The organism is Caulobacter endophyticus (assembly GCF_029543245.1).
Lineage (GTDB): Bacteria > Pseudomonadota > Alphaproteobacteria > Caulobacterales > Caulobacteraceae > Caulobacter > Caulobacter endophyticus_A.
Map to the genome: position 1 here is coordinate 1 of NZ_JARQWV010000002.1, position 112,293 is coordinate 112,293.

100 protein-coding genes, 1 tRNA gene, 1 pseudogene and 1 riboswitch (1 of these 103 only partly in view) are annotated in these 112,293 nt (G+C 68.7%); of the genes and pseudogenes, 65 read left to right on the forward strand and 37 right to left on the reverse strand.

The window, feature by feature from the left end:
* Window positions 1-202: 202 nt before the first annotated feature.
* Together P7A99_RS02055 and P7A99_RS02060 are read right to left on the reverse strand one after the other, a co-directional pair.
* Window positions 203-604, reverse strand: a complete 402-nt coding sequence (locus P7A99_RS02055) for a hypothetical protein (protein ID WP_277792288.1) — start codon at window positions 602-604, stop codon at window positions 203-205.
* Between the two features lie 226 nt (window positions 605-830).
* Complete coding sequence (locus P7A99_RS02060) at window positions 831-1,316, reverse strand: YcgN family cysteine cluster protein (RefSeq protein ID WP_277792289.1); 486 nt, start codon at window positions 1,314-1,316, stop codon at window positions 831-833.
* Between the two features lie 53 nt (window positions 1,317-1,369).
* Between P7A99_RS02060 and P7A99_RS02065 the strand changes: the two genes are divergently transcribed.
* Complete coding sequence (locus P7A99_RS02065; protein ID WP_277792290.1) at window positions 1,370-3,523, forward strand: transglycosylase domain-containing protein; 2,154 nt, start codon at window positions 1,370-1,372, stop codon at window positions 3,521-3,523.
* An 805-nt stretch (window positions 3,524-4,328) separates the two neighbouring features.
* Here P7A99_RS02065 and P7A99_RS02075 read toward each other — a convergent pair.
* Window positions 4,329-4,547: a hypothetical protein gene (locus tag P7A99_RS02075; RefSeq protein WP_277792291.1), complete on the reverse strand. Its 219-nt coding sequence runs from the start codon at window positions 4,545-4,547 to the stop codon at window positions 4,329-4,331.
* A gap of 229 nt (window positions 4,548-4,776) precedes the next feature.
* On the opposite strand from P7A99_RS02075, the gene P7A99_RS02080 reads away from it, so the two are divergent.
* The 12 genes and pseudogenes from P7A99_RS02080 (at window position 4,777) to P7A99_RS02140 (ending at window position 12,302) form a co-directional block, all read left to right on the forward strand.
* Window positions 4,777-5,265 (forward strand): hypothetical protein, encoded by a 489-nt coding sequence (locus P7A99_RS02080; RefSeq protein ID WP_277792292.1) that lies wholly within the window; start codon window positions 4,777-4,779, stop codon window positions 5,263-5,265.
* On the forward strand, window positions 5,201-6,403 hold the full coding sequence (locus P7A99_RS02085) for a DNA-packaging protein (protein ID WP_277792293.1): 1,203 nt from the start codon (window positions 5,201-5,203) through the stop codon (window positions 6,401-6,403). The genes P7A99_RS02080 and P7A99_RS02085 overlap by 65 nt, the downstream gene beginning before the upstream one ends.
* A gap of 145 nt (window positions 6,404-6,548) precedes the next feature.
* A pseudogene (locus P7A99_RS02090) lies at window positions 6,549-7,726 on the forward strand (phage portal protein); the annotation flags it as partial.
* 176 nt (window positions 7,727-7,902) lie between these two features.
* Window positions 7,903-8,148, forward strand: coding sequence for a hypothetical protein (locus tag P7A99_RS02100; RefSeq protein WP_277792295.1), 246 nt, complete (start codon window positions 7,903-7,905; stop codon window positions 8,146-8,148).
* Between the two features lie 112 nt (window positions 8,149-8,260).
* Window positions 8,261-8,665: an HK97 family phage prohead protease gene (locus P7A99_RS02105; protein WP_277792296.1), complete on the forward strand. Its 405-nt coding sequence runs from the start codon at window positions 8,261-8,263 to the stop codon at window positions 8,663-8,665.
* A 161-nt stretch (window positions 8,666-8,826) separates the two neighbouring features.
* Window positions 8,827-10,050, forward strand: a complete 1,224-nt coding sequence (locus P7A99_RS02110) for a phage major capsid protein (RefSeq protein ID WP_277792297.1) — start codon at window positions 8,827-8,829, stop codon at window positions 10,048-10,050.
* A gap of 155 nt (window positions 10,051-10,205) precedes the next feature.
* Entirely contained in the window at window positions 10,206-10,472 is a 267-nt protein-coding gene (locus P7A99_RS02115; protein ID WP_277792298.1) for a head-tail connector protein, read from the forward strand.
* Window positions 10,469-10,864 carry a DUF3168 domain-containing protein gene (locus P7A99_RS02120; protein WP_277792299.1) on the forward strand — a complete coding sequence of 132 codons (396 nt, stop codon included), beginning with the start codon at window positions 10,469-10,471 and terminating at the stop codon, window positions 10,862-10,864. The genes P7A99_RS02115 and P7A99_RS02120 overlap by 4 nt, the downstream gene beginning before the upstream one ends.
* Before the next feature lie 25 nt (window positions 10,865-10,889).
* Window positions 10,890-11,306, forward strand: coding sequence for a phage major tail protein, TP901-1 family (locus P7A99_RS02125; protein ID WP_277792300.1), 417 nt, complete (start codon window positions 10,890-10,892; stop codon window positions 11,304-11,306).
* The gene (locus P7A99_RS02130; RefSeq protein ID WP_277792301.1) at window positions 11,306-11,587 is read left to right on the forward strand and encodes a GTA-gp10 family protein; all 282 of its coding nucleotides are present in this window, start codon (window positions 11,306-11,308) and stop codon (window positions 11,585-11,587) included. The genes P7A99_RS02125 and P7A99_RS02130 overlap by 1 nt, the downstream gene beginning before the upstream one ends.
* Window positions 11,584-11,784 (forward strand): phage tail assembly chaperone, encoded by a 201-nt coding sequence (locus P7A99_RS02135; RefSeq protein ID WP_277792302.1) that lies wholly within the window; start codon window positions 11,584-11,586, stop codon window positions 11,782-11,784. The genes P7A99_RS02130 and P7A99_RS02135 overlap by 4 nt, the downstream gene beginning before the upstream one ends.
* Window positions 11,781-12,302, forward strand: coding sequence for a phage tail tape measure protein (locus P7A99_RS02140; protein ID WP_277792303.1), 522 nt, complete (start codon window positions 11,781-11,783; stop codon window positions 12,300-12,302). Before P7A99_RS02135 ends, P7A99_RS02140 begins: the two co-directional genes overlap by 4 nt.
* Here P7A99_RS02140 and P7A99_RS02145 read toward each other — a convergent pair.
* From P7A99_RS02145 to P7A99_RS02175, 7 genes are all read right to left on the reverse strand, one after another.
* The gene (locus P7A99_RS02145) at window positions 12,299-12,712 is read right to left on the reverse strand and encodes a DUF805 domain-containing protein (RefSeq protein WP_277792304.1); all 414 of its coding nucleotides are present in this window, start codon (window positions 12,710-12,712) and stop codon (window positions 12,299-12,301) included. The genes P7A99_RS02140 and P7A99_RS02145 overlap by 4 nt on opposite strands.
* Window positions 12,709-13,122: a hypothetical protein gene (locus P7A99_RS02150; protein ID WP_277792305.1), complete on the reverse strand. Its 414-nt coding sequence runs from the start codon at window positions 13,120-13,122 to the stop codon at window positions 12,709-12,711. Before P7A99_RS02150 ends, P7A99_RS02145 begins: the two co-directional genes overlap by 4 nt.
* Window positions 13,119-13,517 (reverse strand): hypothetical protein, encoded by a 399-nt coding sequence (locus tag P7A99_RS02155; RefSeq protein ID WP_277792306.1) that lies wholly within the window; start codon window positions 13,515-13,517, stop codon window positions 13,119-13,121. The genes P7A99_RS02150 and P7A99_RS02155 overlap by 4 nt, the downstream gene beginning before the upstream one ends.
* On the reverse strand, window positions 13,514-13,915 hold the full coding sequence (locus P7A99_RS02160; RefSeq protein WP_277792307.1) for a DUF805 domain-containing protein: 402 nt from the start codon (window positions 13,913-13,915) through the stop codon (window positions 13,514-13,516). Before P7A99_RS02160 ends, P7A99_RS02155 begins: the two co-directional genes overlap by 4 nt.
* Window positions 13,912-14,328: a hypothetical protein gene (locus tag P7A99_RS02165; RefSeq protein ID WP_277792308.1), complete on the reverse strand. Its 417-nt coding sequence runs from the start codon at window positions 14,326-14,328 to the stop codon at window positions 13,912-13,914. The genes P7A99_RS02160 and P7A99_RS02165 overlap by 4 nt, the downstream gene beginning before the upstream one ends.
* 95 nt (window positions 14,329-14,423) lie before the next feature.
* Window positions 14,424-14,882: a DUF805 domain-containing protein gene (locus tag P7A99_RS02170; RefSeq protein ID WP_277792309.1), complete on the reverse strand. Its 459-nt coding sequence runs from the start codon at window positions 14,880-14,882 to the stop codon at window positions 14,424-14,426.
* Window positions 14,883-14,961: 79 nt separating this feature from the next.
* Window positions 14,962-15,477: a hypothetical protein gene (locus P7A99_RS02175; protein ID WP_277792310.1), complete on the reverse strand. Its 516-nt coding sequence runs from the start codon at window positions 15,475-15,477 to the stop codon at window positions 14,962-14,964.
* A 75-nt stretch (window positions 15,478-15,552) separates the two neighbouring features.
* On the opposite strand from P7A99_RS02175, the gene P7A99_RS02180 reads away from it, so the two are divergent.
* The 6 genes from P7A99_RS02180 (at window position 15,553) to P7A99_RS02205 (ending at window position 23,680) form a co-directional block, all read left to right on the forward strand.
* The gene (locus tag P7A99_RS02180; RefSeq protein ID WP_277792311.1) at window positions 15,553-16,188 is read left to right on the forward strand and encodes a DUF2460 domain-containing protein; all 636 of its coding nucleotides are present in this window, start codon (window positions 15,553-15,555) and stop codon (window positions 16,186-16,188) included.
* On the forward strand, window positions 16,188-16,853 hold the full coding sequence (locus P7A99_RS02185) for a baseplate hub protein (protein ID WP_277792312.1): 666 nt from the start codon (window positions 16,188-16,190) through the stop codon (window positions 16,851-16,853). Before P7A99_RS02180 ends, P7A99_RS02185 begins: the two co-directional genes overlap by 1 nt.
* On the forward strand, window positions 16,850-17,332 hold the full coding sequence (locus P7A99_RS02190) for an NlpC/P60 family protein (RefSeq protein WP_277792313.1): 483 nt from the start codon (window positions 16,850-16,852) through the stop codon (window positions 17,330-17,332). Before P7A99_RS02185 ends, P7A99_RS02190 begins: the two co-directional genes overlap by 4 nt.
* Window positions 17,332-21,087, forward strand: a complete 3,756-nt coding sequence (locus tag P7A99_RS02195; protein ID WP_277792314.1) for a baseplate multidomain protein megatron — start codon at window positions 17,332-17,334, stop codon at window positions 21,085-21,087. The genes P7A99_RS02190 and P7A99_RS02195 overlap by 1 nt, the downstream gene beginning before the upstream one ends.
* An 87-nt stretch (window positions 21,088-21,174) precedes the next feature.
* A complete protein-coding gene (locus tag P7A99_RS02200) occupies window positions 21,175-22,113 on the forward strand; it encodes a J domain-containing protein (RefSeq protein WP_277792315.1) in 939 nt (312 codons plus the stop codon).
* A gap of 118 nt (window positions 22,114-22,231) precedes the next feature.
* The gene (locus P7A99_RS02205; RefSeq protein WP_277792316.1) at window positions 22,232-23,680 is read left to right on the forward strand and encodes a GntP family permease; all 1,449 of its coding nucleotides are present in this window, start codon (window positions 22,232-22,234) and stop codon (window positions 23,678-23,680) included.
* A gap of 145 nt (window positions 23,681-23,825) precedes the next feature.
* Here the strand turns inward: P7A99_RS02205 and metE are convergent, their stop codons facing one another.
* Window positions 23,826-26,162: a 5-methyltetrahydropteroyltriglutamate--homocysteine S-methyltransferase gene (gene metE / locus P7A99_RS02210; RefSeq protein ID WP_277792317.1), complete on the reverse strand. Its 2,337-nt coding sequence runs from the start codon at window positions 26,160-26,162 to the stop codon at window positions 23,826-23,828.
* A gap of 116 nt (window positions 26,163-26,278) precedes the next feature.
* A riboswitch (cobalamin riboswitch) is annotated at window positions 26,279-26,493 on the reverse strand.
* 157 nt (window positions 26,494-26,650) lie between these two features.
* Between metE and P7A99_RS02215 the strand changes: the two genes are divergently transcribed.
* The 13 genes from P7A99_RS02215 to P7A99_RS02275 all read left to right on the forward strand — a co-directional run bounded on the left by P7A99_RS02215 (window position 26,651) and on the right by P7A99_RS02275 (window position 39,440).
* Entirely contained in the window at window positions 26,651-26,968 is a 318-nt protein-coding gene (locus tag P7A99_RS02215; RefSeq protein WP_058349335.1) for a PepSY domain-containing protein, read from the forward strand.
* A gap of 16 nt (window positions 26,969-26,984) precedes the next feature.
* The gene (locus P7A99_RS02220; protein WP_277792318.1) at window positions 26,985-27,662 is read left to right on the forward strand and encodes a response regulator transcription factor; all 678 of its coding nucleotides are present in this window, start codon (window positions 26,985-26,987) and stop codon (window positions 27,660-27,662) included.
* 16 nt (window positions 27,663-27,678) lie between these two features.
* Window positions 27,679-29,073: a sensor histidine kinase gene (locus P7A99_RS02225; RefSeq protein ID WP_277792536.1), complete on the forward strand. Its 1,395-nt coding sequence runs from the start codon at window positions 27,679-27,681 to the stop codon at window positions 29,071-29,073.
* Between the two features lie 175 nt (window positions 29,074-29,248).
* The gene (locus P7A99_RS02230) at window positions 29,249-30,580 is read left to right on the forward strand and encodes a hypothetical protein (RefSeq protein WP_277792319.1); all 1,332 of its coding nucleotides are present in this window, start codon (window positions 29,249-29,251) and stop codon (window positions 30,578-30,580) included.
* A gap of 62 nt (window positions 30,581-30,642) precedes the next feature.
* On the forward strand, window positions 30,643-31,770 hold the full coding sequence (gene ccmI / locus P7A99_RS02235; protein WP_277792320.1) for a c-type cytochrome biogenesis protein CcmI: 1,128 nt from the start codon (window positions 30,643-30,645) through the stop codon (window positions 31,768-31,770).
* A complete protein-coding gene (gene ccmE, locus P7A99_RS02240; protein ID WP_277792321.1) occupies window positions 31,767-32,264 on the forward strand; it encodes a cytochrome c maturation protein CcmE in 498 nt (165 codons plus the stop codon). The genes ccmI and ccmE overlap by 4 nt, the downstream gene beginning before the upstream one ends.
* Before the next feature lie 160 nt (window positions 32,265-32,424).
* Complete coding sequence (locus P7A99_RS02245) at window positions 32,425-34,407, forward strand: heme lyase CcmF/NrfE family subunit (RefSeq protein WP_277792322.1); 1,983 nt, start codon at window positions 32,425-32,427, stop codon at window positions 34,405-34,407.
* Entirely contained in the window at window positions 34,404-34,877 is a 474-nt protein-coding gene (locus tag P7A99_RS02250; RefSeq protein ID WP_277792323.1) for a cytochrome c-type biogenesis protein, read from the forward strand. Before P7A99_RS02245 ends, P7A99_RS02250 begins: the two co-directional genes overlap by 4 nt.
* A gap of 143 nt (window positions 34,878-35,020) precedes the next feature.
* The gene (locus P7A99_RS02255; protein WP_277792324.1) at window positions 35,021-36,598 is read left to right on the forward strand and encodes a Do family serine endopeptidase; all 1,578 of its coding nucleotides are present in this window, start codon (window positions 35,021-35,023) and stop codon (window positions 36,596-36,598) included.
* Between the two features lie 184 nt (window positions 36,599-36,782).
* Window positions 36,783-37,454, forward strand: a complete 672-nt coding sequence (locus P7A99_RS02260) for a response regulator transcription factor (RefSeq protein WP_277792325.1) — start codon at window positions 36,783-36,785, stop codon at window positions 37,452-37,454.
* A gap of 33 nt (window positions 37,455-37,487) precedes the next feature.
* Window positions 37,488-37,715, forward strand: a complete 228-nt coding sequence (locus tag P7A99_RS02265) for a hypothetical protein (RefSeq protein WP_277792326.1) — start codon at window positions 37,488-37,490, stop codon at window positions 37,713-37,715.
* The gene (locus tag P7A99_RS02270) at window positions 37,716-38,030 is read left to right on the forward strand and encodes a type II toxin-antitoxin system RelE/ParE family toxin (RefSeq protein WP_277792327.1); all 315 of its coding nucleotides are present in this window, start codon (window positions 37,716-37,718) and stop codon (window positions 38,028-38,030) included.
* A gap of 3 nt (window positions 38,031-38,033) precedes the next feature.
* Window positions 38,034-39,440 (forward strand): sensor histidine kinase, encoded by a 1,407-nt coding sequence (locus P7A99_RS02275; protein WP_277792328.1) that lies wholly within the window; start codon window positions 38,034-38,036, stop codon window positions 39,438-39,440.
* A gap of 16 nt (window positions 39,441-39,456) precedes the next feature.
* On the opposite strand, the gene P7A99_RS02280 is transcribed toward P7A99_RS02275, so the two are convergent.
* The gene (locus P7A99_RS02280; RefSeq protein WP_277792329.1) at window positions 39,457-39,924 is read right to left on the reverse strand and encodes a HEAT repeat domain-containing protein; all 468 of its coding nucleotides are present in this window, start codon (window positions 39,922-39,924) and stop codon (window positions 39,457-39,459) included.
* A 327-nt stretch (window positions 39,925-40,251) separates the two neighbouring features.
* Here P7A99_RS02280 and P7A99_RS02285 point away from each other — a divergent pair, with 327 nt between their 5' ends.
* The 12 genes from P7A99_RS02285 (at window position 40,252) to P7A99_RS02340 (ending at window position 52,505) form a co-directional block, all read left to right on the forward strand.
* Window positions 40,252-41,088, forward strand: coding sequence for an alpha/beta fold hydrolase (locus P7A99_RS02285; protein ID WP_277792537.1), 837 nt, complete (start codon window positions 40,252-40,254; stop codon window positions 41,086-41,088).
* A gap of 95 nt (window positions 41,089-41,183) precedes the next feature.
* Window positions 41,184-42,458 (forward strand): metal-dependent hydrolase family protein, encoded by a 1,275-nt coding sequence (locus P7A99_RS02290; RefSeq protein ID WP_277792330.1) that lies wholly within the window; start codon window positions 41,184-41,186, stop codon window positions 42,456-42,458.
* A gap of 143 nt (window positions 42,459-42,601) precedes the next feature.
* Window positions 42,602-43,318 carry a hypothetical protein gene (locus P7A99_RS02295; RefSeq protein WP_277792331.1) on the forward strand — a complete coding sequence of 239 codons (717 nt, stop codon included), beginning with the start codon at window positions 42,602-42,604 and terminating at the stop codon, window positions 43,316-43,318.
* Between the two features lie 445 nt (window positions 43,319-43,763).
* Window positions 43,764-46,262: a S9 family peptidase gene (locus P7A99_RS02300; protein ID WP_277792332.1), complete on the forward strand. Its 2,499-nt coding sequence runs from the start codon at window positions 43,764-43,766 to the stop codon at window positions 46,260-46,262.
* 13 nt (window positions 46,263-46,275) lie between these two features.
* Window positions 46,276-47,277 (forward strand): methionine ABC transporter ATP-binding protein, encoded by a 1,002-nt coding sequence (locus tag P7A99_RS02305; protein ID WP_277792333.1) that lies wholly within the window; start codon window positions 46,276-46,278, stop codon window positions 47,275-47,277.
* On the forward strand, window positions 47,274-47,936 hold the full coding sequence (locus P7A99_RS02310; protein ID WP_277792334.1) for a methionine ABC transporter permease: 663 nt from the start codon (window positions 47,274-47,276) through the stop codon (window positions 47,934-47,936). Before P7A99_RS02305 ends, P7A99_RS02310 begins: the two co-directional genes overlap by 4 nt.
* Window positions 47,933-48,415: a GNAT family N-acetyltransferase gene (locus P7A99_RS02315; protein ID WP_277792335.1), complete on the forward strand. Its 483-nt coding sequence runs from the start codon at window positions 47,933-47,935 to the stop codon at window positions 48,413-48,415. Before P7A99_RS02310 ends, P7A99_RS02315 begins: the two co-directional genes overlap by 4 nt.
* Before the next feature lie 229 nt (window positions 48,416-48,644).
* On the forward strand, window positions 48,645-49,004 hold the full coding sequence (locus P7A99_RS02320; RefSeq protein ID WP_277792336.1) for a hypothetical protein: 360 nt from the start codon (window positions 48,645-48,647) through the stop codon (window positions 49,002-49,004).
* A gap of 91 nt (window positions 49,005-49,095) precedes the next feature.
* Window positions 49,096-49,899 carry a MetQ/NlpA family ABC transporter substrate-binding protein gene (locus tag P7A99_RS02325; RefSeq protein WP_277792337.1) on the forward strand — a complete coding sequence of 268 codons (804 nt, stop codon included), beginning with the start codon at window positions 49,096-49,098 and terminating at the stop codon, window positions 49,897-49,899.
* A gap of 261 nt (window positions 49,900-50,160) precedes the next feature.
* A complete protein-coding gene (radC, locus tag P7A99_RS02330) occupies window positions 50,161-50,925 on the forward strand; it encodes a RadC family protein (protein WP_277792338.1) in 765 nt (254 codons plus the stop codon).
* 1 nt (window position 50,926) lies between these two features.
* Window positions 50,927-51,190 carry a hypothetical protein gene (locus tag P7A99_RS02335; RefSeq protein ID WP_277792339.1) on the forward strand — a complete coding sequence of 88 codons (264 nt, stop codon included), beginning with the start codon at window positions 50,927-50,929 and terminating at the stop codon, window positions 51,188-51,190.
* A gap of 94 nt (window positions 51,191-51,284) precedes the next feature.
* The gene (locus tag P7A99_RS02340; RefSeq protein WP_277792340.1) at window positions 51,285-52,505 is read left to right on the forward strand and encodes a dipeptidase; all 1,221 of its coding nucleotides are present in this window, start codon (window positions 51,285-51,287) and stop codon (window positions 52,503-52,505) included.
* A gap of 133 nt (window positions 52,506-52,638) precedes the next feature.
* Here the strand turns inward: P7A99_RS02340 and msrQ are convergent, their stop codons facing one another.
* From msrQ to P7A99_RS02375, 7 genes are all read right to left on the reverse strand, one after another.
* Entirely contained in the window at window positions 52,639-53,289 is a 651-nt protein-coding gene (msrQ, locus tag P7A99_RS02345; protein ID WP_277792341.1) for a protein-methionine-sulfoxide reductase heme-binding subunit MsrQ, read from the reverse strand.
* Window positions 53,289-54,239 (reverse strand): protein-methionine-sulfoxide reductase catalytic subunit MsrP, encoded by a 951-nt coding sequence (gene msrP, locus P7A99_RS02350; RefSeq protein ID WP_277792538.1) that lies wholly within the window; start codon window positions 54,237-54,239, stop codon window positions 53,289-53,291. Before msrP ends, msrQ begins: the two co-directional genes overlap by 1 nt.
* A 21-nt stretch (window positions 54,240-54,260) precedes the next feature.
* A complete protein-coding gene (locus P7A99_RS02355) occupies window positions 54,261-54,779 on the reverse strand; it encodes a periplasmic heavy metal sensor (RefSeq protein WP_277792342.1) in 519 nt (172 codons plus the stop codon).
* Complete coding sequence (locus P7A99_RS02360) at window positions 54,776-55,207, reverse strand: hypothetical protein (protein WP_277792343.1); 432 nt, start codon at window positions 55,205-55,207, stop codon at window positions 54,776-54,778. Before P7A99_RS02360 ends, P7A99_RS02355 begins: the two co-directional genes overlap by 4 nt.
* Before the next feature lie 22 nt (window positions 55,208-55,229).
* The gene (locus tag P7A99_RS02365) at window positions 55,230-55,790 is read right to left on the reverse strand and encodes an RNA polymerase sigma factor (protein WP_277792344.1); all 561 of its coding nucleotides are present in this window, start codon (window positions 55,788-55,790) and stop codon (window positions 55,230-55,232) included.
* A gap of 34 nt (window positions 55,791-55,824) precedes the next feature.
* On the reverse strand, window positions 55,825-56,217 hold the full coding sequence (locus tag P7A99_RS02370; RefSeq protein WP_277792345.1) for an EF-hand domain-containing protein: 393 nt from the start codon (window positions 56,215-56,217) through the stop codon (window positions 55,825-55,827).
* 220 nt (window positions 56,218-56,437) lie between these two features.
* Window positions 56,438-59,326 carry a bifunctional [glutamine synthetase] adenylyltransferase/[glutamine synthetase]-adenylyl-L-tyrosine phosphorylase gene (locus P7A99_RS02375; protein ID WP_277792346.1) on the reverse strand — a complete coding sequence of 963 codons (2,889 nt, stop codon included), beginning with the start codon at window positions 59,324-59,326 and terminating at the stop codon, window positions 56,438-56,440.
* A gap of 99 nt (window positions 59,327-59,425) precedes the next feature.
* Here P7A99_RS02375 and P7A99_RS02380 point away from each other — a divergent pair, with 99 nt between their 5' ends.
* The 3 genes from P7A99_RS02380 to P7A99_RS02390 all read left to right on the forward strand — a co-directional run bounded on the left by P7A99_RS02380 (window position 59,426) and on the right by P7A99_RS02390 (window position 61,429).
* Complete coding sequence (locus P7A99_RS02380) at window positions 59,426-59,794, forward strand: BlaI/MecI/CopY family transcriptional regulator (RefSeq protein ID WP_277792347.1); 369 nt, start codon at window positions 59,426-59,428, stop codon at window positions 59,792-59,794.
* The gene (locus tag P7A99_RS02385; protein ID WP_277792348.1) at window positions 59,784-60,692 is read left to right on the forward strand and encodes a M56 family metallopeptidase; all 909 of its coding nucleotides are present in this window, start codon (window positions 59,784-59,786) and stop codon (window positions 60,690-60,692) included. Before P7A99_RS02380 ends, P7A99_RS02385 begins: the two co-directional genes overlap by 11 nt.
* Window positions 60,693-60,871: 179 nt before the next feature.
* Entirely contained in the window at window positions 60,872-61,429 is a 558-nt protein-coding gene (locus P7A99_RS02390) for a hypothetical protein (protein WP_277792349.1), read from the forward strand.
* Between the two features lie 247 nt (window positions 61,430-61,676).
* On the opposite strand, the gene P7A99_RS02395 is transcribed toward P7A99_RS02390, so the two are convergent.
* A complete protein-coding gene (locus tag P7A99_RS02395; RefSeq protein WP_277792350.1) occupies window positions 61,677-64,463 on the reverse strand; it encodes a TonB-dependent receptor in 2,787 nt (928 codons plus the stop codon).
* A gap of 339 nt (window positions 64,464-64,802) precedes the next feature.
* On the opposite strand from P7A99_RS02395, the gene P7A99_RS02400 reads away from it, so the two are divergent.
* From P7A99_RS02400 to P7A99_RS02410, 3 genes are all read left to right on the forward strand, one after another.
* The gene (locus P7A99_RS02400; RefSeq protein WP_277792351.1) at window positions 64,803-66,119 is read left to right on the forward strand and encodes an MFS transporter; all 1,317 of its coding nucleotides are present in this window, start codon (window positions 64,803-64,805) and stop codon (window positions 66,117-66,119) included.
* The gene (locus P7A99_RS02405) at window positions 66,119-67,963 is read left to right on the forward strand and encodes a hypothetical protein (protein WP_277792352.1); all 1,845 of its coding nucleotides are present in this window, start codon (window positions 66,119-66,121) and stop codon (window positions 67,961-67,963) included. Before P7A99_RS02400 ends, P7A99_RS02405 begins: the two co-directional genes overlap by 1 nt.
* A gap of 182 nt (window positions 67,964-68,145) precedes the next feature.
* The gene (locus P7A99_RS02410) at window positions 68,146-69,660 is read left to right on the forward strand and encodes a right-handed parallel beta-helix repeat-containing protein (RefSeq protein WP_277792353.1); all 1,515 of its coding nucleotides are present in this window, start codon (window positions 68,146-68,148) and stop codon (window positions 69,658-69,660) included.
* 172 nt (window positions 69,661-69,832) lie between these two features.
* Here the strand turns inward: P7A99_RS02410 and P7A99_RS02415 are convergent, their stop codons facing one another.
* The 3 genes from P7A99_RS02415 to kdgD all read right to left on the reverse strand — a co-directional run bounded on the left by P7A99_RS02415 (window position 69,833) and on the right by kdgD (window position 73,433).
* Window positions 69,833-71,398, reverse strand: coding sequence for a carboxylesterase/lipase family protein (locus P7A99_RS02415; protein ID WP_277792354.1), 1,566 nt, complete (start codon window positions 71,396-71,398; stop codon window positions 69,833-69,835).
* Between the two features lie 57 nt (window positions 71,399-71,455).
* Window positions 71,456-72,364 carry a LysR substrate-binding domain-containing protein gene (locus P7A99_RS02420; protein ID WP_165799317.1) on the reverse strand — a complete coding sequence of 303 codons (909 nt, stop codon included), beginning with the start codon at window positions 72,362-72,364 and terminating at the stop codon, window positions 71,456-71,458.
* A 151-nt stretch (window positions 72,365-72,515) separates the two neighbouring features.
* A complete protein-coding gene (kdgD, locus tag P7A99_RS02425) occupies window positions 72,516-73,433 on the reverse strand; it encodes a 5-dehydro-4-deoxyglucarate dehydratase (protein ID WP_277792355.1) in 918 nt (305 codons plus the stop codon).
* Window positions 73,434-73,931: 498 nt separating this feature from the next.
* On the opposite strand from kdgD, the gene bcsA reads away from it, so the two are divergent.
* The 5 genes from bcsA to P7A99_RS02450 are packed head-to-tail and all read left to right on the forward strand — an operon-like array spanning window position 73,932 to window position 84,129.
* The gene (gene bcsA / locus P7A99_RS02430; protein WP_277792356.1) at window positions 73,932-78,305 is read left to right on the forward strand and encodes a UDP-forming cellulose synthase catalytic subunit; all 4,374 of its coding nucleotides are present in this window, start codon (window positions 73,932-73,934) and stop codon (window positions 78,303-78,305) included.
* 14 nt (window positions 78,306-78,319) lie between these two features.
* Window positions 78,320-82,285, forward strand: a complete 3,966-nt coding sequence (locus P7A99_RS02435) for a cellulose biosynthesis protein BcsC (protein ID WP_277792357.1) — start codon at window positions 78,320-78,322, stop codon at window positions 82,283-82,285.
* Window positions 82,282-82,755, forward strand: coding sequence for a cellulose biosynthesis protein BcsD (gene bcsD, locus P7A99_RS02440; protein WP_277792358.1), 474 nt, complete (start codon window positions 82,282-82,284; stop codon window positions 82,753-82,755). The genes P7A99_RS02435 and bcsD overlap by 4 nt, the downstream gene beginning before the upstream one ends.
* Window positions 82,756-82,774: 19 nt before the next feature.
* Window positions 82,775-83,770 (forward strand): glycosyl hydrolase family 8, encoded by a 996-nt coding sequence (locus P7A99_RS02445; protein WP_431307633.1) that lies wholly within the window; start codon window positions 82,775-82,777, stop codon window positions 83,768-83,770.
* Between the two features lie 32 nt (window positions 83,771-83,802).
* Window positions 83,803-84,129, forward strand: coding sequence for a hypothetical protein (locus tag P7A99_RS02450; RefSeq protein ID WP_277792360.1), 327 nt, complete (start codon window positions 83,803-83,805; stop codon window positions 84,127-84,129).
* Window positions 84,130-84,426: 297 nt separating this feature from the next.
* Here P7A99_RS02450 and P7A99_RS02455 read toward each other — a convergent pair whose 3' ends face one another.
* From P7A99_RS02455 to P7A99_RS02470, 4 genes are read right to left on the reverse strand one after another with little or no spacing between them, the layout of a single operon-like run.
* Complete coding sequence (locus P7A99_RS02455) at window positions 84,427-86,265, reverse strand: hypothetical protein (protein ID WP_277792361.1); 1,839 nt, start codon at window positions 86,263-86,265, stop codon at window positions 84,427-84,429.
* Window positions 86,262-87,188: a TniB family NTP-binding protein gene (locus tag P7A99_RS02460; RefSeq protein WP_277792362.1), complete on the reverse strand. Its 927-nt coding sequence runs from the start codon at window positions 87,186-87,188 to the stop codon at window positions 86,262-86,264. Before P7A99_RS02460 ends, P7A99_RS02455 begins: the two co-directional genes overlap by 4 nt.
* Window positions 87,185-89,386: an integrase catalytic domain-containing protein gene (locus P7A99_RS02465; RefSeq protein ID WP_277792363.1), complete on the reverse strand. Its 2,202-nt coding sequence runs from the start codon at window positions 89,384-89,386 to the stop codon at window positions 87,185-87,187. The genes P7A99_RS02460 and P7A99_RS02465 overlap by 4 nt, the downstream gene beginning before the upstream one ends.
* The gene (locus P7A99_RS02470) at window positions 89,383-90,228 is read right to left on the reverse strand and encodes a TnsA endonuclease N-terminal domain-containing protein (RefSeq protein ID WP_277792364.1); all 846 of its coding nucleotides are present in this window, start codon (window positions 90,226-90,228) and stop codon (window positions 89,383-89,385) included. Before P7A99_RS02470 ends, P7A99_RS02465 begins: the two co-directional genes overlap by 4 nt.
* Before the next feature lie 1,023 nt (window positions 90,229-91,251).
* On the opposite strand from P7A99_RS02470, the gene P7A99_RS02475 reads away from it, so the two are divergent.
* The 4 genes from P7A99_RS02475 (at window position 91,252) to P7A99_RS02485 (ending at window position 95,762) form a co-directional block, all read left to right on the forward strand.
* Window positions 91,252-92,607: a hypothetical protein gene (locus P7A99_RS02475; protein ID WP_277792365.1), complete on the forward strand. Its 1,356-nt coding sequence runs from the start codon at window positions 91,252-91,254 to the stop codon at window positions 92,605-92,607.
* Window positions 92,608-92,714: 107 nt separating this feature from the next.
* A complete protein-coding gene (locus P7A99_RS25165; protein ID WP_431307636.1) occupies window positions 92,715-93,461 on the forward strand; it encodes a winged helix-turn-helix domain-containing protein in 747 nt (248 codons plus the stop codon).
* 168 nt (window positions 93,462-93,629) lie between these two features.
* Entirely contained in the window at window positions 93,630-94,781 is a 1,152-nt protein-coding gene (locus tag P7A99_RS02480; RefSeq protein ID WP_277792366.1) for a ParB N-terminal domain-containing protein, read from the forward strand.
* Window positions 94,782-94,784: 3 nt separating this feature from the next.
* Complete coding sequence (locus P7A99_RS02485) at window positions 94,785-95,762, forward strand: hypothetical protein (RefSeq protein WP_277792367.1); 978 nt, start codon at window positions 94,785-94,787, stop codon at window positions 95,760-95,762.
* On the opposite strand, the gene P7A99_RS02490 is transcribed toward P7A99_RS02485, so the two are convergent.
* From P7A99_RS02490 to P7A99_RS02500, 3 genes are all read right to left on the reverse strand, one after another.
* Window positions 95,744-96,592 carry a DNA adenine methylase gene (locus P7A99_RS02490; protein WP_277792368.1) on the reverse strand — a complete coding sequence of 283 codons (849 nt, stop codon included), beginning with the start codon at window positions 96,590-96,592 and terminating at the stop codon, window positions 95,744-95,746. The genes P7A99_RS02485 and P7A99_RS02490 overlap by 19 nt on opposite strands.
* Before the next feature lie 348 nt (window positions 96,593-96,940).
* On the reverse strand, window positions 96,941-99,079 hold the full coding sequence (locus P7A99_RS02495) for a helix-turn-helix domain-containing protein (protein ID WP_277792369.1): 2,139 nt from the start codon (window positions 99,077-99,079) through the stop codon (window positions 96,941-96,943).
* Between the two features lie 379 nt (window positions 99,080-99,458).
* A tRNA-Arg gene (locus tag P7A99_RS02500) sits at window positions 99,459-99,535 on the reverse strand.
* A gap of 282 nt (window positions 99,536-99,817) precedes the next feature.
* Here P7A99_RS02500 and P7A99_RS02505 point away from each other — a divergent pair.
* From P7A99_RS02505 to P7A99_RS02525, 5 genes are all read left to right on the forward strand, one after another.
* Window positions 99,818-100,960, forward strand: a complete 1,143-nt coding sequence (locus tag P7A99_RS02505; RefSeq protein WP_347276676.1) for a sensor histidine kinase — start codon at window positions 99,818-99,820, stop codon at window positions 100,958-100,960.
* A complete protein-coding gene (locus P7A99_RS02510) occupies window positions 100,957-101,316 on the forward strand; it encodes a response regulator (protein ID WP_116487773.1) in 360 nt (119 codons plus the stop codon). Before P7A99_RS02505 ends, P7A99_RS02510 begins: the two co-directional genes overlap by 4 nt.
* Before the next feature lie 136 nt (window positions 101,317-101,452).
* Window positions 101,453-101,812, forward strand: coding sequence for a DoxX family protein (locus P7A99_RS02515; RefSeq protein ID WP_277792371.1), 360 nt, complete (start codon window positions 101,453-101,455; stop codon window positions 101,810-101,812).
* 293 nt (window positions 101,813-102,105) lie between these two features.
* On the forward strand, window positions 102,106-104,217 hold the full coding sequence (locus tag P7A99_RS02520) for a TonB-dependent siderophore receptor (protein ID WP_277792372.1): 2,112 nt from the start codon (window positions 102,106-102,108) through the stop codon (window positions 104,215-104,217).
* Window positions 104,218-104,302: 85 nt separating this feature from the next.
* On the forward strand, window positions 104,303-105,628 hold the full coding sequence (locus tag P7A99_RS02525) for a PepSY-associated TM helix domain-containing protein (RefSeq protein WP_277792373.1): 1,326 nt from the start codon (window positions 104,303-104,305) through the stop codon (window positions 105,626-105,628).
* Here the strand turns inward: P7A99_RS02525 and P7A99_RS02530 are convergent.
* The 4 genes from P7A99_RS02530 to fdxA form a co-directional block, all read right to left on the reverse strand.
* Complete coding sequence (locus tag P7A99_RS02530) at window positions 105,625-106,317, reverse strand: hypothetical protein (RefSeq protein WP_277792374.1); 693 nt, start codon at window positions 106,315-106,317, stop codon at window positions 105,625-105,627. The two genes, P7A99_RS02525 and P7A99_RS02530, sit on opposite strands and share 4 nt — an antisense overlap.
* 42 nt (window positions 106,318-106,359) lie before the next feature.
* Window positions 106,360-106,776, reverse strand: a complete 417-nt coding sequence (locus P7A99_RS02535) for a DUF1801 domain-containing protein (RefSeq protein WP_277792375.1) — start codon at window positions 106,774-106,776, stop codon at window positions 106,360-106,362.
* A gap of 78 nt (window positions 106,777-106,854) precedes the next feature.
* A complete protein-coding gene (locus P7A99_RS02540) occupies window positions 106,855-107,358 on the reverse strand; it encodes a CarD family transcriptional regulator (protein WP_165257075.1) in 504 nt (167 codons plus the stop codon).
* A gap of 428 nt (window positions 107,359-107,786) precedes the next feature.
* Entirely contained in the window at window positions 107,787-108,128 is a 342-nt protein-coding gene (gene fdxA / locus P7A99_RS02545) for a ferredoxin FdxA (RefSeq protein WP_058349269.1), read from the reverse strand.
* Between the two features lie 277 nt (window positions 108,129-108,405).
* Between fdxA and P7A99_RS02550 the strand changes: the two genes are divergently transcribed.
* Window positions 108,406-110,475: a putative bifunctional diguanylate cyclase/phosphodiesterase gene (locus P7A99_RS02550; protein WP_431307634.1), complete on the forward strand. Its 2,070-nt coding sequence runs from the start codon at window positions 108,406-108,408 to the stop codon at window positions 110,473-110,475.
* 123 nt (window positions 110,476-110,598) lie between these two features.
* Here P7A99_RS02550 and P7A99_RS02555 read toward each other — a convergent pair whose 3' ends face one another.
* The 3 genes from P7A99_RS02555 to P7A99_RS02565 all read right to left on the reverse strand — a co-directional run.
* Window positions 110,599-111,438, reverse strand: a complete 840-nt coding sequence (locus P7A99_RS02555) for a hypothetical protein (protein WP_277792376.1) — start codon at window positions 111,436-111,438, stop codon at window positions 110,599-110,601.
* A gap of 109 nt (window positions 111,439-111,547) precedes the next feature.
* Window positions 111,548-111,847, reverse strand: coding sequence for an RNA-binding S4 domain-containing protein (locus P7A99_RS02560; RefSeq protein WP_277792377.1), 300 nt, complete (start codon window positions 111,845-111,847; stop codon window positions 111,548-111,550).
* Window positions 111,844-112,293, reverse strand: the end of a protein-coding gene (locus P7A99_RS02565) for a helicase-related protein (protein ID WP_277792378.1). The gene runs 2,115 nt beyond the window's last position; the window shows 450 of its 2,565 coding nt (coding positions 2,116-2,565); its start codon lies off the right edge, out of view — the gene reads right to left on this strand; the stop codon is at window positions 111,844-111,846. Before P7A99_RS02565 ends, P7A99_RS02560 begins: the two co-directional genes overlap by 4 nt.

Genomic DNA, 112,293 nt, shown 5'->3' on the forward strand with positions numbered 1-112,293 from the left:
GGCGGCCGCGGGGGGGTGGCGCGCCGCCGGCCGCGCGCGGGCCGGGGCGGGGGGGCCGCCCCCGCCCCCCGCCCCCCCCCCCCCGAGACTGGGCGCCGAGGAAGCTGTCGCCCCCTCCGTCACGCTGCGTATCCGCAGCGCGCCACCTCCCCCGTTTCACGGGGGAGGAGCAGGGAGCTGTCGCGGAGCGACTGAGGGGGCTCTATGCAAACGCCCATCCGTCGCTGGGGTCGGGGGTCTTGGCCGGCTTGCGGCGGGCAGCGGGGCTGCGCCGGGCGCGGCCGGCGGGGCGGAAGGCGGTGCGAACCAGGCGGACGGCGCTGGCGCGCAGGCCTTTCCAGGCGGGGACGAGGCGGGCCATGACCGTGGCGGCGATCCCGACCTCGACCCAGGCAGCCAGGTCCAGCGCCAGGATCCAGGCCATTTCCGGCAGGATCACCTGGCCGGCGAAGGGGGCGATGGCCAAGAGCAGCATCAACGCCATGGCGTTGCGCGGGGTCATCGCCGAGAGGCGCTGGGCCGGGATCTCGACCAGCCAGCGGCGCACGGGGCCGTCGTGGCGGGCGGCGGCGAACAGGCCGATCAGCAGGGCGGTCAGGAGCATGGCGCGGTGGTTTCCCTCAAGGTGCAGCTTGAGGTGGTGGTTTGCTCGGAAAGGTCAAGCGTCCCTCTCCCCTTGCGGGAGAGGGTGGGCCGCGCAGCGGGTCGGGTGAGGGGTTTCCCAGATCTCGACGTTGCGAAGGTGGTCAGGCTGGGTGAGGCGTTTCAGGTTTGAGAGACCCCTCATCCGTCAGCTTCGCTGACACCTTCTCCCGCAAGGGGAGAAGGGTTCAGTCTTCCGGCTCGTAGGGCCAGTCGCCCTTGTCGACCATCAGGTCGGTGGCGACGAAGTCCATGGCGTCTTCGGGGTCGTCGAGGCTGGCTTCGCTGATGGTCTGGTCGCGGACCGAGACGCCGGCCTTGTGGGGGCTGTCGGGGTCGCCGGTGATCAGCGGGTGCCACTGCGGCAGGGTCTTGCCCTCGTGCAGGCGGCGATAGGCGCAGGAGGGGGGCATCCACTCCAGGTCCTCGATGTTGTGCGGCGTCAGCTTGATGCAGTCGGGCACGGTCTTGCGGCGATTGGGATAGTCGCTGCAGCGGCAAAGATGGGCGTCGAGCAGCTGGCAGTGCACGCGGGTGGGGATCACCTCGCCGGTGTCTTCGTCTTCGAAGCGAACCAGGCAGCAAAGGCCGCAGCCGTCGCATAGACTCTCCCACTCGGGGACGGTCATCTGGTGAAGGGATTTCGTCTCCCAGAAAGGTTTGCGCGCCATCATCGGGGCGTCCTAAACCCAATCGCCGCGAAGACCAACTGGACGCAACACCGCACGTGAACGACTGGACGCTGCCGCCCTACAGGTTCGACGATCCGCCCGCGCGCCCGACGCCGCCGGCGGGCGGCGGTTTTTCGCCCGTGCCGCCGCCGCCGCCCGAGCCGCCGAAAGGCCCGCCGCAGCGTCCGCCCGAAGAGCCGTTCCGCGCCGACCTGAAGACGCCGCGCAAGCGGGGCGGCTGGGGCTGGGTGTGGATCACCCTGCTGGTCAGCGCCCTGATCGGCTTCCTGGCCGTGGGCGGCGCCGGCGCCTATGTCTGGTTCAAGTACCTGAAGGACACGCCGGACCTGCCGTCGCGCGAGGCGCTGTTCGCGGTCAATCGCGCGCCGGGCGTGCGGTTCGAGGATCGCAGCGGCCAGGTGATCGCCACGCGCGGGCCGCGTTACGGCCAGCGGGTGACGGTCAAGACCGTGCCCGGCTATGTGCCGCTGGCCTTCCTGGCGGCCGAGGACAAGCGCTTCTACAAGCACGGCCCGATCGACCTCTACGGCATCGCCCGGGCGGCCTGGGTGAACTGGCGCGCCGGCCGCACGGTGCAGGGCGCCTCGACCCTTTCCCAGCAGCTGGCCAAGGGCCTGTTCCTGACCCCCGACCGCACGGTCGAGCGCAAGCTTCAGGAAATGCTGATGGCCTGGCGCCTGGAACAGGTGCTGACCAAGGACGAGGTGCTGGAGCTCTATCTCAACCGGGTGTTCTTCGGGGCCAACACCTATGGCGTCGACGGCGCGGCCCAGACCTATTTCGGCAAGCCCGCCAGCCGGCTGACCCTTTCCGAAGCCGCCCTGCTGGCCTCGCTGCCCAAGGCGCCCTCGCGCCTAGCCCTGACCCGCGACATGGAAGGGGCGCTGGCCCGCTCGCGCCTGGTTTTGGCCAATATGGAGAAGGAGGGCTGGATCACGGCGGCCGAGCACGCCGCGGCCCTGGACGACACGCCGAAGCTGTCGCCCGACGCGGTCAGCGACGAGGGCGACTATGGCTGGGTGCTGGACTACGCCACCACCGAGGCCATCCGCATCGCCGGCCAGAACGCGCCCGACCTGGTCGTGCGCCTGACCATCGACACCCGCCTGCAAAAGGCCGGGGCCGACATCGTGCGCCAGGCCATCGCGCTGGGCGGCCAGCATGCCGGCGCCAGCCAGGCCGCGCTGCTATCGCTGTCGGCCGACGGGGCGATCCGGGCGATGGTGGGCGGCGCCGACTATATCGCCAGCCCCTTCAACCGCGCGGTGCAGGCCAGGCGCCAGCCGGGCTCGACCTTCAAGCCGTTCGTCTATGCCGCCGCCCTGGAAAAGGGCGTGCTGCCCAGCGACATCCGCGTCGACGGGCCGGTGCAGTTCGGCGACTGGAAGCCCGAGAACTACGGCGGCGACTATCGCGGCCCGATGACCGTCGAGCAGGCCCTGGTCAATTCGACCAACACCATCGCCGTCAAGCTGGCCCAGGAGGCCGGCGGCGCGCAGGTGGGCAATCTCGCCCGCCGCTTCGGGATCACCAGCCTGCCGGACCGCCCCGACCTGTCGGTGGCGCTGGGGGCCTATGAGGTGAACCTGTTGCAGATGACCTCGGGCTTCCAGGTCTTCCAGCTGGGCGGCCAGCGGGTGGAGCCTTACGTCATCGAGAGCATCACCGCCCAGGACGGCCGGCCGATCTACGCCCGCGGGCCGATGGCCCCGGCGCAGGTCTACGACATCGCCAGGGCCAGCATGATGGTCAAGATGATGAAGAAGGTGGTCGACCAGGGCACCGCCAAGCGGGCCGCGTTCGGCTGGCCGGCGGCGGGCAAGACCGGCACCAGCCAGAACTGGCGCGACGCCTGGTTCGTAGGCTTCACCCCCGATTTCGCCACCGGCGTCTGGGTGGGCAACGACAACGACAAGCCGATGAACAAGGTGGTCGGCGGCGACATGCCGGCCAGCATCTGGCGGCGCTACATGCTGGCCGCCCACCAGAACCTGGCGATCCGCGACTTCCCCTGGCTGCTGCCCGATCCCGGCCCGCGCACCTCGCCCGATCCGCGCAACGGCTTCTACGAGACCCTGGCCTCGGAGTTCGCCCGCACAGCCTCGGAACTGGAAGCCGACGCCGCGCCGGACGAGCCGGCCGACGACGGGCGTGGACCGGTCCCGCCGCCGGAGGAGCTGCCGTATTGAGCGGGGACGAAGTCGGCCGCCAGATCGATCGACAACCGCGCCGCCAGCGACAGGACCTGCCGGAAGTGGCCGAAATAGGCGCGCCAGTCTCCCGTTTCGCACAACAGCTGGATCGCCCGGCTGTTCTGCTCCATGCGGGCGTGGATCGCCGGGCCGAGCGGGATCGAGGGCCAGGCCAGCAGGCCCTCGGCGTTGAGGGTTTTGAGCGCCAGGCAGCGGGCCAGACGGCCGTTTCCGTCGGTCATCGGATGTAGGATCAGGGTGGCCGCATAGAGGTAGGCCGCCCGATCTATGGCGTTGGACAGGTTGACCGGGGCCGAGGCGACGTAACGCGACCAGCGCACGGCCTGCCTCGGCGGTGCGAACAGCACCCAGCCGTTCTCGGCGTCGCCACGCGTGCGCATCCTTCGCCTGGAGCGGCAGGACCGCGTTCCCAGCAGGGCGGAGGTGAAGGTCTCGACCCACGCGTCGCTCGACAGGGCCGAGGTATCGTGACCCCACCAGGTAGACAGGGGAAATTCCAGGCTGGGGCGGAAGGCGTAGCGCTTGAGCAGGGCCAGCGCCTCGGCCGACCCATCGGTCAGGTCCATGCCCTCTTCGGCGTCGGAAATCAGCTTGTGAGCGGCGCGTTGCTCGAGACCGATGCAGGCGCGGACATGACCAAGGTGCGTTTCGGCCTGCCGCAGAGCCATCTTGAGCGGGAGGTCGCTGCGGTCATCGGCGACGGCGCCGACATGGGCGCGAAGGTCCGGCATCGACAGCATGATCGCGGCCGCCCCGTCGGGGGCGGCGCGCGCAGAATCGCTTACGGCCACTGGTGGGGCGGGGCCGCGGGATAGGGATTGGTGCTGTCGGAGGGGTTGCTGCTGCCCATGGGGTCGACGCCGTAAGCGAGACGCTGCTCGGGCGTCAGCGACATCAGTTCCTCCAGCGTGAAGGGGCGCCAGGCCATGATGGCCTCGATCTCCTCGTTGGTGAGACCCCCCGAAACCAAGGCGGCTTCTGCAAGCGTCAGTTCTCTCATCGTGATCGGATCTCCCGGTCGAAGCGTGGCCAGCCCATGCCTCCCGAGAATCCATGCGCGCACGCAATCTCTGGTTGGTCAATCGTCACTGTGGCGCAGGCGGCCGCTTCGCCTGGCGTGGACGATTTTCAGGCTCGGCGGAGAAGGCCGCCGGACGGGGATAGAGCCGCGTCTATCCCCGGCGAATACGGAAAAAGATCGGGCGATATCAGCCGCTTGCAACTTTCTCATGGGGCTGGATCAGACGCGCTCGCTGGCGCCGTACACTTCTGTCATGGCCGAGAAAAGCGAACAGAACGACGCGCTGCTGACCGAGATCCGCGACCTGATCGTGGAGACCTATCACGGCGCCGCCAAGGAACTCCTCACTCAGGTGAAGGACGAGCCGCCGAAGGCGCGTCTGGACGCCAGCAAGCAGGCGGCCCTGGTCGGGCGGCCGGTGGAGATGCTCCACGCCGCCAGGCTGCGTTCGCAAAAGATCTCGGCCGCCAAGCAAGCGCGGATCGCCAAGGCGGTTGGCGAGGAGATGGCGATGAATGACGACGAACCCTGGACCGAAGACCGGATCGAGCGGCTGCATGCCGCTCTCGAGCGCCGACTGGGAGCGGTTGCTCAAAGTGTCGAATTTAAGAGCCTGGTGCGAGAGCGTCTCGATGAGGAGTGTCGAGCTCGCGGCGCACCGCTCGTGGAAACCGGCGGCTCATCAGACGCCGCCTGACGACCCCTGGGCGACCTGGCTGATGCTGGGCGGGCGGGGCGCGGGCAAGACCTTCGCCGGGGCCGGCTGGGTCACCGATCAGGCCGCGCGGCCGTGCCGGATGGCGCTCGTGGGACCGACCTTCCACGACGTGCGCGAGGTGATGATCGAGGGGCCGTCGGGCCTGCGGGCCATGGCCCAGGCGGGAAACCGCGTGCGCTGGGAAGGCTCGCGCCGGCGGCTGGTCTGGGAGACGGGCGCGGAGGCCTACGCCTTTTCGGCCGAGGATCCCGACAGCCTGCGCGGACCGCAGTTCCACGCCGCCTGGGCCGACGAGTTCTGCGCCTGGCCCAAGGCCGCCGAAACCCTGGCCATGCTGCGGTTCGGCTTGCGGCTGGGCGAGGATCCGCGGCTGGTGGTGACCACCACGCCGCGTCCGACCCGGGCGCTGAAGGTCTTGATGGCCGAGGCGGGCGTGGCGACGACGCGGGCGGGGACGGCGGCCAACGCCGGGAACCTGGCGCCGCAGTTCCTGGCCACGCTGGAGGCCTTGTACGGCGGCACTCGGCTGGCGGCCCAGGAGCTGGAGGGGATCGTCGTCGAGACCGACGGCGGGCTTTTCAGGGCCGAGGACCTGGCCCGGTGTCGCGGGGCGCCGCCGGCGAAGTTCGACCGGGTGGTGGTGGCGGTCGACCCGCCGGCCACCGCGCGGGGCGACGCCTGCGGCGTGGTGGTCGCCGGCCGCCGCGACGGCCGCGCCTATGTGCTGGCCGACCGCACCATGCGGGGCCTGTCGCCCAACGGCTGGGCCAGGCTGGCGGTGGCGGCGGCCGTGGATTTCACCGCCGACGCCGTGGTGGCCGAGGCCAACCAGGGCGGCGACATGGTGCGCACCGTCCTGGCCCAGGCCGCGCCGCCGTGCCCGATCAAGCTGGTCCGCGCCTCGGTCGGCAAGCGGGCCCGGGCCGAGCCGGTGGCGGCTTTGTACGAGCAGGGCCGGGTCGTGCACTGCGGGGCGTTTCCGGCGCTGGAGGAGGAGCTGATGGGCTTGGGCGAGGGTGATCTCGGGCACAGTCCCGACCGGGCGGACGCGCTGGTCTGGGCGCTGAGCGAGCTGATGCTGGGCGGGGGGAAGGCGCCGAGGTTGAGGGTGGTTTAGTTTCCTTCTCCCCTTGCGGGAGAAGGTGGCCCGCGCAGCGGGTCGGATGAGGGGTGTCGGCGCAGCGCCCCTCCAGCTTTCACGTCTTCATCGAGGCTGGTGCGAACAGGCGAACGCCTGCGCACGCACCCCTCATCCGTCGGCTTCGCCGACACCTTCTCCCGCAAGGGGAGAAGGAAAGGAGGATCGATGTTTTCCTTTTCCAGACGACCGCCCGAAATCAAGGACTCCCGCGCCGCCAGGCTGGTCGCCCTGACCAGCGGCGGGCGGCCGCAGTGGACGCCCAGGGACTACGGGGCGCTGGCGAGCGAGGGGTTTGCGAAGAACCCCGTGGCCTATCGCTGCGTGCGGATGATCGCCGAGGCCGCGGCGGCCGTGCCGTTGGCGGTGTTTCATGGCGGCAGGCGCAGCGACGACCATCCGCTGGCGCGCCTGCTGGCCGCGCCCAATCCCGAGCAGGGCGGGCCCGATCTGATGGAGGCGTTCTTCGGCCACTTGCAGGTGGCGGGCAACGGATACCTCGAGGCGGCCGGGGAGCAGCCGGAGGAGCTCTACGCCCTGCGGCCCGACCGGATGGCGGTGGTTCCCGGGCCGCGCGGCTGGCCGGCGGCCTATGACTACCAGGCGGGCGGGCGGACGGTGCGGATCGGGCGCGACGCCGACGGCTGGCTGCCGGTGCTGCACCTGAAGCTGTTCAACCCGACGAGCGACCATTACGGGGCCTCGCCGCTGGAGGCGGCGGCCTTCGCCATCGACGTGCACAACGCCTCGGGGGCGTGGAACAAGGCTCTGCTCGACAACGCCGCGCGGCCTTCGGGGGCGCTGGTTTATGGCGGGCGCGACGGGGACCGGCTTTCCGAGGAGCAGTTCGAGCGGTTGAAGGCCGAGCTGGCCGCCGCTCACGCCGGCGCCGACAACGCCGGCCGGCCGCTGCTGCTGGAGGGCGGGCTGGAGTGGAAGCCGATGTCGCTGACCCCGGCGGACCTGGACTTCGTCGAGGGCAAGCATGCGGCGGCGCGCGAGATCGCCCTGGCCTTCGGGGTTCCGCCGCAGCTCTTGGGGATCCCCGGCGACAACACCTACGCCAACTATCGCGAGGCCAATGGGGCGTTCTGGCGGCACACGGTGGTTCCGCTGGCCGAGCGGGCGGCGCGGGCGATCACCGCCTGGCTGGGGCCGAAGTTCCCCGGCGCGCGGGTGGGCTGCGACCTGGACGCCGTGCCGGCGCTGTCGGCTGAACGGGACGCCCTGTGGGCGCGGCTGGAGGCGGCGAGCTTCCTGACGGATGACGAGCGTAGGCGGCTGGCGGGGCTGGAGCTCTAGTTTCCTTCTCCCCTTGCGGGAGAAGGTGTCGGCGACAGCCGACGGATGAGGGGTCTCTCAGGCCTCGACCGCTTCGCCCCGTCGATCCGCCGCCGCGGCGGCGCCGACTTTCGACCCCTCACCCGACCCGCTTCGCGGGCCACCCTCTCCCGCAAGGGGAGAGGGAAGGAGATTTCATGACTTCATCCCCCAATCGCTGGCGGCTGGACCGCCAGATCTCGGCGGCCGTGCTGGTGGCGGTGACGCTGCAGGCGGCCGCGGCCTTGATGTGGGCCGGGCGGGCCAGCGCGCGGATCGACGAGCTGCAAAAGCGCCTCGACGCCCAGGCCCCGGTGGCCGAGCGGCTGGCCAGGCTGGAGACCCAGGCCGAGGCCACGCGGGCGGCGCTGGTGCGCATCGAGGCCAAGCTGGACCGTCCGTAGCGACGAAAACCCCGCCCTTCGACAGGCTCAGGGTGAGGTTTTCGACTGACGTTCAGTAGCCCTCATCCTGAGCCTGTCGAAGGACGGGGGCGGCTCCTCGGGGAGACCACACATGTCTCAAGACCTTCGCATCGAAGGCTACGCCTCGCTGTTCTGGACCCGCGATCTCAACGACGACGTCACCGCCTCGGGGGCCTTCAAGCAGAGCCTCGAGGCGGGGCCGATCCGCATGCTGCACCAGCACGACGAGGCCGAGCCGGTGGGCGTCTGGGACGAGGCGTTCGAGGACGCGCGCGGCCTGTTCGTCCGTGGGCGGATCATGTCGGCGACGCCGCGCGGGCGGCTGGTGGCGGCGCTGGTCTCGGCCTGCGCGCTGGACGGGCTGTCGATCGGGTTTCGGCAGGTGAAGGCGCGGCGCGACGGCGCCTTGCGGGTGCTGTCCCGCGTCGACCTCTGGGAGGTGTCGATCGTGACGTTTCCGATGTTGCCGCAGGCGCGGCTGCGGGTGGTCGACTGAAGTTTCCCTTCTCCCCTTGCGGGAGAAGGTGGCCGCGAAAGCGGCCGGATGAGGGGTCTCGCCGGAGATTCCGCGCAACCCCTCATCCTCCCACCGGCCGGCGGCCGGCGGGCCCCTCCTTCTCCCGCAAGGGGAGAAGGTAATCCGTGACGGAGAACTCCATGAAGGAAACCAAACAGGTCCCGGCCTCGCCGGAGGCCCGCTCGGCGCTGGTCGAGGTGCTGGCGACGTTCGAGGGCTTCAAGGCGGCCAACGACCAGCGGCTGGCGGCCATCGAGGCCAAGAGCGCTGACGTGCTGCTGGAGGAGAAGGTCTCGCGCATCGACGCGGCCCTGAACGCCGCCCAGGACCGGTTGGACCGGGTGCTGGCCGACAGCCGCCGCCCGGCCCTGGCGAGCGAGGCGCCGGCCGCGCGGGTCGACGAACGCAAGGCGGCCTTCGACCGCTATGTGAAGACCGGCGAGACGGCTGGCCTGCTCGAGGCCAAGGGCCTGTCGGAGGGCGTGGCCACGGCCGGCGGCTATGTGGCGCCGCCGGAGCTGGAGCGGCAGATCCTGCGCCGCCTGGCCGCCACCAGCCCGATGCGCGAGATCTGCCAGGTGCGCACCATCGGCGCGGGCACGTTCCGCAAGCCGGTGTCGCCGACGGGCCTGGCCGCGGCCTGGGTGGCCGAGACCGCCGCGCGGCCGGAGACCACGGCGCCGACGCTGGACGTCATCGACTTCCCGGCCGGCGAGCTCTACGCCAGCCCGGCCGCGACCCAGGCGCTGCTGGACGACGCCTATGTCAGCATCGACGAGTGGCTGGCCGAGGAGGTGCAGGACGCCTTCGCCGCCCAGGAGACGGCGGCCTTCGTCAGCGGCGACGGGGTCAACAAGCCCAAGGGCCTCCTGGCCTACACCGCCGCGCCGGACGCCAGCTACGCCTGGGGGCAGCTGGGCTACGTGGCCACGGGCGTGGCCGGGAACTGGCCGGCCAGCAACCCGACCGACAAGCTGATCGACCTGATCTATTCGGCCAAGGCCCAGTACCGCCAGAACGGCCGCTTCGTGCTGAACCGCAGGACGGTCAGCGCGGTGCGCAAGTTCAAGGACGCGCAAGGCAACTACATCTGGAACGCGGCCCTGCAGCCGGGGCAGTCGGCCAGCCTGATGGGCTTTCCGGTGACCGAGATCGAGGCCATGCCGGACGTGGGCGCCAACAGCATCGCCGTGGCCTTCGGCGACTTCGAGAAGGGCTACCTGATCGTCGACCGCGCCGGGGTGCGGGTGCTGCGTGATCCCTATTCGGCCAAGCCGCACGTGCTGTTCTACACCACCAAGCGCGTCGGCGGCGGCGTGCAGAACTTCGACGCGGTGAAGCTGCTGAAGTTCTCGGTGAGCTGATGTGAACGGCCCTTCTCCCCTTGCGGGAGAAGGTGTCGGCGAAAGCCGACGGATGAGGGGTCTCGCGGACGGTTCTGAGAGACCCCTCACCCGACCTCCCTCCGGGAGGCCACCCTCTCCCACAAGGGGAGAGGGATCTTTCAAGGAAATCCCCCATGCCCAACTCCGTGACCTTGGCGCAGGCCAAGGACTTCCTGCGCGTGGGCGGCGAGGACGCGCTGGTCGCCCTGCTGATCGAGGCCGCCGAGGCGCGGGTCGGGCAGGCGGCCGGGGTCGTCCTCGGCGCCGACAGTCCCGCGCCGCTGCGCCTGGCGGTGCTGATCCTGGCCTGCCACGCCTATGAGCATCGCGGCGATGCGCGGCCGCCGCCGCTGTCGCTGGTCGAGCCGTGGATCGCGCCCTACCGCGAGGCGCGGCTGTGAGCGCCGAGATCGCCCTGGCCAGGGCCTTGGCCGAGCTGCTGGCGGCCGCGCCGGCGGTGTCGGCGATCGTGGGGACGCGGGTGCACGCCTCGCCGCCCCGGATGCTGACCTATCCTTCCGTCAGCGTCGGCCGGATCGAGAGCCGCCCCGTCGGCGAGAATGACCTGCTTGAGCACGTGGTGACGATCACCTGCGCCTCGCGCTTCGGCGGGCCGGAGGAGGCGCGGGCCATGGTCGCGGCCGCGCGGCTGGCGCTGCATGACGCCGCTCCGGCCGTGGAAGGCCGCGCCCTGGCCTCGCTGAAGGTGCGCTTTTCCGACGTGTTCGCCGCGGCCGACGACGAGCTGACCCTGGGCGTGCTGCGCGTGCGGGCGGTCAGCGAGCCGGCCTGAAATCCAACCCAGAAGGAGATCGACCATGGCCGCGCAAGCCGGCAAGGACATGCTGCTGAAGATCGGCGACGGGGGCTCGCCGCAGGGCTTCACGACGGTGGCGGGCCTTAGGGCCCGGACCATCAGCCTGAACGCCAGGACCATCGACGCCACCGACGGCGACAGCGCCGGGCGCTGGCGCGAACTGCTGGCCGGGGCGGGCGTGCGCTCGGCTTCGGTGTCGGGGGCGGGGGTGTTCCGCGACGCGGCCTCGGACGCGATGGTGCGCGACAGCTTCTTTTCGCAGAGCGCCAGGACCTGGCGGCTGGTGATCCCCGACTTCGCCCAGCTGGAGGGGCCGTTCCTGGTGTCGGCGCTGGAATATGCCGGCCAGCACGACGGCGAGGCCGTCTTCGCCCTGACCCTGGCCTCGGCCGGGGCGATCAGCGTGACGGCGATCTGATGGCCGCCGTGAACGCCGCGAGGGGCGAGGTCGAGGTGGTGCTGGGCGGGGTGACGCGCCGGCTGTGCCTGACGCTGGGCGGCCTGGCCAGGATCGAGACGGCGCTGGGGCTTTCCGACTGGAGCCGGCTGCCCGAACGCCTGGCGCGGCCGTCGGCGGGCGAGCTGATGGCGGTGCTGGCGGCGCTGGTCGACGACGAGCTGGGGCCGCTGGACGCAGGCCGGCTGGATCCGCGCGAGGCCGCGCAGGCGGTGGCCCTGGCCCTGGCGGCGGCCGCGTGAGCCCCTGGGGCGAGATGCTGCGGCGGGCGGCCGTGGCGTTTTCGATCCCGCCGGCGGCGTTCTGGCGACTGTCGCTGAAGGAGTGGCGGGCTCTGGTGGGCGAGGGGGCAGGCCAGGGCGGCGCCGCCGCGCCGGGGCGATCGGATCTGGCCGCGCTGATGGCGCGGTTTCCCGACGGGATGGAGGACGAGGCATGAGCGGTTTCGACGAGGGCTTGCCGCTGCGCACGGCCGAGGCGGCCGACGCCCTGGCGGGCCTGGAGGCGCCGGCCCGGGCGGCGGCCCGGTCGATCGAGGAGGCGTTCGCCACGGCCGGGAGCAGCCTGGCGCGGTCGCTGGCGCGGGCGGCGGCCGACGGCGAGGTGTCGATGGCCGAGCTGGCGGGGGCGGTGCTGGGCGCGGTGACGGGCGGCCGCGGGGCGAGCCTCGGCGAGGCGCTGAGCACGGCGGTGTCGGGCGTCTTTTCCGGGGCGCGGGCCGAGGGCGGACCGGTGACCGGCGGCGGCGCCTATCTGGTCGGCGAGCGCGGGCCCGAGGTCTTCCGCCCGGCCGGGGCGGGAACGATCGAACCCGTCGGCGGCAATGGGGCCGGCGGCGGCGGGATCAGCGTGACCGTGCAGGTCAGCGGCGGCGACGCCCCGGCCCTGGCCCGTTCGGACGCCCAGCTGGCCCAGGCCCTGGCGCGGGCCGTCAGCCTGGGCGCGCGGCGGCTCTAGGCGAACACCTTGGCCTGATGCTCGGCGCTGGGAGGGGGCGGGCGTTTCGGATTCCAGGCGCCGACGAGGACCAGCAGCACCAGCCAGATCGACGCGGCGCACATGGACAGCAGGGCCCCGGCGATGGTGAGGTCGACGTTGTCTTCGCCGGCCGCCGCAAGCAGGCCGAAGCCGACGACGGCGGGCGCGACCGGGAGCAGCGTCAGCCAGGTCCACCAGCCGATGTCGCGCAGGCGGCGCAAGGTCAGGACGAGCCACAGGATCGCGGCGGCGAGCCACATCAGCAGGCGCGGCGCGTCGCTTTCGAACCAGCCCGAGGTGGTGACCAGGGCGACGGCGGCCAGGAAGCCGGCCCAGTATTCGGCCCGGCCGGCGCGGCCAAGCGGATAGCGAATGATCGCCGCGATCATGAGAACACCTGCGCATGGTCGTCCGCCGTGAGCTTCGGGCGCCGCGAGGGCAGCAGGCCGAGGATGGCGACGAGACCGAAGAGGGCGATGGCCGAGTAGAGGTTGACGGTGCTCTTGGCGGCCGCCGTCTGCATGGCGCCGTCGGCCCGCGCCAGCAGCAGGGCGCGCGCCTGGATGGAGACCAGGGCGATGGGCAGCGGGAACGGCGCAAGCCAGAAGGGCAGGCCCGCGTCGCGCAGCCGGCGGGCGGCGAAGACGCACCAGGCGGCCAGGGCCGCGAAGTCCAGCGAATAAGGCGGAAGGCGCCGGCCCGGCATGATCATGATGAAGGCCAGGATGGCGACGACCGCGAGCCAGTATTCCAGCCGGCCGCCGCGGCCGCCCAGCCAGGCGAGAATGCGCCGTATCATCCGAACACCTCGGCCTGGCGTTCGGGGTCGGTGATGTCGGCGGGCCTGGGCTTCCAGGCGCCGATGACGATGATGAAGGCCAGCCAGCTCCAGCCGATTATCCCGGTCATGAGGACCGTGGCCTTGCCGGTCAGGGAGATGATCACCTGGGCGACGCCCAGCCCCATCATCAGTAGCGGAAACAGGGCCAGCCAGGCCGGCCAGCCGATGTCACGCAGGCGGCGGGCGGACAGCAGCATCCAGGCCAGCAGGGCCAGGAACTTGATCAGCAGGGACGAGCCCGTATCGCCGGTGATGCGAGAGGCCGCCAGCAGGGCGACGAAGCCGGCGAAGCCGAACCAGTATTCGCGCCGACGGCCGCGTCCGCCCAGCCAGGAAAGAATCGGGCGGATCATCCGAACACCTCGGCCTGCCGTTCGGGGTCGAGGACCGGCGTCGGCTTGGATTTCCAGACCCCCAGCACCAGCACGAAGAGCAGCCAGGCCACCAGAGTGACGGTGTTCACCGGGCCGTCCAGGGTTTCGCGATGGGCGGCGCCGAAGGGCGTGATCTTGACGATCGCCGTACCCACCTGGCTGACGACCGGCTCGAGCGACAGCCAGGTGGGCCAGCCGATATCGCGCAGGCGTCGCGACGAGACCAGCAGCCAGACGGCCAGCAGCAGCCACATCGCCGGAACGCCCAGCGACGTCTCCAGCAGGTCGGGAAGCTTGTACAGCAGGGCCATGACGACGACGAAGCCGAGCCAGAACTCAAGGCGCCGAGCCCGGCCGCGCAGGTAGCGCAGGATCATCCGAACACCTCGGCCCGGTCCTGCGGGGCGGGCTTGGGCGCTCGCGAGGGCAGGCAGCCGAGGATCAGGACAAGGGCGAAGATCAGGATCGTGGTGGCCAGATTGATCTGGGCGGCGTTGCGCAGGCCCGCCATGACGGGGGCGCCGGAGACCAGGATCACGCTGTGCACGCCCTTGTCGACCAGAAAGGAGATCAGCGGGAAGGGCGCCAGCCAGAAGGGCAGGCCCGCCGCCCGCAGCCGGCGGGCGGCGATGACGCACCAGATGGCCAGGGTCGTCCAGTTCATCAGGTCGGCGGGCGGGCTGACCGGCAGGCTCATCAGGCCGATGTTGACGGCGCTGAGCGCGACGGCGCTGGCCCAGTATTCGCGCCGCTTGGACTGGCCCGCCAGATAGTTCCCGATCGCGTTCACGCCCCACCCCGAACAACAAGACCCCGCCGCAGGGTAGCGGCGGGGTTGCGTCGATGAAAGGGCTCTCGCGAGTCTGCGCGAGGAAGCCGGAAGGCCTAGACGGCCAGGGCGTTCAGCGGCGGATCGCCCCAGCGGTTGTCGCTGGTCTCGCCCTGGGCGCAGCCGACCCACAGGGTGAAGGCGATGCTGATCACGAAGCCCATCAGCAGGGACATGACCACGCCGCCGGCGCCGGCCAGGGCGAAGAGCTCGGGGTCGCCGCCGTTCAGGGCGATGGCCGCCGCGCCGACGCCCAGCCACAGGGCCGAACCGATCAGCAGCACGGGGCCAAGGACGATCGGCACGACCTGCCACCAGCCGCTCTTGCCCATGTCGTGCAGGCGCTTGGCGTAGATGCAGACGAAGCAGTAGAGCGTGACCAGGGCCACGAGATTGCCGATGACCGGAACCCAGCCGGCCACCACGTTGACGCCCAGCAGCATCAGCCAGGCGATCCAGAACGCCTGACGGCCGATGCGGCCGTCGGCGGAGAACATCAGGTTTTTCCAGTCCATGTCTTTGTCTCCCAACCTTGAGGAGAGACTAGGACCGGCGCCCCTCCGGCTGAAGTGAAATGGACGTCATGACAAGGGTTTAACCCACCGCGGCGAACGCGGGGGACGGTTCGGGCGCGGGCTCCGCGCGGCGCGGGCCGGGCTCGACGCCGAGCCAGCCCAGCAGGGCCAGCCACAAGAGGCCAGAGGCGCCGGCGCCGGTGAAGATCGGCACGATGACGGCCATGCCCTCCAGGTGGCTCATCCAGGCCATCAGCCCGCCGGTGAGGATCAGGTCCAGGCCCCAGACGCCAACCAGCGGCCAGGGGCCGTGGCCCATGTCGCGCAGGCGCTTGAGGCACAGCACGCCGCTGATCCAGCCCTGGAGGGCGAGGATCAGAAAGCCCGGGATCCAGCCGTCGAAGCCCAGGGCCGGGCCGCTGACGTCGACCAGCCACGGCCCGACCAGCGGCACGGCGGCCATGGGCGCCGCGCCATGGCGTCCGAACGCCAGGAAGCCGCCGACCTCGAGCCCGAGCAGCAGGAACAGGCCCAGCCAGAACGGTCCGCGGCCGATGGCGCCGCGCGGCGAGAAGAGCAGGGCGAAGAAGGGCACGGCGGGGTCTCCGGCGGGTCTGGATGATTTGTAAGTAAATAATCACTCACATTACGAAGCTGTCAAGGAGAACCCGTGATGAGCGCCTTTCACGAGGTGCGGCTGCCCCTGCGTCTGGCCTTCGGCGGGACGAGCGGGATCGAGCGCCGCACCGAGATCGTCGGCCTGGCCTCGGGGTTCGAGCGCCGTTCCAGCCCCTGGGCGGACGGCCGCCGGCGCTATCTGGTCGGCACGGCCACGCGCAGCCTGGACGAGGCCGCCGAGCTGGCGGCGTTCTTCGAGGCGCGGCGGGGGCGGCTGCATGGGTTCCGGTTCAGGGATCCGGCCGACTTCAAGTCGTGCGCGCCGTCGGCGACGCCCGCGCCGGGCGACCAGGGCCTGGGAACCGGCGACGGAACGCGGACGGCGTTCCAGCTGGTCAAGGCCTATGGAAGCGGCGAGGCGGCGGTGGTCCGCACCATCGCCAAGCCGCAGGCCGGCAGCGTGCGGGTGGCCGTGGCGGGCGTGGAGCAGGCGGCCGGCGCCTTCGCGGTGGACGCGGCCACGGGCGTGGTCACCCTGGCGGCCCCGCCGGCGGCGGGGGCGGCGGTGACCGCCGGCTTCCTGTTCGACACGCCGGTGCGCTTCGACCTCGACCGGCTGGACGTGACGCTGGAAGGGTTCGGGGCGGCGCGGGCGGGGGCGATCGCGCTGGTCGAGGTGCGGGTCTGATGCGGGCCGTGCCGGGGGCGCTGGCCGAGCGCATCGAAAGCGGGGCGGCGAGCCTCTGCCATGCCTGGATCCTGACCCGGACGGACGGGACGGTGCTGGGCTTCACCGACCACGATCGCGACCTGACCGTCGCCGGCGTGGTCTGCCGGGCGGCCAGCGGCTGGAGCGCCGGCGCGGCCGAGAGCCAGGCGGGGTTCGGCCCCGGCCTGGCGGCGGCGACGGGCGCCCTGGACGATGCTTCTAACAAGGCCGGGGGGATCACGGCCGGCGACATCGAGGCCGGGCTCTATGACGGGGCGCAGGTGGTCTGCCGCCGGGTGGACTGGCGCGCGCCGGACCTGGCCGTCGAACTGTGGCGGGCGCGGGTGGCGCGGGTCTCGTGGACCGGCGAGGCCTTCACCGCCGAGCTGGAGGGGCCGGCGGCGGCGCTGGACCGGGTGGCCGGCCGCGCCTACGCCCGAAACTGCGACGCCGTGCTGGGCGACGAGCGCTGCGGGGTCGACCTTTCGGCCCATCCCGGCGCGACCTGCGACCGGCGGTGGACGACCTGCCGGGCGGTGTTTGCCAACGGGACCAACTTCCGGGGCTTTCCGACCCTGCCGGGCGAGGACTTCGTCACGCTCTATCCCGCCGAGGGCGAGATCCACGACGGGGGACGGCGATGAGGGCCCCTACGGAGAGGGTCCCTACGGAGAGGGCTCCTACGGAGAGGGAAAGGGTCCTGGCGGAGGCGCGGGCCTGGCTGGGCACGCCCTATCAGCATCAGGCCAGCCTGAAGGGCGTGGGCTGCGACTGCCTGGGGCTGGTGCGCGGGGTGTGGCGGGCGCTGCACGGGGCCGAGCGCGAGGCCCCGCCCCCCTATCGTCCCGACTGGGCCGAGCTTTGCGCCGGCGAGCCGCTGCTGGAGGGGCTGGGGCGGTCGCTGGTTTCGACCCCGCCGGAGCGGGCGCGGCCCGGCGACGTGCTGGTCTTCCGCATGGCCGCGGGCGTGGCGGCCAAGCACTGCGCGATCCTGTCGGAGCATGGTTCCGGCGGGATGCGGATGATCCACGCCTATTGGGGGCGGGCCTGCGTCGAAAGCTGGCTGGGACCCTGGTGGCGCACGCGGCTGGTCGCCGCCTTCTCGTTTCCGGAGCACGTGTGATGGCGCAGTTGATCCTGCAAGGCGGCGGTTCGGCCACCGGTCTGCTCGGCGTGCTGGGCGTGGGCCTGGGCAAGGCGATCGACGGGGCGCTGAGCGTGGGGCTGAGTCCCGTGCGCGAGGCAGGCCCGCGCATCGCCGAGGTGCGGCTGACCGGGGCGGCCGAGGGCGCGCCGACGCCGTGCGTGTTCGGCCGCGCCCGGGTGGCCGGCCAGGTGATCTGGGCGGCGCGGTTCCGCGAGCATCGCCGCGACGCCGGCGGCAAGGCCGGGCGCGCGCGCGGCTACGGCTACAGCCTGTCGCTGGCCCTGGCGGTGGGCGAGGGCCCGATCGACGGGATCGGCCGGGTATGGGCCGACGGCAAGGTGATGGACATGGCGGGCGTGACCATGCGCGTCCATCGCGGGACGGAGGACCAGCTTCCCGACCCGCTGATCGCGGCGATCGAGGGCGAGGCCCCGGCCTATCGCGGCACGGCCTATGTGGTGTTCGAGGACCTGGCGCTGGACGCCTTCGGGGGGCGGCCGCCGCAGCTGTCGTTCGAGGTCTTCCGGCGTCCGGGCGTTGACGGGACGGGTCTGGAGGACCGGCTGGAAAGCGTGTGCCTGATCCCCGGGGCGGGCGAGTTCGTGCTGGCGACCGACGTGGTGTTGCGCCGCGAGGGGCTGACCCGCACGAGCCCCGAGAACCAGAACAACACCGAGGGGCGGGCCGACCTGCTGGTGTCGCTGGACCAGCTGCAGGCGCAGCTGCCCAATGTGCGGCGGGTGAACCTGGTGGTCAGCTGGTTCGGGACCGACCTGCGCTGCGGCGCGTGCGAGATCCGGCCGGGCGTCGAGGCGGCCGACAAGGCGACCGAGCCGATGGCCTGGCGGGTGGCGGGGCTGGAGCGCGAGGAGGCGCGGCTGATCTCGCAAAGCGGCGGCGGGGTCGCCTATGGCGGCACGCCGTCCGACGCGGCGGTGATCCAGGCGATCGCCGAGCTGAAGCGGCGGGGCCTTGAGGTGACGCTCTATCCCTTCGTGCTGATGGACGTGCCGGCGGGCGCCGGCCTGGCCGATCCGTACGGCGGGGCCGAGCAGGCGGCCTATCCCTGGCGCGGGCGGATCACCTGCCATCCGGCTCCGGGACGGGTGGGCTCGCCGCACAAGACCAGCGCGGCGACCGCGCAGGCGGCGGCGTTCTTCGACGGCGAATGGGGCTTTGCCCGCTTCGTGCGGCACTATGCGCAGCTGGCCGCGCAGGCCGGCGGGGTGGACGGCTTCCTGATCGGCTCGGAGCTGGTCGGGCTGACGCGGGTGCGCGACGCGGCGGGGTTTCCGGCGGTGGACGCCCTGAGGGCCCTGGCCGGAGAGGCGCGCGCGCTGCTGGGGGCGGCGACGAAGATCGGCTACGCCGCCGACTGGAGCGAGTATTTCGGATCCCAGCCGGCCGATGGCTCGGGCGACGTGCATTTCCATCTGGATCCGCTGTGGGCCGATCCGGACATCGACTTCGTGGGGATCGACTACTACCCGCCGATCACTGACTGGCGCGACGGCGAGGATCACCTGGACGCGGCGGCCGGCTGGGGCGGGCCGCACGATCCGGCCTATCTGCGCCACGGCCTGACGGGCGGGGAGGGCTTCGACTGGTTCTACGCCTCGGCTGAAGACCGCGCGGCCCAGGTCCGCACGCCGATCACCGACGGGGCGCATGGCGAGCCGTGGGTGTTCCGGCCCAAGGACCTGCTCTCCTGGTGGTCCAATCCTCACCACGACCGGCCGGGCGGCGTGCGGGCGGCGACGCCGACGGCCTGGGTTCCCAGGTCCAAGCCGATCCGGCTGATCGAGTTCGGCTGCGGGGCGGTCGACAAGGGCGCCAACGCCCCCAACCTGTTCGTCGACGCCAAGAGCGCCGAGAGCGCCCTGCCGCCGTTCTCGGACGGGACGGCGGACGAGCTGGGCCAGAGGCGGGCGCTGGAGGCGGTGCTGGCCATGACGGCCGATCCGGCGGCCAACCCGGTCTCGCCGGTCTATGGCGGGCCGATGATCGAGGAGGCCGCCGCCTGGTGCTGGGACGCGCGGCCGTTCCCGGACTTTCCGGCGCGGGCGGAGGTGTGGGCCGACGCCCCCAACTGGCGGCTGGGCCACTGGCTGAACGGCCGGGCGGGCGCGGCGGCGCTGGGCGAACTGGTCATGGCCGTGGCGGCGCGGGCCGGGGTGGAGATCGACCCGGGCGAGGCGGCGGGGTCGCTGGGCGGCATGGTGGCCGGCTATGTGATCGACCGGCCGATGCGGGTGCGCGACGCGCTGGCGCCGCTGACCGAGGCCTTCGGGCTGGAGGCGGTGGAGCGCGGCGGGCGGGTGCGGCTGGTCTCGCGCTCGGGCCCCGCGCAAGGCGCGCTGGGCGGGGACGACCTGGCCTGGCCGGAGGATCGCCCGGCCCCGGCCTCGGCCGCACGGCGGCTAGAGGAGGCGGCCGACGCGGTGCGGCTGCGGTTCATCGACCTGGCGCGCGATTACCAGGCCGGCGGGCTGATCGTGCGGGACGGGGCCGGCGCCCTGACCCTGGACGTGGAGGCGCCGCTGGTGCTGACGGCGGCGCAGGCCGGGGCGATCGCCCGGCGGCGGCTGGACGGGCAGGGCGCCGCGCGGCGCGAGCGGATCGTCCACCTGTCGCCCCTGGCGGCGCTGACCTGGGAGGCCGGCGACCGGCTGGCGCTGGACGGCGAGACCTGGCGCGTGACGCGGGTCGATGTCGACGAGCGGCCGAGAATGACCCTGATCCCCGCGTCGCCGGCGGTGAGCGGGGCCATGGGCGAGATCGACTGGCGCCCGGCCCCGCCGCGTCCGGCCCAGGGGCCGCCCGTGCTGATGGTGCTGGACCTGCCGCCCCTGCCCGGCGCCGAGGACGACGCGCGGCCGCTGGTCGCCGTCGCCGCCCAGCCCTGGCGGGCCTTCGACGTGCATGCGGGACCGGACGTCGAGGCCCTGCGCGTGCGGGCGAGCGCGACGACCGGCGCGGTGGTGGGGACGACGCTGTCGGACCTGCCGGCCGGGCCGCGCCACCGGATCGACCGGGGAACGCGGCTGATCGTGCGGCTGGAGGGCGGGGCGCCGCAAAGCCGCAGCCGGGCCGCGGTGCTGGCCGGCGAGAACCTGCTGGCGGTGCGCGGTCCCGGCGGCTGGGAGCTGCTGCAGTTCATTACGGCGCAGGCCGTGGGGCCCGACGCCTTCGCCCTGACCGGCCTGCTGCGCGGGCAGGGCGGCTCGGACGTGGCCGATCTGGTTGCGGCCGGGGCGGATGTCGTGCTGATCGACGAGGGGCTGGTGCGGGCCCAGGCGTCGCCGGCCGAGCGCGGCCTGCCGCTGATCTGGCGCGCGGCGCCGGCCGGCGGTCCGCCGGCGGGGCCGGCCATGCGGCAGGTGGAGGCGACCTGGCGCGGCGCGGCCTTGCGGCCCTGGTCGCCGGCGCATCTGCGGGCCAGGACCGTCGGCGGCGATATGCGCCTGTCGTGGATTCGCCGCGCGCGTGTCGGGGGCGACGGCTGGGAGGCGGAGGTCCCGCTCTCCGAGGCGAGCGAGGCCTGGCGGGTGCAGATCCTGGACGGCGAAGCGGTGGTGCGGACGGTGGAGACGGCGACGCCGGGCTTCGTCTGGACGGCGGCGATGCGGGCGGCCGACCTGCCGTCGGGACCGATGGGCGCGCTGCGCGCAAACGTGGCGCAGGGCTCGGCGACCTGGGGCTGGGGCGCCCCTGCGACCATCGCGCTGTGATATTAATGCAACATTTGGCTTGCGCCCGGCGCGGAACCGCCTAATTGAGGGGCTTCGGCATTTTCCGTACTTCCTTGAGGGCCTTCCTTGGCGCGCGACCCCTATCTGGAGCTTGGCGTTTCCCGCGGCGCGAGCGCGGACGAGATCCGCAAGGCGTTCCGCAAGCTGGCCAAGCAGCACCACCCCGACACCAACCCCGGGGACAAGAAGGCCGAGGACAAGTTCAAGCAGGTCAGCGCCGCCTTCGACATCCTGGGCGACGCCGAGAAGAAGAAAAAGTTCGACGCCGGCGAGATCGACGCCGACGGCCGTGAGACCATGCGCGGCTTCGGCGGCGGTGGCGGCGGCCCGTTCGGCGGCGGCTTTGGCCGGGGCGGCGGCTTCGGGCGCGGCGGCGGCGGGAACGACGGTCCCGAGATCGACCTCAATGACCTGTTCGGCGACATCCTCGGCCGCAATCGCGGCGCGGGAGCCGGCGGCGGCTTCGGCGGCGGCGGGTTCTCGGCCAAGGGCGCGGACGTGCGCGCGCGGCTGGACATCGACCTGGAAGAGTCGATCAAGGGCGGCAAGAAGCGCGTGGCCTTCTCGGACGGCCGCACCATCGACGTGACCATCCCGGCCGGCGCCCAGGAAGGCCAGACCCTGCGCCTGAAGGGGCAGGGCAGCCCGGGACGCGGCGGCGCCGGCGACGCCCTGATCGAGCTGGCGGTCAAGCCGCACCCGATCTACCGCAAGGAAGGCGAGCACCTGGTCATGGACCTGCCGGTCAGCGTTCCCGACGCGGTGCTGGGCGGCAAGGTCGAGGCCCCCACGCCCGACGGCCCGGTCAATGTGACGGTGCCCAAGGGCGCCAACAGCGGCAGCAAGCTGCGGCTGAAGGGCCGGGGCCTTTCCGACGCCAAGGGCCATCGCGGCGACCTCTATGCCCGCCTGATCGTCACCCTGCCCGAGACCATCGACGAGGACCTGGAAAAGTTCGCCCAGGCCTGGCGCGACCAGAAGCCCTACACGCCCAAGCGGCGGTAGGGGCAGCGCGCCTATCCAGCGGGCGCCGGCCTTTCAGGTCGGTCCCGCGCGTCATCGCCGGTTGCCTGTCGCGCCGGCGACATGAATGCTCGCCAGGGTAGGTCCCGGAGGGCGGCGCATGGGTTTTCTCGGCATCGTGCTGGCGCTGGTTCTGCTGGTGGGCCTGGCCTATCGCGGCTGGAGCGTGCTGCTGCTGGCGCCGGCCGCGGCCCTGGTGGCGGCGGGCTTCTCGGGCGAGCCGCTGCTGGCCAGCCTGACCCAGAGGTTCATGCCCGGCGCGGCCGGGTTCCTGGCCCAGTTCTTTCCCCTGTTCCTGCTGGGCGCGCTGTTCGGCAAGCTGATGGACGACAGCGGCTCGGTCTCGGCCATCGCCCGGATCATGACCGAGCGGCTGGGCGCGCGGCGGGCCGTGCTGGCGGTGGTGCTGGCGGGCGCGGTCGTCACCTATGGCGGGGTCAGCCTGTTCGTGGCCTTCTTCGTGCTGGTTCCGATGGCCGGGGCGGTGTTCCGCGCCGCCGACATTCCCCGGCGGCTGATGCCGGCGACGCTGATCCTGGGGACCTCGACCTTCACCATGACGGCCCTGCCGGGATCGCCGGCGATCCAGAACGCCATCCCGATGCCGTTCTTCGGCACGAGCCCCTATGCGGCGCCGGGCCTGGGGCTGCTGGCGGGGGTGGTGATGCTGGCCGGCGGCATGGCCTGGCTGTCCTACGCCCAGGGCCGCGCCCGCAAGGCCGGCGAGGGTTATGGCGGGGCCGAGCGCGAGGCTCCGGCGGCCGGCGACCCCGACGTGCGCGAGCGGGCGGTGACGGCGCGCGACTTCGACACCGCCGAGCTGGAGCGCGGCGCGATCGCCGCCTCGGCGCCCGGTTTCCTGGCGGCCATCGCGCCGCTGGCGGTGGTGATCGCGGTGAACCTTCTGATGTCGCTGGTCGTGCTGCCAAGGATCGACGCCTCGTTCCTGGAGGAGCCGCGCTGGGGCGGTGCGACCCTGAGCGACGTGGCGGGCGTATGGTCGGTGGCCGCGGCCCTGGCGGCGGGGACGGGGGCGCTGGTGGTGATCCACTGGACGCGGCTTTCCAATCTCAAGCGCAGCATGGACGCCGGCGCCAACGCCTCGGTGCTGCCGGCGCTGTCGGTGTGCAGCCTGGTGGGCTTCGGCGCGGTGATCGCGGCCTTGCCGGCCTTCGCCCTGGTGCGCGACGCGGTGTTGGACCTGCCGGGCGGGCCGCTGGTGTCGCTGGCGGCGGCGACCAACGTACTGGCCGCGCTTACCGGCTCGGCCTCGGGCGGGCTGACCATCGCCCTGGAGGCGCTGGGGCCGACCTATGTGGACCTGGCCGCGCGCCACATGGTGGATCCGGCCCTGCTGCACCGGGTGGCGGTGATCGGCTCGGGTACGCTCGACATCCTGCCGCACAACGGGGCGGTGGTCAGCCTGCTGGCCCTGTGCGGCTGCGGCCACAAGGAAAGCTATGGCGACATCGTGATGGTGGGCATCGTCCCGTCGATCGTGGCGCTGGCGGTGGTGATCGCGGCCGGGACGCTGCTGGGGGCGTTTTGAAGTGTACCTTCTCCCCTTGTGGGAGAAGGTGTCGACGAAGTCGACGGATGAGGGGTCTCGCGGCGTTTGGTGTTTGAGAGACCCCTCACCCGACCCTGCTTCGCAGGGCCACCCTCTCCCGCAAGGGGAGAGGGGGCGATGTCGGCTACGCCCCGACCAACTGCTCGCGCGCCGCCTTGGCGGCCGCGACCATGTTGGCCAGGGCGGGCTGGACTTCCTCCCATTTGCGGGTCTTCAGGCCGCAGTCGGGATTGACCCACAGCTGGGCGGGCGAGAGCCGCGCGCCGGCCTTGGCCAGCAGGTCGAGCATCTCGCCCGAGGCAGGGCTGCGGGGAGCGTGGATGTCGTAGACGCCGGGGCCGATCTGGGCGGGGTAGGCATAGGCCTCGAAGGCGTCGAGCAGCTCCATCTTCGAGCGCGCGGTCTCGATGGAGATGACGTCGGCGTCCATGGCGCCGATGGCGGCGATGATGTCGTTGAACTCCGAATAGCACATGTGGGTGTGGACCTGGGTCTCGTCGCGCACGCCGCTGGCGGCGATGCGGAAGGCCTCGACGGCCCAGGCCAGATAGGCGTCCCAGTCGCCGCGGCGCAGGGGCAGGCCCTCGCGCAGGGCGGCCTCGTCGATCTGGATGATCGCGGCCCCGGCGGCTTCGAGGTCGACGACCTCGTCACGGACGGCCAGGGCGATCTGGCGGCAGGTCTGGCCGCGCGGAATGTCGTCGCGGACGAACGACCACTGCAGGATGGTGACCGGACCGGTCAGCATGCCCTTCATCGGCTTGTCGGTGAGGGATTGGGCGTAGGCCCACCACTCCACCGTCATCGGCGCGGGGCGCGAGACGTCGCCGTAAAGGATCGGCGGGCGCACGCAGCGCGAGCCGTAGGACTGCACCCAGGCATGCTTGGTGAAGGTGAAGCCGTTCAGGCGCTCGCCGAAATACTGGACCATGTCGTTGCGCTCGAACTCGCCGTGGACCAGCACGTCCAGGCCGATGTCCTGCTGCCAGGCCACCGCGCGGGCGGTTTCGGCGCGCAGGAACTCGGCGTAGTCGGCGTCGGGCAGCTGGCCCTTGGCATGGGCGGCGCGGGCCGCTCGGACGGCGGCGGTCTGCGGGAACGAGCCGATGGTGGTGGTCGGCAGGGGCGGCAGGCCAAGGCGCTGCTGTTGCAGCACGATGCGCTGCTCGAACGGCGCGGCGCGGGTTGCGTCACGGGTCGTTACGGCGGCGGCGCGGGCCTGGACGGCGGGATCGTGGATGCGCGGCGAGGTCTTGCGCGAGGCCACGGCGGCGCCCGCGGCGTCGAGCTCGGCGCGAACGGCGGCGCGGCCCTGGTTCAGCGCCTTGGCCAGGATCGCCAGCTCTTCCAGCTTCTGCACGGCGAAGGCCAGCCACTGGGCGACTTCGGGATCGAGACCGGTCTCGATGGAAAGATCGAGCGGGGTGTGCAGCAGCGAGCAGGACGGGGCCAGGATCACGCGGTCGGGGCCGCGCGCGGCGACCACCGGCTCGACCCGGTCGAGGATGGCTTCGAGATCGGCGCGCCAGACGTTGCGGCCGTCGACGACGCCCAGTTCGAGCACCAGGCTGTCGCGGGCCAGGGCGATGGCGGCGTCGAGGTCCTGCGGGGCGCGGACCAGATCCAGGTGCAGGCCGTCGACGGGCAGGTTGGCGGCGGTGGAGAGGTTGTCGCCGTAGGTTCCGAAATAGCTGGCCAGCAGGATGCGGATGCGCGGGGCGGCGTGGGTCAGGGCGCCGTAGGCGCGGCGGATCTCGGCGCGCTCGAAGTCGGTGAGGTCGAGCGCCAGGCACGGCTCGTCGATCTGCACCCAGTCGGCGCCGGCGGCGGCCAGGCGCTGGAGCACCTCGGCGTAGACCGGCAGCAGGGAAGACAGCAGCGACAGGGGCTGGAAGTCCTTATGCTTGGACTTGGCCAGCTTCAGGCAGGTGACGGGACCCAGGATCACCGGCCGGGTGAAGACGCCCTGCGCCTTGGCTTCGAGGAAGTCGTCGACGACCTTGGTCGAGGTCAGGGCGAAGGCCTGGCCGGGCGACAGTTCGGGGGCCAGGTAGTGATAGTTGGTGTCGAACCACTTGGTCATTTCGAGCGCCGGCAGGCCGGTGGCCGAGGTCTCGTGAGCACAGCCGTGGTCGCAGGCCTGGCGGCCCTGCGTTCCGCGCGCCATGGCGAAGTAGAGGGGCAGGTCGACCGGGCCGCCGGTCCAGCCATAGGCGGCCGGGATCGCGCCGACCATGACGGCGGTGTCCAGCACGTGGTCGTAGAGCGAGAAGTCGTTGCTGGGCACGTGGTCGACGCCCAGATGGGCCTGGCGACGCCAGGCCAGGGCGCGCAGGGTGGCGGCCTCGTGCTGCAGGTCGGCGGCGTCGAGGCGGCCGGCCCAATGGGCCTCGAGGGCGGTCTTCAGGCGGCGCTGGGGGCCGATGCGGGGGAAGCCGAGAGCGGCGACGGTGACGGTCATTTACTAGCCTCTGTCTCGATGATGACGGAGGCTGGACGGGGCGCGGGCGCGCAGGCGCGCGAACGGGCTGGCCGACCCGCGCCTGGAGCTAGCGACCAGACCGGGCACCCCGCCGGAGGACGTTATCTGTCGAGGCAGGTCTCCTGGCTCGCGGGTCAACGCCGCCGTCCTGGCCTTCCCGATGCGCCACCGAGTCGAGTTCGGCGCACCAGTGACACGTATCGGACGGCCGCTCGCCGCTTACAGTTGCGGGGGCAGCGCCGGTTTCACACCGGCTTCCCTCTTAGCTTTGGGCGCGAAACGCCCGCAGACCACGACCCCCTTATCAAGCCTGGGGTCGCGGGCTCTGTCAATTGGGACATAAAGATATCTTTATGTGATCTCCGATTGCGTCGGAGCGTGGCCTTGGCCCGTGACAGGACGTCGCACACCGTTCATAAACCCCGCGTTCAGTCTCCATTCAGCCGTGCGCGGCTAAACCGGACGCCATGAAGCCGATCCGAGCCATACTCGCCGCAGCCGCCATCGTCGCCGCCCTCCCGGGCGCGGCTCTGGCCCAGCGCGGCCCTGACTCCCTGGGCGCCGACTGGCGGGCCCGGCAGGACCAGGCGCGCGGCGGGGTTCAGTCGGGCCGACTGGTGCCGCTGAGCGCGGTGATCGACAACATCGCCCGCCGCACGCCCGGCCGCCTGCTCGACGCGGGTCTGGAAGGGCGCAACTATCGCATCCGCTGGGCGACGACCGACGGCCGCCGCATCGACTTCATCGTCGACGCCGAGAGCGGCCGGATCCTCAGCGGGGGCTAAGGAGTCTCTACAAGATATGCGCATCCTGCTCGTCGAAGACGAACCCGACCTGTCGCGCCAGCTGAAGCTGGCCCTGGCCGACGCCGGCTACGCCGTCGACCACGCCGCCGACGGCGAGGAGGCCCAGTTCCTGGGCGAGACCGAGCCTTACGACGCGGTCGTCCTCGACCTGGGTCTGCCAAAGGTGGACGGGGTGTCGGTGCTGGAGCGCTGGCGACGCGGCAATGTCGCCACGCCGGTGCTGATCCTGACCGCCCGCGGCGACTGGAGCGACAAGGTCGCCGGCTTCGACGCGGGCGCTGACGACTACCTGACCAAGCCCTTCCACACCGAAGAGCTGCTGGCGCGCCTGCGGGCGCTGCTGCGACGCTCGGCCGGCCACGCCGCGCCGAGCCTGACCTGCGGCGGCCTGCGCCTGGACCCGCGCGCGGCGCGGGCCAGCGTCAACGGCGAGCCGCTGCGCCTGACCTCGCTGGAATACCGCCTGCTGCACTACATGATGATGCACCAGGGCCGGGTGATCGGCCGCACCGAGCTGGTCGAGCACCTGTACGACCAGGACTTCGATCGCGACTCAAACACCATCGAGGTGTTCATCGGCCGCCTGCGCAAGAAGCTGGGCGCCGACCGCATCGAGACGGTGCGGGGCCTGGGCTACCGGCTGACCCCGCTGGAAGGCGAGACGGCCGGGTGATCCCGCGCGGCGGCGCCTGATGCTGCTCGACTTCCGCAAGCGCTCGCTCGTCCGGCGGCTGGTGCTGCTGGCGGCCATCTGGACGCTGATCGTGCTGCTGGCGGCCGGGGCCTTCCTGACCGCCCAGTTCCGCGACGCGGCGATCCGCCGGTTCGACCAGTCGCTGGCGGTGCTGACCGACGACCTCTACGCCGGCTCGGCGGTGGAGGACGGGGTGCTGAAGGCGCCGTTCCTCACCGACATCCGGGCCACGCGTGCCTATTCGGGCCGCTACTGGACGATCTTCGCCCAGAAGAACGGGGCGCTGAAGGCGGTCGAGCGCTCGCGCTCGCTGTTCGACAGCGACCTGATGCTGTCCACCGCCCAGGTGGACCGGCTGACCGCCGACCCGGGCAAGACCCAGTTCTTCGACATGCACGGGCCGCAGGACAAGCCGCTGCGGGCGGCGGCGATCCTGGCGCGGCTGCCCAACTATCCGGATCCCGTGGTGTTCATCGCCGCCGAGGACCGCTCGCCCATCGACGACGACGCCGACCGCTTCGGCAGGATCACCATCTTCGCCCTGCTGCTGCTGGGCGCGGGCCTGATCCTGGCCATCGTGGTGCAGGTGCGCTTCGGCCTGCAGCCGATCTTCCGCCTGCGCCGCGAGATCGCCGACGTGCGGCGCGGCAAGGCCGAGCGGCTGGCCGGGCCCTATCCGGTGGAGCTGGAGCCGCTGGCCGGCGAGCTGAACGGCCTCTTGGCCCACAACCAGGAAGTGGTCGAGCGCCAGCGCACCCACGTCGGCAACCTGGCCCACGCCCTGAAGACCCCGCTGTCGGTGATGCTGACCGAGGCCAGCCAGCAGGGCGGGTCGCTGGCCGAGGTGGTCGAGCGCCAGGCCCAGACCATGCGCGAACAGGTCGACCACCACTTGCGCCGGGCGCGGGCGGCGGCCCGTTCGCAGACCAGCGGCGAGCGCACGCCGGTGGAGCCGATCCTCGACGAGCTGGCCGTGACGCTGGAACGGATCTTCCAGGACAAGTCCGACGGCCGGGGCGTGGAGATCGACTGGCGCTGCCCCGAGGACCTGTGCTTCCAGGGCGAGCGGCAGGACTTCATGGAACTGGCCGGCAACGTCATGGAAAACGCCGGCAAGTGGTCGAAGGGCAAGATCCGCGCCGAGGCCAAGCCCGACGGCGAGGGCAAGATGCTGCTGATCGTCGACGACGACGGCCCGGGCATTCCGTCCGAGCAGCGGGCCGACGCCCTCAAGCGCGGCCAGCGGATGGACGAGCACACGCCCGGCACCGGCCTTGGCCTGTCGATCGTCGACGAGCTGGCGCGGGCCTATGGCGGCTCGGTGCGGCTGGACGATTCGCCGCTGGGAGGTTTGCGGGTCGTGCTGTCGCTGCCGCGCGCCGAGGGCTGATGCTCTCTGCATCGCCACCTTCGGGCGAGCAGGCTGTCGCACAGGTGGAGTTTTCGCGCCCGCGACCATTCGCCCGATCTTCCGGTGTTGAAAAAGCAGCGGTTTCGGAAAGTTTTAACCTCGTTCGCAACATGGTTGACGCTGCCAGGACACCCCCCGTCCCCGGCGGAGATCCATGGCCGCACTCGCCGCGCAAAAACTGCTGATCATCCGGACGCTGGTCGAGACCGCGCCCGATGCGGCTCTGCGCAGTCTGGAGCTGGCGCTGGCCAACGCCGGCGGCGGGGCGCTGGCCACCGTGCGGAGCATCGTCGAGGACGAGACCGCCGACCGCTACGTCCGCAACACCATACTTTCGCCGATCGCCCCGCTGTGCCAGCCGCGCGCGGCCGACCTGCCGCAGTTCCCGCGCCGGGCGCTGGCCCTGCTGTGGATCGCCCTCAAGGCCGAGGCCCCGCGCCAGGTGGCCGAGGGCGCGGCCCGCTGCAATCCCTGGGACCTCGACAACGGCGTCCCCGACGTCTTCAACCAGTTGTGCAAGATCGCCGCGCGCGGCCTGCGCGAGCCGACCCGGCCCGAGTTCGAGGCGGTGGGCAAGATCTGCGACGCGGCGGAACTGGCCGACTATCTCGATCTGTCGATCATCGTCCGCAACGCCCTGCCGCGACTGTCGGAGTGGGTCAGCCGCATGAACGGCGAGCGGGCGGCCTCGGCCCGCCTGGCCTATCGCGACGCCTGCGCCATCAGCGGCGACTCCGGTCCCCGGATGTTCGAGATGCTGGCCGCGCACCTGCCCGAGCCGTGGCGGATCCTGCGGGTGATCTCGGCGGTGATGGACCGTCCCAACGACCGCTACCTGGCCTCGTCGGAGGTCAAGGCGTTCGGCGAGCGGATGCTGGCCGACATCGAGGCCAGCATCGAGCACGTGCGCGGCTTCGACCTGGCCGGCGGCGAGGCGGCCGGACGCCAGGCCGCCGCCAGCGCTCAGCGCATCGCCAACCAGCTGACCGAGTTCGAGCAGGCGGTCGACGTGGCCAAGGACGGCCCGTGGGGCAAGCGGATCTCGAAGTTCAAGCAGGCCGCCGCCCAGGCGGCCGAGGCGCGGATGAACGCCGCCGACAAGGAGCTGGGCCTGGCCCTGCCGTCGCGGCCGATCTCGATGATGGGCAAGATGGGCGGCGGCAAGGGCGTGCCCAAGCTGGACGCAGCCCCGGACGAGGAACTGGTGCGGCGGGCGACGGCGGCCCTGGCCTTCATCGAGGACCTGCGCCCCTGCGCGGCCCAGGCCGGCTATGGCGCGACCCGGACCAAGGCCCTGGAAAAGCTGAACCAGCGCCTGGACCAGTACATCGAGGACTGCCTGCACGTGGCCCGCACCGGCGAGGGCGGCGACCCGCAGATCGCCCGGGCCTATCTCGACATCGCGGCCGGCTACATCGTCCATACGCGCGACGAGAAGACCGCCGAGATCGTCCGCCGCCGCGCCGTCGCGGCCATGGCGGCGTAATCCCTCCCTTAAGAGCGTTTTTTCACTGACGGGCGGCCGCTTCTCCGGCTAACAGCGGTCTCATGATCGGTTTCTGGATCGCCGCCGCGGGTCTGTCCGCCGCTGTCGCCGCCCTGGTGCTGCGGGGCGCGGCGCGTGGCCTGGCGCCCGCCGGGGACGATCCGGTCCTGGCCGTGCATCGCCGCCAGCTTTCGGAGATCGACGAGCTGGCCGAGCGCGGGCTTCTGGCGGAAGGCGAGCTGAAGGCCGCCCGCGCCGAGGCCGGCCGTCGCCTGTTGGCCGCCGCCGACCAGAGCGCAGTCTGGCCCCGTGAGGGCCTGGGTCCGCGTCGCGTGGTGGTGGTCGCGGCCGCCGTCGCGCCGCTGCTGGCGCTGGGCCTCTACATGGTCGTGGGGGCGCCGGGCGCGCCGGACCAGCCGTTCGAGCGGCGCGTGGCCGAGTGGAGGGCGGGCGATCCGGCCATGCTGGATCCGCCGCGCATCGTGGCGATCCTGGAGCACGTCGCCCGGAGCGAGCCGAACAATCCCGAGCTCTATCGCAACCTGGCCATCGCCCGCATGGCGGGCGGCGACGCCGTGGGCGCGGCCGAGGCGCTGCGCAAGGCCGTGCGCCTGGCCCCGCAGCGCGCCGACCTGTGGACCGCCCTGGGCGAGGCCTTCGTGACCAGCGAGGCAGGACAGGTGGGCGCCGACGCCCGCACGGCCTTCACGCAGGCGCTGAAGCGCGATCCGAAGAACCTGTCGGCCCGCTATCACCTGGCCAAGGGCGAGATCGCCGACGGCAAGCTCAAGGCGGGTCTTTCCGGCTGGCGCGCCGTGCTGGCCGACTTGGCCGTGGACGACCCGCGCCGCCCGGCGCTGGCCGCCGAGATCGACCGCACCGCCAAGGCCGGACGCCTGGTCGACGCCGCCCCGCAGCAGGCGGCCGCCGCCGGCGAGGTCACGCCCGAGATGATCCAGGGCATGGTCGAAGGCCTGGCCCAGAGGCTGGCCGCCGCGCCCGACGATCCCGAGGGCTGGGTGCGGCTGGTGCGGGCCTATGCCGTGCTGGGCGATGTCGCCCGCCGCGACGCCGCCCTGAAGGACGCTTCGGCGCGCTTCAAGGACCAGCCCCGGGTGCTGGCCGCCCTGCGCCAGGCCGCCGACACCCCTCCCCAGAACCTGAACGCCCCCGGGGCCAACGGCCGATGAGTCTGCTTCCCAAGTCCCGCAAGGCGCGCCGCCGCCTGACCATCCTGCTGGCGATCGCGCCGGTCGCCGCCCTGGCCGTGGGCCTGGCGCTGTACGGCATGCGGGACTCGATCTCGCTGTTCTACACTCCCGCCCAGGCCCAGGAGGCCCAGGTGCCGGCCGGCCGCAAGGTGCAGCTGGGCGGGCTCGTCCAGGCCGGCAGCGTGGTCAAGCATCCCGACGGCCTGGTGGAGTTCACGGTCGCCGACCAGAAGGCGACCAGCAAGGTGCGCTACCAGGGCGACCTTCCCGACCTGTTCCGCGAGGGGCAGGGGATCGTCGCCACAGGCGCCTTCGACGAGGGCGGCGTGTTCGTCGCCAAGCAGGTGCTGGCCAAGCACGACGAGCGCTACATGCCGCGCGAGGTGGCGGAAGCCATCAAGGAGCAGGGCGAGTGGCGCGGCGAGGGAAGCGGCAAGCCCAGCTATCAGGCGCCCGGAGCCAGTAAGCCTTGAACGCTTCCCATAATCTGTCCGGCCCTTCTCCCCTTGCGGGAGAAGGTGGCGGCGCCAGCCGACGGATGAGGGGTTTTGCTCCCCTGTCCGCGCGACCCCTCATCCGACCCGCTGCGCGGGCCACCTTCTCCCGCAAGGGGAGAAGGGGAGGTTTCATCAGATGATCGTCGAGTTCGGCGCCTTCGCGCTGGTTCTGGCCCTGGCCCTGTCGGTCGCCCAGACGGGCCTTTCCGCCGCCGGCGCGTGGCGGCGCTCGGGCGTGCTGGCCGGCGCCGGGCGCGGCGCGGCCCTGGGCGCCTTCGCGGCCCTGGCCTGCGCCTTCGCGGCCCTGATCTACGCCTTCGTCGGCTCGGATTTCTCGGTGGCCAACGTGGCGGCCAACTCCCACACCGCCAAGCCGCTGCTCTACAAGGTGGCCGGCGCCTGGGGCAGCCACGAGGGCTCGATGCTGCTGTGGTGTCTCGTCCTGACCGGCTACGGCGCGGCCGTGGCGGTGTTCGGCGAGCGCCTGCCGCCGCGCCTGCGGGCCTGGGCCGTGGCCGTGCAGGGCGCGCTGGGCGTGCTCTTCCTGGCCTACACCGTCTTCGCCTCGAACCCGCTGACCCGTCTGCCTGACCCGCCGGTAGAAGGCCGCTCGCTCAATCCGCTGCTGCAGGACTGGGCGCTGGCCGTGCATCCGCCGTTCCTCTACGCGGGCTATGTAGGCTTCTCGGTGGTGTTCTCGTTCGCGGTCGCCGCCCTGATCGAGGGCAAGGTCGACGCTGCCTTCGCCCGCTGGGTGCGGCCCTGGACCCTGGCGGCCTGGAGCCTGCTGACCGTCGGCATCACGCTGGGCGCCTTCTGGGCCTATTACGAGCTGGGCTGGGGCGGCTGGTGGTTCTGGGATCCGGTCGAGAACGCCAGCTTCATGCCCTGGCTGATCGGCGCGGCCTTGCTGCACTCGGCCATCGTGCTGGAAAAGCGCGGGGCCCTGCCGGGCTGGACGGTGTTTCTGGCGCTGGCGGCCTTCGGCTTTTCGATGCTGGGGGCCTTCCTGGTGCGCTCGGGCGTGCTGACCAGCGTGCACGCCTTCGCCGTCGATCCGACGCGCGGCGTGCTGCTGCTTAGCATCATGGGGATCGCGGCGGGTTTCGGCTTCCTGATGTTCGCCATCCGCGCGCCGAGCCTGAACGCCGGGGGGCTGTTCGCGCCGGTCAGCCGCGAGAGCGCCATCGTGCTCAACAACATCATCCTGTCGGCGGCGACGGCGACGGTGCTGCTGGGCACGCTGTACCCCCTCATCCGCGAGGCCATGGACGGCGAGGCCGTGTCGGTGGGCCCGCCGTTCTTCAACCTGACCTTCACGCCGCTCTTGGTGCTGGCCCTGGCCATCCTGCCGGCCGGGCCGCTGCTGGCCTGGAAGCGCGGCGACGCGCGCCTCGTCATGCGCCGGCTGTGGCTGGCCCTGCTGATCGCGGCGATCCTGGGCCTTGTCGCCTACGCCGTGGTCACGCCGCGCAAGGCGCTGGCGAGCCTGGGCCTGGTTCTGGGCTTCTGGCTGATCGGGGGCGCGCTGGCCGAGTTGGCCGAGCGGACCAAGGCCTTCCGCGCCCCCTGGGCCGAGGTGCGCCGCCGGGCCGGCGGCCTGCCGCGCGGGGCCTGGGGCACGACCATCGCCCATGCCGGCCTTGGCCTCTTCGTGCTGGGCGCCTGCTTCGAGACCGCCTGGAAGGTTGAGAGCGCCCAGGCCCTGTCGGTCGGCGGCAGGATCGAGCTGGGCGGTTACGTGCTGACCCTCACCGACGTCGGCACGCTGGAAGGTCCCAACTACCTGGCCGAACGCGGGATCGTGCGGGTCGAGAAGCAGGGCGGTGGGCTGGTCTGCACGGCCCAGCCCGAGCGGCGGTTCTTCCCCACCGGCGGCCAGACGACCTCTGAGGTGGCGCTGTGCCCGCGTGGCCTGGACGACCTCTACGTGGTCATCGGCGAGCGCCGGGCGGGCGCGAACGGCCAGCCGGCCTGGCTGGTGCGGGCCTATGTCAATCCGTGGGTGCGGCTGATCTTCCTGGGGCCGCTGGTGATGGCGCTGGGCGGGGCGATCTCGCTGTCGGACCGGCGGCTGCGCATGGGCGTCGCCCGGAAAGCCAAGGGAGCGCAGGCGTGAAGGCTTTCCGCACCCTCGCCGTCGCCCTCGCGGCCATCGCCTGCATGGGCGCCGCGTCGGATCCTTCCGAACGCTTGCCAGATCCCGCCCAGGAGGCCAGGGCGCGCGATCTGTTCAAGGAAGTTCGGTGCCTGGTCTGCCAGAACGAGTCCATCGACGATTCCGAGGCGGCCCTGGCCCACGACCTGCGTCTTCTCGTACGCGACCAAGTGAAGCAGGGGCGGAGCGACGACGAGATCCGCGCGTTCCTGACGGAGCGCTATGGCGAGTTCGTGCTGCTGAAGCCGCCGTTCTCGGCCGGAAACGCGGTGCTGTGGCTTACGCCGCTGGCGGTTCTGCTGGCCGGCGGCGGGCTGATGGTCGCGCTGCTGCGGCGTCGGCGAAGCCCGGAAGCGGCGCCGGAAGCGCTGTCGGCGGAGGAAGAGGCGCGGCTGAAGGGGCTGCTTGGTGAAGCTCGCGGGGACGAATGACACGATTGCGCCCTGATGAGGCCGCAAGAAACGCCGTGAGCATGAAGGAAAGATAATCCTGGAACCGTTGCACGAATTGCTGGTGCAACTAGGTTCTGTTCGAGAACCCGGCGCGGAGCGTCGTGGGTGAGGAAAGACGAAAGATGGCTGCTCGGAAGTCAGGATTCATTGTTGGCGCCGTCGCGGGGGCCGGCGTTGCTTGCGCCGCCCTGGCGGGCGTGGGCATGCGCATGGGACCGGCCGGCGCGGCCGAGCAGGAGCCGTCGCTGGTGCGTGCTTCGGCGACCAGCGCCCCGATGTTCGCCCCGCCGCCCGGCGCGCCGCTGTCCTTCGCCGACATCTTCGAGAAGGTTTCGCCGGCCGTCGTGCAGATCGACGTGACCTCGAAGGCCGATCCGAAGGCCCGCCTGCGCATTCCGGGCCTGGAAGGCCTGCCGTTCGACATCGTGCCGCGCGGCCAGAAGCCGGGCGAGGAGGGCGAGGACGCCCAGGCCGCGCCCAAGCAGCAGTCCTCGGGCTCGGGCTTCTTCATCTCGGCCGACGGCTACATCGTCACCAACAACCACGTGGTGGCCGACGCCGACACCGACGGCATCAACGTCGTCATGAAGGACGGCCGCGAACTGAAGGCCACCGTGGTCGGTCGTGACGAAAGCACCGACCTGGCGGTGATCAAGGTCACCGACCCGAAGGCCAAGGGTTCGGCTTTCCCGTTCGTGAACTTCGAGAACCAGGCCCGTCCGCGCGTCGGCGACTGGGTGATCACCATCGGCAACCCGTTCGGCCTGGGTGGCACGGCCACCGCGGGCATCATCTCGGCCTATGGCCGTGACCTGGGCGACAACTCCTCGCAGTTCGTCGACTACATTCAGATCGACGCGCCCATCAACCGCGGCAATTCGGGCGGTCCGTCGTTCGACATCTACGGCCGGGTGATCGGCGTGAACACGGCGATCTTCTCGCCGACCGGCGGCTCGGTGGGCATCGGCTTCGCCATCCCGGCCGACGTGGCCGAGGCCACCGCCAAGCAACTGATCAACGGCGGCAAGGTCGTGCGCGGCTATATCGGCGCCCAGATCCAGCCGTTCACCAGCGAGATGGCCGAGGCCCAGGGCCTGGCCGGGACCAAGGGCGCCATCGTCGCCGACCTAGTGCCGGGCGGCCCCGCCCAGCGCGGCGGCCTGATGCCCGAAGACGTCGTCACCAGCGTCAACGGCGTGGACATCAAGAGCGGCTCGGAACTGACCCGCGAGGTGGCCAAGGCCCGTCCGGGCGAGGTCATCAAGCTGGCGGTCCTGCGCGGCGGCAAGCCCCGCACGGTCGAGATCCGTTCGGGCGTGCGCCCGACCGAGAAGGAACTGGCCGACAACGACAACGAGGACGGCGGCGACAAGTCCGCTCCGGCCAAGCCGGCGACCCCCAAGGCCGAGGCCCTGGGCATGAGCCTGGCGCCGCTGGATGATGCGGCCCGCAAGGCCAACGGCATCGACAGCGGCGTCAAGGGCCTGCTGATCGAGAACGTGAAGGCTTCGTCGGACGCCGGCGAGAAGGGCCTGCGCAAGGGCGACGTGATCAGCAGCATCAACGGCGAACCGGTCACCACGATCGGCGAGGTCAACACCGCCATCGAAGCCGCCAAGAAGCTGCAGCGTCCGAGCGTCAACCTGCGCATCATCCGCGCCGGCCGCCCGACCATCATCGCGATCAAGATCGCGCCGTAGCGCCTCTTTAAGGTCGTGAAGGATCAGCCCCGCCTCGAGAAATCGAGGCGGGGCTTTTCGTATGTGACCAAGGTTTAAGGTACGCTGCCTCGTAAAGCCGGTATCCAGCCGGCTACTATCGCGCCGGTTGGTCGAATCGGGAGAACGTGGGTCGTTTCTCCATCGGCGCACGAGGGGTTGGCTGATGCGTATTCTGATTATCGAAGACGATCTCGAGGCCGCCGGCGCCATGACCCACGGCCTGACCGAGGCCGGTTACGAGTGCGTGCATGCGCCGGACGGCGAGGCGGGCCTGGTCGAGGCCGGCAAGGGCGGTTTTGACGTGCTGATCGTCGACCGGATGATGCCCAAGAAGAACGGCGTCGAGGTGGTCTCGACCCTGCGCCGGGAAGGCGACCAGACGCCGGTGCTGTTCCTGTCGGCCCTGGGCGAGGTGACCGACCGCGTCGACGGCCTGAAAGCCGGCGCCGACGACTATCTGGTCAAGCCCTACGCCTTCCCCGAACTGATCGCCCGCGTCGAGGCCCTGTCGCGCCGCCGCGAGACGGGCGCGGTCGCAACCACCCTCAAGGTGGGCGAACTGGAAATGAACCTCATCAACCGCACGGTCCATCGCCAGGGCAAGGAGATCGATCTCCAGCCGCGCGAGTTCCAGCTGCTGGAATTCATGATGCGCCACGCCGGCCAGTCGGTGACCCGCACCATGCTGCTGGAGAAGGTGTGGGAATACCACTTCGACCCGCAGACCAACGTCATCGACGTGCACATCTCCCGCCTGCGGAGCAAGATCGACAAGGGCTTCGACCGGGCCATGCTGCAGACCGTGCGCGGGGCGGGCTACCGGCTCGATCCGTAGGCGGCGTGCCTGACCCGTGTTAGGCTGAGCGCCATGAACAAGCCGTCCAAGCCCATCCCGGACGACGAGGTCGGTGACGGCCGTGGCCCCATCCCCTCTGACGAGGAGGTGGAAGCCTGGCTCGTTCGCAACCGCGACGCCATCAACGAGTCGCTGATCGAGGCGCGGCGCGAACTGGCCGAGGGGAAGGGCGCGATCTGGGACACGGACGAAATCCTGGGTGATCTGCGCGCCGAGTTTGAAAAGGCCCGCAAGGGCTAGATGGCGCCGCCCCAGGTCGTTCGATCGGCGATGGCCCGAAGAGACCTGCGTGGTCTCTATGCGTGGATCGTCGATGATAGCGGACTGGAGCGCGCCGAGACCGTCGTCGCGAGGATCGAAGCGGTCCTCAATCGTCTGGCCCGCCGTCCTCTCATGGGGCGTCTCCGCCAGGACTATGTCGGTGATCCGCGATCGTTCTCGGTTCGACCCTGGCTGATCGTCTATGACCCTTTGCCCGATGAAGCTGGCATCCAGGTGCTCCGCATCCTCGACAGCCGCCAAGACATCGCCGCCCTGATGGGTAAGAAGAGTTAGACCATGCGCCTGCCGCGCCTCGTGCGTTCCACGCCGTTCCGGCTGACCCTGCTGTTCCTGGCCCTGTTCGCGGCCGCGGCGACGGCGTTCCTTGGCTATATCTACATCGCCACCGCCGGTGAGGTGGACCGGCGCGCCGACGCCGAGATCACCCGCGAGATGGAGAGCCTGGAGGCGGCCTATCGCCAGGGCGGGGTCAACGCCCTGAACCAGACCCTGGTCGAGCGGGCCATCGGCGAACGCCCGTTCCTCTATTACTTCGCCGACAAGACCGGCAAGCGGATCACCGGCTCGATCGAGGAGTCGCCGATCGACGACTTCACAGGCACGGGGCCGACCTGGCGCAGCTTCACCCTGACCGAGACCGATCTCGACGGCGCCGCCGTGCGGCGTTCGGCGCGGGGCGTGCAGGAGCGCCTGGCGGGTGGGGAGATCCTGTTCGTCGGCGCCGACGTCGCAGAGTCGCAAGGCTATGTGATGAAGATCGTCCGGGCCCTGTGGGGCGCGGGCGCGCTGGTGATCATACTGGGCCTGGCCGGCGGGGTGCTGATCAGCCGCAATGTCAGCCGCAGCATGCAGGGGCTGGTGGACGTGGTGAACGCCGTGCGCGGCGGCGACCTGCACGCCCGGGCCAAGATCCGCGGCGCCCGCGACGAGTACGACGAGCTGGCCGAGGGCCTGAACGACATGCTCGACCGCATCGAGCGACTTATGGGCGGTCTGCGCCACGCCGGCGACGCCATCGCTCACGATCTGCGCAGCCCCCTGACCCGCCTTCGCGCCCGCATGGAGGTGGCCCTGATCGACGCCGAGAACGGCAAGGGCGACCCGGTGGCCGCGCTGGAGACGGCGCTGTCCGACGCCGACGGCGTGCTCAAGACCTTCAACGCCGTGCTGGCCATCGCCCGCCTGCAGGCCGCCGGCCAGGCGCCGGACCAGAAGACCTTCGAGGCCAGCGACCTGGCCACCGACATGGCCGAGCTCTACGAGTTCTCGTGCGAGGACAAGGGGCTGGACTTCAAGGCCGAGATCACGCCGGCGCTCAGCTTGCGCGGCAACCGCGAGTTCATCGCCCAGGCCCTGGCCAATCTGCTCGACAACGCCATCAAGTACACGCCCGAGGGCGGGGCGATCATGCTGCGGCTGCGCCGCCGCTCGTCGGGCGAGCTGGAGTTCTCGGTGACGGACACCGGCCCTGGCGTGCCCGAGGAGGACCGCGCCCGCGTGGTCCAGCGCTTCGTGCGCCTGGAGAACAGCCGCAGCGAGCCGGGCGCGGGTCTTGGCCTGTCGCTGGTGCAGGCCGTGGCCGCCTCGCATGGCGGCCGGCTGGAACTGGCCGAGGGGCCGGGCGAATACAACGGCATGGGTCCGGGCCTGCGCGTGGCCCTGGTGCTGCCGCGGGCCGAATAGGCGCGCGGGGCGGCGGTCAGGCGGCGGCTTGGCAGGCCGCCAGGGCCTCGACGGCGAGGTCGTCGACATAGGTGTTGGCGGAAGGTTCGGCCCAGGCCTTCAGGTCCTCGATCAGGGACGGATGGGCGCAGAGCGCGGCGGCCTCCAGCATGGCAGGCGCGACGGCTTCGGCCCGCAGGGCGGCCTGGACGAAGGGCAGGGCCAGGCTCGGATCGCGCATGGCCAGGCCAAGCACGCCCTCGGCCCGCACGACGTGGTGCTCGTCGTGGGCCGCCTGCAGCAGGGCGTCGCGGACGCCCGGCGTGTCGATCTCCTGTTGGCCCAGCAGCATGGTCGCCCAGTCGCGATTGGCAGCGTCGGGATCGCGCGTCAGCACGATCAGCCGCTCGAGGTTCCGCTCGGCGTCCGCCATGCCCGACAGAGGGACGCGCTCTTCGACGATGGCGTTCAGGAAGTCCGACGGCGGCAGGTAGAGCGCTTGCATCCGGCGATGATGGCGGCCGGGCGCGGAAACGGCAAACGCTCTTGCGCCTTCTCCTTCTCGCCGCACGTCCCGGCGCGTTCGTCCCAGCGACCGCGCGATACGTTCAAGCGCTTCGCCGCGCTCTGGGACACCTTGCACGGGCTCGGGGCCGCCATGAAACGCGCCCCGTTTGTTCGATGCAGAGGGCGAGCGATGACCACCCAACCTTCCGACGACGGCGCTTCGCGCCGGGACGTTCTCGCCGTCGGCCTCGGCCTGGCGGCCTTCGCGGTCGCGCCGACCTTCGCCGCGGCCTCGCCCGCGTCACCTACCCCAGGAGCCAAGACCATGAGCAGCGGTTTCGTCACGACCAAGGACGGCGTGCAGATCTACTACAAGGACTGGGGTCCCAAGACCGCCCAGCCGATCGTGTTCCACCACGGCTGGCCGCTGACGGCCGACGACTGGGACAACCAGATGATGTTCTTCTACGCCCAGGGCTTCCGGGTGATCGCCCATGACCGTCGCGGTCACGGCCGTTCGACCCAGACCGACACCGGCAACGAGATGGACACCTACGCCGCCGACGTCGCGGCCCTGACCGACCACCTCGACCTGAAGAACGCCATCCACGTGGGCCACTCGACCGGCGGCGGCGAGGTGATCCACTACGTCGCCCGCGCCAAGCCGGGCCGCGTGGCGAAAGCGGTGCTGATCGGCGCCGTGCCGCCGATCATGGTCAAGAGCGACAAGAACCCGGGCGGCCTGCCGATCGAGGTGTTCGACGGCTTCCGCGCCGCCACCGCCGCCAACCGCGCCCAGTTCTTCTACGATGTGCCGGCCGGCCCGTTCTACGGCTTCAACCGTCCGGGCGCGAAGGTCGACCAAGGCGTGATCTGGAACTGGTGGCGCCAGGGCATGACCGGCAGCGTCAAGGCCCACTATGACTGCATCAAGGCCTTCTCCGAGACCGACTTCACCGACGACCTCAAGAAGGTCGACGTGCCGGTGCTGGTGATGCACGGCGACGACGACCAGATCGTGCCGATCGCCGATTCCGCCCTGCTGTCGGCCAAGCTGGTCAAGAAGGGCGAGCTGAAGGTCTACAAGGGCCTGCCGCACGGCATGTGCACCACGCACCCGGAGATCATCAACCCGGACCTGCTGGCCTTCTGCAAGGCCTGACGAAAAAAGGGGCGGCCGCCGCGCGCGGCCGCCCTTTCCACTTTCACGGTCACGCTCTAGCGTCCTCGCCTGTAACTCGAAGCGAGGCCGAGCGGATGCGTGGACTGACGATTTCGACCCTGGCGGCCCTGGCGCTGGCCTCGACCGTGGCGCACGCCGCCGAGACCAAGGTCGTCACCGCCGCCCGGCTGCTCGACGTCGCCACAGGGCGCTATGTCGAAAAGCCCGTGGTGCTGGTCGTCGCCGGCCGGATCACCGCCGTCGGCAGGGCCGGCGACTTCGCGATTCCGGCCGACGCTGAAGCCGTCGACCTGCCGGGCGCGACCCTGCTGCCCGGCCTGATCGACATGCACGTGCATCTCGACGCCTCGCCCGTCTATGGCGGCTACAACGCCCTGCAGTTCAGCGACGCCTTCTGGAGCGTGACCCAGACGGCCAACGCCAAGGCCACGCTGGACGCCGGCTTCACCACCGTGCGCAATGTCGGCGCCGACCGCTTCAACGACGTGGGCCTGCGGGAGGCCATCGACGAGGGCGTCGTACCCGGCCCGCGCATCGTCACCGCCACCTACGCCATCGGGGCCACCGGCGGGCATTGCGACAGCACCTTCTTCCCGCCGTCGATGGACCAGAAGGCCCCCTACAACATCGACAGCCCCGACGAGGCCCGCAAGGCGGTGCGGACACTGAAGAAGTACGGCGCCCAGGTGATCAAGATCTGCGCCACCGGCGGGGTCTTCTCGCGCGGCGACGAGCCGGGCCAGCAGCAGCTGACCTATGACGAGATGAAGGCCGTGGCCGACGAGGCCCATATGTCCGGCCTGAAGGTCGCCGCCCACGCCCACGGCGGGGCCGGCATCAAGGAAGCCATCCGCGCCGGCATCGACACCATCGAGCACGCCAGCCTCGTCGACGACGAGGGCATCAAGCTGGCCGCCCAGAAGGGGACCTGGTTCTCGATGGACATCTACAACACCGACTACACCCAGTCCGAGGGTCGCAAGAACGGCGTGCTGGAGGACAACCTGCGCAAGGACCGCGACATCGCCGAGGTCCAGCGCGAGAACTTCCGCAAGGCGCTGAAAGGCGGGGTGAAGATGGTCTACGGCACCGACGCCGGGGTCTATCCCCACGGCGACAACGCCCGCCAGTTCGCGGTGATGGTCCGCTATGGCGCCACGCCCCTCCAGGCCATCCAGGCCGCCACGGTCAACGCCGCCCAGGCGCTCGGCCGCGAGAAGGACCTGGGGCAGGTGACCGCCGGCCGCTACGCCGACCTGATCGCGGTGTCGGGGGATCCGCTGGCGGACGTCACCGTGCTGGAGAAGCCGGTCTTCGTAATGAAGGGCGGGGCGGTGGTGAGGAAGTAGGAGCGGGCCCGGCTCGAAACAAAGAGGACTCCCGCTAGGCTTTTCCTTAGCAGCTCTATAAAAGGGCGAGGCTACTTGAGCGATTGTCGATTAGTTATTCTATCAGCTGAATTCGAGTTCAGAAGAGACTCTTGGGAGTGCCGATGAGCCGCCACCGACAGTTCGGAAGCGAACCCGATGGAGGGTTCAACGCTGCGTCCCGCGCCTTCAAAGCCACGCCTACGATTGAAACTTATCTCGATCTTCGTCGAAGCGATCCGGCCGCCGAGATCGAGGTGGCTGTCACGGGTGGCTTCGAGGCCATGTTCTACATGCGGGAGGAGTTCGAGAAATTCGGGCTCGACCCGGATTTACTTGGAGGGCTCTTGGATGCTGCTCCTGAGGCAGTCGATGCAATAGCGCTTCGCCTCCTGCAAGCAATAGTCGATAGCCGACACCTAGCTGGAACTGGAGAAACCCACTTAGCGTCCAGAGAGCGAGTAGTCCCGCATAAGCTCATCGACTGGATAATCGTCTGCATTTTGGACGCGATGAGCTGGAACGACGACCTTACGATCTCGCGCGATCTGATAGTTCTTATTCGCGAGCGGTTGGGTGGCCCGGCGAGCCATTATGAGGAGGTAGGGCGGATCCGCCAATCGAGGCAAAATGCGGCCATTCTCGCGGGGCAGCTCAAGGCCCGTGGTATCTCTCCCACGTTGGCCATTCTCGGCGAAGCTTTCGGCGTCTCCCCGAGCACAGTGAAGCGTTGGTTTGCGCCAGGTGAGCTAGAACAGGAAGGGGATCGGTGGAGCAGGATGTTCGACGACTGTGGCCAGCTCTGCCCGTTATCCGCCAGCGACGTTGCGTCCAAAATATAATGCGCAACGCCGGTTGGATCGGCACCCTCCAGCCATGACCGTTCCGATCTCACCCCCGCCTCCTCCAAAGCTCAGGATCCGGATCTCACGTCTGCTCGAAGCAGCAGCCGAGGGACGTTTGGCAGTCATTCTTCTGTCGGCTCTTATCCTGATAGGCTTTCTGTTAATTTTTGTGTCGAGGGCTTCCGGTTGATCGTCGGGCGGCAGAACAGTGCGCACGCTTTCCGACTGGGCCCAGAGTTCTTATTAGCGCTCGACCACCATGTAGGTAGTGATGTCACTAGTTTCTTCGGTTGGGCTTCGTATTGAAGGCGAAAGCCCGTGCGTTCCTCCGCCTGACAAGAAAATCCCAACCACCGATATCCCAATCCCCCACACTTTCCCGTTCACCTGAGCCGTAAGCGCGCCTATTGCTGCCCCTCCTACGCGTTTCCCGGGGGGCTTCATGTTCGACACCCAATTTGGTCGCCGCGCCGTGGCGCTGGCTTCGACCGCCGTGCTGGCGGCCATGGCTTGCGGCGGGGCCGCTTCGGTCGCCGTGGCGGGCGAGGCCTATCGGACGCCGCCGGCGCCGATCGCCCAGATCCTCGACGCCGCGCCGACGCCGGGCGTCACGCTGAGCCCAGACCGCAAGACCCTGGCCCTCTTGGGCCGCGAGAACCTGCCGCCGATCCGGGCCGTGGCCGATCCGATCCTGCGGCTGGGCGGCTATCGCATCAATCCGCGCACCAACGGCCCGATCGAGGCCCGCACCACCTGGATGAACAGCCTGGCCTTCGAGGACGTGAAGACCGGCGCGGTGCGCGAGGTCGTCCTGCCCAAGGGCGCGCGCTTCATCCTGCCGCGCTGGTCGGGCGACGGCCTGAAGCTGGCCCTGGTGATGGAGGCCCCCACGGGCCTGGAACTGTGGGTCGCCGACCTGAAGACCGCCACGGTGCGCAAGCTGACCGGCCCGGTCCTGAACGCCGCCTTCGGCGGGGCCTATGACTGGCTGCCCGGCGACGCCGGCCTGATCGTTCGCCAGGTTCCGGCCGGCCGCGGCGCCGCCCCGGCCGAACCGGCCGCGCCCGAGGGGCCGATCGTCCAGCAGTCGGCCGGCCGCACGGCCGCCATCCGCACCTATCAGGACCTGCTGGGCAACGCCCACGACGAGGCGCTGTTCGACCACTATTTCACCAGCCAGCTGACACGCGTGTCGCTGGCCGACGGCGCGGCGACCCCGGTGGGCGCCCCCGGCGTGATCAGCGGCTTCTCGGTTTCGCCCGACGGCCGCTACCTGCTGACCACGCGCCTGAAGCGCCCCTACAGCTATCTGGTGCCGGCCGCGCGCTTCCCCACCGAGATCCAGATCCTCGACGCCGAGGGCGGCAAGCCGGTCAGGACCCTGGCCGACCGCCCGCTGGCCGACAACCTGTCGTCGGCCTTCGACGCGATGGTGGCCGGTCCGCGCAGCCCGCAGTGGCGCGGCGACGCGCCGTCCACCCTGGTCTGGGTCGAGGCCCAGGACGGCGGCGATCCGAAGAAGAAGGTCGAGATCCACGACCGCGTGCTGATGCAGGCCGCGCCGTTCGAGGCCGCGCCCGTCACCCTGGTCGACCTGGACCTGCGCTATGCCGGCATCGAATGGGGCCGCGACGACTTCGCCCTGGTCCACAGCCGCTGGTTCGACAACCGCAAGGAAAAGCAGTTCGCCGTCGATCCGTCGAAGCCCGGCGCCGGCCGCCTGCTGCTCGAGCGCAACTACCAGGACCGCTACAACGATCCGGGCTCGCCCATGAGCCGCCGCAACGCGCTGGGCGAGGAGGTCCTGCACTTCACGCCGGACGGCAAGGGCGTGTTCGTCTCCGGCGAGGGCGCGAGCGCCAAGGGCGAGTTCCCGTTCGTGGGCGTGATGAACCTGGCCGACGGCAAGACCTCGCGCCTGTGGCAGGCCAAGGCCCCGTACTACGAGGCCCCGGTCACCTTCGCCGACGAGGCCGGCAAGACCCTGATCACCCGCCGCGAAAGCAAGGACGAGGTTCCCAACTACTTCGTCAAACCCCTCAAGGGCGGTAACGGCAAGGCCCTGACCAGCTTCGTCGACCGCGCCCCGCAGTTCGCCGGCGTCACCAAGCAGACCATCACCTACAGCCGTGCCGACGGGGTGAAGCTGTCGGGCGACCTCTACCTGCCGGCCGGTTACGACAAGGCCAAGGACGGCCCGCTGCCGCTGCTGATGTGGGCCTATCCGGAAGAGTTCACCGACGCCTCGGTGGCCGGCCAGACGGTGGACGCGGGCAACCGCTTCACCCGTCCGGGCGGCGCCAGCCACCTGTTCCTGCTGACCCAGGGCTATGCGGTGCTGGACGGTCCGGGCATGCCGATCATCGGCAAGGACGGCGCCGAGCCCAACGACACTTACGTCGAGCAACTGACCGCCGACGCCAAGGCCGCGGTCGACGCGGTGGTGGCTCTGGGCGTGGCCGACCGCGACCGCATCGCCGTGGGCGGCCACAGCTACGGCGCGTTCATGACCGCCAACCTGCTGGCCCACACCGACCTCTTCCGGGCCGGCATCGCGCGGTCTGGCGCCTACAACCGCACCCTGACGCCGTTCGGCTTCCAGTCCGAGCAGCGCACCTACTGGCAGGCCACCGACACCTATACGAAGATGAGCCCCTTCACCTATGTGAAGCAGGTCAACGAGCCGATCCTGCTGATCCACGGCGAGGCGGACGACAATTCCGGCACCTTCCCGGTGCAGAGCGAGCGCTTCTACGCCGCGCTGAAGGGAGCCGGGGCCACCGTGCGCTACACCGTGCTGCCCTACGAGGCCCACGGCTATCGCGCCCGGGAGTCGGTGATGCACACCCTGTGGGAGATGACCGACTGGATGGACCGCTACGTCAAGAACGCCCCGCCGCGCGCAGCCGCCCCGGCCGCCGTGGCGCCCGCCGCGAAGTAAGGACCTGCCGCCGGTGATCCGTTTCGAAGCCGTCTCCAAGACCTATGACGCTGGGAAAGGTTCCAGCGGCCACGCGGCCCTGCGCGAGGCCTCGCTCGAGGTCGCGCAAGGGCAGGTGTTCGGGGTCATCGGCGCCTCGGGGGCGGGCAAGTCCACCCTGATCCGCCTGATCAACGGCCTGGAGCTGCCCACCGGCGGCAAGGTGATCGTCGACGGCGACGACGTGGCGGCGCTGGACGTCGCGGGCCTGCGGGCCCTGCGTCGCCGCGTCGGCATGATCTTCCAGCACTTCAACCTGCTGTCGTCCAAGACCGTCGAGCAGAACGTTGCCTTCCCGCTGAAGCTGGCCGGCCGCAGCCCTGCCGAGATCAAGGCGCGGACGGCCGAACTGCTGGCGCGGGTGGGTCTGTCCGAGCACGCCGCCAAGTATCCGGCCCAGCTGTCGGGCGGCCAGAAGCAGCGCGTCGGCATCGCCCGGGCCCTGGCCACGGCGCCCAAGATCCTGCTGTGCGACGAGGCCACCAGCGCGCTGGATCCCGAAACCACCGAGCAGATCCTGGCCCTGATCTCCGACCTCAACCGGGAACTCGGCCTCACCATCGTGCTGATCACCCACGAAATGGACGTGGTGCGCCGGGTCTGCGACCGGGTGGCGGTGCTGGAGGGCGGCCGCGTGGTCGAGCAGGGGCCGGTCGAGGAGGTGTTCCTGCATCCGGCCAGCGACACGGCGCGCCGCTTCGTCGGCGAGGTGGAAGAGACCGCCGAGACCGCCCTGCCGGCCGGGGTGCTGGTGCGGCTGACCTTCAAGGGCGAGGCCACCTACAAGCCGGTGCTGGGGGTTGTTGCCCGCGAGACCGGCGTCGACTACTCGATCCTGGGCGGTCGCATCCACAAGCTGCGCGACGCTCCGTACGGCCAGCTGACCCTGGCGCTGACCGGCGGCGACGTCGAGGCCGCCATCGCCCGCTTCGAGGCCGCCGACGTGCGGGTCGATCGCCTGGAGGGCCGCCCATGAGCCTGTTTTCCAACATCGACTGGGCCGATATCGCGGCCGCCACGCTCGACACCCTGACCATGCTCGGCGGCTCGATGGCCCTGACCGTGATCCTGGGCCTGCCGCTGGGTGTGATCCTGTTCCTGACCGGCAAGGGCCAGATGCTGGAGAACAAGGCCGCGCACACGGCGCTGGGCCTCCTGGTCAACATCCTGCGCTCCGTGCCGTTCGTCATCCTGCTGATCGTGATGATCCCGCTGACGGTGCTGCTGGTCGGCACCTCGCTGGGCGTGGCCGGGGCTATCCCGCCGCTGGTGGTGGGCGCAGCGCCCTTCTATGCCCGCCTGGTCGAGACCGCCCTGCGCGAGGTCGACAAGGGCGTGGTCGAGGCCAGCTTCGCCCTGGGGGGCACGCGCCGTCAGGTGGTGCTGGGGGCGCTGCTGCCCGAGGCGATGCCGGGGATCATCGCGGGCGCGACCGTGACGGCCATCGCGCTGGTGTCCTACACGGCCATGGCCGGGGTGGTAGGGGCCGGCGGCCTGGGCGACCTGGCCATCCGCTTCGGCTACCAGCGGTTCCAGACCGACGTGATGGTGGTCACCGTCGTGCTGCTGCTGATCCTGGTGCAGGTGCTGCAGATGATCGGCGACGCTGTGGTGCGGAAGGTCTCGCACCGGTGAGCGCGATCGCGATCAGGCCCGCCGTCGACACCGACATCTCGGCCCTGGTCGCGCTGAACGCCAGCGTGCAGGCCCTGCACGCGGCCCTGTCGCCTAAGATCTTCAAGCCCGCCGTCGATCCGGTCGCGCTGGCCGCCTTCCTGCGCGGGATGCTGGACCAGCATGCCCATCGGCTGCTGCTGGCGCAGGTCGACGGCGCGGCGGCCGGCTATGGCTGGGCCGAGGTCCAGAACCGTCCCGAGACGCCCTTCGCCCTGGCCCGCCGGCGGCTCTACCTGCACCACCTGGCCGTTGATCCGGCGTTCCGTCGTCGAGGGATCGCCGCGGCGCTGCTGGCCGCGCTGGAGAGCGAGGCGAGGGCGCTGGGGCTGGAAACCGTCGTGCTCGACGCCTGGGCCGACAACGCCGGCGCCCAGGCCTTCTTCGCCGCCGCCGGCTATGCGCCGCTGAACCTGACGCGGGCCAAGCGCCTGGGGTGATTGTCCCCAATGCTCGTCATCCCGGCCGGAGCGCGCAGCGCGTAGAGCCGGGACCCAGGGGCCGGCGTACTGCGTCGGCTAGCGGTGGGGCGGCGAACCTGATCACGGCGCCCAGTCTTCTGGGTCCCGGGTCTGCGGTCCGCTTCGCGGTCCTTCGCCCGGGATGACGATTGTTGGAGAGGCGGCCGGAGTGATTGCCGCAAACCGTGCCGGGCCTTAAGAACCCCGAATGACCGACGAAATCCTCTCCGCTCCGCCGCCCGAGCACTGGGACCAGGCGCTGGCCGACACCCTGCCGGGCCGCATCATCCTGGTGGGCCTGACCTTCCTCGACGCCGACGGCGAGATCGAGGACGTCGAGCAGTTCCACGGCGTCATCCTGTCGGCCGACCCGGAAGAGGGCATCCTCGTCGACCTGCTCACCGAGGAAGAAGACGGCGACACCTACCTGCTGCCGCCGCAGACCTCGAACATCAGGCCGGCCCAGCCGGGGACCTACACCCTGGCCAACGGCGAGGTGCTGGAGAACCCCGACTTCGTGTCGAACTGGACGATCCAGGGCCCGGAAGATCCGGCCAACGACGACTGAGGCCTGTTACCCGCCCCAGGAAAACTGATTCCGTGTTGGAGGCGTTTTCGCGCAATACCCTCCCGGAATTATCGACTTATCGGAGCCGTTCATGGTCGCCCGCCGCGCCGCCCTCGTCAGCCTCGCCGCCTTCGCCCTGCTGGCCGCCTGCAATCGCCAGCCCGCGCCGTCGGCGGCCGACACGCTGGTGGTCGGCGCCACGGCCGTGCCGCACGCCGAGGTGCTGGAGTTCATCAAGCCGAAGCTGGCGGCCGAAGGCCTGAAGATCGACATCAAGGTGTTCAACGACTACGTCCAGCCCAACGTGCAGCTGGCCGAGCGTCACCTGGACGCCAACTACTTCCAGACCGGTCCCTATCTCGACACCGTCAACGCCGATCGCGGCTGGGGCCTGGTCAAGGCAGCGGGCGTGCACATCGAGCCGCTGGGCGCCTATTCGGCGAAGATCAAGGCCATCGGCGAGCTGCCGGCCGGCGCCACGGTGGCCATCCCCAACGAGCCCAGCAACGGCGGCCGCGCCCTGCTGCTGCTGAACAAGAACGGCCTGATCACCCTGAAGGACCCGACCAATCCGGTCTCGACCCTGAAGGACATCACCGCCAATCCGAAGAACCTGAAGTTCAAGGAGCTGGAGTCGGCGACCCTGCCGCGGGTGCTGAACCAGGTCGACCTGGCGGTGATCAACACCAACTACGCGCTGGACGCCAAGCTCGACCCGGCCAAGGACGCGCTGCTGATCGAGGACAAGACCAGCCCCTATGTGAACTTCCTGGTCACCCGCCCGGACAACGCTTCGGACCCGCGCGTGGCCAAGCTGGCCAAGACCCTGACCTCGCCCGAGGTGAAGGCGTTCATGGCGGAGAAGTACAAGGGCGCGGTGGTTCCGGCGTTCTGAGGCTGAGCGTTCTCAAGCTTTTCCGCTCTCACTTCCTGCTTCCCTGGGCCTCGTGCCCAGGGCCCATGTGTCAGCTTGCGGGGCGGTGTAGGTCGAGAAGCGTCGGTTGACGCCTCGCAAGTGGAACGATGGATCCTGGGCACAGGGCCCAGGAAGGCGATGTTGGGCGTGGGAATAGGCGCGGTTCACACTGCGACGCTCTCCGCGCTCTCGACAACCTCTGATTGCTAAGCTCTAATCGCCCTCACGCAGAGGGGTGCGATGGTCAGCGGCAAGTCCTTGAGGGTGTCCGAAGCCGCGCTGCGCGCGCCCCAGGCGGCGGAGCCGGCCAAGCCAAGCAAGGCCGCACTGGTCGCCGCCCATCACTCCGGTCATCGCGAGCGCCTGCGCGAGCGGGCCAGGGCCGGCGGCCTGGCTGCTCTGCCCGACTACGAACTGCTCGAACTCTATCTCTTCCGCAGCCTGCCGCGCGGCGACGTCAAGCCGCTGGCCAAGGCGCTGCTGGCCCGGTTCGGCTCGGTCGCCGGTGTGCTGGGCGCCACGGTCGAGGAGCTGAAGACCGTTCCCGGCGTCGGCGAGACGGCGGGGGTGGACCTGAAGATCCTGCATGAGGTCACCCTGCGGGCGGGCCGCGAGGGCATCACCAAGCGGCCGGTGATCTCGTCGTGGACCGCGCTGCTAGGTTATGTGCGGGTGGCCCTGGCCAACGAGTCCCGCGAGCAGTTCCGGGTGCTGTTCCTCGACAAGAAGAACCAGCTGATCGCCGACGAGGTGATGAACCACGGCACGGTCGACCACGCGCCGGTCTATCCGCGCGAGGTGATGCGCCGGGCGCTGGAGCTTTCCAGCTCCAACCTGATCCTTCTCCATAACCACCCGAGCGGCGATCCCACGCCCTCGCGGCCGGACATCGAGATGACCAAACAGATCATCTCGGCCGGCAAGGCGCTGAGCATCGCCGTCCACGACCATCTGGTGGTCGGCCGCGACGGGGTGGCCAGCTTCAAGGCGCTGGGGCTGATCTGACGTGCTGCGGGTCCTGCTCGTCATCGTCGGCGTGCTGTTGGCGCCGCCGGCCGTCTTCTTCGGGGGCGTGGTTCTGGGCGTGCTGGAGCACGGCTACGGCTGGTCTGAGATGGACTGGAACAGCGACGGCTGGACCAGTTTCGGCGAGGTCGTCGACGCGGCCGACATCGGCAAGCGCGAGGCGGTGGTCTGCCAGGCTACCTGCATCGAATACTTCGCCTACAAGGACGGCATGCCGGTCCGCACCGACTGCCCGCCGCCCTAGCAGGCAAGGCCGATCCCGCGAAGAAAATCTAATGTCCTTGACGCCGGGTTCGGCATTGCGGAGCTTGGCTGGATCAGCTGTTCCGGAGTGTTCCATGCGTCGCCTGCTGTCAGTCCTCCTCGGCTCGGTCGCCCTCTTGGGCGCCGCCGCCCACGCCGCCGAAGCCCCTGTTTCCAAGGCTGATCGGGCGCTGCACGAGCGCATCCTGACGCTGGACACCCACCTCGACACGCCCGAGCACTTCGCCCGGCCCGGCTGGAGCATGGTCGACCGCCACAGCGTGCCGCAGGACTTCAGCCAGGTTGATTTGCCGCGCATGAACGACGGCGGTCTCGATGGCGGGTTCTTCGTGATCTACACCGGCCAGGGCGAGCTGACCGCCGAGGGCTATCGCTGGGCCCGCGACTTCGCCCTGACCCGCGCCACCGAAATCCGCGAGATGGTCTCGGCCCACAGCGACAAGTTCGAGCTGGCCTACACGCCGGAAGACGCGATCCGCATCAACAAGGCGGGCAAGAAGTTCGCCTTCCAGAGCATCGAGAACAGCTGGCCGATGGGTGAGGACCTCACCTTGCTTCAGACCTTCTACGGCGCGGGCGTGCGGATGGCGGGGCCCGTTCACTTCCGCAACAACCAGTTCGCCGACAGCTCGACCGACCCCAAGGGCAAGATCTGGAACGGTTTCTCGCCGCTCGGTTTGCGCTGGCTGGCCGAGGCCAACCGCCTGGGCATACTGATCGACGTCAGCCACGCCTCGGACGATGTGGTCGACCAAGCCGTGGCCCTGTCGAAGGTGCCGGTCATCGCCTCGCACTCGGGCGCTCGGGCCGTCTTCGACCATCCGCGCAATCTCGATGACGCCCATATCCGCAAGATCGCCGAAAGCGGCGGGGCGATCTGCATCAACTCGGTCTATCTGCGCGCCTCGACGCCCAGCCCCGAGCGCAAGGCCGCCCTGGAGGCCCTGGGCCGGGGGCCGGGCGATGACGCCACCCAGGCCGACTTCGTCGCCTACGCCAGGAAGCGCGCCGAGCTGGACAAGAAGTTCCCGCCGGTCCGCGCCAACTTCGACACCTTCATGGACAGCATGAACCACGTGCTGAAGATCGGCGGCGCCAAGGCCGTCTGCGTGGGCGCCGACTGGGACGGCGGCGGCGGCGTCGAAGGCCTGGAAGACGTGGCCGACCTGCCCAAGATCACCGCCCGCCTGAAGGCCGCCGGCTACAGCGACGCCGACATCGAGGCGATCTGGAGCGGCAACGTGCTGCGCCTGCTGGGCCAGGCCCAGGCCTATGCGAAGGGGGCGGGGAAGTAAGACTTTGAAGAAGCCCTCCCCCTCGATGGGGGAGGGTTGGGTGGGGGTGGCCACGGCATAAAAGGCCACGCACGGCTGCCAGCTCAGCGATCACCCCCATCCCCGACCCTTCCCCCATCAAGGGGGAAGGGAGCTAGCGCGTCGCGAACCGCCGCCAGACCCGCCAGCCCAGCAGCACCGCCAGGATGCCCGCATAGACCAGCGGCGGCCGATGATCGGCCTTCACCAGCAGGTAGTAGTGGGCCACGCCCAACGGCACGATGACGTAGATCAGCCAGTGCAGCCGGCTCCAGGCCGCCCGGCCCATGCGGATCACCCAGCCGTTGGTCGAGGTCACCGCCAGCGGAACCAGCATCACGAACGCGGCCATGCCGAGGGTGATGAACGGCCGCTTGAGAATGTCCTTCCACAGCTGGCCGAAGTCGAAATAGAGGTCGACGCCGATGTAGCTGAGGAGGTGCAGCGACACATAGGCGAAGGCGAACAGGCCGATGGTCCGCTGGAAACGCACCAGACGCGGCTTCCTCAGGATCGCCGCGGCGGGGGTGATCGCGAGGCCGACCAGCAGCAGCCGCAGGCCCCAGACGCCCAGCTGCCGCACCAGGGTCTCGATCGGATTGACGCCGAGATCGCCGGTGAAGGCGCGGAAGGCCAGCCAGACCAGCGGCGCGGCGCAGGCCAGCCAGACGGCGGCGTAGACCAGGTTGTCGCGGGTTTTCGAGGGGCGTTTCTTTCGAGCCCTTCCCCCATCAAGGGGGAAGGGGGCTTTTTCAGCGTCCTTCATCAGTAGAACTTCTTCAGGTCCATGCCGCGGTACAGATCCGCCACCCACTCGCCGTATCCGTTGAAGGCCAGGGTGTCGCGCCGCCGGAACTCGCCGATGCGGCGCTCGGTGGCCTGCGACCAGCGGGGGTGGTCCACGGCCGGATTGACGTTGGAATAGAAGCCGTATTCGCGCGGCGCCGACAGGTTCCAGGCCGTCGGCGGCTGGCGGTCGACAAGGCTGATCCGGGTGATCGACTTGATGCTCTTGAAGCCGTACTTCCACGGCACGACCAGACGCAGCGGCGCGCCGTTCTGGTTGGGCAGGGTCTCGCCGTAGAGGCCCACGGCGATCAGGGTCAGCGGGTGCACGGCCTCGTCGATGCGCAGGCCCTCGCGATAGGGCCACTGCAGCACGTCCCATTTCTGGCCGGTCATTTCCGAGGGGCGCATCAGGGTCTCGAAGGCGACGAACTTGGCCTTCGACGTGGGTTTGACCGCCGCGATCAGGTCCTTCAGCGGGAAGCCCACCCAGGGGATCACCATCGACCAGCCCTCGACGCAGCGCAGGCGGTAGATGCGCTCCTCAAGCTTGTTGCCCTTGATCAGGGCGTCGATGTCGAAGGTCTTGGGCGCCTCGCAGGCGCCGTCGACGCGAACGGTCCAGGGACGAGTCTTCAAGCGCCCGGCGTTTTCGGCGGGATCTCCCTTGTCGACGCCGAATTCGTAGAAGTTGTTGTAGCTGGTGATGTCGTCCTTCGGCGTCGGCTTCTCGGTGGTCGAGAAGCCCTTGGAGAAGGCCAGCGGCGCGGCGCTCGCGGCTCCGCCCAGTCCCGCCAGCCCCAGGCCCGTGACGCCGGTGATGAACTCGCGCCGGCGCAGATAGAGCCCCCGGTCGGTGACGTCGTTGTCGGTCAGGTCGGGGCGGTGGCGGATCAGCACGGGCGTGTCTCCGGTTTCAGTGTCGAAGATACGGAGCCGGATGCGGTTTGGTTATGGCTGGCCGTCGTTTTTTCTGCGCGGCCGCTCGGGACGGTCGTCGCGAGGCTTCTGGCGCGGGGCGTAGACCCGCCGCAGGCCCTCGGCGAGCACCTTGCGCTCCTCGGGCGGCAGGCTCTCGGCGAAGGCGACCAGACGGCCGTCGACCTTGGCGCGTACGCCGCTCTCCAGGGCCCGGGCGGCGGCCATGCGGCGCTCGGCCTCGGCCCGGTCGAAGCGGCCCTCGGCCATGGCCTCGACCACGGCGCGACGTTCGGCGCGGGCGGCCTGGGCGTCGGCGCGGTTCTCCAGCGCGGCTTCGCGCAGGCTGCGGCGCAGGGCCCGGCGGTGCTCGGGCGGCAGGTCGCGGCCGGCGGTCCACAGCGGCGGACGCTGGGCCTGGGCGGCGGCGATCGGGGCCTCGCGGCGGGCCTCCTGGCGCATCCAGGCCGCGCCGGCGATGCCGCCGACCAGGAAGAGGTTCAGCGCGCCGGACGCGACCAAGGCGATGATCAGGGTGCGGTTGGCGCTCATAGGTCGGTCGCCTCCTCAAGCGCCTCGGCCGCCGTGTCGGGCTCGGGCTGGTCGTAGGCGGCGGCCAGTATGGCGTCGGCCCGGCGGTCCAGCCGCTCGCCCGCGCCCGAGGCGACGCCGACGGCGACGCCGGCCACGGTGGCGACGGCCAGGCCCAGGCCCGCGGCCAGACCCGCCCACCAGGCGCTCGCGGAACGCCGCGGCTTGGGCGCGGCCTCCAGCAGCCGGCCCAGCAGGGCGGCGTCGGCGCCTTGAGCCGGGGCCAGGTCGAGCAGGCGGTCGAGGTCCGCCTCGGCGGCCAGCACCGCGCCCAGGCGGTGCGGATCGGCGGCCAGGGCCGCGCGGGCGGCCTCGCGCAGGCACTGCGGCCAGCGGCCGATGTCGCCGCCGTGGGCGGCCGCCAGTTCGGCGAAGCGGTCGGGGGTCATGGTCGCGCGCCCTCCTTGAAGCTCATCGAACCGCCTCCATCAGGTCGGCCAGGGCCGCGCGCAGGGCGCGCCGTCCACGGCCCAGCAGGCTTTCCAGCGTCTCGACCGAGACGTCCAGCAGGGCGGCGGCCTCCTTGTTGCCCAGGCCCTGGTGGTGGCACAGCACGATCGCCTCGCGCTGGCGCTCGGGCAGGGTGGCCAGGGCCGCCTCGATGCGGCCGCCGATCTGGACGCCCAGCAGCGCGCCCTCGCCGGTGGGCGCCAGGTCGGCCACTTCCGGCGGCTGCGCCATGCTCGTCTCCCGCCGTCGACGCAGCCGGTCGCGGCACAGGTTCAGCGCCACGCGGTGCAGCCAGGTGTCGAAGCGGGCCTGGCCCGGACGCCACGAAGGCGCCTGCTTCCAGGCCCGCAGGAAGGTTTCCTGGGCGACGTCCTGGGCCTCGTCCGGATCGGCCAGCAGCCGTCGCGCCAAGGCCAGGATGCGCGGCAGGCGAGCGTCCAGCAGCCGTCGCACGGCGGCCTGATCGCCCCGTCCCACGCCTTCCAGCAACGCCAGGTCGGGGTCTTCCCCCTCGCTCGCCAAGCCTCACCTCGTCACGCCAAGCCCATGCCGGCCGTCACATCGCAGCCTTGGCCTTGCCGGCCGCGGCCTGTCGTTCGGCCGAGGTGAGCACGCCGTCGCCGTCGGCGTCCATCCGCTTGAAGCGCTTGCCGGCCATGGCCTCCAGTTCGGCGCGCGACAGGAAGCCGTCCTTGTCGGCGTCGAGGCGGCCCCACAGGCGTTCGCCGCGGCCGGCTTTCGCCCCATCCGCCTTCTTCTGGCGCATGGCCTCGAACTCGGACTTGGACAGCTTGCCGTCCTTGTTGGCGTCCAGCTTGGCCAGCATCTGGGCCGCGCGCTGGCTCGCGAAGGCGGTCTGGCTGTCGCCTGCCGGCTTGCTCTGGGCCAGGGCCGGGACGGCGCAGGCGGCGATCGCGGTCGCGGCGACCAGGGTGGTGAACGTCTTCATCGAATGCTCCGGGTGAGGGGATGGCCCGTCCTTCTGGAGCTTCAACGGGGCAGGAGGGCGTTTCCGTCGCGGGTGCGAGATCCTCCCCCTGAAGGGGGAGGTGGCGGCGAAGCCGACGGAGGGGGAAGTGGATGCTGACCTTCCACCGCCTCGAAAGCTGATAACGGCCCCCCTCCGGCCCTTCGGGCCACCTCCCCCAGAGGGGGAGGATCTTGTCGCCCTACCTCACCACATCTTCGAACGCCTTGCGCGCCTCGGCCTTGGCCTTGACCAGCTTGGCTTTCAGCGAGCGGAACTGGGTGACGTGGCCGGCGCGGGCCAGCAGGGCGCGGAAGGCCTTGGGTTCGCTTTCCGGGTCGTCGCCGTTCTCCAGCGCCACCTTGATCAGCTGCGACAGGTCCTGTTCCAGCCGCCAGGCCGACAGGGCGGCGGTCAGGGCCGCCTTGTCGGCGAGCCCGGCCTCGATCAGGGCCGACAGGGCCTCGCCGGTGTTCTGGGCCAGAGGGCCGCCATTGGGGCCGTGGGCCAGTTGCAGGTACTGGGCGATGAACTCGATGTCGACGAGGCCGCCGGGGTCCAGCTTCAGGTCCCAGGGGCCCTTTCCGGGCCGCTCGCGCTCCATCAGGTCGCGCATCTCCAGCACGTCGGCAGCGGTCTTGGCCACGTCACGCGGGCGTCGCAGGGCGGCCTCGATGGCGCCTTCCGCGCGCGCCTTGAAGCCCGGCGAGCTGGCCCAGATCACCCGGGCGCGGGTCAGGGCCAGGAGCTCCCAGGTCTCGCACTCGCGCTCGTAATAGTCCTCGAAGGCGGTGAAGCTGACGGCCACCGGCCCCTTGCTGCCCGAGGGGCGCAGCTTGAGATCGACCTCGTAGAGCGTGCCCTCGGCCGTCGGCGCCGACAGGGCCGAGGCAAGGCGCTGGGTGAAGCGGGCGTAGAAGACGTCGGCGCTCCAGCCCTTGATCTCCGAAACGACGTCCCCCTGGCCCGCCGGCTCGTCGGCCGCATACAGCGTCATCAGGTCGAGGTCGGACTTGGCGGTCATCTCGCGCGAGCCGGCCTTGCCCAGGGCGACCACGGCCACCTGGCCCGGGAAGGCGCCGCCCAGCCGCTCGACCTCGGCCAGGGCGGCCGGCGCCAGGCCGCCGACGATCAGGTCGCCGAGGTCGGCGAAGGCCCGGCCCACGTCGCGGGCGTCGGCCGTGCCGCTCATCACCCGCACCCCGATGCGGAAGGCCTGGTCGCGGAACAGGCGCCGCGCGGCGTCCATCGACGGCTCGAACTCGCTGGGATCCCAGGGGACCTCGGCGGGCATTTCCATCGGACCGAAGAAGGCCGGATCCAGCAGGGCGTCCAGCGCCGTCGGCCGGCGGGCCAGGGTGGCGGCCAGGCGCGGGGCGAAGGCCATGACCTGCACCACCAGCTCGAACAGGCGCGGCTGGGCCAGGAACAGCGACTGGATCTGCACGCCCGAACTCAGCGAGGCGAAGAAGTCGGCGAAGCGGTTGAAGGCCGCGTCCGGCGCCCCCGTCGCATTGGCCGCGTCCAGCAGGCGCGGGGCCAGGCGGGTGAAGAGCTCGCGGCCGCGTTCGGTGCGGGTGGCGGCGATGTGGCCGTGGTGCCAGCCGCGAATGGTGGCGGCCACCCGCTCGGGGTTCGAAAAGCCCATGCGCTTGAGGGTGGCCAGGGTCTCGGGGTCGTCCTCGACGCCGGTGAACACCAGGCTGCCGAACCGCGACGACAGCTCCTCCTCGCCCTTGAACAGGGCGCCGTAGCGCTGGTTGACGCCCTTGAGCATCTTGCCGACGGCGGCGTCGAAGCTGCGCAGGTTGCCCTGGTTCCACAGGGCGGCGACCTTTTTCCGGTCGGTGTCGGACTCCGGCAGCTTGTGGGTCTGGTCGTCGGCGATCATCTGGGCCCGGTGTTCCAGGGCCCGCAGGTCGTGATAAGCGGCGGTCAGGTAGGCGCAGTCTTCCGGCGTCACGTGGCCGGCGTCGCGTAGGGCGGAAAGCGCATCGAGCGTGCGGGGGCTGCGCAGGTCCGGATGGCGGCCGCCCAGGATCAGCTGCTGGGTCTGGACGAAGAACTCGATCTCGCGGATGCCGCCGCGACCCAGCTTCAGGTCGGCGCCCTTGGCCTCCAGCCGCTCGTCCACCTTGTAGGCGTGGATCTGGCGCTTGATCGAATGGATGTCGGCGATGGCGGCGAAGTCGAGATTGCGCCGCCAGATGAAGGGCTGCAGCTCGGCCAGGAACGCCTCGCCGCGCGCGATGTCGCCGGCCGCGATGCGGGCCTTGATGTGGGCGGCCCGCTCCCAGTTCTGGCCGACGCTCTCGTAGTAGTCCAAGGCCGCGTCGATCGGCATGGCCGGCGGGGTCGAGCTGGGGTCGGGGCGCAGGCGCAGGTCGATGCGGAAGACGTAGCCGTCGCCGGTGCGCTCGGCCAGCATCCGGCCCAGGTGCTGGGTCAGGCGCACGGCCACGCCCTGCGGCTCGGTCCCCTCGCTGACGGGAAGCACCTCGGGCGCGTAGAAGATCGAGAAGTCGATGTCGCTGGAATAGTTCAGCTCAAAGGCGCCGTGCTTGCCCATGGCGATGCAGAACAGGCCCGGGATGGGGCCGTCCTCGCCGTCTCCGACATGGGTGAGGGCGCCGCGCGCCACTTCCACCCGCGCGGCCTGGGCCAGGGCCGCGTGCAGGCTGGCGTCGGCGAAGCGGGTCAGGGCGCCGGTGACCGCGTCGAGATCCCAGACGCCGCCCAGGTCGCACAGGGCGGTCAGCAGATGCAGGTCGGCCTTCAGTTCACGGAGCGTCTTGCGGGCGGTCTCGAAGTCGGGCTCGGCGGCGACGTCCAAGGCGGCCGCCAGGATCTGGGCGAGGCGCGCCTCCGGCTCGCTGTCCAGGATGCCCGGCAGGCGCACGCCGTCGCGACGGGCGAGGCCCGCCAGGTAGGAGCTGGCGGCGAACACGGGGGCCAGGGCCGGCCAGGCGGCGTCGACGGTGTTCATCCGCTCGCCCGCCCGCTTGGCGATCATCTCGTGGGCGCGTTCGGCGGCCTTGGGATCGACGATCGGACCGCAGGGCGCGAGGCGAGGGGCGAGCAGAAGAGTCATGGCGCGCACTCTTAAACGACCAGCGGCGTCCGCCAAGCACCGCTTGACGGCTTCATTTACGGGCGTAATCATTCAGCTCAGTAGAGCCAGCGGACAGCCATGAGCATCACCCACGCCGAAAGCCACGTCATGGAAGCGCTCTGGAGCCAGAGCCCCCTGACCGTCGAGGAGATCCTGGAGGCCGTCGCCGGCCCGCAAGGGTGGGGCGAGGCCACGGTCAAGACGCTGATCAACCGCCTGCTCAAGCGCAAGGCCATCGAGTCGCGCCGTATCGACGGCCGCGTCCGCTACGTGCCGATCGTCAGCCGCGCCGAATATCTGCAGACCGAGAGCCAGGGCCTGCTGGACCGCCTGTTCGAAGGCCGCCTGACGCCGCTGGTCGCCCATTTCGCCAAGCACCGCTCGCTGTCGCCCGACGAGGTCAAGCAACTGAAGCAACTGATCGCGGAGCTGGATGATGCTGGTTGAGCTGCTGGCCGTCACCCTGCTGAGGGCCCAGTTGGCCGCCGCCGCGGGGGTGCTGGTCGTCCTGGCGCTGCGCGTTCCGGTTCGCCGGCTGGTCGGCGCCGAGGCGGCCTACAAGCTGTGGCGCCTGGCGCCGATCGCGGCCCTGGTCAGCGTGTTTCCGAGCCTGTCGGAGGCCCTGAAGGCGGGCAGCGCCGCCCAGCCGCCCGAGCGCCTGCTGGCCGTGGCCATGCTGGCGGTGTGGATCGTCGGGGTCGTCGGCCTGGCCGGCTTCATCGCCCTTGGCGAGCGGGCCTTCCGCCGTCGCGCCCGCGCCGGGCTGGAAGGACCGGCGGTCATGGGCGTGTTCTGCCCGCGCCTGGTCATCCCGCACGACTTCGCCCAGCGCTTCGACGCGGGCGAGCGCGAACTGGTTCTGGCCCACGAGCGCGCCCACATGCGGCGCGGCGATCCGCGCGGCAACCTGATCATCACCGCCCTGCAGGTGCTGGGCTGGCTGAACCCCTTCGTCCATCTGGGCGCGGCGATCGCCCGCCTGGACCAGGAAATCGCCTGCGACGCCGACGTCGTGGCCCTGATCCCCAAAGCCCGCAAGCGCTACGCCGAAACCCTGATGAAGGCCCACGCCTGCACGGCGGCCTCGCCCCTGGCCTGCGCCTTCGGCCGCCATCCGCTGGTCGCCCGCGTGCGGGTGCTGGCCGGGCCCGGCCCGGTCGCCGCCGAGGGGCTGACCGTCACCATCGCCGCCCTGACGGTCATGACCGTGCTGGCGGTCTGGACCCTGGCGCCGCGCGGCCTGGACGTGCCGGCCTTCCGGGTGCCCGGCGGCACCGCCCGCCTGTTCGTCGACGGGGTCACCCCGCCGCCGCTGCACCGCAACGTCGACACGAGGGCGCGGTAAGGGGGCTTTCTGCCTCCCAAGGTCCGTCATCCCGGAAAGCCCGCAGGGCCTATCCGGGACCCGGGGGACTGGGCGGGGTTGTTGAGATCCGCCCGATTGTGGTCGGCGCCGTGCGGCGGGACGGTTGAATTTAAAAACTACACATGTAATCTTTCTTTCGATCAGAGGGGGAGATCACCGTGTCGTTCGTCCTGCCCGTTCCCGACGCCCATGTCGGCCGCAAGCGCGGCGTCGCTGTCGCCTGGCGCATCCTCGGTCTTGTCATGGTCGGCTCGATGCTGGCGGCCCTGGCCTACGGGATCTTCGACTTCATCCGGTTCGAGCGGGCGATGGGGGCGTTGCCGCCGGCGAAAGGCGCGGCGCTGGAGCCCGCCCAACGTGAGGCCGCCCGGCGCTGGGCCGTGGTGCATCCCGTCCTGGTCGCCCGCCTCAAGCAGTCGCGCGAGCTGGAGTTCGGGGGCGTGTGGATGATGCGCACCGGCCGGGTCTGCGGCGTGGTCAACGGCAAGACCAGCTTCGGCGGCTTCACCGGCATGACGCAATTCTACACCGATGGGGACACGCCGGTGTTTCCTTATGACGACAAGGGCCGTTTCCGCGAGGTCTGGCATCAGTGCGATCGCGACCGCTGGGCGGTGATCCGCCAGGGCTCGGACGAGACCGGCTTCTGCGCCACCAAGTTCGGCCAGACCCGCTGCCGGATCGTGCGCCGCCAGGCGACGACCATGCCGAGGTGAGGGGCAGGGGCTTTCCGGATAAACACCGCCCATCCCCGCGAAGGCGGGGACCCAAGCCGAGTCCGCAGGCTCGAGCTCGGCCGCGCCTCCACACCGAGAGGCCGCTTGGATCCCCGCCTTCGCGGGGGAGTGCGGAGGAGGGGGCGGATCGGCTCCTCACCCCTCTTCCCCCCAAAAGAAAACCCGCGCCGCCCTGGAAGGAGAGCGACGCGGGCTGCCTAGGCGCCGGGGGGAGGTAGGATCGCGCCTAGAAGTTGTAGCGGAGGCCGACCAGGAACTGGCGGCCGCTGTGGGTGTAGACGTTCAGCCGGTTGCTATCGCCGACGTACTGGTCGTTGAACTCGTCGGTCAGGTTCACGCCCTCGACGGAGAGTTTCAGGTTGTCGCGAATGTTCCAGCTGGCCTGCATGTCGATGTTCAGGGTCTCGTTGGTGCCCTGGACGGTGTTGCCGTCGCTGCCGGGCACCTGGGTCAGGTAGCCGTCGCGATAGGCCAGCGAGCCGCGCACGCTCCACTTGGGGGTCTCGTAGTAGAGCGTCAGGTTGGCGGCGTTCTTCGACAGGCCCACCAGGGTGGCGTTCACCGTCGGCGCGCCCGGCGTCGTCGAGGTCAGGTACTCGATCTGGGAGTCGACGTAGGTGTAGTTGGCCACCACGCCGAAGTTGCTCCAGAAGCCCGGCAGGAAGGTGAAGGGCTGCTGGACGTTGATCTCGAAGCCCTTCAGGTCGCCGCCGTCGCTGTTGACCGGCTGGGTGACCTGGAACACCTGGTCGTTGGTCGCGCCGGTGCCGGTCAGCAGAGAGTCCGGCAGGCCCAGGGTGTTGTAGACGGCCTCGCGGCGCAGGGTGGCCACGAAGGTGTCGATGCGCTTGTAGAAGACGCCCAGCGCGATCATCGCGCCCTTCTCGCGGTACCATTCCAGCGAGAAGTCCAGATTGTCGGACTTCGTCGGGGTCAGGTACGGGTTGCCCGAGCTGTAGCTGCGGTTGGCGCCCTGCACGGCCACGTCGCCGCCGGGCGACAGCGAGCCGATGCCCGGACGGGCGATGGTCTGGGCGGCGCTGACCCGGGCCACGACGGTGTCGGAAAGGTCGGCGGCCAGATTGAACGAGGGCAGGGTCAGGTCGTAGTCGCGCTTGACCTCCACGCGCTGGATGGCGCCGGCCACGGCGGCGTAGCCGGCCGATTCCTGCTCGGTGTGCACCCGGCGCACCCCGGCGTCGCCGCGGAACGGCAGGCCGAAGGCGTCGAACTTGAACTCGGCCTGCACATAGGCGCCATAGTCCTGCTCCTCGACCGCGCCGTACTGGCCGCGGGCGCTGGAGTTGTTGGTGTCGGTCAGGGCGTAGATGCCGCTGTTGCTGTAGATGCCCAGCAGGGCGGCGTACTTGTCGATGTCGGGGATCAGCCAGGAGGTGAAGTTGCCCTCCGGCAGGTCCATGCCGCTGCCGAAGCCCGTGAACACCTTTGACACCGAGGCCAGCTGGGCCGGGGTCAGGGTCTGGACCACGGTCTCGCTGGTCCGGTACTGGCCGTAGCTGTCATACTCGAACTTGCGCCAGTCGAACCCGCCCTTGAGGCGCAGGTTGTCGTTCAGGTCCCACTCGCCATAGACCTTGGCGGTCGAGAACTGGTTCTCGACGAACTGCGGGCGGATGCGCACTTCCGAGGTGCCGTTGGTCGAGGCCCAGTTGGCCGGATCGGTCGGGTCGAAGCCCAGCAGGATCTGCGGCGCGCGGCCCTTGCGGAAGTCGTACTGGTAGTTGGCGCTGTTGGCCCGGTCGAAGGTGACGATGGTCGAGACCGGCTGGGTGAAGGTCGAGTCCGAATAGCCGGCCAGCATGCCGACCCGCACATTGGCGCTGAAGTCGTGCGTGCCCGACAGGGTGAACTGCTTGAACTCGGTGTTCAGCTCGTCATAGGCCGCCTGGGTGCGCAGATCGACATTGTCCATCCGGGCGGCGACCAGGTTGCCGTTCTCGACGACGCCGTCGCGGATGATGGTCTGCGGCTTGCCGGTGTTGGCGCGCGACAGGCCGATGGCCTGCAGTTGGGCTTCCTTCCGCGTGCCGGCCAGGTAGGCGTAGAGCGCGTCCAGCGTGATCTGGGTGTCGGAGGTGGGCTTGTATTGCAGCGAGCCGGCGACGCCGAGGCGCTTGGACTCGATGTCGTAGCTGACATAGCCGGGGATGCGCGGGGCGAAGAGGCTGCTGCTGTTGATCTGGGCGATGGTGTAGCCCGGCACGGTCGAGGCGCTGTTGAAACCGCCGTTGCTGGCGCCGGTGGCCCAGCGGGTGATGTTGGCGCCTTCCTCCTTCAGGTGGCGCTCTTCGTAGGCCACCGACAGCAGGGCGCCGACCTTGCCGTCGAAGAACACGTTGCTGGCCAGCACCGAGACGCGCGGCGTCGTCTTTTCCGACAGGTCGTTGTAGCTGGCGCCGGCCGACAGCACGAGCTGGGGCTTGCCGCTGTCGAAGGCCTTGGCGGTGGTCAGGTCGACCGTGGCGCCCAGCGAGCCTTCCTCGACGTCGGCCGAGGCGGTCTTGCGCACGGCGATGCTGTTGAAGAGATCCGAGGCGAAGACGTTGAAGTCGAAGCCGCGGCCGCGGTTGGTGCCGCCGCTGTTGGCGGTGCCGCCGGTGGTGGAGATCGCCTCCATGCCGTTGATGCGGACGCGGGTGTATTCCGAGCCCAGGCCGCGAACGGTGATCTGGCGGCCTTCGCCGTTGATGCGCGAGATCGACACGCCGGGGATGCGTTGCAGCGACTCCGCCAGGTTCAGGTCGGGAAACTGGGCGATGTCCTCGGCCTTGATGGCGTCGACCACGCCGCTTTCGTTGCGCTTGAGGTTGATGGCGCTTTGCAGGCTGGCGCGGAAGCCGGTGACGACGATGGCCTCGACCTCGTCGGATGCGGGTTCGGCCGCCGGCGCCGGAGCCTCCTGGGCCATGGCGACGCCGGCGGCGAGAATGGTGAAGGCCGAAGCGCTGGCGCCGAGCACGGCGCGCAGGCGGAGATTCCTGTTGGACGTCATCTGTCCCTCCCGATGCCCGTCTGCGCGGGCCGCTTTTGGAAGCCGGCTGAGCCTGCTTCTTCGTTGCCTGAACCATAGGAACGGGTTCGATCAGAGGGCCAATCCCAATCGGGTATGGACCTATGCGCGATGTGCACCGATCCACAGGTTTCCGCTGCGGCGCCTGCCGCCTCGCGCGCGGGCTATCCTTTGACAGCCTTGGGTTTCGATGCGCGAGCCGGTTTGATCCATGTCGCCCGTGGATCGGTCCATAGGCGATTTGACTTAGACCTGGGCCCCGACGCCCCTTAGCGTCCTCCCAAAGCGCCGACGACAGAGCGGCGACAAGGGAGAGCGTCCATGACCGACACCACCAGGCGTACCCGCGTGCGCTGGCTGATCATCGCGACGCTCTTCATCATCACGACGATCAACTACGCCGACCGCGCCACCTTCTCGATCGCCGGCCAGTCGGCGTCCAAGGAGCTGGGCCTCGATCCCGTGGCCATGGGCTACATCATGTCGGCCTTCGCCTGGGCCTATGTGCTGGGCCAGATCCCCGGCGGAGCGCTGCTTGACCGTTTCGGCTCCAAGAAGATCTACACCGCGGCCCTGGTTCTGTGGTCCAGCTTCACCTTGCTGCAGGGCTTCTCGGGCGTGTTCACCGGGCTCGCCGCCGCCGTCGCCCTGTTCTTCATGCGCTTCCTGGTGGGCCTGGCCGAGGCGCCGTCGTTCCCGGCCAACGCCCGCATCGTGGCGGCCTGGTTCCCGGGTTCGGAGCGGGGCACGGCCTCGGCGATCTTCAACTCGGCCCAGTACTTCTCGCTGGTCGCCTTCGCGCCTCTGATGGGCTGGCTGGCCCACGACTTCGGCTGGCGTTCGGTGTTCTTCGTCATGGGCGCGGTCGGCATCGTCGCGGCCTTCTTCTTCGTCAGGCTGATCCACAGCCCGGTCGAGCACCCGAAGATCAACAAGGCCGAGTTCGACTACATCGAGGCCGGCGGCGGGCTGGTGCGGATGGAGGACAAGGCCGCCAATGCGGGCGCCGCCTTCACCTGGGCCAACGTCAAGCAGGTGCTGACCAGCCGCATGCTGCTGGGCGTGTATATCGGCCAGTACTGCATCAACGTGCTGACCTACTTCTTCGTCACCTGGTTCCCGATCTATCTGGTGAAGGCGCGGGGGCTGTCGATCCTGCAGGCCGGGTTCACGGCGGCCCTGCCGGCCCTGTGCGGCTTCGCCGGCGGCCTGCTGGGCGGGATGATCTCCGACCATCTGCTGAAGAAGACCGACAATCTGGACATCGCCCGCAAGACGCCGCTGCTGCTGGGCATGATCCTGGCCACCTGCATCGTCATCTGCAACTACGTCGAACAGGAGTGGCTGGTCATCGTGATCATGGCCGCGGCCTTCTTCGGCAAGGGCGTGGCGTCGCTGGGCTGGGCGGTGGTGTCGGACACCTCGCCCAAGGAGATGGCCGGGGTCACCGGCGGCGTCTTCAACACCTTCGGCAACACGGCCGGCATCGTGACCCCGATCGTCATCGGCTACATCGTCCAGGCCACCGGCTCGTTCGACGGGGCGTTGATCTTCGTCGGCGCCCACTGCCTGATCGCCGTGCTGGCCTACTTCCTGATCGTCGGGAAGATCCAGCGCCTGCAACTGAAGGCGGCCTGATGCTCTCTCGACGCCATGTCCTGGCCGGCGCCTCGGCCCTGGTTCTCGCAGGGGTCGGCCGGACGGCCGGCGCCGCGCCCGCCGCCCTGACCGTGACCACGCCGATGGCCGCGCCCGAATGGGCCCTGTTGCAGCGCGAACTGCTGAAGGCCAACGAGGCGGCCTGCGAGGCCTTCTTCGCCCGCTATTTCGACGACCGCGGCTACCTGCTGGCCTTCGAGCGCTGGGGCGCCAACGACGGCCCCGACGACGCCATCGAGAACGTCAACGACTGGCCCACCCTGCACGCCCTGGGCGCCGGCGACCGCGTGCTCGAGCTGGCCCAGAAGGCCTTCGAGGGCAATGTCCGCCAGTACACGGCGGCCAGGACCAAGGACGTGCCGTTCGCCCGCGAGGGCATGTACTTCCGCGAGTTCCCGGTGATGAGCGACTGGCAGCACCTTTCCGAAGGGCTGTCGGTGTTCAACCTGCTGGGCCTGTCGGCGCCGAACGATCCGCGCTTCCGCGAGCGGGCGAAACGGTTCTCGGGCTTCTATACCGGCGAGGATCCGACCACGCCGAACTACGATCCCAAGCTCAACATCATCCGCAGCATGATCACCGGCAGCCGGGGTCCGATGCTGCGCAAGGCCACGCCGCTCGACTGGGCCGGCGACCCCTTCGACGTGACCCACTTCTACATGGAGCACGGCGAGCGGTCGTACGAGGAGACCCTGCGCCACTATGACGAGTACGGCGACGTGGTCGGCGACAGCCCGCTGAATTTACAGGCCACCAGCCTGGTGATGAACGCCTACATGCTGGACCACGAGGCCAGGTACCGCGACTGGATCCTGAAGTACGTGGACGGCTGGATCGAGCGGGCGCGGGCCAACGGCGACGTGATCCCCAGCAAGGTCGGGCTGGACGGCAAGGTCCCCAAGGATCGCTGGTGGAGCGGAACCTACGGCTGGGGCTTCTCGCCGGTGGCGCCGCACACCGGCCAGCGCGAGGATCGCAACCGCGTGCCGCGCGCCGTGGTCGGCTTCATGAACGCCTACCTGCTGACCGGCGACGACAAGTATCTCGACGTCTGGCGCCGCCAGAACGACGCGATCAACGCCCAGAAGAAGGTCGAGGGCGGCAAGGTCTCGACCCCGCGCATGTATGGGGCGAAGGGCTGGTATTCCTACGCGCCCGGCGAGTACCAGCCGAACGGGCTGGAGATCTGGTACCTGTCGATGAAGGGCTCCGACCGCGCCCGTGCGGCGGGCCATCCCTGGCTCGACTGGCTGGACGGCAAGGATCCCTCCTATCCCGCCAAGGCTCTGCGCGGCGACCTGGAGCGGGTGCAGGCCCGCGCCCAGGCCCAGCGCGAGGATAGCTCGACCCCCGACACCCGCCTGGCCGACGCCGCGCTCGATATCAATCCGGCCAGCGTCACGGCCCTGATCCAGCTGATGGAGGGCGGCATCCATATCGCCCGGCCGCCGTGGTCGAAGTCTTCGCCCTCGCAGGGCGGCGCGCTGCACTATGCGCGCCTGCGCTACTTCGATCCCGAGCGCCGCCGGGCCGGCGTTCCGCAGGACGTGGCGGCCCTGGTCGAACGCCTGACCGACGACGAGACGGTGGTCAGCCTGGTCAATCTCAGCCCGGTCTCGTCGCGCACGGTGACGATCCAGGGCGGCGCCTATGGCGAGCACCAGATCCAGAGCGCGGCGATCGGGGATGGGGCGGTTCAGGCGCTCGACGCCTCGGCCTTCACCCTGCGGCTGGCGCCGGGCGCCGGCGCGCGCCTGACCCTGAAGATGAAGCGCCACGCCAACCAGCCGACGCTGAGCTTTCCCTGGGACAGGGTGGGGTAGAGCCCCCCATTGTTCGTCATCCCGGACGGCCGAAGGCCGATCCGGGACCCTGGGCCGCCGCACTGGGTCGGCAACTGGAAGGGCGGTCGATCCGGCCGCCGCGCCCAGTCCCCCTGGGTCCCGGATAAGCCCTGCGGGCTTTCCGGGATGACGCGTGTTTTGGACTTTGAATGGAGGGACCGATGGTTCGTGTAGCGTCCGCCGCGATCGTCGCGGCCTTGCTGGCCTCGCCGGCCCTGGCTCAGGACCCCAAGCCCATCGCGGCCGTGGCCGCCGGCGGGCCGGCCCAGGGAGCGGCGGCGACCGAGCTCTTGCTGGTGGACCGCGACGCCGACGACGGCGCCAAGGGCTCGCTGCGCTGGGCGATCGAGACCAGCAACGCCGAGCCTGGCCGCTATCGCATCGAGATCGCCGCCCCGGCCATCGTGCTGAAATCGGCCCTGCCGCCGATCAAGGGCCCGGTCAGCATCGAGGGCCAGGCCTTCGCCCGCACTGGCGGCCACAACGTGGTAGACGGCTCGGGCTACCTGCCGCGCGACCTGAAGTCCTGCCCCGGCATGGTCCAGGGCCAGTACGGCACCAATGTCCGCACCGCCAGCAATCCCGGTTTCGCTCTGGTCGACACCAAGGGCGTCAGCCTGCGCGGGCTGGAGATCCGGGGCTTCTGCATCGGCGTGCTGGTCTTACGCACCTCCAACGCGGTGATCGCCGACAATCGCATCGTGCGGAACATCGGCGGCGCGGGCGTGATGCTCAGCGGCGACGACGGCAAGGGCGGCTCGACCTCGCACACCACGCTCGACAACAAGGTGCTGCGCAACGCCTTCGTCGAGAACGGCGACGGCCTGGAACTGACGCGCGGCGCGGCCTTCAACCTGATCGCCGACAACAGCTTCGACGGGGGGACCGACAACCTGGAGCCTTCGCAGGGCATCGAGATCCTGTGGGGCAACGACAACACCGTCGTGGGCAACCGCTTTTCCAACTATTCCGACGGGCTGCAGCTGAACTGGGGCGCGCGCAACTACATCGGCGCCAACGTCTTCACCGGCAACGCCTTCGGGATCAGCGTCAGCGGGGCCGACAACATGATCGTCGGCAACGAAATCCGCGGCAACGGGATCGGCATCGCCGTGCGGCCCGAGGCCAAGGTCGCCGCCAACCGCATCAGCCGCAACGCGATCGCCGGCAACGGCAAGCCGATCAGGCTGTGCTCGGCAGGTGGCTCATGCGATCCGGCCATGGCGCGCGGCGGCATCGTCATCGGCCCGCCGGGCCTGGAGCACGCCAGCTTCGTCGGCTCGCGCGGCATGGGCGTGGTGTTCGACAAGGCCGGCGCGGCCCAGGTCTGTACGGCGCCGAACACGCCGGAGAAGTGCCATGCGACGCCGCAGTTCGGGCTGCTGCCGCCGAAGGTGAGCTCGGCTCGGGCGGTGGGCGGCAAGATGGCCGTGAAGGGCGAGGCGAGCGCGCCGGCCAATGGCGTGGTGTTCGTCGAACTGTTCGCCAGCCCCAAGGGCGGAACCGAGGGCGAGCGCTATCTGGGCACGCTGCAGGCGGTCGCCGACGGCCAGGGGCGGGCCGTGTTCGAGGGCCAGGTCGACGGCGTGGCCGCTGGCTCGGCGATCACCGCGACGACGACCACGGCGGCGGGGGCGACCTCGGCGTTTTCGGCGGCGGTGGTGGTGGGGCGGTAGAGGCTTCGGGACACCTCCCGCGCTCAGGATCCTCCCCCTTCTAGGGGAGGTGGCCCGGAGGGCCGGAGGGGGGACGTTTTCAGCTTTCGAGGCGGTGGAAGGTCAGCATCCACTTCCCCCTCCGTCGGCTTCGCCGACACCTCCCCCTTCAGGGGGAGGATCTAGTCAGCGCCTACGTCCCCTCCTTCATGAACGGCGCGACCGCGAAGATCTCGCGCTCTTCCTTGCGCGGATCATCGACCATCGCCGAGGTCTCGTTGACCACCAGGGTCGGCCGGCGGGGCAGGGTGTATGGCTCCCAGGCCGGGATCGCCGCGCAGTTGGGATCGCCGGTGCGGGCGAAGGCCGCGAAGGCCGCGCTCATCTGGTCGCGGACCTTGATCGCCGCCGGGCCGGTGCCGGTCAGCGCGCCCTTGGCGGCCAGCGTGCCGAACACCAGGGCGATGTCGTAGCTGTGGTAGGCGCCCATCCGGGGATCCGTCTGGGCGCCGAAGTCCAGCTGGTACATCCAGGCCGGGGCGCCGATGCGGGCGCGCTGCTCGGCCTGGATCAGGTGGCCCGGCCACGAGCGCCCGGCGGTGGTGATGGCGAAGAAGAGGTCCGACGGACTGGCCTGCGGATAGAGCGCCCGATAGCGGCCGACCAGGTATTGAGGCGACATGTCGAGCACCAGCTCGTTCTCCAGCCTGCCCGGCAGCTCGTCCCAGGTCAGGGCGAAGTTCTTGGGATCGCCGCCCAGGAAGGCCTTGGTCTCGTCGTGAGTGTTGCCGATGATCATCGGGATATGCCCGCTTTCGCGCGGGGCGTCGGGATAGAACGGGTGGCGCGGCAGCACCCCATGGTCCACGACAGACCAGAAGACGATGCCGCCCTTGCGCTCCAGCGGGTCGCGCATCTTCAGCGCCTCGACCAGCTGGGCGGCGGGCAGGGTCTTGAGCTTGTCGGTCTCGCCGGGCTTCAGGCCCAGCTTGTCCATGAAGGCGCGGGCGCGGATCGTGGCGTGGATCGGCCCCATGGCCGTGACGTGCTGGCCGCTCATGGTCGCGACCTTGTGGTAGAGGCCCGCCGCGCGCGGCATGGCCATCAGGGTCACGCACTTGGCCCCGCCGCCCGACTGGCCGAAGGTCATGACGTTGCCCGCATCGCCGCCGAAGGCGCCGATGTTGTCGCGCACCCATTGCAGGGCGAGGATCAGATCCAGGTTGCCGACATTGCCGCTGTCGGCCAGCTCGGGCCCGCCCAGCCGCGCCAGATAGCTGTAGCCGAAGGCGTTGAGGCGGTGGTTCACCGTCACCACCACCACGTCGTAGGTCTTGGCCAGCCATGTCCCGTCATAGAGCGGGCTGGAGCCCGACCCGTTCGCATGGGCGCCGCCATGCACGTAGAACATCACCGGCCGTTTGCGCCCGTCCGCCAGGCCAGGGGTCCAGACGTTGAGGAAGAGGCAGTCTTCGCTGGTCTGCTCGTCGGTCTTCAGCTGTGGCGAGGCCGGGCCGTAGGCGAGGGCGTCGGCGATCCCCTTCCAGGGCTGGGCGGCTTCCGACGGCTGGAAGCGACGCGACGAGGTGTCGGCGCCGTAGCGCACGCCCTTGAACACCTTGATCCCATCGACCTCGGCGCCGCGAACCCGGCCCGCCGTGGTGGTCGCCACCGGCGCGGCGCGACCGGCGGCGTTGACCTTCAGGGGCATGGCCAGGGCTGCGGCTCCGGCCAGCACGGCGCGGCGATCGAGGGTCATGGTCTTCTCCCGTCTTTTATCGTTGGGCCGAGCGCGGCCGACGGGAGGAGCGGCGCGTCAGCGCCCGTCCGGATCCGCCGGCGAGGCCTCGGCCAGGCAAAGGTCGATGAAGGTCTGCAGGATCGGGCTCTCGTTGTCCTTGCGCCAGGCCATGTAGAGCTCGACCGGCCGGTCGGGCGTGGTCTCGACTGGGCGGAACTGCACGTCGTCGAAGTGCAGGCTCATGGCCGACTCCGGCACGATCGCCGCCCCCAGGCCCGCGTGCACGAGGGCCAGCATCGAGTGGATCTGGGTGACGTGCTGCACATAGTTCGGGGCCACGCCGTGGGCGTCGAACAGGGTGGTCAGCATGTTGTAGAAATAGCCCGCGCCCTCGGGCGAATACATGATCAGCGGGCCGGCGTCGAAGTCGGCCAGGGTCAGGCTGGCCTTGACCAGGCGCGGGTCGCCGTTGGGCAGGGCGGCCACCAGGGGCTCGCTCAGCACGCGGGCGGTGGCGAACTCGGCGCGGTCCATCGGCGGGCGCACCAGGCCGATGTCGATCCGGCCGGTCAGCAGGGCCTCGACCTGCTCGCGGGTGACCATCTCGCGCAGCGTCAGGTCGGCGTTGGGCAGGCGGGCGTTGGAGAGGATCACCAGGCGCGGCAGGAAACTGTAGCCGGAGACGGCGGTGAAGCCGATGGCGATCTGGCCGGCGTCGCCGCTGGCGATGCGGCGGGTGGCCAGGGCCGCGCTTTCGGCCAGGCGCAGGATGCGGCGGGCCTCCAGCAGGAAGGCGCGGCCGGCGGGCGTGAGGCGCACCGAACGGCTGGTGCGGTCGAGCAGGGTGACGCCGAGGATGCGCTCCAGAAGCTGCACCTGCCGGCTCAGCGGCGGCTGGGTCATGTTCAGCCGTTGGGCCGCGCGGCCGAAATGCAGCTCTTCGGCGGTGGCGACGAAGCAGCGAAGCTGGCTGAGTTCGAACATCGGAAAGCGCCCGTCGACAACACCCTGGAGTCGCGAGGCTAGACGTTCGTTCGGCCCTATCGCCAGGGCCTTCTTTCCGGGCAGGGGCGAGAGCGCGTTCATCGCGGGCGCGGCGGGGGTCGATACGCCGGGCGCATCGACCCCGTCATCCTCAGCCCTGGACGCGGGCGATCAGGCCCTGAAGTTGCGCGAACTCGGCTTCGGTGAGGTCGGTCAGCGGCTGGCGCACGGGGCCGGCGTCGCGGCCGACGGCCTTCATGCCCGCCTTCACGATCGAGACGGCGTAGCCCTTGCCCTTGTTGCGCAGGGCGATGTAGGGCAGCACGAAGTCGCGCAGGCCGGTCATCACCGTCTCGCGGTCGCGGGCGCGCACGGCCTTGTAGAAGCCAAGCGCCCATTCCGGCAGGAAGTTGAAGATCGCCGACGAATAGGTCGTCACGCCCATTTCCAGATAGGGCAGGGCGAAGGTCTCGGCCGTCGGCAGCCCGCCGATATAGGTCAGGCGGTCGCCCATGCGGGCATAGACCCGCATCATCAGCTCCAGGTCGCCGACCCCGTCCTTGAAGCCGACGAGGTTGGGGTTGCGGTCGCACAGCTTCTCGAGGGTGTCCTCGTTGATGATGGCGTTGTCGCGGTTGTAGACGATGACGCCCAGGCTGGTGGCCTTGCAGACCGACTCGATGTGGGCGGCCAAGCCTTCCTGTGTGGCGTTGGTCAGATAGGGCGGCAGCAGCAAGAGGCCGTCGGCGCCGGCGGCCTCGGCGTCGCGCGCCAGGTCGGTGGCGATGGCCGTGCCGTAGCCGCAGCCGGCGATGACCGGGATCTTGCCGGCCGTCTCAGTGACCGCCGCGCGCACCACCTTGCCCACTTCCTCCGGACGCAGCGAGAAGAACTCGCCCGTGCCGCCGGCGGCGAACAGGCCGGCCAGCTCGTGATCCAGCATCCAGGCGCAGTGCTGGCGATAGGGCGCTTCCAGGAACTGGTGCTGGGCGTCGAAATGGGTGACGGGGAACGACAGCAGGCCGCCGCCGAGCTGGCGGGCCACGTCCGTCGGCGACATCTGGCTCATGAAGTCCTCTCCGAGCGACGGCCTGTTCCCGAACGCCGGGAGGCCGTTTCTTGAGGCTGACGGTAGAGAGCCGCTCCGCCGGGGTCTAAGCCAAAGGCGCTATCGACCGATACCGGAATTGGCTCGATGGCCGGACGCCGAAAACCGTTCCCCGAACCCCGCCTGCGCGGTGAATTCCACCTTCGGACGTGCCTCTGGGTTTGAACTCGCGGATAGAGTTGCCCTCAAGTATCTTTCGACGTTCATCTTTGTAGCCGGGTTGTCGAAGCCATCGTTTTCCCGTTTCGGGAAGTAATGCGGCCTTTGGTCGCGGCGACACCCTCTGGAACTGCTGCTCAATCAGCCATACGGCCTCGCTTGTAGGTCCATACGCGTAACAGATAGCATCGGCCGTCCGCGCTCATTGGAAAGCTTGACTGTAAGAGTGGAAGGTTCAACGGCTATGACAGCAGCGCAGCCATGGCCGTTGTTCGACGACCAAGACTCGCGAGTGCTGGCATGACGGGCGGGGTTTCGGCCAAGTCGCTGCTGGAACGAACGATGCTGCGCGTCGGGGTGGTGCTGCTGGTCGCCGCCTTCCTGGCCGTCGCCGTCGTGGCGATCGTCGTCCCGCTGAGCTTCAAGGATCAGGCCCTGTTCGCCGGCGCGACCATCGTCGGCGTGATCGTCGCCAACCGGCTGTCGCAGTCCAAGCACCTGACCATCGCCCTGTGCATCGTCTCGGTGATCGTCAGCACCCGCTATCTGTGGTGGCGCACCACCGAGACCCTGCATTTCCGCAACGCCGCCGAGGCGTTCTTCGGCACGGGCCTGTACCTGGCCGAGATCTACGCCTGGCTGATCCTGCTGCTGGGCTACCTGCAAACCGCCTGGCCGCTGCAACGCCCGGTGCGGCCGCTGGAGGGCGCGCCCCACACCTGGCCGCGGGTCGACGTCTATATCCCGACCTACAACGAGAGCCTGGAGATCGTGCAGGACACGGTGCTGGCCGCGCTGGGGATGGACTACCCGCGCGACCGCTTCAAGGTGTACCTGCTGGACGACGGCCGCCGGCCCGAGTTCAAGGAATTCGCCGAGAAAGCCGGGGCGATCTACATGACCCGTCCCGACAACTTCGGGGCCAAGGCCGGCAACCTGAACCACGCCCTGGAGCAGACCGACGCGGAGCTGGTCTGCATCTTCGACTGCGACCACATCCCCACGCGCGCCTTCCTGCAGATGACGCTGGGCTGGTTCCAGGAAGACCAGCGCCTGGCCCTGTTGCAGACGCCACACCACTTCTACTCGCCCGATCCGGTGCAGCGGAACATCCAGACGGTGAAGGACATCCCGGGCGAGGGCGACCTGTTCTACGGCGTCGTCCAGCCGGGCAACGACCTGTGGAACGCGGCCTTCTTCTGCGGCTCCTGCGCGGTGATCCGCCGCTCGGCCCTGGAGGAGACCCACGGTTTCGCCCACGAGACCGTCACCGAGGACGCCCACACCGCGCTGAAGCTGCAGCGCAAGGGCTGGAACACCGCCTTCCTGGAAATCCGCCTGTCGGCGGGCCTGGCGACCGAACGCCTGGCCCTGCACATCGGCCAGCGCATCCGCTGGGCGCGCGGCATGACCCAGATCTTCCGCGTCGACAATCCGCTGATGGGCAAGGGCCTGACCGCCGCGCAGCGGCTCTGTTACCTGAACGCGATGCTGCACTTCCAATTCCCGCTGCCGCGCATCGTGTTCCTGACCTCGCCCCTGGCCTTCCTGCTGCTGGGCTTCAACATCATCAGCGCCTCGGCCCCGGTGATCCTGGCCTACGCCCTGCCGCATCTGGTGCACTCGATCGTCACCAACAACCGCATGCAGGGCGAGGAGCGCATGGCGTTCTGGGGCGAGATCTACGAGACCCTGCTGGCCTTCCACCTGGTGGCTCCGACCATCGTCACCCTGTTCGCGCCCAAGCGCGGCAAGTTCAACGTCACCGACAAGGGCGGGCGGCTGGAGAAGGGCTATTTCGACTGGTCGCTGATGTGGCCGCACGTGGTGGTCGCCGGCCTGCTGATCGCGGGCCTGTGCTGGGGCGTGTGGAAGCTGCTGACCGCCGAGCCCGACTTCGTGCTGGTCGGCACCCTGGTGCTCAACACCTTCTGGACGCTGTTCAGCCTGCTGGTGCTGCTGACCGCCATCGCGGTCGGCCGCGAGACCCGCCAGGTGCGCCAGCACGTCCGCATCGAAGCCTTCCTGCCCGCCCGCCTGCGCCTGACCAACGGCGAGGTGCTGGACGTCGAGACCCGCGAGGTCTCGATGGGCGGGCTCTCGGCGATCGTTCCCGACGGCTTCTGGGGGAACGAGCGCCACATCGACACGGTTGAATTCCTGCAGGACGAGCGCGCCCGCCAGTTCAAGGCCCGCGCCGTCATGTTCGACAAGGGGGTCTTGAGAGTGCAGTTCCTGCCGCTCGGTTTCGCCGAACGCCGCGACCTGGTGCGCAACGTCGTCGGGCGCGCCGACGCCTGGCAGCCCAACGCCCACTGGGCGCCGGTGCGGCCGCTGGCCGCCCTGGCCGGCCTGGTGCGGGCCAGCGCCAGCATCCTGTTCTGGTGGCGGGCGGCCAAGCCGGCGGCCCTGACGCCGCGCTCGCGCGCCGGCGGTCCCGACGGCGGGACGGCGGTGATCCTGGCCGGCGCGCTGCTGGCCGGCGCCCTGGGCTGGACCGGCCAGGCCAGGGCCCAGGTCGCGCCGCCGGCCGAGGCCGCCGCGCCCGCGCCGACGGGATCGACCCGCGTGCTGACCCTCAAGGACCTGGGTTTCGGCCAGCCGCTGCGCCTGCGCGGCGTGCAGGGCGAGGCCGGGGTGGACTTCACCCTGCGCCGCGACGAGGTGGTCACGGGCGCGCGTTTGGTGGTCAACGGCGCCTATTCGCCGTCGCTGCTGGGCGACCTGTCGCAACTGGCCGTCACGCTCAACGGCGAGCCGGCCGGCACGGTGATGCTGACCCCCGACCGCGCGGCCGGAACCGAGTGGTCGATCCCGATCGATCCGGCCCTTTTCCTGCGCGACAACAATCTCAATCTCCGCTTCATCGGTCACTACACCCGCGCCTGCGAGGACCCTCAGCACTCGTCGCTGTGGATGAACGTTTCCAACCAGCGCTCGCGCCTGGAACTGACGATCACGCGCCTGCCGGGCCAGCCCGACCTGTCGCAACTGCCCGGGCCGTTCTTCGACAAGGGCGGCGGCAAGCTGGTCCTGCCCTTCGTGTTCGCCGAGACGCCGTCCGACGCCGTGCTGCGCGGGGCGGGGGCGGCGGCCTCCTATTTCGGCATGCGGGCCAGCTATCGCGGCTTTGCTTTCCCGACCCTGATCGGCGCCCTGCCGGCGGGCGAGGGCGTGGTGTTCGGCCAGTCGGGCCAGACGATCGGAGGCCTCGTCCTGCCGCAGGTCAATGGCCCCACCCTGGCGGTGGTCGCCAATCCGCAGGCCCCCGAACGCCGCCTTCTGCTGGTGATCGGCCGTGACACCTCCGAGATCCGCCGCGCCGCCCTGGCGCTGAGCATTTCCCAAGGCGGTCTCAGCGGCGCCATGGCCCAGGTCGACACCGCCCTGATCGCCCCGCGCGCGCCCTATGACGCGCCGCGCTGGCTGCGCATGGACCGCCCCGTGCGGATGGGCGAGCTGGTCGACGCCCAGCTGTTGCAGGCGCCGGGCCTGTCGCCGGCCCCGGTCACCGTGCCGTTCCGCGTGGCCCCCGATCTCTTCCTGTGGCCGGTGCAGGGCGCGCCGATGCGCGTGCGCTATCGCTATCCCAAGGGGCCCTGGTTCGATCGCGAACAGTCGCGCCTGGACGTGTCGCTGAACGGCCAGTACCTGCGCTCGTATCGGCTCAGCGCCCAGGACCGGACCGCCGAGGTGCGCGGCCTGTTCAACCGCTTCGCCCGCAACGAGCACAGCCTCGATTTGCCGCCGTACCTGCTGTTCGGCGCCAGCCAGCTGCAGTTCTATTTCGACATCAAGAGCAACAAGACCGGCGCCTGCCAGGGCCAACTGCCGACCAACGTCCACAGCGGCATCGATCCCGACAGCACCATCGACCTGAGCGGCGGCCGCCACTTCGCGGCCCTGCCGAACCTGGCCTTCTTCGCCAGCGCCGGCTTCCCGTTCACCCGCAACGCCGACCTCGACAAGACCACCGTGGTGCTGGACGCCAACCCGGCCGCGGCCGACATCGAGGCGTTCCTGAACCTGATGGGGCGCTTCGGCGACGTCACCGGCGCGCCGGTGACGCGGGTGGCGATCTCGCGCTCGGCCGACGCCGACTCGCTGAAGGGCCGCGACGTGCTGCTGATTGGCCGGCCCGAGACGGCCCGTCGCCTGACCGGCCTGTTCGCCGGCGCGCCGGTGGCTTTCGACGCCGACCGCCTGCGCCTGAAGACCGCGGCCCTGGCCGAGCGGGTGTTCCTGATGGCCAACGGCGAGGCCTCGGCCGCGCGGGAGCACGCCGACGACCTGCTGGTGGCCGGCGACGGCTTCGAGGGCCTGGTCAGCTTCCGCTCGCCCTATGACGGCGACCGGGCGGTGGTGGCCGTGCTGGCCAGCGATCCGGCCCGTCTGCCCGCCGTGATCGCCCGCCTGGACGATCCGGCCCAGAACGCCCGCGTGCAGGGCGACCTGGCGGTGGTCACCGAGGAGGGCTTCGCAAGCTTCCAGGTGGGCAAGCAGTTCCACACCGGCGACCTGCCCTGGTGGGTCTACATGATGTGGTGGCTGAGCCAGCGTCCGCTGCTGCTGGCCGTCTCCATCTTCGGCGTCGGCCTGGTGCTGTCGTTCCCGATCATCTTCGCGCTGAAGTCCGTCGCGCGCCGTCGCCTCGAAGGGGGCAGCCACAAGTGAAGACCCTGCGTCGCATGTCCGTAGAGGCCGCCCTGGCCGCCATCCTGATGGCGGGCGGGACGGCGAGCGTCGCCGAGGCCCAGACCGGAAGCGCTGCGGTGTCGGCCCTGGTGCGCCAGGGGGACTTCTGGAGCCAGAAGGGCCGCAAGGACCTGGCCGCGGACGCCTACAAGCGCGCCCTGGCCGCCGATCCCGGCAACGCCGCCGCCAAGCGCGGCCTGGCGGCCCTGGACGCCCCGCAGCGTCCGGGCGCCGGCGCCCCGGCGGCGGCCGGGGGCGGCGACCTGGCCCGCGCCCGGTCCCTGGCGCAGAAGGGCGACAGCGCCGCGGCCGCGGCCGCCTATCGCCAGGCCTTCGGCGGCGCCAATCCGCCCGACGCCCTGGCGCTGGAATACTACCAGACCCTGGCCGGCGCCCCCGGCGGCGTCGCCCAGGCCCAGACCGGCCTGCGCGCCCTGGCCGCCCGCAAGCCCGGCGACCAGAACGTGCAGCTGGCCCTGGGCCAGGCCCTGACCTATCGCGAGGGCAGCCGCCGCGAGGGCGTGGCGCTGCTGGCCCGCCTGGCGGGCGGCGGCGGGGCTGTCTCGGGCAAGGCCGCCAGCGCCTGGCGCCAGGCCCTGACCTGGATGGACGACAGCCCGCGCAACGCCGACCTGTTCGGCGACTACCTGGCCGCCCGTCCCAACGACGCGGAGATCTCGCGCAAGCTGGCGGCCGCCAAGGTCGCGCCCAAGGCCAGCGCCGCGGCCCCCGTCGATCCGTCGGCCGGCGATCGCGCCAAGGGCTTCCAGGCCCTGCAGGCCGGCGACGCCGCCGAGGCCGAGCGCCGCTTCCAGGCGGCCCTGTCGCGCCGCGCCGGCGACGCCGACGCCCTGGGCGGCCTGGGCCTCGTGCGCCTGCAGGCCCAGCAGTTCACCGAGGCCGCCGATCTGCTGACCCGGGCCGGCCGCGCCAGCCCCGCCAGCGCCGGCCGCTGGAAGGAGGCCCTGACCAGCGCCCGCTTCTATTCCGGCTTGCAGACCGCCCAGGCGGCGCTCGACCAAGGCCAGGCGGCCAAGGCCGAACAGACCCTGCGGCCGCTGACCGCCCAGACCTATCCCGACCGCCTGCTGGCCTCGAACCTGCTGGCCGAGTCGCTGCGTCGCCAGGGCAAGGCCGCCGAGGCCGAGAGCGTCTATCGCCAGATCCTGGCCGCCGCCCCGACCCAGGCCGAGGCCCAGCAGGGCCTTGTCCAAGTGCTGCTCGACCAGGGCCGCACGGCCGAGGCCGAGACGGTCGCCGCCGCTTCGCCGGCCCTGGCGCCCGACGCCAGCGGCCAGAACCTGCTGCGCGGCCGCATCGACCACGAGCGCGCCAACCAGCTGTGGGCCAATGGCGACCTGTCGGGCGCCAACGCCGCCTTCGAGAGCGCCCTGGCCTCGGCGCCGAGCGATCCCTGGGTGCGGCTCGACTTCGCCCGCTTCCTGGCCGGGCAGGGCGAGGCCCAGGCGGCCGAGGGGCTGATGTCCCAGGTCTCGGCGGGCAGCGCCCCCGAACAGATCCACGCCGCCGCCGTCTTCGCCGACCAGCAGGGGCGGCCCACCGAGGCCCTGGCCCTGCTGAACCGCGCGCCGGTCGGGCGGATGACGCCCGAGATGACGTCCTTGCGCGGCCGGCTGGAGATCGACGCGGCCATCGATCAGGCCCGCGAGGGCGGGGGCGTGGCCACGCTTCGCGGCCTGGCCGCCCGTCCCGGCCTGTCGGTCGACGCGCAAGGGCGCCTGGCCTCGGCCCTCTATGACCTGGGCGACCGCCAGACGGCGCTGTCCATCGCCCAGCGCACCCTGGTCGAGGGCGTCACCGAAAGCCCGGCCAGCTATGACGGCATGGTCGCGGTGCTGGCCAAGGCCGGCCGCGACGCCGAGGCCGCTGCCATCATCCGCCAGGCCGCCACCCGGGCCGGAAGCTCGCCGGAGGCGAGCCGCGCCGTCGCCGACCTGACCGCCACCCTGGGCGCCGAGCGGGCCGACCGTCTGCGCGCCGCCGGCGACCTGGCCAGCGCCTTCGACGTGCTGTCGGCCGCCTTCGCGGTGGCCCCCAAGAACACCCGCCTCCTGGCCCCGCTGGGCCGCGTCTATCTGGACGGCCGGATGTACGGCGAGGCCGCCCAGGCCTATGGCGTGCTGCTGCGCGCCAAGCCGGGCGACAAGGAGGCCCTGATCGGCCTGGCCGACGCCTCGGCCGGCAAGGGTGACCTGGCCGGCGCCCGCCGCACCCTGGCCCAGGCCATCGCCGCCTCGCCGCGCGACGCCGACCTCTATCTGGCTTCGGCCCGGGTCGAGCGGCAGGCCGGCAACGAGCGCGGCGCTCTGGAGGCTTTGCGCACCGCCAAGCTGCTGCGCGAACGGCGGCCGACCTTCGGCTCGGGCCTCGACGCGGTGCTGGCGCCGGGCGGCTCCAACGCGACGCCGGGCGGGGGGCTGGGACCCAACCCGTTCACCAGCGGCGGCGTTCCGGCCCGCACCTCGCCGGTGCTGCCGGTGGCGGCCAGCCGCTACGACCTGATGGGTTCGGCCGCCGCCGCGCCGCTGCTGGGCGTCGACGTCGCCTCGGGCGGCGATCAGCTGGCGGGTGTGCTGACCCCGGCCGCGCCGGCGTCCGCCCCCTCCTATGCGAGCCCTTCCTACGCCGCCAATGGCGAGCGCAATTTCGCAGGCTTGGCCTTCCCGTTCACCGGCCGCAACGGTCGCGCGGGCGAGGCGGCCTCGCCGCGTCCGACCACAAGCGTGGCGCCCGCGCCGGGCAATCCGTTCGTGGCCCCGGCCGAGCGCGACCCGGTGGTCGGCGACATTGACCGCCAGATCGCCGAGATCACCGCCCGCACCGCCGCCCAGGTCTCCGGCTCGGCCCAGATCCGCACCCGCTCGGGCGAGGCGGGCCTGGGGCGGCTGCACGAGCTGTCGGCCACCGCTTCGGCATCCGCCAACCTGGGCGAGGCGCGGTTCACCGCCACGATCTCGCCGGTCAGCATCGACGGCGGCACGCCCTCGGGCTCGGCCGAGCAGCGCTACGGCGGCAACCAGATCGTCAACGCCCGCGCCATCGTCGGCGAGTTCGCGCCGGTCTATCGCGCCGCCTCGCCGCAGAGCGCTTCGGGCGCGTCGGTGAATCTCGCCCTGGAAGCCGGGCCGCTGAAGGCCGACATCGGCACGACCCCGATCGGCTTCGGCGACGTCGACGTGGCCGGCGGCGCAACCTTCTCGCCGCGCCTGGGCGCCAATGGCCAGGGCAAGGCCTGGATCGAGCGGCGCCCCGTCACCGACAGCGTGGTGGCCTATGCCGGCGCCCGCGACCCGGTCACCGGCCAGCGCTGGGGCCGCGTCATGCGCACCGGGGGCGGGGTCAGCCTGTCGTACGACGACGGCTATTCGGGCCTCTATGGCGACGCCAGCTACAGTCACTACGACGGCGAGCACGTGGCCGACAACGACGGCTACCAGGTCAATCTGGGCGGCTATATCCGGCCGTATCGCCGCGGCGAGACCGAGGTGCAGGTCGGCTTCAACCTCAACCAGCAGGGTTTCGACAACAACCAGAACTTCTTCAGCCTGGGCCATGGCGGCTATTTCAGCCCCAAGACCTTCACCAGCCTGACCGCGCCGATCAGCGTGGCGGCCAGACAGGGGGCCTGGAAGTTCAAGGGCGCGATCGCTCCCGGCTACCAGACCTACAACCAGGCGGGCGCGGCCTATTTCCCGATGGACGCGGCCCTGCAGGGCGAACTGACCACCCTGGCCCAGGCCGACGCCGACGTCTTCCCGCGCTACCTGGCCCAGAGCGCCAGCGGCTTCGGGATCTCGGGCGGGCTGTCGGCCGACTACCAGTTCCGGCCCGGCGCCAGCATCGGCGGCGCGGTCAATTTCAACACCTTCGGCGTCTACAACGAGACCGCGGTCAGCGTGGGCGTGAAGCAGATCCTCGGCGGAGAAGGCGGCCGATGAGCGCCAGCGAGTTCGATCCCCGGTCCAAGGACCTCGGCTACCTGCGTCGGCGCAGGGTCAGCAGCCAGTGGGCGCCGTTCCTGGCCGCGCTGGCTGAAGAGTTGGCGGCCGTCGCCGACAAGGGCGCGGTCAAGCGCTTCCTGTGCGCCACCGGCGAGCGCATGGCCCGCCGCCACGCCCTGCCCAAGCTCGAGACGCTGGACGAGCTGGAAGTGCGGCTCAACGAGATCCTCGACGCCATGGACTGGGGCTGGGTGCAGCTCGCCGTGGCCGAAGACCACATCCTCATCACCCATGGGGCCTGTCCGAATGTTCTCGAAGACGACGACAAGCGCGCCTGGCCGCCGCTCATGGCCGAGCTTCTGGCGGGCGCTTACGGCGCCTGGCTGGCCGCGCAGGGAAGCCCGGGCGGGGTCACGACCTGCCGCGATCCCCTGGCTTCTCCGCTGGTGTTCGAGCACCGCGTCTAGGCTGGCGGCGGTGGTGCTGGTGGCGGCGGCTGGAGGCTCAGGCGCCTGCGCGCGGCCGCCGGACGACTGGGCGCAGTTCAAGGCGACCTATGTGCAGCCCGACGGCCGCACCATCGATCCCGAGAACGGCGGGGTCAGCCACAGCGAGAGCCAGGGCTGGACCATGCTGCTGGCCGAGGGCCACGGCGATCGCGAGGCCTTCGACAAGGCCTGGGGCTGGACCCGCGCCAATCTCGTCCGCAAGAACGCGCCACTGCTGGCCTGGCGCTACGATCCCCGGGCGACGCCGGCCGTCGCCGACGAGAACAACGCCTCCGATGGAGACGTCCTGGCGGCCTGGGCCCTGCTGCGGGCCGGGCGGCGCTGGAAGAACGAGGAATACCTGGCCGCCTCCAGGGCCATGCGCGAGGCGGTGGCCGAGCGGCTGGTGGTCGAGGTCGGCGGCCGCACCGTGCTGCTGCCCGGCCTGGAAGGCTTCCGCAGCCCGGCGGGGGTGGTGACCAACCCCTCCTATTTCGTGCTGCCGGCGCTGAAGGACTTCGCCGTCGAGGACGGCCCTGCGGCGCCTTGGCGCACCCTGGTGGCCGATGGGGTGAAACTGGCCTGGGAAGGGCGGTTCGGCGCTCAGAACCTGCCGCCGGACTGGCTTCTGGTGCGCAATGACGGAGGCTTGGCCTTAGCGCCTGAAAAACCTCCATTATTCGGTTTCGAGGCCATTCGCGTGCCCCTTTACCTGGCCTGGGGAGGCGAAGATTCGCTCGCTCGCGAGGCGGCCGGGTATTGGCGCGGAAAGATTCAAGCCCAAAAGCCGCCACCGGCATGGGTCAATATGTCCGACGGGCGGGAAGCCGACTTTCCGTTATCAGGAGGCGGTGTCGCCATCGCCGCTCTGGCCTTGAACGACCCGTCGATCCGGGCGCTGCGGGGAGCGTCGCAGGATCGCACGTACTACTCTTCGGCCCTTGGCCTGCTCGCCGACATGGCGGGGCGGGAGAGGGGCGGCAAACGACCTTAACCCCGTACCGCTGGAAGCGGTGGAGCCGAACCATGGCTGGCGACGTCAACCGACTGTTCTCGATGATCAACCAGGCGAACCTGCCCTACCAGGTGTTCGAGCAGGTCTTCGACGATGCGGCCCCGGTGGTCGAAGCCCAGGCCGTGCTCAGCGAGGGCGAGGCCATGGCCCTGGCCCTGCGCAATGTCTTCGGCTGCCCCCCGGCCGCCAACGAAGACGCCGTGACCGTCGAGGCCGGATTCCTCAAGGCCTATTGCGAGCCGCCCCCAGCGCCCGTCGCCCCCGCGCCCGTTCCCGAAACCGCCGCTCCCGCCGCCCGCCTGGACGACATCTTCCGCCGCATGGTCGCGCGCGGCTAGAACCGCACCCACAACCGGCGCGCCACAAGCACTTGTCGGTGCGCAAGAGGGACAACCGACTAAGTTGTTGATCTAACTCAGTTGGCCAAACTCCACCATTAAGCCGGGACCATCTAACGCCGTCCCTGGATGGTCCTCGACCACCTAAAGATGACCCCATTCAGTATCATCTTCGACTGTGCGGCCCGGGCACGTCAAAACAGGACGTGGAGCTTCCTCATCCGCATTCTGAAAAGGCGGGCGTCTGGCAGGTGTGGCCAACCACCGAGTTCGTACCTGGTCGTTGGCCGCAGCCCGCTACATCGGCCGGCCGAACGGAAACTTCGAAGCGAAGTGTTCCTCAACGGCCGCTCGCGACCAGAAAGGCCCGAGGGTTCTTCCGATGCCATGTTCTTTCGCGAGCGCCTCGCGTAACGCTGGCGAGACGCGCCAGCGCCAACTGATCTCGCGCGAGCTGATTATGCTTTGCCCCAGTACGGCCACCTCTTGGAGTGTCGGGCTTTTGGAGAGATGCTTTTCCGCCAGGAGCCAGGACAAGTCCCGAGGAAAGCAGTTGAGATAGCTCTCCACCTCGATCCTGGTCATTGGCGACTCGGACAGCTCCTCTGACGCAAGGTCCGGGACCTCCAACAGCTCTGGGAGGCGTCGCCCAAGGATCTCCCAGGCCAACGCCTGTGGAATCTGGAGCTTCCCGATGTGGAGGCCAGTCGAAATCTCTTCGTCGCAATAGAGAGGGATTTGCCGAGCCAACACCGCTCGTAGCATCGTCCCCCAAGGCTTTTCTTGGCCGCCAATGCCATGGAAAACGTCCTCGATAGGCCAAACCGGCACTTCCGGAGTCGGAACGCGGCGTATCGCTAGGAGCCGGCCGAGCACTTCTTCCGCAGCGCTTCGATCAAGCTGGGTGTTGGGATGCAGCGCCTTCACCATTGGATCCTGGTTTCGAGGCAAGACACCCAGGCTGACCGACTGGGCAACTCCGCGGACGGGCAATCCGAAAGCGCGGGAAAACTCCTGCAATGACATTCGGCTCTCCAGCCGGCGCGCGCAGCTGCTCACCTCCCTTGGATCGAGCCACTGACATTTGCGCACGACGCCACGGCCTTTTGGCGCCCCGATAAGCCCCTCGTCGATCAGCTTGCGCAGGTCGCGGTTCTCCAGCCGCAGTTGCTGTGCCGCCTGGCGAAGCGTGAGCTGTCCGCCGCCTTCTCGTTTCTGGCGAAGCCGCGTGGGCCCGTGCGGACACGGTTCCCAATCGGAAAAAAGCCGCTGATAGATCCCAACCGAGTTGCCGCCGTAAGCCCGGACAGTTTGGAAAAACTTCGGCAGCGCCTCGTTTGCCGCGCCCATCAGGTCGAAAAATGACTCCGGGTATCGACAGATGATGTCCATGCCAGCCGCCATGTAGGCGGTCTTCTTGCTTGGCGAGCACACCCTCAATTTCATCCGGCTTCGCATCAGGGCAATTGCTCTGGCGAAGACCATCGCCAACTCGAAGACCTCGAGCGGCGAGCAGTTCTCCAGATGAGGCGGGAGCGTCAGGCGCGGGGAAAGCCGCAATGCAGGGTCCCGATTGACCAACCCCGCCATCAAGGCCAGCGGGGCCCGTTGCCTCTTTGGGACCGAAGTTGCTGCGGCGGTCCGAAGGTCGAAACCACAGTGATCGCACTGCTCTATCGCTAGCACCTTCTCCCATCCCAATCGCCGCTGACAGGCAGGGCAATGGTCTATGAGAACCTCCCAGCTTTCCGGGCAGAAGGGCAGCTGGAGCATCCAGCTCGCCCGGTGATATGGCGCCGCGCGTAACGCCGCCGGCGAAACCCGCCGAGCAACCATGCTGACAAGCTCTCGATATCGATCGAGTTCCGGATCGTGTCGACCGGTCAACCGGCCCAGCTGCTCTTCGTCCAGCCGGAGACGCCAAGCCAGTGGCCCGCGATCCTCCAGAGCCGCTTGTAGGCCTCCCCCCAACAAGTGGGGGAAGGCCATGCTCAGGAGGAACTGCTTGCGGCTGTCGAAGTGGTTCCAGGCCGCCAGTCGTGCGGTAAAGCCGTGGAAGCTCTCGTTGTCGAAGGGCGTCAGGCCAAATAGCAGCCGATTTTCCCTGGCGACGACATGCTCGACGACCTCCCTCATGCGACATCTTCCTGGGACAGGACGTCCACGGGATCGCGGAGAAAGGGGTTTGTTGCGGTTATGCCATTGGGAATGGCCCACCGATCAACCGCGAGCGCGAGATCGTACTTCTCGATCCGGGTGGCGGCCCGTCGAAGGGCGATTTCGAGCGCGATCTCCACAAGCCGCGATACTCGCCCGATGACCCCGTCGCTGACCGCATGAAGACATGCCAGGACGAAGGGGTCCTCAAGACAGCTAAGCTCTTGGAAGACCCCTTTCTTGACCATGGACTGGTTGAGGAGTGTCGCGTAGCCGGCAAGGAGCGCCCGATCTGCCGAAAGTTGCAAATCCAACGGCTTGAAGTCACAGGGAGATATCAGCCGACCGCCAAGTTGGACGTTCCGCGTGAACAGACCATTGGCTTCTTCGGTGCCTAGAAAGACGATCGGTACTACTCCGTCATCCAGCAGCCTTTTTAAGCTGTCGGTGACATCGCTTCTCTCCGAGTTACGATAATTCAGATGCTGGATTTCATCGATAATCAGCAGCTCCGTGCCGAACCGCTCGAAGCACGCCTTGACCCGCATCTTGAGGGACTGCTCAGTTCCGCGCGACGAATGGCAGTCCCCGAAATACTCCAAGATCGAAATCATCAGCCTCTTCGATGTGGCCGCCCTTTCCAGCGTGACGAACACAATCGGCACGCGATCCGCGGTCCTAGGCGTTTTGGCCAGGAACTTATGGATGAAGGCCAGCATCGCTGCGGTCTTGCCCGAACCTGAAGGCCCAAGCGCGCGCATCCCCTTCTGCGGCCGCCCCCGTGTGGCGCGACCTAGCTCCACCAAGTAAGCGCACCACTCATGGAGAGAGATGTGCGGAGGATAGGCGATATAGATTTGTTGAAAGAGGGCGACCTTTCGGGCGATTTCCAAGGAATTCATAGGTCGATCTCCTTCCAGGTGGACAGATCGACCGTGAAGTCCGCGATCTCGCCTGTTTGAGGCTTCAGGTGCGCATGGTCTTGGATAGCCTTGGCTCTTCTGGGCTTGGGCGGCTTTCGCTTCTTGGTTCGAGCGGGACGAGACGGCTTGCGGCCCTCGTCGCTTCGCACGGGCGCGAGAAGGTCATGCTCGATGACCGGGGCCAGGCCATCGTGCCGCGGTGGGGCATAGGCAAGCGCAACGCCGCCGTCCGACAGCGATTGGATTTTAGGTGAGTTCAGCAACCGGGCCATGGCGCGGCGCTCTTTGCCCTTAAGCGTCGGAGCCAAGTCTTCCAGCTTACGGATCATCTTCGCCCGAACGAGCAGGCGATCAGCTTCGCTGCTGAATTCCTCTCCCTTCAGGGCAGCCCATTCCCGAAGGCGCCGATGATGCCAGAGCGATATGCCCTGAGCGTAGCGCTCATCTTTGCACGGCAGCGTCACATAACGGTTGGTGTGTCGGTTCCAGACGTGGATCTCCGAAAGGCACGCCGGATTGTATTTGACCTTCACCCGGGCGGTTGCGGAGCCCTTGCGACGGGATCTAACCGGCTCGTAGCCAATTAGGTCTTCGAGCAACGCGGAGACCTTGGCTTCGTCGTGGAAGGTCAGACCGAATAGCTCAACACCGGATCTGGTGATGCGGCAGGGGTACCTCACCGCTCCCAGTATCTTATCCAGCTCGGCATCGTCGCCGATAACGTCGATGCCGTCGGCTTTGGCGCTCTCCTTCCAGAGCTGGGCGGGGGGCGAGCTCTGCCCGCGCGGTGGCGTGATGTGGTAGAGGGTGATCGCGTCCCAGAGCAGCTCCTCAAGCTCGCTCAGCGTGAGGACCGCATCCTTTTCAGGGTCGTATCCAAACTCGCGCAGCACCTCGGGTTTGAGGACGCCGCCGGGGAGTTTTTCATTGAGCAGCGAGTTGAGCGTACCAAACAGACGCTCGACGATAGCCTTGTAGGTCTGCGAGCCAACCGGAGCGAGGCGTAGAGAGATGCCCGCATCGATCAGCCCATCTTCCATCGCAACACCGGCGAACTCACGCCCGTTATCGACCACGATCTCGTCGAAGCGCCCGAAGATGCTCCGCAAATCGGGAAACTGATCGGCCGATTGCGGAAGGTGGACCTTCGGCCGGTTGGCGCGCTTGATGCACTCCATGACGGAGTAGATTGAGGGCTGCTCGAAAGTGAGCACGATGCCGACGACGCAACCGCTGTACACGTCAATGATTGCCGTCAGCCAAGGGCGTCCGAGCGGCAGCATCTCGACGCCGTCGAACACTGCCACGCCGTCCAACTGCGTATGATCCATGGCGCCAATTTGTAGAATTCGAGTAGCGCTTAACCCCTTTCCGCAGGCCTTGAATTTTGTGTTCGCAGCCCTGAGGCCATACTTTTCTCGGACGGTTTCGAAGCTCTCTGCCCTGCGGATTTCCTTGCGCAAGGTTTCGCGGCATGGTCGCTCAAGCTCAGGGAGCACAGCGCTACCCTTCCGCTGCGCGTTGATCTGCGACAGGCTTTCCGAGAGCCGAGCATATGCATCGGTGATGGACCAACGGCGGCTCGACCAGAACCAAAGCGCGGCTTGGTGAACTTCCGCTTTCACCTCTGGACAGATACGCGGCCGTCGTTTTACGCGGCCTGACATCGACACCATTTGCGACAGCGTTCGATCCCCTGGAACGCCACGCTCATCCATCCAGCGCCTCGCGGCGCGTGGTGACGGCTGCCCAGAGAATTTCGCGACCCGGTCCGGGTGCGCCGCCCAGAGCTTGGCCAAGGCGAGGCGATAGGATCTGTCGCTTCTGGGCGTTTCGGGCAGCGCATCGAGCCCGCGGACCACGAAGGCGCGGAGGTTGGCCATTGGGTCCATTTGCGCGGCTTCGTCCGGACCGAGTTCTTGTAGGGCCGCCCTTCGCCGGACAGGTGGCCCTTGGGGGTCACGCAGTCGTTTCAGGTCGCCTTGGGCAAAGGCCTCGATCGCCCACTGGACATCGGGCGCATGCAGTTCGCCGTCATCGCCCTCGATCTGGAACGGGCCCAGCCTCGCCTCATCCAGGAAATACAGGAGATCGTCGCCAAGATGACGCTCGAACCGCAGGCGCTTGCCGAGATACGACCAGCATTCGCCAGCGTTGAAACGGATCGAAATGCTCATCGGAAAGCCTCCCGCTCACCAGGGCGATGCGTAATCAGCGACACGCAGCTTTCGGCGGACAGTCTCGAAGACAGGTCGATCTTGACCAGTCGCCGGACCATCATGGCTTGTGAGATCGCCAGTCCCCTCGGCCCCGCGCCGATGACGCCGGCCAGACGCCCCAGGGTGGTTTGGCCACCTTCTTGTTCGATGTGCTCAAGGGCCCGATAGGCGTCGACCTGGTCGAACCGGACCATCCGCCGAGACTGGATCTGGTCGACGTTTGCGTAGACTTGGTGGGGTTCGAAAAGCTGCTTCTGGCTCAGGACGCGAAGCCGCCAGCCTAGTTTCGTGCAGGCGTCGCGAACGGCGTCGAGCTTTTCGGCATAGTCGGGCGACAGCAGTTGTCGCAGCCGGCCCTTGGCCTCGAGCACCTCCACTGTTCCGTCATCGAGCAGTCGGACGCAGTCGGCGATGTAGATACGCTTGGCGCCGTCGATCACGAATTCGAAGCGGAAGGGCTGTGACCGGTAGTCGACAACGGTCGTATCGACCTCGCAGTGCTTCAACAGCGCCAGTTCGTTCATGCCCTCGTAGGGTAAGGCTCGTCCGGCTTTCCGGCTGTTGTAGAACCCTGTGACCATGACGCGCCGGCCAGTGAGCACGCTGCGGATTGCTGAACCGTCGGGAGCCAAGACCACCGTCGCCGAGGGCAGGAGCGGACGACTGTTGGTGTCCCTCCCTGGCTTCGATAGCGGCGCCAGCAGCGCATCTAGCAGGCTAGGCTGGGATGATTTCAGTTCGTCGTGGATTGTTTGGCCGGGGCTCTGCCCGTTTTGCCAGTCGGTTGTGTGGATGTTCATTTGGACCTCTTCTGTTTGCGGAAGAGGCGGAGCACAGGCGTGTTTCATCGATCGCTCTGGCAGCGGCCGTTGACTTCATCGCGATGTCGGGAGAGAGTTCCGATCGCTACGCAAGCGCGTTTCGGATTCGCTCCGGAACTGGTGGCCGAGGAGGCGGGAACCTCCTCGGCAACACCAGCTGCTCCGCCAGATGGCGGATTGAGTTAGCTGAACCTCATATTTCTCTCCTTAGGCCCGAAGCGGCGGCGCTAGGCGTTCAGGCATAGCTTCGCCATGTCGCCGACAGTGGATGCGCTGAGCGAGCCACGATGACAGCGTGGGCTAAGTCAGTTCGAAAATTCGAGTCCAGGCAAGGGATTCAAGTTGACGGCGTGGCGGAAATTAAGAAATTAGAATTACAAAATTCGCGACGACTGGCGACGTCGTTGAGTGTGTACTTAAGACCACATTTTCAATGATGATTTTGCGGCGTGGCGGTGTTCAGTTCGGGTGGTAGGGTCGCCTGCGCCACTCATTCCAAGATTTATGGTAATCTCGGAAGGCGCTTAGCTGAGGAGCGTCCGCAATCTCTACGCGGCGGAGTACCTCGCCGCAGGCCTGAATGATCTTGGGCACGGGCCCTGGAGCGTTCTGGTCCAACAAGCGGCAGCTCCATATTGCCAAATTGGGCATTCCTTGAAACTGAAGCTCCCTGAGAACGCTCGGCACATCGCTATGGCGGGAGAATTCTCGAAAAAATCTCACCGCCTCAATCTCTCGCGTTGGTCATATCGAGCTGCCCTTGATAGCTACCAGATAGGGTTCGCTCGGTGCTCCCAATGCCGCAATGTCGGCAATTGACGCTAAGGCGACCTTGGGAAGGTCCGCTCTCCGCAGAGAGGCTCGAGCGGCAGCGGCCGGTCTCGCGTTCAAGGGCCGATCGACAAAGTCTCCAACCGAACAATGTCCGTGGGAGCGCGCCTCCACCATCTTTACGTGCGCTTCTCCCAAGGGCTACGCTACGGGCGAGTCAATGGGGTGGGCATGACTAACAAGAACCTGAAGATTTCCCAGCTGAAACTGGATCTTGACAACCCGCGCATCAACAAGGCCGCCGATCAGCACGAGGCGATGCAGAAGATCATCGACGATGGCGATAATAAACTTGCGAATCTCGCTGAAAGCATCGTTGACGCTGGCAGGCTCAATCCGATGGAACGTCTCCTAGTCATGGCTGACGTCGACGGGAAATTCATCGCGCTTGAAGGTAATCGCAGAACCTTGGCGTTGAAGCTGCTCGCCAAGCCAGCGCTGATGGGCGGACTTAAGGTGAGCAGCGCCTTTCGCAAGCGTATCGAGCGTCTGTCCGCTCGTTTCGATCGAACCTCAGTCGAGCCGATCTCCTGCTTTGTCGTCCCCGATCGCGCCGAGTCAGCGACTTGGATCGAGCAGCGCCATAGTGGCGAAGACGAAGGCCGAGGGGTCGTTAGGTGGTCCGCCGAGCAGGTCGCTCGTTTCTTGGGTAATGACCCTGCGCTCCAAGCTCTGGAGTTCGTTCGGCTAAGCGAGGGACTCACCAGTGAAGAGAAAGAAATACTGTCGGGCAAGTTCCCAATTACTACCCTCGACCGCCTTCTCTCGACACCATCAGTAAGAGTGGCGATCGGCTTCGATGTGATGGACGGCAAGCTGGTGACGGGGCTGCCCAAAGCTGAAGCGATCAAGCCGCTTAAGCGCATCGTCCTCGATCTTGCTAGCAAGAAAATGCGAGTAACCGCGCTTAAGTCGGTCAAGCAGCAGAATGATTACGTGGCGATCGTGCTGGCAAGTGACGGTCCCGACCTGAGCCAAGCATCGAATGAGCTGAAGTCCCTGGACAGTATCGGTCTGCCTGGTGCGACATCTCCCGCAGTTCCGTCCAAGCCTCGCCAGCCTCGTCCTCAGAAGGTTGCAGAAAGAACGGTCATCGTTCCTGGTCATTGTAGGCTAAATATCACAAATAACAATACGGGCGACATCTATGGCGAGCTTCTTAAGCTTAAACTTAGATCAAATCCAAATGCTATAGCAGTGCTTTTGCGTGTGTTTATGGAGAATTCAACGGACCATTACCTGGTCGCGCACGGAATCACATTAAAATTTCAACCGAACCCTGGCGCGCGCGAGCGCTACAAGTCCCTCGACTTGAAAGTCCGAGAAGCGGTGGACCACATGGTCGCCGCCGGTGCAGAGAGCGCCAATTTCGACGGCGTTAGGCGTGCGCTCAGCAACGCCAACCATCCTCTTTCGATTGACCTGCAGCACGCGTACGTGCACAACCGTTACGTTACCCCTTCTGAGCGCGACCTCATCGTCGCTTGGGATAACGCGCAAGCATATTTCGAGAAAATTTGGCCATGATTGAAGGGGCGAAAGCGCCGAATACTTGGTGAATTTACGCAGCTTCATATGCTGAGGCGTGGGGAAGAAGCAGATTGGCTCGTGAAGTTTCATCACGACTTCTCTATATGGTTTCGATATTGGATGTGCTGCGCATGTTCGGGGGCGGCCTGCCTTCGGGCCGCATATCTGAAATAATGATCGACCTAAATTTGGCACGCCCCTCGGATGTGGCTGTGGTGCAGCCATCCGGCGAGACTCGCTTTGCCAAGGAAATTCGCTTCGCTCGACTAGAGCTCGTCGCGGCGGGGCTTCTAGACTGCCCTGAATCCGGATTCTGGGCTCTGTCTGACGACGGGTGGAGTACATTGCTCACTGTTGACGACGCCCGCGCAATTGTAACTGCTCGAAGACATGACGTGCGAACTGCTGGCAAGGGCGCTGGCACCTTGGTGCAGGGGCCTACGACCGGTCCGGCTCCAGGCAGTTACACCGCTGTCATCAGCTACGATGCGGAAGTCCCATCATTTGTGTACGTCCTACAATTTGGTAGTAGTGACGTATGGAAGGTCGGCCGTGCTAAGGATGTCTCGGTCAGGTTGAGGCAGATAAACAAACATGTACCGTTTGAGATATTAGATCAAAATTGGTGGGTTTTCGCGAAAGTGAAATGCGCCAGTTTTCGCGATGCTCATTTTAGTGAGCAGTTCCTGCTATCGATATTAGAATCTTCGCGCACTGTTGGAGAGAGGATTCGTTGCCCTCAAGACAAAATAGTCGATGCTTGGAGGCGTTGTCTGGCACATACAACGATGATCCGCTTCCGCCCTGACGGCGTTAGGACAACCCGGAGTGAGTGTTTCGAGGCGCTCTGATCGACCGTTGGCGATGCGAGCGCCAGGCTGTCCGGGCCATAAGGGCTTGGCGGGGCCGACCCGCCGACCTTACGATTGACTCGGAATCTTCCCAAGTCCAAAGGAGCCGGCGGCTTGTGGGTGGGTGGCCGGCCGACTCTCTCCGTCAACTATTTGCGAGGGCTTCAGATGGCCGATGGTAACCCCCCATTTCCGCCTATTGGTCAGGCGGAGAAGGTATCGGTCGAACTCCTCGATTTCGACGTTAACAACCCGCGCTTCACTCCTGACAAGCAGCCTTCTGGGTCCGGTGACAGCGCCGTGATCTCCACGCTCGCTTCATCCGCGGATCTGTCCGAACTTATTCAGTCCATATCGACCAGCGGTTACATCAACATCGAGCCCATCATCGTCATCGAGCGAAACGGGCGGCTTGCAGTCCTTGAGGGCAATCGGCGCCTCGCCGCCGTAAAAGCGCTGCGCGATCCGGAACTGGCGAAGGAGGCGCGTATTTCGACGCCTCCAATGGAGGCGGCGCAGCGGGCGACGCTGAACGAGATCCTCGCCTATCGCGTAGCCAATGAGGACGATGCACGCGACCTTATTGGCTTTAAGCACATCAACGGACCACAATCGTGGGACGCTTTCGCCAAAGCGCGGTTCGCCGCCAGGTGGCTGGATGACGAGCATGTGAAGAGGGACGCGGGCCAACCTCATCTTTCACTTCAACAGATCGCATCGAGGATGGGGGACCAGCACATGACCATGCACCGCATGGTCGCAGCGCTGTATGTTCTCGACCAAGCTGAGCGAAACAATCTCTATGAAATCGCCGATCGCAAGAAGAAGGCTTTCAGCTTCTCACACCTTTACACCGGCCTAGGCTACGAGGAATTCACCAACTATTTGGGAATGGAGCGGCCGGACCGGGGAGCCGATCCTGATCGCGCGCCTGTGCCGGAGGAAAATTTCGGCGAGTTGCGCAATCTTTTGACGTGGCTCTATGGGTCTAAAGAGCGGGATCTAGAGCCAGCAGTAAAAAGCCAGAATCCTGACTTGCGGCGCCTGCAGGAAGTCCTTGGTTCGCCTGCGGCGACTAGCATCCTGGCCGAACGCAACAGCTTGGACGAGGCAGTCATTGAAGCTACGCCTGTCGATATCCGTTTCCAGAAGCACTTGATCAACGCTAACGCCGAGCTGGCTCACGCGGTCAAGAACCTCGAAGGGTTCGATCCATCTACGCAGCCGGAACTCCAGAAAATTGCGGAGTCGACTGTTAAGAGGGCCAACCTTGTAAAGATGAATATCGATGCGGCCATAGCCGGCCTGGCGACTGATTAACCTATGGCAAAGGCAGTTGATCCGCCGACATTGGCGTTAGGCATCGACGATCTCGTCGATTGGTTAGAGCTCACAGCGCTTTTTGACGAGTACGGTGTTGCGCGGGTCGACGCGTTGCTCGGCGCTCTGCTCGAACTGCAGGAGACAGCTGAGGACGACATTGCCGAACGCGATCGTCAGCGTGAGCAACTGATCGAGCGTTTGGAGAACGAGGTCCTGCTCCGGCAACGTAGTCTTGAGGGGGCTTACCCATTTGAACTCTCGCAGAGCGGCGAAGAGCTCAGCATAGACGCCGACTGGAGGCGACCTGAATTCGCGTTCTACCTTGTCTGCCTAATCACCTCCCATGTGACCGGTTCGGCGATCTTGCGGACGCCTCCGACGGATGAGCTTCTGGCTCGACTGCGCAACGACATTTTCCAAATCGTAGCCACGCTCGGTCTTGCGGGCTACTCTGCGGGCCCAGCCTTCAGTGTTGGCTGGCCGCGGCAAACCGGAGAGACAATCGTCCAGCTTCTTTCGAGAGCGGTCGCGGCAGGGGGCGGTTTCGATGTCCGGACTCCGCCAGGTCGTTATGTCTCGCCGCATGAGAAGGATGGCGGCGTAGACGTCATCGCATGGACTGCTGAAGCTGTTCCGCCGCCTTCGGCTTTCTACTTCGGTCAGACCGCAAGTGGAAAAAATTGGCCGTCAAAGCCCGTGAGAGATCACGCGAATACGTTTGGGCAGGCCTATATGCAAGATCACATGACGGGGAACAGGTTATACTTCACACTGATCCCCTTCCGGGTCTTGGATGATGCCTTCTGGCACTCTCAGAACCAGTTTCACATGGGCATCTTGGATCGTCTGCGGCTGCCGGCCCGCGCCTTGCAAGGTGTGCGCCTTGCTGAGCAGGGAACATTGGTCGACAACAGTGATCGCCTAGGTGACCTCACGCGATGGCTCGATGACTTTGTAGTCTATGCGCAGGCCGCCTGATCGTTAATCAAGACCTCTTGCTCTTTGCGTTTCTTCTGCAGGCTGTATGTTACGGCAAGATCGGCGATTGGCCGGTCGCTGTACAGTTCGCGGATTAGTGGGTGATCATCGTAGGTCAGCACCCAGTGTGGCAGCGTTCCATCCTGAAGGAGGTCGCTCAATGCGATATGCTTGGCCTCGTTCATCGCATTTAGATAGAGTCGCCCGCCCGCAGTCACATAGGGCGGGTCCACAAAAAATAGCGTTCTTTCGAGGTCCAGGCGTTTGGTCGACTTGGACAGAAACGTCAGCGCGTCTTCCTGAGTCAGCTTAATGCGGTCTTTGACAGAGCCGAGCCAGAGAACCCGCTCGACCAGCGCTTCACGGTTGAAGCGGGCGTCGATCTTCCAGTTGCCCTTCTGATCGTAACCTCCGATCGGGCCCGCGCCGATCACGATGCCAGAACGGCTTGTCCGGTTGAGGAAGAAAGTCGCGAAACCAAGCTCAAAGCTGGGCTCGCTGCTTCCCTCGACTACCTTTTTGAGGGCGTGCCACGTTTCGAGGTCGACGGGGGTGTCGAGGATCGCCTGGGCGAATCTGTCCGTGTTTTCGAGAATCGCCTGCCATGCCGAAAACACTTTCGGATCTGCATCGTTGAGGTGAATCTCGTCGACAGCGTTAAGCTTCAGAAGTATGACCGCCGATCCAGCGCCCCCACAAAAAGGCTCCGCATAGTATCTTGCCCCCTCTGGCAGGCAGCTGATGCGCCCGTGAAGATATTTGTAGAGAAACGCCTTTCCGCCTGGATAGCGGAACGGTGAGACCGAGCGCATGTAGGGCAATTTGTCCATTGGTGCGCTCACTAGCCTTGACCTCTCAACCCACCTCGATGCGCTTGATTCGCTCTGGAAGCGTGGACAGCTAATTAACATCGCCGGCCGGGCTGCGTCGACCGTCCCTCGACGCTCATCGCTTTTCGCCCGTCACGGGCCATAGAGCAGGGTGCCGCGTAGAAGCAGCGCGGGGCGTGCAGTCAGGCCGAATTGCGCCGACTACCTTAGAGACGATTGATTTGCCAAGGGCTGCGAGCAGCCTCCAGCTGAAATTCTTGCTCTTTCATGTCCGCAAGCCTTCCTTGCTCGATTGGTCTTCGGCGCGAGCCGGTCGCTCGCCAAGTTATCTCTGTATGGGCTGCGGTACTATTCGGGAGGCGAGGTCTCCACGCCGCCTTGGCCGGCAGCGCGCTTGAGCGGTGCGACAAAAGTCGTTTCCCAGGCCCGGGTCACGCGCCGCTCAAGTTCGTCGGATAGGGCTGAGTTTGCATTAAACCAGGCGCGCATCTTGCTGGCCACGCCCTCGCGGTAATTGCCACGGCCAAGGCCGTACTCGCTTTCGCAATCGTCCCACATCTCCTGCGCCTTGCCCAGCGGATCGCGATAGACAGCGACGGCGTGGTGGCGCGCGGCGTTGACGAAATCCGCCTCCCACCGAGGAGCGTTCGCACGCACTTGTTCCAGGAAGCCCTGAGCGACGGCGAACTCTGGGTTGTTCAGATCCGACTCGATAATGGCGTTGAGCGCGGTTATGACCTGCGAGGAGGCGACCTTGGACTCGGCAGCGGCACCATCGCCAAGATATTGCAGTACGTCGAAGTTCCAGAACCGACCGGCGCGCGTCGTGGTTGCCCAGACGGTGCGGGCGTGAAGATATGTGACCGCGCTGAGAAGCCGCTGGTAGGCGGGCCTGGGCGAGCGCTTGAATTCCGCGTTGCGGACCGCAAACCGGTCGAGATTGGCGCTGACTGCAGACAGGGCGGCGAGTGCTGCAGCCTCGGCGCGGTTCTCAATCATCTGGTCGATTGCGGCGATCGTCGCGTGCGCAGCGGTTGCCTGCGCTTGGCGCATAGCGCTAATCCGCCCCATCACGAAGTGCGTCAGCGTTGCCGGATCGTCGACCCCGGCGTCGAAGGCGATCGCGTCAATACCTGCAAGGCCAAGCTTCTGCATGGCCGTTTCGACTTGGCCAAGCTTGATGTCGTAGCCTTCCTCTGCGTCTTGGGCGGTGTCGCCGGAGTCGTAGCGCATGGACATTGCATCGCCTGGACGCGCCAGCGGAACGATCGCAACACGGTCCAAAAGCGCAGGGTCGGCCGTCGTCTCTATCACGTGCGTTAAAAGTTTCTGGGCGCTCGGATCAGGGGCGCTGCCCCACTTTGAGCAAAGGAGCGTCACCGCGCGCTGGTCCTTCAGGTGCTGGAGGATGTCCGTACGGATAGCCGTGTCGTCTACGCCGCGGGTATCGACGATCGCGATCGACAGCCCCGTATCGCTGACCAGCGGAAACGGAACGGTGATGGTGATGTTGGTCGGCAGTGAGAAATCTGGATGACGGCCGTTATTGATCGCGATGAACGTAGATCTTAGCCATTGCTTGCCAACCTGCAGGTCGACGCCATCGAACTCGATGGTGCGGCGGCTGCGGCGCCAGAGGCTCAGCCGGGCTGCAAACTCCGCTGAAAAGTCCTCGAAGCTATTGAGGGTAGCGGAAAGCTCCTGGGCGGGGTCGGGGGCGGGCGGCGCGCCTTTGCGACCACTGCCGCGCGGTCGAGGCAAGTTGGCCATGTTGCGCAGCGCGCGCTCGATTTCTTCTGCGGGCTTGTAGTCGGCCATAGAGGCCTCGCTCGAATCGCCCGTCTTTTCCCTGACGGCTTTGCAAATCTCGGCGACGAAACGGTAGATTTCCTCGTTGCTGGCAGGCTCGACCGAGAGCGCAAACCGTTCGCCCGCTTCTACCCGCACATCACACAGGGTCGTACGGCCGCCACCCGTATCGAGCAGCATTCCCTTCAGGTCTGAAGCCGTCGCAGGGTCGAGAACCAGTCCGGCCTGGCGACAGGCTGCAGTCGTTTTGCCGACACCGATTTCGCCGACATAGACGATCTCGTGGTCTAGCGCGAGTAGGTAGCTGCCAGCCTCCATCAACCTGCCTTGAAGTAGCTGCGCCTGGCCCGCCAGGACTGTAGGAATCTGGCCATCCCCGAGGAAGTCGCGAACGCGGGCCAGTCCGCCTTCGATCTCCACCAGGGCTTCCAAGTCCGGGTGTCGCAGGGACGGGCGCGGAAGGATGCTCCATTCCATTTCCAGCAGGTGGCCAATTGCGGCTGCTTCTTGAGTGCCTAGCGCGTCTAGGTAGGCAGAAACGTCAGCGTCGTCGCCGTCCCCGGCCTCGATGCGCGATACTCGCGTCTGGTTGGCGCTCATACGCTCGGCCACCTGCTTTTGGGTCAGCCCGGAAGCGTTCCGAAGGTCGGCCAGGATGGCTCCAGTCTCGACGGTCATGACAATTTCCCGCATTCAATTTAAGAATGAATATATTCACATGAATGAAGAATGCAATCCGAACTGAAAGGGGTGTCCTTGAATTCGCCTCTGCGGGGCTCGGTGGGGGGGCAACGGCTAGGCGCGCTTTGGTGGCGCATCGCTCAAGCGATAGCGGTGTTACCGGAGTGAGGGGCGGACGGCTCAGGCTGCTGCGATGAGTCTTCCTTACTCTGCCGTTTCCGAGCTGAGCGTCGCCTGCCTGGAGGCGAGCCGACGGCAGCAAATGGAGCGCTCAGTCGCCGATGAGGCCTTTTCGGCCTGTTGTTTGCGACCGCCTCGCATCATTGACGGTCTAAAGTGGCAAATGGGTACGCGTTAAGTTGCAACGACAGCACTGTGGCGGCCCGGGAGGGACTCGAACCCCCGACCTTCGCTTTAGGAAAGCGCTGCTCTATCCTGCTGAGCTACCGGGCCGCGTGCGTGGCGGAGAGGGTGCATAGCGCATGTTGCGTCGGGTGCGAAGTCTGACAGTCATGGCGGCGCGGCGGATTGTCGCAAGGCGGCGTGCGGAAATATCGAAAGGCGCCGCTTCAAAGCCTTGATCTGGTTCGACTGTGCGTCGCCTGGAAGACTCTGTTAACCTTCCCGGCAACCGTGAGTAGATGCGTGCGTCATCACGCCTCTTGTTGTTGTCCTGTCCACGCGTGCTAGGCTCGCGTTCCAGTGGATCCGCGAGCGTCCTTTCGTATGTTGGATATGGCCGAGCACGACCTGTCGGACGGCGAAGACGATTCCGCCCTCCTGACTCTGGTCGAAACGATCGAGGAGCTCTCGGCGACCCGGACCATCGATGAGGTGGCCGCGGTGGTCCGCTCTTCCGCGCGCCGAATCTCGGGGGCCGACGGCGTGGCCTTCGTCCTGCGCGACAACGACTGCTGCTGGTATCTGGACGAGGACGCGATCGGCCCGCTGTGGAAGGGCAAGCGCTTCCCTCTGACCGCCTGCATCTCGGGCTGGTCGATGCTGAACCGCCAGACGGTGGTGATCCCCGACATCTACCAGGACGACCGCATTCCGCACGACGCCTACCGGCCGACCTTCGTCAAAAGCCTGGTGATGACGCCGGTGCGCACCCGCGATCCGATCGCGGCCCTCGGCGCCTACTGGGCCAGGGAGCACACGCCGCCGCCCGAGATCGTGGCCAAGCTGCAGGTGATGGCCCGCGCCACCGCCGCGGCCCTGGAGAGCGGCCGGCTGCACGCCTCGCTGAACAAGGAGCTGGAGCGGCGCACCTTCCTGATGCGCGAGCTGGACCACCGGGTGAAGAACACCCTGGCCTCGGTGCAGTCGATCGCCAGCCAGACCCTGCGCACGGCCGCCTCGCCGCAGGCCTTCAACGAGTCGTTCGAGTCGCGCCTTCTGGCCCTGTCGCAGGCCCACGAGCTCTTGACCAAGCAGGCCTGGGGGAAGGCCCAGCTGCGCGAGATCCTGGCCGCCGCCCTGCGTCCGTTCGGCGGGCTGGAGGACGGCCGATTCGTGGTCGAGGGACCGCCGATCGAGATCACGCCCGAGGCGGCGGTGGCGGTGCACATGACCCTGCACGAACTGATCGTCAACGCCGCCAAGTACGGAGCGCTGTCGGTTCCGGCCGGCCAGGTCTTCGTGACCTGGCGCGTCGAGGACGAGGGCGGCGCCCATCCCACCTTCGCCCTGGAATGGCGCGAGCGCGGCGGTCCGCCGGTGACGGCGCCGTCGCCGCAGGGCGAGGGCTTCGGCTCGCGGCTGATCCGGCGGGGGCTGTCGCGCGACCTGGGCGGGGCGGCGAGCCTGGATTTCGCGCCCGAGGGCCTGGTCTTCACCTTCCGCGCCCCGCTGTCGCAAAGGCTGGCGGCGGCATGAGCGGGCGTCGGATCATGATCGTCGAGGACGAGGCCCTGGTGGCCATGATGGTCGAGGACCTGCTGACCGATCTCGGCTGCGAGGTCTCCGGTTCGTTCGGCGCCGTGGGCGAGGCCCTGGCCTATCTGGACGACGGCAAGCCGCCGCTGGACGGCGCGGTGCTCGACATCAACATCGGCGGCGAGATGGTGTTTCCCGTGGCCGAGGCCCTGCGGGCCAAGGGCGTGCCGTTCGTCTTCGCGACCGGCTACGGCGCCCTGCCGCGCAAGGGCTTCGAGGACGTTACCGTGCTGTCCAAGCCGATCAATTTCGGTCACCTGCGCGACGCCGTGCATGGGTTCGGCCAAGCGGCCTGACGGCGTCTTCCTCGGCGAAATCCTTAAGTAGCCGCGATCCGCTCGGCTCGCGTTGACCTCAACCGTGGTTGAGGTTCTAGAGGCTTCGTGGGTCAGGCGCTCCCACGCGGGGAGCCGCGCTTTCGGAGCCCACGCCATGCCTCTCTTTCTGCAACGCCCGCGCTGGGTTCCCGTCCTGGCCTGGCTGCTGGCCGGGTTCTTCGTGTTCGGGGCGGTCGGCAATCTCCTGGCGCCGCCCGACATCGCCGCCAGCTATCGGCGCTGGGGCTATCCGGACTGGTTCCACTTCGTGACCGCCATCCTGGAACTGGCGGCGGCCGGGCTGCTGGCCTGGCGGCGCGCGCGACCGGTCGGCGCAGGGCTGGCCGCGAGCGTGATGGGCGCGGCAGTGCTGACCGTGCTGCTGCACCGCGACCTTGGCCACCTGCCGCCGCCGCTCGTGGTGCTGGCGCTTGCGGCGCTGGTCGGCTGGGGCGCGCTACGAGGTCGGACCTAGCCAAGGTCGCCGTTCCGGCGCCGAAGCGGGGGAGGTTTAGTGTCGAAAGGTTCGATTTGGTGTCGCGGCCGATGCAATCGGAACCCTTGCGGCAAGGCTTCGGCATGAAGGCGAGACGCTTCGCCAGCCATAATTGGTAGCGCTAAACCCCTGCAACCCTTGCGCGCCGTGGCCGAAAGGACGCAGGCGGGAGTGGAAAGCGGCGAGGCCCCCGAGGCAGGTTTGACTTGGGAAGGCGGGATGAATAATCGCTATTGAGAATCATTATCGTTCTCGAAATGCGAGCCTCCCCGATGTCCCGTTCCTTGCGCGCCTTCCTCCTCGCCGCCGCCATGAGCCCGGCCGTCCTGGCCGGCATGGCCCACGCCGACGAGGCTCCGGCGGCCGACGCCTCTTCGGCGGACAGCAATGTGGACGGCGTGGTGGTCACCGGGGCCCGCGCCCGCTCCACCGGCGCGACCGGCCTGGACCTCAGCCTGCGCGAGACGCCGCAGTCGATGACCATCGTCGGCCAGCAGCAGATCCGCGACTTCGGCCTGACCAGCGTCACCGACCTCTTGGACCGCGTGGTGGGGATCAATGTCGAGCGGGTCGAGACCGACCGCACCTATTTCAACGCCCGTGGCTTCGACGTGACCAACTTCCAGGTCGACGGCGTGGGCCTGCCGCTGAACTGGGGCATCCAGTACGGCGAGATCGACACCATCCTGTTCGATCGGGTCGACGTGGTGCGCGGCGTCAACGGCCTGACCACCGGCGTCGGCAACCCGTCGGCCACGGTCAACTACATCCGCAAGCGCCCGATCGCCGGCTTCCAGGCCTCGGCCGCGGCCCAGTATGGTTCCTGGAACGACAAGCGCCTGGAGGCCGACGTCTCGGGCTCGCTGAACGCCTCGGGCACGCTGTCGGGCCGCCTGATCTACGCCAACCAGGACCGCGACTCCTATCTCGACCACTACAAGGTCAACCGGAACGTCTATTACGGCGTGCTGTCGTGGGACGTGACGCCGAAGCTGAACGTCACCGGCGGCTACTCGCAACAGGACAACCTGGCCACCGGCGTGCTGTGGGGCGCCCTGCCGATGAGCTTCTCGGACGGCTCGCGGATTCCCTACAAGCGCTCTGCCAGCACCGCAGCCGACTGGACCTACTGGGACGTCAACGACAAGACCGCCTTCGTCGAGGCGTCGTACGTGTTCGACAACGACTGGGTCGCAAAGGCCACCTACACCCACAAGGACGTCGAGCAGAACGCCAAGCTGCTCTACGCCTCGGGCTATCCGGACAAGACCACGGGCCTGGGCATCGGCGGCTTCGTCGGCCGCTACCCGTCGGAGTCCAAGCAGGACCTAGCCGATCTGAGCTTCAACGGTCCGGTGTCGCTGTTCGGCCGCAGCCACCAGTTGGTGTTCGGCGCCAGCTATGCCGAGCAGACCCGCGAGGACTTCGCCTCGTCGGGCGCGACCTATCCGGCCTATCCGTCGGTCTACAGCTGGGGCAGCGTCGCCGAACCGACCACCTATACCGACCTCTACTCGGCCGCCCAGATCAAGGATCGCCTGACCCGCCTGTTCGGCGCGGCGCACCTGAACTTCACCGACCGGCTGAAGGGCGTGGTGGGCTTCAACGCCGTCGAGCAGAAGTCCTCGGGTACATCGTACAATGTCGACCAGGGCCGCACGGTCTCCAAGACCAGCCCCTATGCCGGCCTCGTCTTCGACGTCACGCCCCACGTGTCGCTGTACGGCAGCTACGCCGACATCTTCAATCCGCAGGTCGAGGTGGATTCCGGCAACCGCAAGCTTGACCCGGTGCAGGGCGAAAGCTTCGAGGCCGGCGTGAAGAGCGAGTGGTTCGGCGGCAAGCTCTACGCCAGCGCCGCGGTGTTCAAGGTCGAGCAGCAGAACCTGGCGACCGCCGCCGGCGCCTTCCCGATCGACAGCACCGTCGGCCAGCCCGGCGCCACCTACTACACCGGCGTCGACACCACCTCGAAGGGCTACGAGCTGGAGGTCAGCGGCATGGTCACCGACCGCTGGCAGGTCGCCGCCGGCTGGACCCAGCTGTCGCTGGAGGACAAGGACGGGGAGGACGCCCGCACCTTCCTGCCGCGCAAGAGCCTGAAGGTCTCGACGACCTACAGCTTCCCCGAGTGGCGCAACGCCAAGGTCGGCGCGTCGCTGCGCTGGCAGGACGAGGTCTCGGGCCTCGACACCTTCGTCGTGACCCAGAAGGCCTACGCCGTGGTCGACCTGATGGGCAGCGCCGACCTCACCGACCAGATCAAGGTCACGGTCAACCTCCGCAACCTGTTCGACGAGACCTACCTCAACAGCGTGATGTGGGGGCAAGCCTACTACGCCGCGCCGCGTAACGCCTCGGTCCGCCTTGACTATCGCTTCTAAGAATCATTCCTAGAAACATCCTTGAGGAGCCGGCGCGACCGACCGCGCCGGCTCCGCTTGGTTCCGAGCAACCGGAGGCGACCGAATGGACGCGCGCAATCTCGACACGCCCTACGCGCCGCCCGCCGCGCCTCCGCCGGTGCGCAAGGCCGCCGGCGCGGCGAAAGCCGTGCGCGCGGCCGTGCGGCCGACCCTGACCTTCATCCACCGCTGGGTGGGGCTGATCATGGCCGGCTTCCTGTTCATCTCGGGCGTCACCGGCGCGGTGATCTCGTGGGACCACGAACTGGACGACGTGCTCAATCCGCACCTGATGCACGCCAGGTCCGACGGCCCGGCCCTGCCGACGCTGGACATCGTCAAGGCGGTCGAGGCGCGCGATCCCCGGGTGATCGTCTCCTACTTCCCGCTGGTGGCCGAGCCCGGCGAGACCCTGGCCATCGGCGTCGACGCCCGCCAGGACCCCAAGACCGGCAAGCATTACGAGCTGGGCTACAACCAGGTGTTCATCGACCCGGCGACGGGCGTCGAGCAGGGGCGGCGCGAGTGGGGCGCGGTCTGGCCGATCAAGACCGAGACCTTCGTCTCGTTCCTCTACGTGCTGCACTACACTCTGCACATTCCCGAATTCTGGGGCATCGACCGCTGGGGCATCTGGCTGCTGGGCGTTATCGCGGTCCTGTGGACGCTGGACTGCTTCGTCGGCTTTTACCTCACCCTGCCGCCGGGCTCGGCCAACGGCCGCAAGCCGGCCAAGAGCTTCTGGAGCCGCTGGAAGCCGGCCTGGCAGATCAAGACCAAGGCCAGCGCCTACCGCATCAACTTCGACATCCACCGGGCCTTTGGCCTGTGGCTGTGGGGCGTGCTGTTCGTCGTGGCCTTCACGGCCTTTTCGCTGAACCTCTACAGCGAGGTGTTCTATCCGGTGATGTCGAAGATCTCGAAGGTGTCGCCGACGCCGTTCGACACCCGCGTGCCGACCAGCCACGACAACCCAATCCTGCCCAAGCAGACCTACGAGACGATCATCGCCAAGGCCAAGGCGGACGCACAGGCGCGCGGCTTCACCGCCCCTGTGGGCGGGGCCTTCTACTCGGCCCACTACGGAATCTACGGCGTGGCCTTCCACAAGGTGGGCGACGACCACGGCGCCGGCGGCGTGGGTCCGCCCTACCTCTATTACGACGGCGCCGACGGCCGTTACCTGGGCGAGCGCCTGCCGTGGAAGGGCACGGCGGCCGACATCTTCGTCCAGGCGCAGTTCCCGCTGCACTCGGGCCGGATCCTGGGGATCCCGGGCCGCATCCTGATCTCGCTGACCGGCCTGGTGGTCGCCGCGCTCAGCGTCACCGGCGTGGTCATCTGGCTGAAGAAGCGCCGGGCCCGGGTGCTGCGGAGGAAACCGGCCTAAGAGCGGGGAATCTTCAGGCCGTCCAGATAGCGTTCGGTCGCGGCGATGTAGACGGGCCAGGCCTCGGGTCTGGGCGCCTCGTCCACGACGTCGATGCTCACCGCCAGGCCGTCGGCGGTGAAGAAGCCGATCCGGCATTTGGCGGGGAGGGAGGCAGAGAGGCTGCACTGGGCGCTCACGGGCGTCGGACGCAGGCGGCCGGCCGGCGCGAGATATTGCCGGACATGGCCGGACGGCGGCCCGGCGAGCCAGACCGGCGAGCCGTTCCAAGGCTCGGCCCTTGCCGGAATGATGATCTGATCCGGATCGCCCTTGGCCCGGACGATCAGGGCGGCGACCTTGCCAAGGTCGGGATCGGTCTGGCGGGCGGGCCCCAGGTCGTTGCCCGAGCTGACGAAGCTGTCGATCGAAAAGGGCGGGGCGGCGTCGTCCTGGCAGTAGGCCCAGTAGCCGTCCGGGGCTCGATGCTGGTTGCTGCGGATCTGGACCTTGCGGTCCGGGGCGATGAAGGCCGGTCGGATGGAGACCGGAACGCCGTAGCTCTGTCCCGAAAGATCGACGCGGACCACCGTGGCCGGATGGCAGGCCGCCCGCTGAGGCGGCCCGGTCAGGATCAGGGCCGCCAGGCCGGCCAGCGGCAGGATGATCGCCAGGGCGAGGAAGGCCGGCTTGCGGGCGAAAAAGCTCATGGCCCAATCATGCGCGCCTCAACTTTACGGGGAGTTGCGCGGTCAGCAGCTCGCATGTCCGCTGCGGGTCCAGGCGGCCGAGGCCTGCGCGAGCCGGCGCAGGACGGCCAGGTCCACGTCGGCCAGGCGCTTGATGTAGACGCAGGACACGGCCGAGCGGTGCTTGCCCAGCTTAGCCAGCAGCGCCTCGCGCTCGGGGAAGTCGGAGGCGAAGTAGAGCACCAGCTCGGTCTTGCGCGGTGAGAAGCCGAGCAGGGGCCAGTCCATCGGCTTGGCGCCGCCGGTCGAATAGGATCCGAAGCCGACGATCGAGGGACCCCACATCACCGCGGGGGCGCCGGCGATCTCGGCCAGCAGGTCGCGGACGACCGCCGCGTCGGCCTGGCGGGCGGGTGGCGAGGCGGCCAGGAAGTCGTCGACGCTGGCGTCCGTGGGGCGGGTCTTGGGTTCGCTGGCCATGACCAGCATCCTGCAACGAAAAACGCCCCCGGCGAAACCGGGGGCGTCTTCGAAAACGTCGTGCTGAGAAGGAGGCCTTTAGGCCGCCTTGACCAGCGACTTGGTCAGGATGCCGATGGCGGCTTCGCGGTCGATGCGCTCGATGGCGGCGACTTCGCGGGCCATGCGGTCCAGGGCCGATTCATAGAGCTGGCGCTCCGAATAGGACTGTTCCGGCTGGTTTTCGGCGCGGTGCAGGTCGCGGACCACCTCGGCGATCGAGACGAGGTCGCCCGAGTTGATCTTGGCTTCGTATTCCTGGGCGCGACGCGACCACATGGTGCGCTTCACGCGGGCGCGGCCCTTCAGGGTGGTGAGAGCCTGGCTGACGACGTCGCCTTCGGCGAGCGGACGCAGGCCGGCGACCTTGGCCTTCTTGGTCGGAACGCGCAGGGTCATCTTCTCGTGGTCGAAGGTGATGACGTAAACCTCGAGCGACATCCCGGCCACTTCCTGGGTCTCGATGCCCTGGATCGTCCCCACGCCGTGGGCGGGATAGACGACGTGATCGCCGACCGAGAATTCCAGACCGCTCTTGCTCATTCGTTCGTCCTCATAAAATTGGGCTTGCGCCCAAAACGCCGTTTCCAAACATTCCAAAAGGCGATAGCAACCCGACCGTCGGAGAGGCGGGGCCAAGTCGGATCAGGATTTGGAGTGTCTCTTAAGTCACCCTTCGCCTTCGATCGGGCGAGCCGTTGGAACGGCTGTCGTCTTCCACGAGACATGCAGGTGCGAGGCCGCACCCGTCACGTCGAGGGCGACAATATCATAAAAATCAGCCTCATGAAAGGCTTGCGACCCCAAGCTGGGGTATGGCGGCCCGAATCCGGCCGCTAAAGCCCGCCATTTTTGGATGGACCATCCAAAAATGGTCAGTGGGCTTTAGACTCAAACATCTCAAGCGCGCCCGAGCGGGTTAGCCGCATACACCTAACCCTGGCGCGCTCGCAGCCCGTATTTTGCGGGGATCAGGAGCCCTTGCCGGGCTTTTCGCTGAAGTACTTCTCGAATTTGCCGGTCTCGCGCTCGAAGTCGGCGCGGTCGGCCGGCGGCTCGCCCTTCACGGTGATGTTCGGCCAGACCTTGGCGTATTCGGAATTGATCCGCAGCCACTTGCCGTCGGCGTCGTCCTCGGTGTCCGGCTTGATGGCGTCGACCGGGCATTCCGGCTCGCAGACGCCGCAGTCGATGCATTCGTCGGGATTGATCACGAGGGTGTTCTCGCCCTCGTAGAAGCAATCCACCGGGCACACCTCGACGCAGTCCATGAACTTGCAGCGGATGCAGGCGTCGGTGACGATGTAGGTCATCGGAACTTGGCGGCTTTCTGGGACGGACTTAACGCGGCCGCGTTTTCGGAGCGACGGCGCCGAATGTCAATGCGGCGCCGTGCGCGAGGCCCGCAGGATTTCTCATGGCGCCCGCAGGACGACAGGCAAAATCGTCGCAGATCCCCCCGACGTCGGCTTCCCGACGATGCACAACGGCGTTCGTCGAAAGATACCTTTTCTTATGGAAGAGCGTTTCACTGTGCGGTTGAGGACGCGTTCAAGAACAACGTCGGGAAACCGACAGCAGAAGCTCTCCATGGCCCTTAAGCCCGCGCCGTTCATGGCGGCCGACGATATTCACGCGCAACTTCGGCTTCGAATGGCCTCGTTCGAGGCCTTCGTCGCGCACGCCCCGTTCGCCGCGGCCCTGATCGACCGCAGCGGCCGGCTGGTCGCCGTCAGCCCCGAGTGGCGCGACGAGGACCTGACCCCGAACCTGCACCCGGGCGAGCCGTTCGTCCGCTGCCTGATGAATCTGGAGGATGTCGAGAGCCTGGAGCGCTGCCTTGCGTCTGGCGAGGCGTTCTCGCGCTATCGCGCCCAGACGGGCCAAGATGGCCAGCGGATCTGGCGCAGCGAGTTCGCCGCCTGCCGCAGCGACGAGGGCGTGATCTTCGCCGTCATGGTCACGGCCCGCGACGTCACCGGCTACGCCCAGACCGCGCTGCGGGCCGAGCGCAACGAGCAGCGGCTGAAGCTGGCGCTGGAGCTCGACGACCTGATGGTGCGTGAGGTCGATCTGAAGACCGGCGAGGTCTATGTCTCGGGCACCTGTCCCGAGCTCGAGAAGTGGTGCCTGTTCGATCGCGATCCGCTGGAGATCGTGCACGAGGACGATCGCGAGCGCATGGCCCAGATCATGCGCGCCCGCCGCGACGGCGAGGCCGCCGTGTTCGAGTTCCGCCTCAATCGCGACGACGGGGTCGAGACCTGGGTGCGCTCGGTTGGCAAGCGGTTCCTGGGCGCCGACGGCAAGCCCGAGCGCTTGGTCAACCTGTTCAAGGACATCACCGACCGCCGCCGCCAGACCGAGGCCGTCGAGAACCTGGCCTTCCGCGATCCGCTGACGGGCCTGCCCAATCGCGCCTATTTCCAGCGCAAGTTCCAGGAGGCGGTCGACGCCTCGGAGATGGCCGGCGAGATCTTCGGCCTGATCATGATCGACGTCGATCACTTCAAGGACATCAACGACACCCTGGGCCACGACGCCGGCGACGCCCTGCTGCGGCGCCTCGCCGACGTGCTGCGCCACGCCTTCCGCTCGGGCGACACGGTGGCGCGGCTGGGCGGCGACGAGTTCGCGGTGATCCTGCGCGGTCTGCACGGCGAGGGCGACATGCTGCGGCCGATCAAGGCGCTGCAGGAGCTGCTGCGCCAGCCGATCCAGCACGGGGGACGCAGCTTCTCGGTCAGCGCCAGCATCGGGGCGGCCCTGCACGGCGATCCCGACGCCGACCCGCACCACATCTTCAAGAACGCCGACATCGCGCTCTATCGGGCCAAGGACGAGGGGCGCAACCGCTCGATCCTGTTCGACCCGTCGATGCGCTCGGCCCTGGAGCAGCGGCTGGAGCTGCTGCGCGACGTGCGCGCGGCGATCGAGGCCGACGAGTTCATCCTCTACTACCAGCCGGTGATCGACCTGGAGACCGGTTCGGTGGCCGGGTTCGAGGCGCTGATGCGCTGGGCCCACCCCGAGCAGGGTGTGCTGACGCCCGATCGGTTCATGGCCGCCTTCGAGGATCAGGATCTTTCCCTGAAGCTGGGCGAGGTGGCGTTCGAGACGGCGCTGAAGCAGATGCGCGACTGGCTGGACGCCGGGGTCGAGTTCGGCCGGGTGGCGGTCAACATCTCGGCCGCCCAGTTCCGCTCGGGCCGGCTGGCCGAGGAGGTGCAGGAGCGTCTGGCCCGCTGGAACGTGCCGTGCGACCGCCTGACCATCGAGGTCACCGAGACGGTCTATATGGGCTGGGCCTCGGACGTGGTCAGTGACACGGTGCGCAAGCTGCACGCCGCCGGGGTTATGATCGCGCTCGATGATTTCGGCACCGGCTACGCCAGCCTGGCCAACCTGCGGCAGTTCCCGATCGACCGCCTGAAGATCGACAAGGGCTTCGTCCAGAACACCGAGGACGCGGCCATCGTGAAGGCGGTGATCACCCTGGGCTCGTCCATGGGCATGAAGGTGGTCGCCGAGGGCGTCGAGGACCGCGAGCAGCTGGAAGCCTTGGCCGCCTATGGCTGCGACCAGGTCCAGGGCTACCACTTCAGCCGCCCGATGCCGCCCGAGAAGGCGCCGGGGTTCCTGGCCGGGTTCTCGCTGTAGGGCGAAAGTTATCCACAGACGGCGGCCGCCTATCTCACCTTCTCCCATGGGGAGAAGGAGGGGCCCGCGCCGCGGGCGTGGGAGGATGAGGGGGGCGCAGGGGCGGCTCTAGGGCCGCCGACCCTACTTCTTGCCCAGGTCGGTCTTGCTGATCTTGCCCTTGTCGATGATCCAGACGTCCTTGCCGGCGTTCGTGCCGACGGCGAGCGGCATCCTGTAGAGGGTGCTGAGGAACACGTGGGTCTCGACGGGGGTAGGCGAGACGATGTGGCTGGCGAAGGCCAGGGCCGGCTTGCCGTCGGCGGCCTTGGGCTTCTCGATCAGCAGGCACGAGGCCGACAGGGCGTCGACGCGCCGAACCGTCTTGCCGTCGGCGCCGACGAAGATCCGGTAGTGGCCGCCGATCGGGATCGCCCCGGCGGCCGGGGCGGGGGCCAGCAGCCAGACGATCCAGCCGTCGCCGTCGGGGTTCTTGACGAGGGCGGCGTTATAGCCCGCGCGGCAGGCGCCGGGCTGGGCGGCCGCCGCGGCCTGACGGGCCGAGAAGGCCAGGCGCTCGTCGTCGGTCAACTTGCGGTCGGCCGGCTCGGTGACCGGGCCCGCGCCCTTGCCGTCGACGACGACGTCATAGCCGACCTCCAGCCCGTTCCCCTTGTCGCGAAGAAAGCGAACCTTGGCGGTCTTGCCGTCGTCCTGCACCAGCCAGCCCTTGAGGCCGGCGCCCTGCAGGTCCTTGACCTTGGCGGTCAAGGCGTCGCTGGCCAGCCAGGCGGCGATGTCCTGGCGGTAGATGGCGTTCCCGAAGGCCTCGATCTGCGGCAGGTCGTAGGCCTGGATGGGCGCGACAGGCTTGGCCGGGGCCTTGCTGGTGGCGGCCGCCGACCCGGAGGAGGGCTGGGCGTGCGCGACGCCGGAAAGCAGAAGGGCCAGGCTGACGGCCAGGGCCGGACGGAACGACGCCACGCAGGTACTCCCCCAGGATGCAACTCATCCCAAGGTAGCGATTGGCGCGGCGGCGTCCATGGGGAAAGAGGGGGTAATCAACCCTGTCCCAGAGGGAGCAAGGTCCGCGCTACCCCTCCAGCGCCTCGTACAACCCGCGGGCCTCGGTGGCGGGACCTCGGCGCTCGCCGCAGTCGAGGACGCGCACGTTCACCAGCCTGCCGCCGATGGCGAAGACCAGCACGTCGCCGGCCTTGAGCGCGCGCGAGGGCTTGTCGATGCGGCTGTCGGGGGCGCCGGCGCGGGTCAGGCGGATGCGGCCCTCGTCGACGAAGCGGGCGGCCATCGAGCGGGTCTTGAAGAAGCGGGCGCGCCACAGCCAGACGTCGGCGCGGCAATGGTCGTCGTTGTGGTGAGCCTCGTCGCTCATGAGGCGGCCTTTTCGGGCCCGGCGGCGGCCGGCTTGCGGCGGCGGGGCTTCTTGCGGCGCGCGGGCGGAGGCGGCGGCTCGGTCAACTTGGCCAGGGCGGCGAACGGCGAGTCGGGCCGGGCCTTGACGGGCTTGGGCTCCAGCCGCTGGGCGCCGCGCCGCTTCCAGATGATCGGGGCGTCGGGCTTGGCGCGCACGGCTGGGGTGTAGTCGAGCGAGCGCAGCACCGACGAGGCCTCGGCCGGGGTCCAGCCCAGGGCTTCCAGCGCGGCGGGAGTCAGCACCACGCCGCCGGGGCGCTGTTCGGCCCGCAGCAGGGCGTCGAGCTTTTCCAGGGTCTCGACCGGAACCAGGTGCTTGCCGGCGATGCGCAGGCCGCTGGCGGCCAGGGCGCGCGGCGCGGGCGGCGGCGCGGGCAGGGGCGCGAGGCCGACCAGCGGTCCGCG

What these genes read in the sequence shown, in the direction of transcription:
- P7A99_RS02055 (WP_277792288.1), bottom strand. Translation starts at nt 604, where the DNA reads ATGCTCCTGACCGCCCTGCTGATCGGCCTGTTCGCCGCCGCCCGCCAC.
- P7A99_RS02060 (WP_277792289.1), bottom strand. Translation starts at nt 1,316, where the DNA reads ATGATGGCGCGCAAACCTTTCTGGGAGACGAAATCCCTTCACCAGATG.
- P7A99_RS02075 (WP_277792291.1), bottom strand. Translation starts at nt 4,547, where the DNA reads ATGAGAGAACTGACGCTTGCAGAAGCCGCCTTGGTTTCGGGGGGTCTC.
- P7A99_RS02080 (WP_277792292.1), top strand. Translation starts at nt 4,777, where the DNA reads ATGGGGCTGGATCAGACGCGCTCGCTGGCGCCGTACACTTCTGTCATG.
- P7A99_RS02085 (WP_277792293.1), top strand. Translation starts at nt 5,201, where the DNA reads ATGAGGAGTGTCGAGCTCGCGGCGCACCGCTCGTGGAAACCGGCGGCT.
- P7A99_RS02100 (WP_277792295.1), top strand. Translation starts at nt 7,903, where the DNA reads ATGACTTCATCCCCCAATCGCTGGCGGCTGGACCGCCAGATCTCGGCG.
- P7A99_RS02105 (WP_277792296.1), top strand. Translation starts at nt 8,261, where the DNA reads ATGTCTCAAGACCTTCGCATCGAAGGCTACGCCTCGCTGTTCTGGACC.
- P7A99_RS02110 (WP_277792297.1), top strand. Translation starts at nt 8,827, where the DNA reads ATGAAGGAAACCAAACAGGTCCCGGCCTCGCCGGAGGCCCGCTCGGCG.
- P7A99_RS02115 (WP_277792298.1), top strand. Translation starts at nt 10,206, where the DNA reads ATGCCCAACTCCGTGACCTTGGCGCAGGCCAAGGACTTCCTGCGCGTG.
- P7A99_RS02125 (WP_277792300.1), top strand. Translation starts at nt 10,890, where the DNA reads ATGGCCGCGCAAGCCGGCAAGGACATGCTGCTGAAGATCGGCGACGGG.
- P7A99_RS02130 (WP_277792301.1), top strand. Translation starts at nt 11,306, where the DNA reads ATGGCCGCCGTGAACGCCGCGAGGGGCGAGGTCGAGGTGGTGCTGGGC.
- P7A99_RS02140 (WP_277792303.1), top strand. Translation starts at nt 11,781, where the DNA reads ATGAGCGGTTTCGACGAGGGCTTGCCGCTGCGCACGGCCGAGGCGGCC.
- P7A99_RS02145 (WP_277792304.1), bottom strand. Translation starts at nt 12,712, where the DNA reads ATGATCGCGGCGATCATTCGCTATCCGCTTGGCCGCGCCGGCCGGGCC.
- P7A99_RS02150 (WP_277792305.1), bottom strand. Translation starts at nt 13,122, where the DNA reads ATGATACGGCGCATTCTCGCCTGGCTGGGCGGCCGCGGCGGCCGGCTG.
- P7A99_RS02155 (WP_277792306.1), bottom strand. Translation starts at nt 13,517, where the DNA reads ATGATCCGCCCGATTCTTTCCTGGCTGGGCGGACGCGGCCGTCGGCGC.
- P7A99_RS02160 (WP_277792307.1), bottom strand. Translation starts at nt 13,915, where the DNA reads ATGATCCTGCGCTACCTGCGCGGCCGGGCTCGGCGCCTTGAGTTCTGG.
- P7A99_RS02170 (WP_277792309.1), bottom strand. Translation starts at nt 14,882, where the DNA reads ATGGACTGGAAAAACCTGATGTTCTCCGCCGACGGCCGCATCGGCCGT.
- P7A99_RS02185 (WP_277792312.1), top strand. Translation starts at nt 16,188, where the DNA reads ATGCGGGCCGTGCCGGGGGCGCTGGCCGAGCGCATCGAAAGCGGGGCG.
- P7A99_RS02190 (WP_277792313.1), top strand. Translation starts at nt 16,850, where the DNA reads ATGAGGGCCCCTACGGAGAGGGTCCCTACGGAGAGGGCTCCTACGGAG.
- P7A99_RS02195 (WP_277792314.1), top strand. Translation starts at nt 17,332, where the DNA reads ATGGCGCAGTTGATCCTGCAAGGCGGCGGTTCGGCCACCGGTCTGCTC.
- P7A99_RS02205 (WP_277792316.1), top strand. Translation starts at nt 22,232, where the DNA reads ATGGGTTTTCTCGGCATCGTGCTGGCGCTGGTTCTGCTGGTGGGCCTG.
- metE (WP_277792317.1), bottom strand. Translation starts at nt 26,162, where the DNA reads ATGACCGTCACCGTCGCCGCTCTCGGCTTCCCCCGCATCGGCCCCCAG.
- P7A99_RS02215 (WP_058349335.1), top strand. Translation starts at nt 26,651, where the DNA reads ATGAAGCCGATCCGAGCCATACTCGCCGCAGCCGCCATCGTCGCCGCC.
- P7A99_RS02220 (WP_277792318.1), top strand. Translation starts at nt 26,985, where the DNA reads ATGCGCATCCTGCTCGTCGAAGACGAACCCGACCTGTCGCGCCAGCTG.
- P7A99_RS02230 (WP_277792319.1), top strand. Translation starts at nt 29,249, where the DNA reads ATGGCCGCACTCGCCGCGCAAAAACTGCTGATCATCCGGACGCTGGTC.
- ccmI (WP_277792320.1), top strand. Translation starts at nt 30,643, where the DNA reads ATGATCGGTTTCTGGATCGCCGCCGCGGGTCTGTCCGCCGCTGTCGCC.
- ccmE (WP_277792321.1), top strand. Translation starts at nt 31,767, where the DNA reads ATGAGTCTGCTTCCCAAGTCCCGCAAGGCGCGCCGCCGCCTGACCATC.
- P7A99_RS02245 (WP_277792322.1), top strand. Translation starts at nt 32,425, where the DNA reads ATGATCGTCGAGTTCGGCGCCTTCGCGCTGGTTCTGGCCCTGGCCCTG.
- P7A99_RS02255 (WP_277792324.1), top strand. Translation starts at nt 35,021, where the DNA reads ATGGCTGCTCGGAAGTCAGGATTCATTGTTGGCGCCGTCGCGGGGGCC.
- P7A99_RS02260 (WP_277792325.1), top strand. Translation starts at nt 36,783, where the DNA reads ATGCGTATTCTGATTATCGAAGACGATCTCGAGGCCGCCGGCGCCATG.
- P7A99_RS02265 (WP_277792326.1), top strand. Translation starts at nt 37,488, where the DNA reads ATGAACAAGCCGTCCAAGCCCATCCCGGACGACGAGGTCGGTGACGGC.
- P7A99_RS02270 (WP_277792327.1), top strand. Translation starts at nt 37,716, where the DNA reads ATGGCGCCGCCCCAGGTCGTTCGATCGGCGATGGCCCGAAGAGACCTG.
- P7A99_RS02275 (WP_277792328.1), top strand. Translation starts at nt 38,034, where the DNA reads ATGCGCCTGCCGCGCCTCGTGCGTTCCACGCCGTTCCGGCTGACCCTG.
- P7A99_RS02280 (WP_277792329.1), bottom strand. Translation starts at nt 39,924, where the DNA reads ATGCAAGCGCTCTACCTGCCGCCGTCGGACTTCCTGAACGCCATCGTC.
- P7A99_RS02285 (WP_277792537.1), top strand. Translation starts at nt 40,252, where the DNA reads ATGAGCAGCGGTTTCGTCACGACCAAGGACGGCGTGCAGATCTACTAC.
- P7A99_RS02290 (WP_277792330.1), top strand. Translation starts at nt 41,184, where the DNA reads ATGCGTGGACTGACGATTTCGACCCTGGCGGCCCTGGCGCTGGCCTCG.
- P7A99_RS02295 (WP_277792331.1), top strand. Translation starts at nt 42,602, where the DNA reads ATGAGCCGCCACCGACAGTTCGGAAGCGAACCCGATGGAGGGTTCAAC.
- P7A99_RS02300 (WP_277792332.1), top strand. Translation starts at nt 43,764, where the DNA reads ATGTTCGACACCCAATTTGGTCGCCGCGCCGTGGCGCTGGCTTCGACC.
- P7A99_RS02310 (WP_277792334.1), top strand. Translation starts at nt 47,274, where the DNA reads ATGAGCCTGTTTTCCAACATCGACTGGGCCGATATCGCGGCCGCCACG.
- P7A99_RS02320 (WP_277792336.1), top strand. Translation starts at nt 48,645, where the DNA reads ATGACCGACGAAATCCTCTCCGCTCCGCCGCCCGAGCACTGGGACCAG.
- P7A99_RS02325 (WP_277792337.1), top strand. Translation starts at nt 49,096, where the DNA reads ATGGTCGCCCGCCGCGCCGCCCTCGTCAGCCTCGCCGCCTTCGCCCTG.
- radC (WP_277792338.1), top strand. Translation starts at nt 50,161, where the DNA reads ATGGTCAGCGGCAAGTCCTTGAGGGTGTCCGAAGCCGCGCTGCGCGCG.
- P7A99_RS02340 (WP_277792340.1), top strand. Translation starts at nt 51,285, where the DNA reads ATGCGTCGCCTGCTGTCAGTCCTCCTCGGCTCGGTCGCCCTCTTGGGC.
- msrQ (WP_277792341.1), bottom strand. Translation starts at nt 53,289, where the DNA reads ATGAAGGACGCTGAAAAAGCCCCCTTCCCCCTTGATGGGGGAAGGGCT.
- P7A99_RS02355 (WP_277792342.1), bottom strand. Translation starts at nt 54,779, where the DNA reads ATGAGCGCCAACCGCACCCTGATCATCGCCTTGGTCGCGTCCGGCGCG.
- P7A99_RS02360 (WP_277792343.1), bottom strand. Translation starts at nt 55,207, where the DNA reads ATGACCCCCGACCGCTTCGCCGAACTGGCGGCCGCCCACGGCGGCGAC.
- P7A99_RS02370 (WP_277792345.1), bottom strand. Translation starts at nt 56,217, where the DNA reads ATGAAGACGTTCACCACCCTGGTCGCCGCGACCGCGATCGCCGCCTGC.
- P7A99_RS02375 (WP_277792346.1), bottom strand. Translation starts at nt 59,326, where the DNA reads ATGACTCTTCTGCTCGCCCCTCGCCTCGCGCCCTGCGGTCCGATCGTC.
- P7A99_RS02380 (WP_277792347.1), top strand. Translation starts at nt 59,426, where the DNA reads ATGAGCATCACCCACGCCGAAAGCCACGTCATGGAAGCGCTCTGGAGC.
- P7A99_RS02385 (WP_277792348.1), top strand. Translation starts at nt 59,784, where the DNA reads ATGCTGGTTGAGCTGCTGGCCGTCACCCTGCTGAGGGCCCAGTTGGCC.
- P7A99_RS02395 (WP_277792350.1), bottom strand. Translation starts at nt 64,463, where the DNA reads ATGACGTCCAACAGGAATCTCCGCCTGCGCGCCGTGCTCGGCGCCAGC.
- P7A99_RS02400 (WP_277792351.1), top strand. Translation starts at nt 64,803, where the DNA reads ATGACCGACACCACCAGGCGTACCCGCGTGCGCTGGCTGATCATCGCG.
- P7A99_RS02405 (WP_277792352.1), top strand. Translation starts at nt 66,119, where the DNA reads ATGCTCTCTCGACGCCATGTCCTGGCCGGCGCCTCGGCCCTGGTTCTC.
- P7A99_RS02410 (WP_277792353.1), top strand. Translation starts at nt 68,146, where the DNA reads ATGGTTCGTGTAGCGTCCGCCGCGATCGTCGCGGCCTTGCTGGCCTCG.
- P7A99_RS02415 (WP_277792354.1), bottom strand. Translation starts at nt 71,398, where the DNA reads ATGACCCTCGATCGCCGCGCCGTGCTGGCCGGAGCCGCAGCCCTGGCC.
- P7A99_RS02420 (WP_165799317.1), bottom strand. Translation starts at nt 72,364, where the DNA reads ATGTTCGAACTCAGCCAGCTTCGCTGCTTCGTCGCCACCGCCGAAGAG.
- kdgD (WP_277792355.1), bottom strand. Translation starts at nt 73,433, where the DNA reads ATGAGCCAGATGTCGCCGACGGACGTGGCCCGCCAGCTCGGCGGCGGC.
- bcsA (WP_277792356.1), top strand. Translation starts at nt 73,932, where the DNA reads ATGACGGGCGGGGTTTCGGCCAAGTCGCTGCTGGAACGAACGATGCTG.
- P7A99_RS02435 (WP_277792357.1), top strand. Translation starts at nt 78,320, where the DNA reads ATGTCCGTAGAGGCCGCCCTGGCCGCCATCCTGATGGCGGGCGGGACG.
- bcsD (WP_277792358.1), top strand. Translation starts at nt 82,282, where the DNA reads ATGAGCGCCAGCGAGTTCGATCCCCGGTCCAAGGACCTCGGCTACCTG.
- P7A99_RS02450 (WP_277792360.1), top strand. Translation starts at nt 83,803, where the DNA reads ATGGCTGGCGACGTCAACCGACTGTTCTCGATGATCAACCAGGCGAAC.
- P7A99_RS02455 (WP_277792361.1), bottom strand. Translation starts at nt 86,265, where the DNA reads ATGAGGGAGGTCGTCGAGCATGTCGTCGCCAGGGAAAATCGGCTGCTA.
- P7A99_RS02460 (WP_277792362.1), bottom strand. Translation starts at nt 87,188, where the DNA reads ATGAATTCCTTGGAAATCGCCCGAAAGGTCGCCCTCTTTCAACAAATC.
- P7A99_RS02465 (WP_277792363.1), bottom strand. Translation starts at nt 89,386, where the DNA reads ATGAGCATTTCGATCCGTTTCAACGCTGGCGAATGCTGGTCGTATCTC.
- P7A99_RS02470 (WP_277792364.1), bottom strand. Translation starts at nt 90,228, where the DNA reads ATGAACATCCACACAACCGACTGGCAAAACGGGCAGAGCCCCGGCCAA.
- P7A99_RS02475 (WP_277792365.1), top strand. Translation starts at nt 91,252, where the DNA reads ATGACTAACAAGAACCTGAAGATTTCCCAGCTGAAACTGGATCTTGAC.
- P7A99_RS25165 (WP_431307636.1), top strand. Translation starts at nt 92,715, where the DNA reads ATGGTTTCGATATTGGATGTGCTGCGCATGTTCGGGGGCGGCCTGCCT.
- P7A99_RS02480 (WP_277792366.1), top strand. Translation starts at nt 93,630, where the DNA reads ATGGCCGATGGTAACCCCCCATTTCCGCCTATTGGTCAGGCGGAGAAG.
- P7A99_RS02485 (WP_277792367.1), top strand. Translation starts at nt 94,785, where the DNA reads ATGGCAAAGGCAGTTGATCCGCCGACATTGGCGTTAGGCATCGACGAT.
- P7A99_RS02490 (WP_277792368.1), bottom strand. Translation starts at nt 96,592, where the DNA reads ATGGACAAATTGCCCTACATGCGCTCGGTCTCACCGTTCCGCTATCCA.
- P7A99_RS02495 (WP_277792369.1), bottom strand. Translation starts at nt 99,079, where the DNA reads ATGACCGTCGAGACTGGAGCCATCCTGGCCGACCTTCGGAACGCTTCC.
- P7A99_RS02505 (WP_347276676.1), top strand. Translation starts at nt 99,818, where the DNA reads ATGGCCGAGCACGACCTGTCGGACGGCGAAGACGATTCCGCCCTCCTG.
- P7A99_RS02510 (WP_116487773.1), top strand. Translation starts at nt 100,957, where the DNA reads ATGAGCGGGCGTCGGATCATGATCGTCGAGGACGAGGCCCTGGTGGCC.
- P7A99_RS02515 (WP_277792371.1), top strand. Translation starts at nt 101,453, where the DNA reads ATGCCTCTCTTTCTGCAACGCCCGCGCTGGGTTCCCGTCCTGGCCTGG.
- P7A99_RS02520 (WP_277792372.1), top strand. Translation starts at nt 102,106, where the DNA reads ATGTCCCGTTCCTTGCGCGCCTTCCTCCTCGCCGCCGCCATGAGCCCG.
- P7A99_RS02525 (WP_277792373.1), top strand. Translation starts at nt 104,303, where the DNA reads ATGGACGCGCGCAATCTCGACACGCCCTACGCGCCGCCCGCCGCGCCT.
- P7A99_RS02530 (WP_277792374.1), bottom strand. Translation starts at nt 106,317, where the DNA reads ATGAGCTTTTTCGCCCGCAAGCCGGCCTTCCTCGCCCTGGCGATCATC.
- P7A99_RS02535 (WP_277792375.1), bottom strand. Translation starts at nt 106,776, where the DNA reads ATGGCCAGCGAACCCAAGACCCGCCCCACGGACGCCAGCGTCGACGAC.
- P7A99_RS02540 (WP_165257075.1), bottom strand. Translation starts at nt 107,358, where the DNA reads ATGAGCAAGAGCGGTCTGGAATTCTCGGTCGGCGATCACGTCGTCTAT.
- fdxA (WP_058349269.1), bottom strand. Translation starts at nt 108,128, where the DNA reads ATGACCTACATCGTCACCGACGCCTGCATCCGCTGCAAGTTCATGGAC.
- P7A99_RS02550 (WP_431307634.1), top strand. Translation starts at nt 108,406, where the DNA reads ATGGCCCTTAAGCCCGCGCCGTTCATGGCGGCCGACGATATTCACGCG.
- P7A99_RS02560 (WP_277792377.1), bottom strand. Translation starts at nt 111,847, where the DNA reads ATGAGCGACGAGGCTCACCACAACGACGACCATTGCCGCGCCGACGTC.